The sequence below is a fragment of the Rhodoplanes azumiensis genome (assembly GCF_042682915.1).
Lineage (GTDB): Bacteria > Pseudomonadota > Alphaproteobacteria > Rhizobiales > Xanthobacteraceae > Rhodoplanes > Rhodoplanes azumiensis.
Genome location: NZ_JBHUIW010000003.1, coordinates 226,026 through 338,424, shown reverse-complemented (window position 1 = coordinate 338,424; position 112,399 = coordinate 226,026). Strand labels below are relative to the sequence as shown.

Sequence of the window (112,399 nt, the reverse complement as noted above, 5' to 3'; positions counted from 1 at the left end):
CCGACACGTGACACGACGCCCGAGCACGACGCTCCGAGTACGACGCTCCGAGCACGGCTTTCCGAGCACCACGGTCCCGGCACGACGGCCCGACCGTCCGCACACAACCTCTCGTCCGCGCCCCTCGGCCGAGACACGCGCGCTTCCGCAACGACGCGATCAGAGAGCTTCCGATGATCGATCAGACCTTCGTCGAACTGTCGCGATGGCAATTCGCCGCCGTCGCCATGTACCACTTCATCTTCGTTCCGCTCACCATCGGCCTGATCTGGATTCTGGTGATCATGGAGTCGGTCTACGTGATGACCGGCAAGCAGATCTACCAGGACATGTCGCGGTTCTGGACCAAGCTGTTCGCCATCAACTTCGCGCTCGGCGTCACCACCGGCCTGACGATGGAGTTCCAGTTCGGAACCAACTGGGCCTACTACTCCCATTACGTGGGCGACGTGTTCGGCGCGCCGTTGGCGATCGAGGGCCTGATGGCCTTCTTCCTGGAGTCGACATTCGTCGGCCTCCTGCTGCTCGGCCGCGATCGGCTCTCCAAGGTGCAGTATCTCCTGGTCGTGTTCCTGACGGCGCTGGGCACCAATCTGTCCGCGCTGTGGATCCTGGTCGCCAACGCCTGGATGCAGAACCCGGTCGGCGCCGAGTTCTCGGCCGAGACGATGCGGATGGAGATGACCGACTTCGTCGCGGTCCTGTTCAATCCGGTCGCGCAGGTGAAGTTCATCCACACGGCGGCCGCCGGCTACGTGACGGCGAGCATGTTCGTGATCGGGATCTCGGCCTGGTATCTGCTCAAGCGGCGTGACGTCGCCTTCGCCAAGCGGTCCTTCGCGGTGGCTGCCGGCTTCGGCCTCGCGGCCTCGCTGTCCGTCATCGTGCTCGGCGACGAGAGCGGCTACGAGCTCGGCGACGTCCAGAAGATGAAGCTCGCCGCCATCGAGGCCGAGTGGCACACCCAACCGGCCCCGGCGAGCTTCAACGTCGTCGCGATCACGGATCAGGACAAGCGCGAGAACAGCTTCGAGATCAAGATTCCCTGGGCGCTCGGGCTGATCGCGACCCGGTCGATCGACAAGCCGGTGCTCGGCATCGACGAGCTCGTCGCCCATGCAGAGACGCGCGTCCGGTCCGGCGTCGTCGCCTATGCGATGCTGGAGAAGCTGCGCGCCGGCGACAAGGAGGCCGAGACACGCGCGAGCTTCGACCGCCACAAGAAGGATCTCGGATACGGTCTGCTGCTCAAGCGCTACGTCGACGATCCGGCGACCGCGACCGACGACCAGATCCGGCAGGCCGCGTGGGACAGCGTGCCGCGCGTCCCCTACCTGTTCTGGAGCTTCCGCATCATGGTCGGGCTGGGCTTCCTAATGCTCGGCCTGTTCGCCGCGTCGTTCTATCTTCTGGCGCGCCGACGGCTGGAGAAGAACGCCTGGCTGCTTCGGGTGCTGGTATGGTGCATTCCCCTGCCCTGGCTGGCGAGCGAGACGGGGTGGTTCGTCGCCGAGTACGGCCGGCAACCCTGGGCGATCGGCGAGGTGCTGCCGACCTTCCTGGCCACCTCGGCCCTGACCACGACCGACATCGTCACCTCGATGGCGGCCTATCTGATCTTCTATTCGATCCTGCTGGCGATCGAGCTCTACCTGATGGTGCGCTTCGCACGGCTGGGGCCGAGCTCGCTCCACACCGGGCGCTACCATCACGAGCGCGCCGACACGCGGGCCGACGCCGCGCCCGCGCCGCGCCTCGTTCCCGCCGAATGACCCAGGACGCCGCCGAAAGGATCCTGCGATGCTCGACTATGAGACCCTGAAGCTGGTCTGGTGGGTGCTGGTGGGCGTGCTGCTCATCGGCTTCGCCATCGCCGACGGCATGGACATGGGAGTCGGCATGCTCCTGCCCTTCGTCGGGCGCGACGACACCGAGCGCCGCGTCGTCATCAACACGGTCGGCCCGCACTGGGACGGCAACCAGGTCTGGCTGATCACGGCTGGCGGCGCCATCTTCGCCGCCTGGCCGGCCGTCTACGCGGCGGCCTTCTCGGGTTTCTACCTCGCCATGCTGCTGGTGCTGGTCGCGCTGTTCTTCCGGCCCGTCGGCTTCGACTACCGCTCGAAGCTCGAGGATCCGCGCTGGCGCAACGCCTGGGACTGGGGGCTGTTCGCCGGCGGCCTGGTGCCGGCCCTGATCTTCGGCGTCGCTTTCGGCAACCTGCTGCAGGGCGTGCCGTTCCATCTCGATTCCTTCCTCAAGCCGCACTACGAGGGCACGTTCATCTGGGCGCTGTTGCCGCTGCTCAACCCGTTCGCGCTGCTCGCCGGGCTGATCAGCGTCGCGATGCTCGCCCTGCACGGCGCGCTGTGGCTGCAGATCCGCACCGACGGCGCCGTCGCGGCGCGGGCGAAGTATGCCGTCTCGCTGCTCGCCCTGGTCGTGACCGCCGCCTTCGCGCTCGGCGGGCTGTGGGTGTGGTTCGGGATCGACGGCTACCGGATCGTCTCGGAGCCGGCCCATTCGGCCCTGCCGAACCCGCTCGCCAAGGAGGTCGTCCGCGAGGCGGGCGCGTGGTTCGCCGTCTACGCCACCCTGCCGGTCGCGATGCTTCTGCCGGCGACCGGGCTCCTCGCCCCGCTGGCGGCACGCGCCCTGTCGGCGATGAATCGCCCCGGGCTCGGCTTCGTGGCGAGCAGCCTCGGCATGACCGGCATCATCGGCACGGCCGGCGCGGCGATGTTCCCGTTCGTGATGCCGTCGAGCGCGGAGCCCAATTCCAGCCTCACGGTCTGGGATGCGCCGTCGAGCCAGTTGACGCTGACGATCATGTTCTTCGCCGTCGTGATCTTCCTGCCCGTCGTCCTCGGCTACACGCTGTGGTGCTACCGCGCGATGTGGGGCAAGGTCACGGTCGCGGAGATCGAGGCCAAGAAGTACCACGCGTACTGAAACCCGGAACGGAGCCGACCATGTGGTACTTTGCCTGGATCCTCGGGGTGACGGCGGCGCTCGCCTTCGGCGTCATCAACGTGATGTGGTACGAGTTCCAGAGCGAGTTCGAGCCGCCGGACGGCGGCCGGATCTGATCGCGTTCTGGACGCAGCAGCCGAGCCGGTGACCGCGAGAGCCGATACTGACTATCTCCGGCGCCTTCGACCGATCGCGCGGCGCGAGTTGCGCCTCGCGATCTCGGCCGGGCTCGTCGGCGGCGTCGCCGTCGTGGCGCAGGCGTGGCTGGTCGCCACGATCCTGCACGACGGGTTGTTCGAGGGGCGCGTCACGGAGTCGCTCCGCATAACGGAGTCGCTCGGCGCGCCGCTCGCGCTCCCGTTCACGCTCCTCGTCGCCGCCGTGCTGCTGCGCGCCGCCGCCGCCTGGGCGGCCGACCGGTTCGGCTTCTCGGCGGCGATGCGAGTGGTTCCCGCGCTGCGTGCCACGCTGCTCGCCAAGCTCGATCGCGCCGGCCCGGCCGGGCTCGCCGAGCGGCCGTCCGGCGAGATCGTCGCGATCCTCTCCGAAGCGGCGCGCGGCGTCGAGCCGTTCTTCTCGCGCTATCTGCCGGCCGTCGTCCAGGCCGCCGTGATTCCGCTCGGCATTCTGCTCGTCGTCGCGCCGCTCGACTGGATCTCGGCGCTCGCCTTCGCCGTCACGGCGCCGCTGATCCCGGTCTTCATGGTGCTGATCGGCAAGGGCGCCGAGGCGCTGAACCAGCGCCAGTGGGGCCGCATGCAGCGCATGTCCGGCCATCTGCTCGACGCGATCCAGGGGCTGCCGACGCTGCGCGCCTACAATGCCGGCGCGCGGATGGTCCAGGCCGTCGCCGCGGCCGCGGACGCCTATCGGCGCGACACCATGGCGGTGCTCCGCCTCGCCTTCCTGTCGGCGCTCACGCTCGAGTTCTTCGCCACCGTGTCGATCGCCATCGTCGCGGTGCTGATCGGCTTTCGCCTGCTGTGGGGCGACATGAGCTACCGGCACGGCCTGTTCGTGCTGCTGCTGGCGCCGGAGTTCTACCTGCCGCTGCGTGCCATGGGCACGGCCTATCACGCCCGCATGGAGGCGCTCGCCGCGGTGGAGCGGCTGGCCGCCTTCGAGGCCCTGCCGGATCTCGCCCGCACCGGCCGGCCCGCCGGATCGACCGTGACGGCGTCACACGAGCCGTCACCACCCGTCTCGTCGCCGGCCGGCACCACCGTCGCGGTCCACGACGTGCGGCTCGTCTATCCGGACGGGCGCGTGGCGCTCGACGGCGTGCGCCTCGACGTGGCGGCGGGTGAGACGGTGGCGATCGTCGGCGCCTCCGGGGCCGGCAAGTCGAGCCTGCTCGCGCTGCTGATGGGCTTCGTCCGGCCGAGCGCCGGCCACATCCTGATCGACGGCCGCGACCTCGACGCCGTGGACCTCGCCGGCTTCCGCCGGCGCATCGCCTACATCCCGCAGCACCCACGCCTGTTCACCGGGACCGTGGCCGCCAACATCGCGCTGGGCGACCCCGTGCCCGACCGCGACCGCATCCTGCGGGCCGCCCGGGAGGCGGCGATCGCCGAGCGGATCGCCGCCCTGCCCGACGGATTCGACACCGTGGTCGGCGGCGGCGGCCATGCCCTGTCGGGCGGCGAGGCGCAGCGGCTCGGCCTCGCCCGCGCCTTCTACCGCGAGGCGCCGCTCGTGCTGCTCGACGAGCCGACCGCCCACCTCGACGCCGAGACCGAGGCGGTGGTGCAGCAGAGCCTCGCGCGGCTGCGCCACGGCCGCACCATGCTGGTGATCGCCCACCGGCTGGCGACGCTGCGGCACGCCGACCGGATCGTGGTCCTGGAGAACGGCCGGATCGCCGAGGCCGGGTCCGAGGCGGACCTGCGCGCCGCCGACGGTCGCTTCGCCGCGCTGCTGCGGTCGGCCGGCATCGTGCCGGGATGGATGGGCTGAGCATGACCGTCGTCCTGCGCCTTCTCCGGCTGATGCGGCCGCATGCCGGCTGGATGGCCCTCGCCGTCCTGCTCGCCGCGATCGTCGGGCTGGCCCAGGTGGCCCTCATGGCGACGGCCGGCTGGTTCATCACCGGCATGGCGCTGGCCGGGGCGGCCGGCGCGACCATGAACTACTTCACGCCCGCGGCCGTGATCCGCGGCCTGGCGATCATCCGCACCGCCGGCCGCTATGCCGAGCGGGTGATCGGCCACGAGGCGACGCTGCGCTTCGTCGCCGGCCTACGGCCGTGGCTGTTCGCGCGGCTGGAGCACGGCGCCCCGGGCAACCTCCGCGGCCGGACGGACGGCGATCTGCTGACGCGGCTGCGCGCCGACATCGATCGGCTCGAGCACGCGTTCCTGCGCATCGTCGGGCCGCTCGCCGCGGCGCTCGCGGTCGCGGTGCCGTCGATCCTCGTGATGGCGGCCTACGACCGGCGGATCGCCGCCCTCGCGGCCGTGCTGCTGGCCGGCGCCGGCCTTGTCCTGCCGGTCGTGCTGCTGCGCGCCGGCGCCCCCGCGGCCGTTCGGCTGACGGCCGGGACGGCGGCGCTCGGCGCGCGTCTGGTCGACGAGGTCGAAGGACTGGCCGAGCTCGCCGTCTACGATCCCGACGGGCTGCATCGCCGCGCCACGCTGGCCGCCAGCGACGCCCTCGTCGCCGACGAGCGCGTGCTGTCCGACACCGCGGCGTTGAGCAGCGCCGGGCTGCTGCTCGCCGGCCATGTCCTGCTGGTGGCGGTCCTGCTGCTCGGCCTGCCCGCCGTGTCGGCCGGGACGCTGGCGCCGGCCGACCTGCCGATGCTGGCGCTGCTCGGTCTCGCGCTGTTCGACGCCGTCGCCGCGGTCCCGCTCGCCGTGCAGGCGCTTCCCGCCGTCGTCGCGTCGGCCGGCCGGGTCTTCGAGATCGCCGACCGGCCGCCCGCCGCCCCCGACCCGGCCGACCCCGATCCGGTGCCGCAGGGCACGAGCCTTCGTCTCGACGGCGTCTCGTTCCGCTATCCCGGCGCAGCGCACGACACGCTCGACGGCGTCACGTTGGACATGCCGGCCGGCCGACGGATCGCCGTGGTCGGGCCGAGCGGCGCGGGAAAATCGACGCTGGCGCAGCTCGCGATGCGGTTCGACGTCCCGCAGGCGGGCGGGCTTCTGCTCGGCGATGTCCCCTATGGCCGCCTGACCGGCGCGGCGGTGCGCAGCCGGATCGCGCTCGTCGGCCAGCGCGACCACCTGTTCGCGACGACGATCCGGGACAATCTGCTGATCGGCGATCCGAACGCCGACGAGGAGCGTCTGCGCGAGGCGTGCCGGATCGCGCAGATCCTGCCCTTCGTCGCGGCGCTGCCGGAGGGCTTCGACACCTTCGTCGGCGCCCACGGCACCAAGCTCTCGGGCGGCGAGATCCGACGCCTGCTCGTCGCCCGCGCCCTGGTCGCAGGCCGGCCGATCCTGATCCTCGACGAGCCGACCGAGGGGCTCGACCCCGACACCGAGGCGCGGCTGCTCGACGCGCTGCTCGACGCCCCCGGCATCGGGTCGCTGCTGCTCCTGACCCACCGGCCGGCGCGGCTCGATCGCATGGACGAGATCATCCGGCTGGAGGGCGGGCGGGTGATCTCGCGCTTCGACCCGCGAACGACGACCGGCGCCGACGCCGGCGGAGCCCACAGCCGTCCCGGACCGACGACGCGACCGACGTGAGAGGACTCGACGGTCGGGGCGATGGGCCGAGCCGGCCGCTCGAATTCATCTTCGGCGCGGCGCCCCCCGACACGGCGGGCGCCGACCGCATCCGGACGGGCGGAGCGTCAGGCCTTCGAGACGGCGCAGGTCTTGATGCCGATGATCGAGTAGAGCGGGCAGCGCGCGATCGCGGCGGTGACGAGTGGAACGACGCCGATCCAGGCCCAGACCGGGCCGCCGGCCAGCGCCCACGCGATCAGGCCGGCGCCGAGAACGGCGCGCAGCACCCGTTCGATCAGTCCCATGTTCTTCGCAAGCATGTCGTCCTCGCTCGTTGTTGCCTCGGTCCAATGAGCGAGATCTAGGCTGCGCGACGCCGGCGGTCTGTGACCAAGTCACCCTGGCGGCCGGCCGGGAGCCGACCTCCTCGGCCGGAGCGAGTCGTCGCGCAACGTGAACGTCCGATCGAGAGGATCGCGCCGTCGAACGTGACCGACCGGCGATATTATATATCGACAACTATCGACTGGGCTGACGTTGACCTGACGACCCCTTCCAACGACCTCGTTTCGGCTCATTGCAATCGACGCGCCACCATCGTCCGCGCGCCGCTCGGCACGGGCGTCCTACCGACCGCCGCCCGTCCCGATGAGGCGCAGCGCGACGGCCGGACCGCCGTCGCGATCCGTCGCCCCGGCCGGATGCTCCGGCCGGAGTGACAGCGAGGCTTTCTCCCGATCCGCGGCTCTCAGTACTTCACGCCGCCGCCGGCCGGAGCCGGCGCCGCCGATGCCGACGCCGCGCCGGCCGGCACCAGCACGGTCGGCTTGTCGTCGTCGGTCATGGCGAACGTCACCTGGTCGCCGTTGCCCAGATAGGCCGTGTCCTTGGAGCGGAACCGCGCCGTGCCGCTGACGATGCCGATGCCGGCCTCCTGCAGCTTGCGGGCCGTGAGAATGCCGGTGCAGTGATTGCAGGCGACCTTCTCGAAGCCCCATTTCTTGAACACGGCGACGAGGTCGTCGTATTTCGGATCCCACTCCTCGAACGGCGATACGTGCAGGCCGCCATAGAGGCCGTAGAGCTTCTTGGCCTCGACGGCGCGCTGCGCCACCGACGCGAACTGCAGGATGCCCTGATGGCAGCAGCCCGTGATGGTGACGAGGCCGCGGTCCTTCACGTTGAAGAACAGCGACTGCTCGCCGAACACCCGGCAGATGATCGGGGTCTGGAAGTTGTAGAGCGCGGCGCCGGGGAACAGCACGGTGAGGCCGGGCTGCGTCTCGATGCGCTCGCCGCGATGGCCGGCGACGTTGAAGTAGTCGAGGCCCTCGGCATAGAAGCCCTTCGGATAGTAGGTCTTGATCGTCGGGGCGTACTTGAACACGACCGGCACGCCCCAGAAGTGGTCGAAGTGCTCGTGCGAGACGATGAAGATGTCGATCTTGTTCTCGGCCAGCATCTTGTCGATGCCCTCGCGCTGGAACGACTTGTCGATCCAGTCGAAGGACCAGCCGGAGTCGAGCAGGATCCGCTTGGTCTCGCCTTCGAGCGTCTCGACCTCGATGAGCGCCGAGAAGCCGCCCGAGTTGAGGGGGTTGACGGCGTTCTCCATCTGGAACGCCCAGGCCTCCTCCAGATTGGCCTTGGCCAGATAAGGCTGGATGTTGCGCACGCCCTGCTCGTAACTGCCCTTGCCGAGCTTGCCCTTGACGTCGGTGAACGGCGCCCAGTTGTAGGTGTACTGGTTGACCAGCAGGCCGCCGGCGCCGCGGATGTCGTTCATCAGCGTCTTGTTGTCGAACCAGCTCGTCTCGCTGATGTTGGTCACCTTGACGCTCTTGACCTCGCCGATCTGACGGCGGGTCGGCTCGGCCTTGACGAAGTGGCGCTGGCGCCACGGCGAGTACGAGTACACGCCCATGGTGCCGACGGCGCCGGCGAGCGTGCCGGCCGCCACGCCGCCCGCGAAGGTGCGGCGGCTGACCTCGGGTTTCTGTTCGGACATGACGAAGCTCCGTGTCGTGACAGGGGCGCGGCGCCGACGCGCGGCGCCGCATACCTCCGTCACAGGAAGACCAGGTTCATCTTGCCGACGATCGGCAAGAGCGCGACCACGGCGAAGTAGAGCGCGATGCCCACGCCGATGCCGACCACGAAGCCGGCGCTCATCTTGAGGGTGCCTGACATGACGGGTCTCCTCATTCGGCCGGAACGGCGGCGATCTGCGGCCGCACGGGCGCGGCGTCCTCGGCGGTCCGCGGGACCGTCAGGCGCCAGGCCGGCCAGTTGTCCATGTACCAGTGATGCAGCAGCATCACGTTGATGAGCCAGATGGTCGGGATCATCGGGAACTGCTCGGGCTGCGACACGCCGCGCTGGGTTCCGAGGGCGAGGTGGCTGATGTTGTAGTAGACGATCATCAGCGCGACGCCGCCGATCGCGACGATCAGGGTTCTGAGCGCCACGTTGACGGGCGTCGAGAACCGGGTCGGCCGGTTGCCGCAGTAGAAGTGGAGATAGAGCGCCGGCAGCAGGAAGAAGATCATGATCTCGCCGACGTGCAGCCACCGCCAATCGGGTGCGTTCTCGTTGCGGGTGCCGCGGATCACCGGCCCCATGTAGAGCTCCAGCGCGAAGTAGAAGAACAGGTGGAACGCCCAGGCGATCGCCACGATGCCGAAGAAGGTGACGACCCGACGCGTCCAGGCGTGCCTGATCAGCTTGAACGGCCAGCGCTCCCACACCGTCTCGACCAGCCAGACGACGACGGTCGCGCACATGATCCACGAGATGTGGAAGTTGCCGCTGACCGTGTTGGCGAACTCCTCCCAATAGGGGGGCGACACCGCGGTGAACTGCTGCCACGGATAGTAGAGGATGCCCATGTGCGGATGCATGGTGACGAAGTAGAGCACCGTCGAGAGGAAGAACGTCACGATCAGGATCGTGATTCCCTGCACGGGCTGGGGCTCGTTCCGCCACGGCGCCCGCTCCATGCCGACCACCCAGGCCGGCGACAGCCAGCTCGCCAGGGCGGCGAACATCAGGATCGCCAGCGCCGCGTACTCCTCGGCGAAGAACCGGGTCATGCGCGGAAAGGCGGCGGTGCGGTGCGGGTTGAAGTAAGTGATCCCGAGCGAGCCCAGGAACCACTGGAAGAAGCCGTGGATCACCAGCATCATGATGGCGACGGCGACCGGCAGGGCGATCATCGCCTTGACGAGTGGATGCCAGGTCTCGAGCTGCGCGCGGCGCATCGGCCAGAACTGGAAGATGTAGACCATCCAGATCAGGATGATGAGCAGCCAGCGTGTGTACATGTAGCCGACATACGGCGTGTAGAGCCGCATGATCCCGCGCGGATCCTGGAAGATCCACCAGGTCGCGAAGAACACGGACAGCAGGCAGACGACGTTGACGGCGTGCGTGACGGGCCACGGCCAGCGGGCGGTCAGCTTGCGCTCCTCCAGCCACCCCTCGCCGTACCGCTCGGTCGCGGTTCCGGATTGAGCCCCCATATGGGCCTCCCTGGGTAGGTTCGACACAGTGCTGTTCGACACAGCTCGGACGCCGTGGCCCGTGTCGGTCGGCTGTCGTCGGGGGATGCGTCAGTCGGTCGGCGGCGCGGCCTTGGCGAAGATCGCCTTGCAGATCTCGAGATCGGTTCGGTTCTCCATGCTGATTCCGTACCGGCGGGCCTCGTCGGCGAGGAACGGTCGCGCCTCGTTCACCAGCGCACACGCGATGTCGTAGGAGGCGAACGGGTCGTCGGGGGTGTCGGACGTGATCGTCTCGCCGGAATCCCGGGCGGGCGCGCCGGCGAGGCGGAAGGCGAGGAAGGCGCGGCGGGTGACCGGCGCGGCGCTCATGCGCGACCTCCCTCGCCGAACGGCGGGCGCGACGGCGCGGGCTCGTCGCGCCCGGCGACGCCGACCTCGCCCGCGTGGCAGCCGCACATCGCGCCGATCGGCGGCAGTCGCCATCCGGCGGCCTCCCACCAGGAGGCGAGATCGAATGGGCCAACCTCGGGCGGCCGGTCCGATCCGGCGTGCCACAACCGCAACCGGCCGCCGACGGCGTCGTCCGGTCGGGGCAACGCCTGGCGCTGCCGGTCCAACGGAACCCCGAAGCGCGGTAGCCCGGTCACGCGGATCTCGAGGGCGGACAGGTCCGGGTCCGGACGGACTGTGACGCTCTCACCACGACCGAGATGCCACACGAGGCCCGGCGCCGACCGGATCTCGATGCCAGCCGGCGACTGACGACCGACCAGAGCATGGGCGCAGACCAGAAGATCGACGATCGGAGCCGACAGGGCGGTCCCGGGCACCGACCGGCGCCGGCGCGGTCCGCACGCCGACGTCTCGATCTCGCACCAGACATCCTGCGTAAACAGAGTGAGGTCGAGCCAGCCGCCGGCCCGCGGCACCAGTCGGATCGTGCCGACGTGATAAAGGCTCGGATCGAGATCGCCGACCGCGCTCACCGCAGGCGTGCCGGTGCGATCGAACACGGCCGAGGTGCGCGCTTCCTGCTCCCAGGCCGTGAAGGTCGGGAAGACGGTCTCGTCAGCCGGATCGGGGAAGCAGCGGATCGCCAGCTCGATCCCGTCGACGAGCGTCGAGCCCCCGTCGTCGCAGGGAACCAGCACGAGCTCGAAGGCGTCGGTTCGCCCCGCCAGCCAGACATACCAAGCAGGCCAACCGTCGGCGCGGCGACTGACCGCCTTCAGGCCGAGCTTGCGCTTCGCTGCGGTGCTGGTTCCGACGAACGCGAGCAACCCCGCGATCGTCGCCTCGGCGAAGCCGACGGCATCGGTCGCGATCCTCTCCTCGAACAGCTCGGCCCGACCCAAGCCGGTGCGCATGGCGCACCTCCCGACGGAGATATGAAGAACGGTATCTGATCACGCACACATTCAACCGACCGCATCGTTGATCTGAATCAGGATCGTGTCGCGCTCGTTACGATGTCCGGAACGTTTTCGGCATCATGAATTCGTCTGCTCGCGTGCCGGCTCGCCGGCGTCGTCGGCACGACGCGTTCCGGCAGACGATCGAACGGCGAGACGGCGCGCCGACGCAAGACTCGTGAGAGCGCCGAACTGCTTCATCCTGTGGGACAAGTGCCGCGATCGATGCCGCGCGTCGCGACCGTCACGTGCCGTCCGGATCGGACGTGAGCGGCGCGTGGACGGGCTCGCGCAGGGCCGACTTGTCATGAAAAGCGCGCGTGATCCGGGAGAATACTGACACGGCGGAGATCCCGCCCTCGCCCGTGACCGGACACTGCCGCGGATCGTCGGCGAGAAGCACCGTCTCGCGCGCTCGCGATCTCCGCCGGAAGGGCCGCGGTGCGTTCGCGCGTCGCGGACCGGCGCGCGGGCTCAATCGGCCTGGCCGGGCTTTCCTGTCGGCCCGGAGGCGCCGTCGCCGTCCCAGCAGAGGACCGCCCGCAGGCCGCGTCGATCCGTGCGGTTCACCAGCAGCAGCCGGGCGCCGGCACGGGCCGCCGCCATGGCCGCGATGGTCAGCCCGAGGCCGGTGCCGGAGCCGCTCTTGTGGCGGCCGCGCCAGAAGCGCCGGGTGACGAGCGCGAGCTCCTCGTCGGGAATGCCCGGTCCCTCGTCCTCGACCCTAAGCCCGAGCCGGTCGGGCATGGGCGACCAGACGATCCGGCCGCCGTCCGGCATGTGCACGACCGCGTTCTCGTGCAGATTACGCAGCACCAGATGCAGCGTCTCGCGCTCCGCCGGAAGCCGCAGGCCGTCGAGCGCCGGGTCGATCGTGACGGCCGTACCGGCCGGCGCAACCAACGCGGCGACGACCTCGCGCAGCACTGCGCCGGCATCGGTCGTATCGCCGGCCCGGGCCGCCGGCATCGCCTCCAGGCGGGCGAGCGCCAGCAACTGGCGCGTCAGTCGCGTGGCGCGATCGACCGAGACGATGATCTGGCGCAGCGCACCCTCCCGGGTCGCACCGTCGGGCGCCGCCAGGGCGATCTGGGCCTGCGTCTTCAGTCCCGCGAGCGGGGTGCGCAGCTCGTGCGCCGCGAAAGCCGTGACGTCTCGCTCGTACCGACGCGCCGCTTCGACCTTGCCGAACAGCCCGTTGAGGGCCGCGAGCAGCGGGCGCACCTCGGCCGGCGCACCGCCGACCGGCACGGGTCGCATGTTCTCCCCGTCGCGCGCCGCGATCTCGCCGGCCAGCGCCTCGAGCGGACGCAGCCCACGCCCGAGGCTCACCCACAAGAGCCCGCCGAGCAGCGGCACCACCAGCAGGATCGGCGCCAGCATGCCGACCAGAAGATCACGCACCAGCCGATCGCGCAGCCCGAGGCGATCGCCGACCGCGACGCGGACACCCTTGTCCCGATCCACGATGGTGTAGACCCGCCAGGTCTCGCCGTTCACCTGCCGGTCCGAGAAGCCGTCGTGGTCGGCCGCCATCCGCCCGTCCGGCGCCCCCGACGAGCGGGCGACGAGACGCCCGTCGAGCGACCAGATCTGGCAGGAGAGCTGCCGCGCATAGCCGGTCTCGTCGAGCCCGGCCACCGCCGTCGCCGTCATGGCGGAGCCGGCGAGCGAATGGACCATGCGGGCCGCCTCCTGCAGCCGCGCGTCGAGCACCCGCTCGAGCTCGGCCCGGCTGCCGAACGAGATCCAGGCGACCGCGGACAGCCAGATCGCCCCGGTCGCGGCGAGCAGGAGAACGAACAGGCGGCGCTTGAGCGACGTCATGCCGGTCCCCGCATCCGATAGCCGAGGCCCCGCACCGTCTCGATCGTGCCGCGTCCGATCTTGGCGCGCAGATTGTGGACGTGGACCTCGACGGCGTTGCTCTCGATCTCGTCGCCCCAGCCGTAGAGCCGATCCTCGATCTCGCTTTTCGAGCGGATCACGCCGGGCCGCTCCATCAGGGCGCCGAGCACCGCGGCCTCGCGGCGCGACAACGCCACCGCCGCACCCGCCACGGTGACGATCAGGGTGGCCGGATCGAGCACGACGTCGCCGGCGGTCAGCACCGGGCTGGCGCGGCCGCCGCGCCGGCGCACGATGGCGCGCAATCGCGCCGCGAGCTCGTCGAGATCGAACGGCTTGCCGAGATGGTCGTCGGCGCCGGCGTCGAGGCCACGCACGCGATCCGCCGTCTCGTCCAGCGCGGTGAGCAGCAGCACCGGGGTGGCGTCGCCGCGCCGGCGCATCTCGGCGAGCACGTCGAGACCGGATCCGTCCGGCAGCATCACGTCGAGCACCACGGCGTCGAACCGCGCGCCGGCGAGCGCCGCGTGCGCATCGCCGCAAGTGGCGACACGGTCGATGGTCGCGCCGGTCAGGCCGAGCCCGACCTTGAGACCATCCGACAGCACCGGATCGTCCTCGACGACGAGGATGCGCATGCGATCTCCCTGCCCTCCTGCCGCCCTGCTCTCCTGCGGGCACGCGGCGGCAGGCGCGGTCGTCGCCGTACCTCCTAGGTCCACCTTAAGGCTGGCTTAAGGTGGGCATGGACCTCCTGGACCGGCACGGGTCACGGAGGGCACCGCATCATGAGGGAAACGTCCGAACGGGTCGCGGCCCGGCTGATCGGCGGCCTCGCCGCCGTCATGGCGATGGCGTGCCTGCTCACCGAGCCCGCGGCCTCCGAGCCGCTGCCGCCGCCCGCCGACCAGGTGTTCACGCTCGCCGTCCGGCGCACCGACGACGCGGCGCTGGCGATCCGCATCACGGCCGCGCCCGGCCACTATCTCTACCGCGACGGCATGCTGGCCGTTCTGGACGGGCGCCCGCTGCCGCTCGTGCTGCCGGCCGGGACCGAGAAGGACGACCCGAATTTCGGGCTCGTCGAGATCTATCACGGCGCCGTCGACGCACGGCTACCCGACGCGCCGTCCGCCGGTCGGCTGCGGGTGTCCTACCAGGGCTGTGCCGAGGCCGGCATCTGCTATCCGCCGCTCGCCAAGCTGATCGACCTCTCGACCCTCGCGATCGGCGACCCGCCGCCCCGCACACGCGCGCGCGACGACATCGCCGCCGCGCCGACCGTGCGCCCGGCGGCCGACGCGGCGTCGCCGGCGGCGCCCCCGGCCGGCGACGCCGACGACCCTACGGCCGGCCTGATGGCCGGCCGATGGGTTCCGATGCTCGCCGCCTTCCTGGCCTTCGGCGTGCTGCTGGCGCTGACGCCGTGCGTCTTCCCGATGATCCCGATCCTCTCCGGCATGCTGGTGCGCTCCGGCGAGGCGCTGTCGCCGCGCCGCGGGTTCGTGCTGTCGGCGGTCTATGTGCTGGCGATGGCCGGCGCCTACGGGGTGCTCGGCCTCGCCGCCGGCTGGTCGGGCGCCAACCTCCAGGCGGCGCTGCAGACGCCGTGGGCGATCGGCCTGATGGCGGCGGCATTGACGGCGCTCGCCCTGTCGATGCTGGGGCTCTACGAGATCGCGCTGCCGGTCGGCCTCGCGACCCGGCTCGGCGCGGCCCGCGGCGGCGGCGGCACGGTCGCCGGCGCGGCGCTGCTCGGCTTCGCCTCGGCCCTGGTGGTCGGCCCGTGCGTCACCCCGCCGCTCGCCGCTGCGATGCTCTACGCGGCGCAGACCGGCGAGGCCGGCAAGGGTGCCGCGGCACTGTTCATGCTCGGGCTCGGCATGGGCCTGCCGCTGGTCGCCGTCGGCACCTTCGGGGCGCATGTGCTGCCGCGCTCGGGGCCGTGGCTCGCCCGGGTGAAGCAGCTCTTCGGCGTCGTCTTCCTCGCGGCCGCCGCCGCGCTGCTGACGCGGATTCTCCCCGGGCCGGCGGCCCTCGCCGTCTGGGGCGTGCTGGCGCTCGCCGCCGCGGTCTTCCTGGGCGGCTTCGACCGCCTCGCTCCGGCGACGCCCTGGCAGCGGCGGATCGGCAAGGCCGGCGGCCTCGCGGCGGCGACCTACGGCATCCTGTTGCTGGTCGGCGCCGCCGGCGGTGCGGACGACCCGCTGCGCCCGCTCGCCTTCCTGGCCGGCGGTCGCACGTCCGACCCGGACGCCGCCTCCGCCCGGACGCGGGTCGCCTCGCTCGCCGCATTCGACCGCGCCCTGGCGACACAGGCGGGCGGCGGGCCGGTGCTGGTGTCGTTCACGGCCGACTGGTGCACGGTCTGCCGTTCGAACGAGGCGGTGATGGCCGAGCCGGCGCTGCGGGCGCGGCTCGCCCGCCTGCCGGTGATCGCCGCCGACGTCACCCACTACGGAACCGACACCAAGGCGCTGATGGACCGCTTCGCCGTGGTCGGCCCGCCGACCCTCTTCCTGGTCGACGGCGCCGGCCGGGAGATCCCGGGCACGCGGCTCGTCGGACCGTTCACGGCCGACGAGATCGGCCGCCGTCTCGCCCGCGCCGCGGGCGGGGCGTGATCCCCTTCACCCGACCGGATCGGAGACCTCGATGAGACGCAGAGACGTGATGCTGCTCGCCGCCGGCGCGGCCCTGGCCGCGACCGCACCGGGGCGCGTGCGCCCCGCCGCCGCGCAAGCGATCGACCGGAACGCGATCCTGCGCGATCCGGAGGCCCCGACCTTCGGCAACCCGACGGGCGACGTCACCCTGGTGGCGTTCTTCGACTACAACTGCCCGTTTTGCAAGAAGGCCGAGCCCGACCTCGAGCGCGCCGCGACAGAGGACGGCCGGATTCGGCTGGTGTTCAAGGACTGGCCGATCCTCACCGAGGCGTCGGTGGTCGGCGCCAGGCTGGCGCTCGCGGCCGCCTATCAGGACGGCTACGCGCTCGTCCATCGCGCCCTGATGGCGATTCCGGGCCGCCGGGTTCCGGAGGAGCAGATGCGCGAGGCCGTGCGGAGGTCGGGCGTCGATCTCGCGCGCCTGCAGGCCGACCACGACCGCAACTCCGACAAGATCACGGCCCTGCTCCGCCGCAACGCCGCCCAGGCCGAGGCGATCGGCCTGCAGGGCACGCCGTCCTACCTGATCGGACCGTTTCGCACCTCGACCCTCGATTACGCCGGCTTCAAGCAGGCCTTCGCCGAGGCACGCCGCCGGCAGGCGGCGCCGTGATCGTCGGCACGCCCTCCTGTGGTCACGACGCGTCTCGTCTTCGACGACGAGCAGCCGCTCCACCAATCGCTCGGCGATCGCGCCCCGACGGTTGTGTGGCGTTCCGGCCAGGCCGCCGAGGCTGTGGACATGATGGACGACGCTCCCGCGTTGCCCCCAGGCCCACAGCCACAAAAGCCGCAGGGGACCGAACGGCAGCATGATATCAGAAGATCGGAGCGGCCGAGTTTCCAACCGAGAACGCCGCGCCAGTGGTCTTCGGTACCGGATCCACGTCAGGGGCGGACCGCGGTCGTCGACCCTGCAGTCAGCTCGGGACTCGACAGCAGCGGGTCCGGCCTCGCCAACTTATTGAATTCGTTGTTATTTCTTGAATGTGGTAGCGGAGGAGGGACTCGAACCCCCGACACGCGGATTATGATTCCGCTGCTCTAACCAGCTGAGCTACTCCGCCGCCGTCGGCCGGACGTGGCGAACCGCGCCTCGATGCGCGGGGCGCTGCGAGGCACGGGACGCCGGTCGATGCCCGATCGGGCCGGCTCCCCGGACGATCCGCGCGGCGTCTCCGCCTGACGGAATCACGTCGGGGAAGGCTCCTTAGCACACCGTCCGGACCGCGCGCCAGACCTAGGGCATCGGATCCGGTTTGCCAAGAGGGATGCGGGGCGGGGAGGAGCATTGCGGACCTGCCCGCCGGTCCGGGCGAGCCCCGTGAACTGGCCGTTCATCGACGAACGCCCCCAGCGGAGGCCGAAGTCCGGTTTCGGCGCTGCGCCCCCCCCCCCCCGGACTGACGGGCTCGACCGAGCCGTCGCCCCGACTGCGACCATGCGCGCATGCCGTGCCGACCGGTGGCGTCCGGTCGCGCGAGCCCGGTGGCTGGAGGGCGCGCCCTGGTATAGATTTCGGAGGAATTTCGTCCGCCGAAGGTCATACCATGCGTAAGGTCTCGATCATCGTCGCCGCCGCCCTGGCGGTGCTGACCATTGCGATCCTCGTGCTCGATATCGTGCTGCCGGCCTACACGGGGATTCTCCACGCCGTCACGCTGCCGCTGATCGCCGCGCTCGCGGTGTTCCTCTTGATCGCCATCCTGCTCGATCGCGGCCGGCGCGCCGCCGTCCCGGCCGCGGCGGCCGCCGAGATCGCTGCCACGCTCGCGCCTCCTGCCCGGCTCGCGCCCTCCGCCGCGCCGCCGCCGGACAACCGGCACGCGGCCGAGGTGGTGAGCTTCCTCGCGCTGCTGCAGGAGAAGGGCCGCCTCGTCGACTTCCTGATGGACGACATCACCGGGTACTCGGACGCCCAGGTCGGCGCCGCGGCGCGCGTCGTCCACGAGGGCTGCAAGGCGGCGCTCGCCGAGCATCTCGTCGTCGAGCCGATCCGCAGCGAGAGCGAGGGCGACAAGGTGGTCGTCCCGACCGGCTACGCGGCCGACGATTATCGCCTTGTCGGCAAGATCACCGGGCAGGCGCCGTTCACCGGCACGCTCGTCCATCACGGCTGGCGGGTCGAGCGGGTCGCGCTACCGCGGCTGATCCGCACCACCGACCGGCTGCCGACCATCGCGCCCGCCGAGGTCGAGCTCTCCTAGCGCGGTCCCGGCCGCGCGCCTTGCGGTGGCCCCGGGCAGCGGCACGGAAGCGCCGCGCCGTTCGCCCGTCGCGATTTCGAAAAGACCTTTTCCATGGATTTCTTGCCATGACAAACCCGACCCCGCGCTACAGCCTGGGCATCGATCTCGGCACCACCAACAGCGCCATGGCGCTCGCCGAGGCGGACGGCGCCGGCTCCGACGTCGTCGCCGTCACGCAGATCCTCGGGCCGAACCAGATCGGCGAGGCGCAAACGCTGCCCTCCGCCCTCTACATCCCGCATCCGGACGAGTTCCCGAAGGACGCGTTCCCGCTGCCCTGGCGGTCGAAGACGGACGGCGATCCGGTCGTGATCGGCCGCTTCGCCCGCGACCACGGCGCCCTGGTGCCGGACCGGCTGATCACCTCGGCGAAGTCGTGGCTGTCGAATCCGCACATCGATCCGCGCCAGCCGGTGCTGCCGTGGGGCTCGGAGATCGCCGAGACCAAGCTCTCGGCCTTCGACTGCGCGCGGCGTTGCCTCGCCCACATCCGCGAGAGCTTCGCCGTGGCGATGGCGCCGCGCGGCATCGCGCTCGCCGACACCCAGGTGGTGCTCACCGTGCCGGCGTCGTTCGACGACGTCGCCCGCAACATGACGGCCGACGCGGCCGCAGCCGCCGGCTTCGGCGACGTGGTGCTCTTGGAGGAGCCGCTCGCCGCCTTCTACGCCTGGACGGCGCAGACGGGTAAGGACTGGCGTGCCCAAGTGCGTCCCGGCGACATCGTGCTGGTCTGCGACATCGGCGGCGGCACCGCCGACTTCAGCCTGATCGCCATCGCCGAGAAGGACGGCGTGCTCGACCTCGAGCGCATCAGCGTCGGCGAGCACATCCTGCTCGGCGGCGACAACATGGATCTGGCCCTCGCCTACACGCTGCGCGCCGTGCTCGAGGACGCCGGCAAGACGCTCGGCGACACCCAGTTCCTCGCCCTCGCCCACATGGCGGGCCGCGGCAAGATCGCCCTGTTCGAGGACGACGCGCTCGCCGAATTCCCGATCTCGGTTCCGGGCCGCGGCTCCAGCCTGCTCGGCAAGACGCTGGCGGTGACGCTCGACCGCGCGATCCTGGAGCGCGTCGTCGTCGACGGCTTCTTTCCCCTCACCGCGATCGACGATCTGCCGCGCACGACGCGGCGCACCGGGCTGCAGGAGTTCGGCCTGCCCTATGCGTCGGACCCGGTGATCAGCAAGCACCTCGCCCGGTTTCTCACGCGCAGCCGCGAGAACGTCGAATCGAGCGAGGCGCTGCAGGCCCTGGTCGGCCCGGCGGCCTTGCAGCGGCCGTTCATCGCGCCGACCGCGGTGCTGTTCAACGGCGGCGTGTTCAAGTCGGCGCCGGTGCGCAGGCGGCTCCTCGATCTGCTCGCGTCGTGGACCGGAGGCGAGGCGGTACGCGAGCTCGCCGGCGACCAGCCCGATCTCGCGGTCGCCAAGGGCGCCGCCGAATACGGGCGCAACCGCATCACCGGCAAGGGCCTGCGCATCCGGGCCGGCGCCTCGCGCTCCTATTACATCGGGCTCGAAACCTCGATGCCGGCCGTGCCCGGCTTCAGCCCGCCCCTCAAGGCGCTGTGCGTCGTGCCGCAGGGCATGGAGGAAGGCACCGAGGCGGTGATCCAGGGGCGCGACCTCGCGCTCGTCACCGGCGAGACCGCGGAGTTCCGCTTCTTCTCGTCGGAGGTGAGGTCGGGCGACGTGCCGGGCCAGATCGTCCCGAACGCCGAGCGCGAGCTTCTGGAGATCGCCTCGCTGGAGGTCGACCTCGCCGCCGCCGGCGACATCCCGCCCGGCCAGGCCGTGCCGGTCGAGATCAACGCGGTGGTCACCGAGCTCGGCAAGCTCGAATTGTGGATGAAGCACACCAACTCCGACCGCCGCTGGAAGGTCGAGTTCGTGGTGCGGACGGAGTGAGCAGGTGGGGCGAGAACACATCAGTGCGCCGGTCATCCCGGGGCGCGGGCTGAAAGCCCGCGAGCCCTGGATCCAGACTCGCTGACCGGGGTTATGGATTCCGGGCTCGCCGCTGCGCGGCGCCCCGGAATGACGGAGGCCTGTACAGCCGCGGCGCTCCGACCCACCGCTCCTAAAATGTCGTGACAATCCCAATGGCCCAGCCTCGGTTCAGCATCGGCATCGATCTCGGCACCAGTAATTCGGTGCTCGCCTTCGCGCCGCTCGGCGACGACCGCGAGGCCGCCGTGCTGGCGGTGCCGCAGCGCGACACGCCGGCGACGGAGGTCGACGCGGCGACGCTGCCGTCGTTCCTCTATCGCCCCGAGGCCGCCGTCGCGGCGCAGGTGACGGCGCGAGAGGACGGTCGAGCGCAAAGGCGCGGCGACACCGGCGACTGGATCGTCGGCCGGCTGGCGCAGCGGCGCGCCGGCGAGGTGCCGGGCCGTGTCGCGCATTCGGCGAAATCCTGGCTGTGCCACCACGGCGCCGACCGCACCGCCCGCTTCCTGCCGTGGGGCTCGGACGAGCTGAGCGATGCCGAGAAGATCTCGCCGGTCGCCGCCTCGGCCCTGATCCTCGCGCATCTGCGCGCCGCCTGGAACCGGCGCTTCGCCGAGCGGGGGGCGAGCTTCGCGTTCGACGCCCAGGACATCACCGTCACGGTGCCGGCCTCGTTCGACGCCGCCGCCCAGACCCTCACGCTCGACGCCGCCCGCGAGGCCGGCTTTCCGGCGCATGTGCGCCTCCTGGAGGAGCCGCAGGCGGCATTCTACCGCTGGCTCGACCGCCATGCCGAAGCCGATGCCGCCTGGCGGGCGCTCGCCGGCCCCGACACGACGACCGGCACGGCGGCCGCCGCACCCCGCCACGTGCTGGTGGTCGACATCGGCGGCGGCACCTCGGACTTCTCTCTGTTCGCCGTGACGCCGCCGACCGCGGACGGTGCGGGCGGCACGGGTGGCGTGAGCGGCGCCCCGGCGATCGAGCGCATCGCGGTCAGCGACCACATCCTGCTCGGCGGCGACAACATCGACCTCGCGATTGCGCATCTCCTGGCGCCCCGCTTCGGCGCCGGCACGGGTCTCGTCCCCACGGCACCGCGCGACTTGTCGGCGCGCCAGTGGGACCATCTGATCGCCGCCTGCCGGGCTCTCAAGGAGCGCGCGCTGTCGAGCGACGGCCCACCCGACGAGGCGTTCCCGGTGTCGGTGCCGGGCCGCGGCTCGGGCCTGCTCGCCGGCGCGCTGTCGGCGACGCTGACGCGCTCCGAGCTCGACACGCTGCTGATCGACGGCTTCTTCCCCGACTGCTGGGCGACCGCCAAGCCGAAGCGCACCGCCGGCGCCGTCAAGGAGTTCGGCCTGCCCTACGCGGCCGATCCCGCCGTGACGCGCCATCTCGCGGCGTTCCTGGCCGGCCGCCCGCCCGTCGACGCCGTGCTGTTCAACGGCGGCACCTGCAAGCCCGCGCATCTGCGCCGGCGGCTGGTCGATCAGATCGCCGCCTGGCAGGAGGGCCGCGCGCCGGTCGCGCTCGACAGCGACGACCTCGACCTCGCGGTGGCGCTGGGCGCCGCCTCGGCCGGGCGGCGGCAGCGCCGCGGCGCCGGGGGCATCGCGGCCGGCGCCGCCCGCGCCGTGTTCATGGAGGTTCATCGGCGTGGCGGCGACGGCGTCGCGGGTGGCCGCTCGCTCGTCTGCGTGCTGCCGCACGGCGCCCCGACCGACGCCAGCTACGAGGTCGGCGATCTCGATCTGCGCCTGCGGCTCGACCGGCCGGTGCGGTTCCAGGTCTACACCTCGACCCGCGAGGAGGAGCGCGAGGTCGGCGACGTCGTCACGCCGAACGCCGACTTCGAGATGCTGCCGCCCTTGGAGACCGTCGCCACCGTGAAGCGCGCGAACGCCGGCGACGCCGGCGCGACCGTGCCGGTCGCGCTGAAGGCGCGGCTCAACGAGCTGGGGCTCCTGCAGGTCGCCTGCCGCAGCCTCGACCCGCGCATCCGCGAGACCTGGCCGCTGGAGTTCAATCTTCGCCCCGCTCCCGGCGGCGCGGGCGGCTCGGCGCCAGCCGCCACCGCGAGCGGCGCCTCCGTGGCCGACGAAGCGCCCCCGCTCGGCGTTCCGGCGGAGAAGCTGGCCGAGGCGAAGCGTGCCATCGGCGTGCTGGCGCAGCCGGCCGGCAAGAAGCAGAAGATCTCGGCCCAGCGTATCCTCGATGCGCTGGAGAAGGCGCTCGGCCGACCGAAGGGCGAGTGGAGCGGCGTGCTGCTGCGCGAGCTGTGGGCGACGCTGGAGCAGCACGAGGCCGCCCGCGCCCTCTCGGCCGATCACGAGGAGGCGTGGCTGATCCTCGCCGGCTTCCTGCTGCGGCCGGGCTTCGGCGTCACCATGGACCCGCGCCGCATCGATCGTCTATGGGCGATCGTGCGCGGCGGCCTGCGCTTCGCCGGCAAGCGCAGCAAGCTGCAGGAGTACATCCTGTGGCGGCGGCTCGCCGGCGGGCTCGACCGCGCCCGACAGGAGGCGCTGCTCGACGCCGAGCAGGACCGGCTCCTTCAGCCGAAATCCGCGCCGCCCGAGCTGATCCGCATGGCCGGCGCCTTCGAGCGGCTCGGCCAGGAGCAGAAGGCCGCCCTGGTCGAGGCGATGCTGGCGACCGTGGCCGAGCTGGCCGCCGAGCAGAAAGATTGCGCCGCGTGGCTCGCGGCGCTCGGCCTGCTGCTCAACCGCACCCCTTTCCACGCCGGCCCCGAGACCGTGGTGCCGCCCGATCTCGTCGATGTCGCCTACGACGCGCTGCGCCGGCTCGATTGGGCGAACCCGAAATTCGAGGAGGCGCAGACCCTGTTCCTGCGCGCCGCCCGCGCCGTCGACGATCCCCGGCTGAACCCGCCGCGCTCGTTGCGCGAAGCAATCGCCGGCAAGCTGGAGAAGAGCGGCGTGCCGGCGGCCCGCACGGTGCGGCTGCGCGAGGTCGTCCCGGTCCAGCAGGCCGACCGCGCCAGCCTCTACGGCGAGGCCCTGCCGCCCGGACTGATCCTCGGCGAAGGGGGGTAACCCGAAGATGTCCTGACCAAGACAGGCGCCTGCGGGTCCTGGTAGAGAACGCGCCCGAAGAAACGCGCGTCGGCATAGCCGACCAGAGCATGGGGGAGGATAACGATGCGAGAGGATGGAGCCGCCCTGCCCTCCACGGTGCCGGTCGCCGTGATCGGCGCCGGGACGATGGGCAGCGGCATCGCGCTCGTCGCCGCGCGGGCCGGGCATCCGGTGCTGCTGCACGATGCGGCGCCCGGCGCGATCCAGCGCGGCCTCGACGGCCTGCGCCGCGACCTCGACCGGCTGGTCGAGAAGGGCAAGATGTCGACGGCGGAGCGCGATGCCCAGCTCGGTCGCATCCAGCCGCTGCCGAACATCGACGAGATCGGCCCGGCCGGCTTCGTCATCGAGGCGATCGTCGAGGACTTCGGCGTCAAGCGCGACCTGTTCCGCCGCATCGAGGCCGCCGTCGCGCCGGACGCGATCCTCTCGACCAACACCTCGTCGCTGTCGGTGACGGCGCTGGCCGCCGTGCTGAATCGCCCGGAACGCTTCCTCGGCGTCCACTTCTTCAACCCCGCGCCGATCCTGCCGCTGGTCGAGATCGTCAGCGGCCACGTCACGGCGCCGTCCGTCGCGGCGACCGCGTTCGCCACCTGTCTCGCCTTCGGCAAGACGCCGGTGCACTGCCGCTCGACGCCGGGCTTCATCGTCAACCGCGTCGCGCGGCCGTTCTACGGCGAGACGCTGCGGCTGATCGCCGAGGGCGCCGCCTCGCCTGCGACGCTCGACGCGATCCTGCGCGAGGCCGGCGGCTTCCGCATGGGCCCGTGCGAGCTGATGGATCTGATCGGCCACGACGTTAACTACGCCGTCACCCGCACGGTCTGGGAGCTCTTGTTCCAGGATCCGCGCTACAAGCCGTCGCTGGTGCAGAAGGAGCTGGTCGATTCCGGCCAGCTCGGCCGCAAGAGCGGCCGCGGCTTCTATGATTATACGATCGGCGCGGCTCCGCCCGTGGCGGACGATGCGCCCGCCGGTCCGCGTCCGACCCGCGTGGTGATCGAAGGCGATCTCGGGCCGGCGGCGGCGCTCGTCGGTCTCGCCCGGGCGGCCGGGCTGTCGGTCGAGACGCGCGACGGTGACGGCGTGATCAGGATCGACGGCGTCGCGCTCGCCCTCACGGACGGACGCAGCGCCACCGAGCGCTTCGCCTCGGACGGCGCCCCCGAGGTTCTGCTCGACCTCGCGCTCGATTACGGCGCGGCCAAGCGCATCGCCATCGCCGCGGCCGACCACGCGCCGCCCGGTGCCGTGGACGTCGCCGCCGGCTTCTTCCAGGCGCTGGGCAAGACCGTGTCGGTACTCGACGACGCGCCCGGTCTCGTGGTGATGCGCACCGTCGCGATGCTGATCAACGAGGCGGCCGACGCCGCGCATCAGCAGGTGGCGAGCGTCGCCGACATCGATCTCTCGATGCTCAAGGGCGTCAACTATCCGCGTGGCCCGCTCGCCTGGTGCGACGCGCTCGACGCCGCCCGCGTCGCCGCCGTGATCGACGCGCTCGCCCGCGCCTACGGCGAGGACCGCTACCGCACCGCGCCGCTTCTGCGTCGTCATGCGCTGACCGGACGTCGCTTCCACGCGACGTGATACCGTTTCCGGACGATCTGGTCGGGACAGCACGAGGCTTCACCTCTCCCGAGGGAGGCTTTGCGCGACTGGGTCATTCCGGGTTCGCGCCTTCGGCGCGCCCCGGAATGACCGACGCGAAATCACGGCGTCGGCGGATCCGTCACCGCCTCGAAGCGGTCGAACTCGACATTGACGAGCGCGCCGTTCACCCGCTCGGTCCTGCGGATGTAGACGGTCTGGACGATGTCGCGGGTCGCGGCGTCGATCGTGATCGGGCCGCGCGGGCTTTCGAAAGACAGTCCCGCCAATGCGGTCATCACCGCCTCGCCGTCGAGATTGCCGCCGGTCTTGGCGAGCGCCAGTGCGAGCGCCTGCATGCCGTCGTAGGCGGCGACGGCGAAATAGCTCGGCCGCATCGTCGTCCCGGCGATGCGCGCGATGCCGTCGACGAAGGCGCGGTTCTTCGCCGAGTCGTGCGCGAACGAGTAGTGGTGCGACGTGATCAGGCCGAGCGCGAGGTCGCCGGTCGCCTCCAGATAGCTGTCGTCGGTCGCCTCGCCGGTGGCGATCAGCCTGATGCCGGCCTCCTCCAGGCCGCGATCCTTCGCGGCCTTGAGGAACGCGCGCGGCATCCCGCCGGACGGGAAGAAGAAGAACACGGCCTGCGGCGCCTGGTCCTTGATGCGCTGGACGTAAGCCGAGAAGTCGGGATTGGCGAGCGGGACGCGCAGCCGGCCGACCACGCTGCCGCCCGCCGCCGTGAACGCTTTCTCGAAGGCGCTCTCCGCGTCGTGACCGGGGCCATAGTCGGCGACCACCGTATGGGCGCGGGTGATCCCGTTCCTCGCCGCCCACCGCCCCATCGGGTTCGAGACCTGCCGGACCGTGAAGGAGACGCGGGCGACGAACGGCGACTGCGTGGTGATGCCGGACGACGCCGCGTTCATCACGATCGCCGGGATTCGCGCCTCGCGCGCGACCGCGCCGACCGCGAAGGCGTTCGGGCTGAAGTCGAGCCCGGCGAGCACGTTCACCTTGTCCTTCACCACCAGCTCCTGGGCGAGCCGCTTGGCGAGCTCGGGCTGGGCGCCGGGCGCATCCCGGCGGACGATCTCGACCGGCCGCCCGGCGAGCCGACCGCCGTTCTCCGACAGCCACAGCGCCATGCCGGCGTCGAACTGCCGGCCGTAGTCTGCATAGGCGCCGGAATAGGAGGCGATCACGCCGATCCGGATCGGCGCGTCGGCGGCGCGCGCGACCGTCGCGGTGGCGGCCAGCACGGCGACCGCGCCTCCCGCCACGAACACACTGAAGCGGCCGGGCGGCCGGCGGCGGACGGTCTGACTGGACATCGTCAAGGCCGAGACTCCGTGTGAAGCCCCGCACCCTCGGGGGTGACGGCGGGCGGTCGTCAAGATCTCCGGGGTTCCGCGCCCCGCGCATCGACACCGGAAACGGCGCGGACCGAATCCCCGACCCGCACCCTAGCCCATCTCGATGGCCGCGCCCGCCCGCCCCGTCCGGGCAGCGGCCCGGCGGACGGCGCGCGAGCCGGGCCGGACAGGCACGGGCATCGCGAAAGCCGGCGGTCCGGGACGCGCCCAAGACGCGAACCCGGACTCCCGCGGCATGCTCGCGCGTCCGGGGCGGATTCCATGAGCCCCTCGAAACGCGAAAACCCGCCGTCTCGCGACGGCGGGTTTTGCGAAGACCGGTCGGTCGGGCGCGCGGCGCGATCAGATCGCGTCCTTGAGCTCCTTGGCGGCCCGGAAGGCGATCTTCTTGCTCGCCTTGATCTTGATCGCCTCGCCGGTGGCCGGGTTGCGGCCCATGCGGGCGGCGCGCTTCTTCACCTGGAGGATGCCGAGCCCGCTGATGCGGATGCGGTCGCCCTTCTTCAGGTGCTTGGTGACGAGGCCGATCATGTCGCTCAGGATCGCCTCGGACTGCTTCTTGGCGAGCTCGTGATTGCCGGCGATCGTCGCCGCGAGATGCTTGAGCGTCACGGTCGCCTGGGCCGGCTTGGTGGCCGCGGCCGGCTTGGACGTAGCGGCTTTCGCCATCGAGTTTGCTCCTCGTCACTGTGCTTACACGTCTCAGCCCCCTTAGCCGATTCGTGCGCCCAGGAAATCAGCAAAGTGCTGCGAAGCGGGCGTGTTCCACCGCTTCGGTGCTGCCGGGACGCGTTTTAACGCCGTTCGAGGCCCGAATCCGGCGTCCGGGCCGGGGGACCGTGGCGGCTCTGGCCCCGCCCCCGACAGCGGCGCTAGACTGCACCCGACCCGGTGCGAGGGGGTGGAGCGTGCCCGAGGAGAGACTGTTCGCCGACGAGATCGCGCGGCTCGAGGACGAGATCGAGCGCCTCGCCGCCGTCGCGGAGAGCTGCCGCAAGTTCATGCTGGCCGCCCGGGCAGCGATCGCCTTCGGCGCCGTCCTGCTCGCCGGCACCGTCCTCGGGCTGTGGACCGCCGACCCGCTCGCCCTGCTCGGCGGCCTCACCGCGGTGATCGGCGGCATCGTGGTGCACGGCTCCAACGCCGGCACCCTGCGCCAGAGCCAGGACGCGCTGCTCGCCGTCGAGACGCGCCGCGACGCCCTGATCGACGACATGGCGCTCCGCCTCGTCCCCGAGCCCGACGCCGGCCTGCTGCCGCCCCGGTGACATCGTCACAGACGGGCGGCCGCCCGGCCGCCAGGGTGCCGGCCAGCGGACGACGAGGTACGGCTCTTGCTTCGCGTCCGGCGACGAGGATCCCGATGACCGACACCACCGCCAGCGCCACTGCCACTGCCGCCGTTGCCGTCCCCGCGGCGACGTCCCGCCTCGAGCACTTTCCCGTCAGCTTCTTCGCCACCGTGATGGGCACCGCGGGCCTCGCGGTCGCCACCCACCGGCTGGAACTGCTGCTCGGCACCCGGCCGATCGCCAGCCTCGTTCTCGGCGGCGTCGCGGCCGGGCTTCTCGTCGCGGTCGCCGCCTTCTACGCCACCAAGCTGGTCCGCCACCGCAACGCCGTGGTCGCGGAATGGCATCATCCGGTGCGGCTGAGCTTCTTTCCGACCATCAGCATCTCGCTGCTGCTGCTGTCGATCATCGCCCTGCCGCTCGATCGCGCGGTCGCCGGCGTCCTGTGGACGGCGGGCGCCGCCCTGCATCTGACGTTCAGCCTCGTCATCCTCTCGACCTGGATCGGCCATCGCCCGTTCGAGCCGCCGCATCTCAACCCGGCCTGGTTCATCCCGGCGGTCGGCAACATCATCGTGCCGCTCGCCGGCGTGCCGCTCGGTCATGTCGAGATCAGCTGGTTCTTCTTCTCGTTCGGCGTGCTGTTCTGGATCGTGCTGCTGACCCTGGTGTTCAACCGGCTGATCTTCCACAACCCGCTGCCCGACCGGCTGCTGCCGACCCTGATGATCCTGGTGGCGCCGCCGTCCGTCGGCTTCCTCGCCTACATGAAGCTCGACGGCGGCGTGCTCGACGGCTTCGCCCGGCTGTTCTTCTACGCCGGGCTCGGCCTGTTCCTGCTGGTCGCGACCAAGATCCGCCAGATGGCCCGCATCCGCTTCGCGCTGTCGTGGTGGGCCTACTCGTTCCCGCTCGCCGCGCTCGCGACCGCCGCCTCGGTGTTCGCCGAGACGATCGGCGGCACGCCGGCGCTCGTCCTGTTCGTCGCGCTCTACGCGCTGCTCGCCGTCGTGCTCGCCATTCTGGTGGTGGCGACGGTGCGGGCGATCGCGGCCGGCGCCATCTGCCAGCCGGAGCATTGACGCGTCCGGCTCCACTCCGTTCTCTGCCCGCGCCCGCGGACCCAAGCGCCCGGCCTCCCGATGGGAGCCGGGCGTTCTTTTTTCGCGGCCGGCGCCACGCCGGCGCCTAGACGGTGCGATGAGACCTTCGACCGCTGTGAATTTCGACTCGCTTTTTGAGGTGGCTCATAATTCCGGTCGTCCGGTCGGCTTCGATGGCCCATTCGTGCCAGCCCGCCCCGCGTCACAGGCCAGGAGATCACCCATGCGGACCTCCGTCTCGCATCCGTTGCTCATCGGCGCCGTCCAGCCGGGCCCCGGGCTCGGCCGGATCGGCATCACCTTCTGTCCCGGCAAGAAGGACGCCGAGGCCCTCGCGGGCGAGTGGTACCGCGACCTCGCCGCCGACCTCGACGCCGTGCGGGACTGGGGCGCCAGCGCCGTCGTGACCCTGCTCGAGCCGCGCGAGCTGGAGGATCTCGACGTCGTCCGGCTCGGGCCGGAGACCGAGGCCCGGCACATGAGCTGGTTCCACCTGCCGATCACCGACGTGTCGATCCCGGACGTCCGCTTCGAGCGCGACTGGATCCGGGTCGGCGAAGTCCTGCGCGGCCTCCTGCGGCGCGGCTTCGACATCGTCGTCCACGGCCGCGGCGGGCTCGGCCGAGCCGGCACCATCGCGGCACGGCTGATGATCGAGCTCGGCGTCCCGGCCGACGAGGCGATCCGGGCGGTGCGCGGGGCGCGGCCGGGGGCGATCGCGACCGTCGAGCAGGAGCGCTTCGTGCGCGCCCAGAGGGCGATCCCGGAGGCCCGGCCGGCCGACGTCGACGACGCCATCCGCGGCCGTGCCATCGGTGCCCTGGTCGGCCTCGCGGTCGGCGACGCGGTCGGCACCACGCTGGAGTTCGAGGTGCGCGACACCTGCCCGCGCATCGACGACATGGTCGGCGGCGGCCCGTTCCGGCTGACGCCCGGCCAATGGACCGACGACACCACCATGGCGCTGGCGCTCGCCGACAGCCTCCTGGAGCGCGGCCGGGTCGACCCGACCGACCTGATGCGCCGCTTCGAGGCGTGGTATCGCGACGGCCGCTACTCCTGCACGGGCGTCTGCTTCGACATCGGCAACGCCACCCGCGAGGCGATCGAGACCTGGCAGCGCACCGGCGACCCGCTCGCCGGGTCGCCCTCCCCCGAGATCGCCGGCAACGGCTCGCTGATGCGCCTGTCGCCGGTGGCGATCCGCTGGTGGAACGACGCTCCTGCGCGCACCGAGGCGGCGCGGACGCAGAGCCAGGTCACCCACGCGTCGCCGCAGACGCTCGACGCCTGCGCGGCGTTCTCCGCGATGCTCGCCGACGCCATCGCGGGCGCTCCGCCCTCGGTCGTGTTCCGGCCGCGCGGCGACGGGCTCGTCGGCCCGATCGCGACGGTGATGAACGGCTCGTGGCGCGGCGAGACCCGCCACGCCATCAAGTCCACGGGCTATGTGGCCCACACGCTGGAGGCGGCGATCTGGAGCGTCGCCCGCACCGGCGACTTCCGCAGCGCCGTGCTCACCGCCGCCAATCTCGGCTACGACGCCGACACCACGGCGGCGGTGGCCGGCCAGCTCGCCGGCGCGCTGTACGGCGTTTCGGCGATCCCGGAGGACTGGCTGGCGCGCCTCGCCTGGCGCGACGAGATCGAGCGCCGCGCCGCCGCCCTGCACGAGCATTCGCTCCGCGCCGCGGCGGCGGCCGCCCCCTCGGCGACCGTCACGCGGCTCGACCAGGTCCGCCGCGGCCAGACGCCCTGAGCCGGGTCAGGGCGTCGCGAGCGTGCGGTCGAGACGGGTGACCGCCTCGAACAGCACGGCCGTGCCGGCGGCGACCTCGGCCGGCTCGCTCCACTCCTCGGGGCAATGGCTGCGGCCCTCGCGGCACGGGATGAACAGCATCGCGGCCGGCGCGATGCGCGACACGAAGGCCGCGTCGTGACCGGCGCCCGAGGCCATCACGGTGGTCCCGGCGCCGAGCGCCGCGGCGCTGTCGGCGAGCGTTTCTCGCAAATGCGGATCGCAGGTGCTCGGATCGTTGCGGGACAGGACGGCAAAGCGGGCCACGCTCACGCCGGTCTCGGCCGCGATCGCCCGGAAGCGGCTCTCGATGCCGGCGACCAGCAATTCGCACAGCGCCTTGGTCTCGGCCCGCGCATCGACGACGATGCGGGCCTCGCCCGGCACCACGTTGGCGGCGCCCGGCGACACCGTGACGATGCCCGTGGTGGCGACCACGTAGCCTTCGCCGCGGTCGAGCAGCGCGGTGGCGACGTCGCGCACCGCCAGCACGGCGGACGCGGCGGCCAGAGAGGCGTCGCGCCGGCTGCGCATCCCGACCGTGCCGGCATGCGCCGCCTCGCCTTCGAACACGATCTCCAGCCGGGTGATGCCGACGATCGCCGTGACGATGCCGCCGTCGAGCTTCTGGGATTCGAGCACCGTGCCCTGCTCGATGTGCAGCTCGAGATAGGCCGCGATGTCGTCGCGGATCGCCTCGCCGAGACGCTCCGGCGCGCCGCCGACGCGCGCGATGGCGGCGCCGAGCGTCTCGCCGTCGGGGCCGGTCATGGCGAGCTCGTTGGGGCCGAGCGCGCCGGCCATGCCGCGGCTGCCGACGCAGGAGAGGCCGTACTCGCTCGGCTCCTCGGCCAGGAAGTCGATCACCTCGAACGCATGGTCCAGCACGATGCCGCGATCGAAAAGCGCCCGCGCCACCTCGAGCCCGGCCAGCACGCCGGCCGGCCCGTCGAAGCGGCCGCCACTCGGCACGCTGTCCGAATGCGAGCCGATCGTGATCGCCTTGGCGCCGGGGACGCGGCCCTCGCGGCGGCCGATCAGGTTGCCGGCGGCGTCGATCCTCACGGTCAGGCCGGCGTCGCGGAAACGCTGCGCCAGAAAGGCGCGGCCATCGAGAAAGCGCGGCGTGAACGATCGGCGCGTCCACGGCTTGTCGGGATCCGTGTGGGCGGCGAGCGCCATCAGGTCGGACCACAAGCGATCCTGGTCGATCGGCGAATTGGAGACGGGCATCGGAGCACTCCTCGCCCCGAGGCTTAGCGCGACGGGCCGGGTTGTACCACCGCGGCCGACACGCTTCGGGCAGTCGCTCCCGTCAACCCTGCCCGCGCCCCTCCTGCGCGCGCGATTCGGCCGAGGCCGCCACCGTCTCCATCAGCACGGCGCTGCGCCCGGGGAAGACCCAGGAACCGTCGTCCGCGAGCGGCGGGCGGGCGCCCTCGCCCCCATAGGCGGCGTCCTCGCTCGACCACAGCATGCGCCAGTCGTGACCCTCGGGCGGGGCGAGCAACGGCTCCGGGACGATCGCGGGCGCGACCTCGCGGCCGACATTGACGATCAGCAGACGCTCGGCCGCGCCGGCGCCGTGGTCGCCGCCGAAGAACCGCACCAGAAACGCATCGTCGGAGATCACGGCGCCGTCGAGCCCCGCGTAACCGGACAGCACCGGGTCGGTTCGACGCAACGTGATCAGATCACGATGCAGCGCGATCGCCGCGCTGTTGCGCTCGCGCTCGCTCCAGTCGAGGCGGCATCGCTCGAACGTCGCCGCCGCGCAGGGCTTCGCCGTCTCGACCGCGGCGACGCTCGGGAACTGCATCAGGAACGCGCGTCGCCCCTTCTCGACGGCACCGGCGAGCTCCGGCGTGTGGTCGGCGAAATAGAGGAACGGCGTCGACGAGAAGAACTCCTGGCCCTGGAACAGCATCGGCGTTCCCGGACCGAGCAGCAGCAGCGCCGTGAGGACGCGCAGCCGCGCCTGGTCCGTCAGATCGACGAGCCGGCGGCCACAGGCCGAGTTCGCCACCTGATCGTGATTCTCCAGGAACGTGATGCGCCGATGCGCCGGCAGGTCGAGGGCGGGCCTGCCGCGCGGCTTCTTCTGCCAGCGCGATCGCTGCCCCTGATAGAGGAAGCCGTGCTTGACGCAGGCGAGCAGCTCGCGGGCCGCGCCCGTGTAGTCGGAGTAATACGCCTCGGCTCGGCCGGTGAGCGCGACATGCGCGCTGTGGTGCAGATCCTCGTGCCAGACGCCGTCGAGGCCGTAGCCGCCCTTGTCACGGGCACGCACGAGCCGCGCCTCCTGCGGCTCGTTCTCGGCGACCACGAACACGTGTCGCCCGGGAGCCGCGGCCCGCGCGGCTTGCGTCAACTCGGCGACGATGTTGGTCGGCGAGGCGTCGAAGATCTGCTGCGTCGCGTCGAGTCGCAGCCCGTCGACGTGAAACTCCCGCACCCAATAGGCCGCGTTCTCGCGGACGAACTCGCGCACCGGCGCGGCGCCTTCGCCGTCGAAATTGATCGCATCGCCCCACTCGTTGTCGTAGCGATCGGTCAGATAGGTCTTGGAGAAGCACGGCAGGACATTCCCGTCCGGGCCGAAGTGATTGTAGACGACGTCGAGGAGGACGCCGAGCTCCAGGGCGTGCGCCGTGTCGACGAAGGCGCGCAGATCGTCGGGCGTGCCGTAGAGCCGGGTCGGCGCGAACAGATCGACGCCGTCGTAGCCCCAGCCGAAGCCGCCGGCGAACTCGGCGACCGGCATCAATTCGACGACCGTGATGCCGACCTCCTTCAGCAGCGGCAGCTTTCGCGCGGCTGCCGCATACGTCCCCTCCGGCGTGAAGGTGCCGATGTGAATCTCCGTGATCAGGTGCGGATCGCCGCCGCGCACGCCTGTCCACGCGCCGTCGCGCCAGCGATAGGCCGACGGATCGACCACGCAGGAGAGCCCGTGCGGCCCGTCCGGCTGCCGGCGCGAGGCGGGATCCGGCAGCGGCGTCGCCCGGTCGTCGAGCCGGTAGCCGTAGCGCGAGCCGGGCTTCGCGTCCGCCACGTGGACCGAGCGATAGCCGCCGTCCTCCGCGGCGAGCGGATGCTCGGCCCCGTCGACCACCAGCACGATCTCGTCGGGACGCGGCGCCCAGACGCGAAAATGCACGCCGCCGCCCGGCTGCGGCTCGGCGCCGATCGGCATGGCGCGCGCGAACGTTCGATCGGCGGCTGCGGCAATCCCCCGCGCCGGAGAGACGAGAGGAGCCGTCATCGCACCCGTCCGTGCCGAGGTGAAACGTTGCCGTGCGAGCTTCACGCGCCGTCGCCTCGGCGCCGGCGCAACGCGCGCGCGAGCTGATCACGAGTCATGCGCGAGCGGCCCGGGATGTCGCGCCGCTTCGCCTCCGCATAGAGCGCCGCGCGCGTGTCGCGGCTCGCATTGCCGGTCGGATCGTTGCGCCGCCCCTCGGCTTCGGCGCGGCCGGTCTGGCCGTGCCGCTCCTTGCGCTTGGTGCGCTTCAGCTTGCGCCGGTTCTCGGCCGGGCTCTGCCGGTTCGAGGCGCCCGCCTCGGAGAGCCCGATGGCGATCGCCTGCTTCGGGCTCTTCACCTTGCGTCCGCCGCGCGTCGTCAGCTCGCCATGCTTGAACTCGTGCATGACGCGCTCCATCGTGTCCTTCTGCGGCTTCGACGGCTTGCCGGACGTACGCGCACCCGACGTGCGGGTGGCCCGCTTCTTCGCCGCGGTCTTGACCATGGGCGCTCCTCCGAATCTGTCCGGTAACGGACGGGGTGCGGCGGAGTTCCGTGGCGATGTGAAGCGGCGATAAATTCGTGAACGCGCGGCCGCGATCAGGCGCTGGACAACGACGCCGCGATGTCGGCGATCGATCGAAACAGCACGAACGGATCATCCTTCGACGTGAGAAAGCCGCGTCGCCGCCAGAACGCGGCGGCGTCCTCGTCGACCGCATGGACGACGAGCGCCCGGCCGCCGACGAGCCCAGCCGCCGTCACACAGCGCTGCAGTGCGTGCTTCAGGAGGCCGGTGCCGATGCCCTTGCCACTCCACTCGCGATCCGTCGCGAGCTGACCGAGCAGCAGGCAGGGCACCGGGTCGGGTGGCTGGCCGGTCCGGATCGACCGCGGCACCCCGGACGGCACGACGGCGGTCGGCGCGAGGCCGTAGTAGCCGACCACGCGATGCTCCACATGAACGACCATGACGGCGGTGAATCCCTTCGCCTGGTTCGACAGCGCCCGCGTCGTCAGCCACCGGTCGAGGGACGGCTTGCCGCAGGAGAACCCGCCGAGATCGTGAGCTGCCGTCAGCGGCTCGGGCGCAGAGATTGCCGGACCTGATCCCGCCGGGCCGGAGATCGCCACGCGTCACGCTCCGGTGTCGGGTTAGCCCGGCTCCCACGGCGCCCTGCGCCGGACGAGGCCGACCATCTCGGAAACCGGCACCGGCGGTCCGGACAACGCCGCCGTGAAGGCCGCGAAGCCGGCCGCGCTCATCCGGATCGGCCGCGTCTCAAGCAGCACCTCCTCGGCCGCCCGCACCGCCGCGTCGCGCACGAAATCGGTGCGGGAGCGGCCGCGCAGCATCGCGGCGCGATCGATCATTGCGATATCCGCCTCCGGCAGCCGCATCGACAGCGGGTGCTCTTTGCGGTCGGCCGTGCGCGGCATGAGGGCCTCCTGGACGAAGTTTACTGGAGTCCCAAGATACCGCATGTAGCGCATTTTACAATACGGGCACATCGACGCGACGGCGGCTTCACGGCGGACGCTGCTGGTGTCGCCGGCCGCAGTCGCTATGCTGACGACACGATCCGACACGGAGTTCTCGTTTGAGCGTCGCCTTCACCAAGGAAGACAGTGCCGAGACGGCATCGGAGACGCAGCTTCCCGACCGGCCGATCTCACCGCATCCCAACCTGGTCACGGCGGCGGGGCTTAAGGCGCTGGAGCGCCAGCTCGCGGCGGCCCGCGCGGCCTGCGCGGCGGCGCAGACGATCGAGGACGTGAACGAACGCCGGCGCCAGGAGGCCGTGCCGTTGCGCGATGCGCGCTACCTCGCCGTCCGGGTGCGCACCGCGCAGGTGATCCCCGACCCGACCTCGACCGACGTCGTCGCGTTCGGCAGCACCGTGACGTTCCGGCGTTCCGCCGGGCGCGTCCAGACCTATCGCATCGTCGGCGAGGACGAGGCGGACCCGAAGGCCGGATCGATCTCGTTCGTCTCGCCCGTCGCCCGTCTCCTGATGCGCAAAGTCGTCGGCGACGTCGTCGGCGCAGGCGACCACGAGCTGGAGATTTTGGGGATCAAGTGACGGGGCGGAGGACGACGGAGACGTGCGCCGCAAACCGTAGCCCGCATGCAGCGCAGCGGAATGCGGGACCGGCCCGCGCCTCGTAGGGCGGATCACGCCTCCAGCGGGCCATGGTATAGTCGATGACCACCCTGGAGCCGCGCACATGAACACCCTGCTGAGCGAAAAGCGGACCGACCTCGCCGCACTGTGCCGCCGTCATGGCGTGACGCGGCTGGAGGTGTTCGGCTCGGCGGCCCGTGGCGGCGATTTTGGCCTGCACAGCGACATCGACCTCCTGGTCACGTTCAGCCCGGAGACACGGAACGATCTCGCGGGCTTCGTCGATCTCAAGGACGCGCTGGAAGCCCTGCTCGGCCGCCCGGTCGATCTGGTCGAGCGCGAGGCCGTCGAGGCGAGCCGCAACCCCATCCGCCGCCGCCGCATCCTGGACGAAGCTGAGCCGGTGTATGGTTGAGGCTTTGCCGGACCGCGATGCCGGCCTGCTGCTGGACATGCAGCAAGCGTCACGTGACGCGATCGCTTTTCTCGACGGGATGGTAGAAGAGGATTTCCGTGCGAGTCGCCTACATCAATTTGCCGTGGTGCGATCGTTGGAGATCGTCGGCGAAGCGGCCGGCAAAGTTTCCGCGACCACCTGCAGCCGACATCCGGATGTGCCCTGGCGCGAGATCTCCGGCATGCGCCATCGCTTGATTCACGGCTATGCCGAGGTCCGGCTCGATCTCGTGTGGTTCGTGGTCCGCGAAAAGCTGCCCGCTCTGATCGTCACTCTGGATGCGATCCTCGGTAGTCGATGAGCCGCCCCTTCCCCTACTCCGCCGCCTGCAAACTCGGCGCGCCCGCCACCCGGCCGAAGCGGATGAGGGAGAAATGGCCGAGCGGCGGCATCGGCTTGCGGTCGATGAAGCGGATGCCGGGGGCTTTTTCGACCCAGCGGGCGAGGCGCTCCCACGGGAACTCCGGGCGCCAGCCGAGCTTTCGGGCGAGCGGCGCGAACGCCGCCTCGAAGATTTTTCGCGGCCCGCTCTCGGCGCCGATGTGATTGACGAGAATGATCTCGCCGCCCGGCTTCACGACGCGGGCGAACTCGTCGAGCGTGCCCTCCGGGTCCGGCACGGCCGTGATCACGTACTGGGCGACGACGACGTCGAACCAGCCGTCCGGAAACGCGAGCTTGGTCGCGTCCATCACCGAGAGCACCTCGACATTGTCGAGTTTTTGCGCGACCACCCGCTCCTGGGCCTTGCGCAGCATCGGCTCGGAGATGTCGACGCCGAACAGCCGGTTGGTGCGGCGATAGTCCGGCAGCGAGATGCCGGTGCCGACGCCGACCTCGAGAATCCGGCCGCCGCCCGTGGCCTCGACGGCTGCGATCGCCGCCTTGCGGCCCCGCTCGAACACCTGCCCGAACACCATGTCGTAGATCGGCGCCCAGCGCGCATACGCCTTGGCGACCTTGTCGCGATCGAGATCGTCTGCCATCGGATCCGCCCCGAAAACACCTAAAGCAATACTGTCAACGCCGCGCCCCGGCGACGGCCGGCCCCCGGCGCGCCGCTGGCGTCTCGGCGAGCGCCGGCACCGGCTCGGCCGCCGACGCCGCGGTTCGGATGAATCCGCCGCCGAGGACGCGGGCCTGGCCGCCGAGCGCGTCGTAGAACACGCAGGCCTGCCCCGGGGCAACCCCCTCCTCGCCGTCGACCAGCTCGACCTCGATCTCGCCCGCCGGCGCGTCGCCGACGCGCACACCGTCGGATCGTGCGTCACCGGCGCGATGCACCCAGGCCGGCTGCGGCCGCCGGGTCGACCGCACCTTGACGAACACCTCGAGCCGGCCGCCGGCGGCGGCGAGCGCCGCGTCGAGCGTGCCGTCGCCGATCCAGTTGACGTCGCGCAGCCGCATCCGGGTGGTGCGCAGCGCCTCGCGCGGGCCGACGACGACGCGCCGCGTCGCCGCGTCGAGCCGCACCACGTAGAGCGGCTCGCCGGCCGCGATGCCGAGGCCGCGCCGCTGGCCGACCGTGAAGCGGATGATGCCCTGATGATGCCCGAGCACCCGGCCCGAGAGGTCGACGATGTCGCCCGGCTCGGCGGCGCCCGGCTTCAGGCGCTCGATCACCTCGGTGTAGCGGCCGGTCGGCACGAAGCAGATGTCCTGGCTGTCGTGCTTGTCGGCGACCTCCAGCCCGAACTGCCGGGCAAGCTCGCGGGTCTCGGCCTTGGTCCGCTCGCCGAGCGGGAAGCGCAAGATGCCGAGCTGCTCGCGCGTGGTGGCAAACAGGAAGTAGCTCTGGTCGCGCTCCTCCTCGCGGGCGCGGAACAGCGCGCGGCCGCCGTCCGCCACGGCACGCGAGGCGACGTAATGGCCGGTCGCCAGCACCTGGGCGCCGAGCTCGCGGGCGGTGCCGAGGAGATCGCGGAACTTGATCGACTGGTTGCAGTCGACGCAGGGCACCGGCGTCTCGCCGTGCACGTAGCTCTCGGCGAAGCGGTCGATGACCGCCTCCTTGAAGCGGGTCTCGTAGTCGAGCACGTAATGCGGGATGCCGATCTTCGCCGCCACCCGACGGGCATCGTGGATGTCCTGACCGGCGCAGCAGGCGCCGAGCCGATGCGTGGCGGCGCCGTGGTCGTAGAGTTGCAGCGTGACGCCGACGACGTCGTAGCCCTCCTGCTTGAGCAGGGCGGCCGTGACCGAGGAATCGACCCCACCCGACATGGCGACCACCACGCGGGTGTCGGCCGGCCGCGTGTCGAGATCGAGACTGTTCCGCATCGTCGCCGCGGGCTCGCCGCGCTCCTCACCCTGGGCCGCCGGGGCGGCGTCGCGTCTCTCCCGCCGGGCGGCGGGGCGATGCCGCCCGCTGGGCGGCCGCGGCTCTCGTGTCTCTTTACTATAGGGACGCGGTCCGCGCCTCGCCAGACGAACCGTTCCAATGTAGCGCGCCGCGAGGTCGCGACTCCGGGCGGCGCGCCACGGGGCGCCCCTCGTCCGGTCGGCAGAACTTGCCGGCCGGCAGCAAGGGATGCCGGACCCGGGATCCTCACCGGGCTCGACTAATGCGCCCAAGCCCCTGTTTCAAAGACGATTTTCGATTCCTTTCGGGTGGCCCGCCGCTTGCAAAACCGGGTCCGGACACACCAGAGGGTCGATCGCGTGCCCACCATCAGCATCGAGCCGAGCGCCTTCGCCGCCGCCACCCACGCCGCCCGCACCGCGGCGCGGACGACGACGTCGGGAGATACCGATTTCGCCAGCCTGATCGACGACGTCCAGGACGTCGTCGCGACGGCGAGCCAGGACGCCCAGACGCGCCAGCGCGCCACCGACCCGACCGGCACGCCGCGCAGCGACGCCGGCCGCGCGCCCGCATCGGACCGCAGCAGCCGGCCGGCGTCGGCGCGCGACCGCGACACCGCCCCCACCGACGACCCCGGCGCCACCGACGATCCGACCGCGCCCGGCACCGGCGCGACGACGACCGCCGGCGGCCGTCCGGTCGGCGGATCCGGCCAGCCGGGAGACCAAGCCACCGGTGAGCATACCGAGGGCCAGGCCGACGGCGACGCCGCCACCACCGAGACCCCCGCTGTCGTCGACCCGGCCGTCGCCGCGGCCGCGGCCGCCGCCGCCGCAGCGGCCACGCAGGCTGCCACCCCGACGCCGGTCGTCGCCGTCGTCGACCCGGCCGTCGCGCTCGCGGCTGCCGGAACCGAGCCCCCGGTCGACGCCGACGCGACCGCCCCGGTCGGCGAAGCCGCCGGCAAGCCGGTCGCAGGCGGCGGCCCGGCGCCCCTTCCCGTCGATGTCCCGGCAAACGCCGGCGCGGACGGCGAGACCGCGCAGACGCCGGCCACGGCCGGCGACGCCGCGACGGTCGGCGCGACCACGACGGATTCCGACACCGTGACTGCCGCGAAGACCGCCGATGTGAAGACGGCCCGGGCCACACCCGCACCGGACGCCGTCCCGACCGTCGCCGGCATCCCGGTCGACGAGCCGACGGGAATCCTCCCGGCCGAGACCACCGACACCGGCAAGCCGGAGGGCCGACACGCCGCCGCCGAGACGATCGGCACGGCCGGCCCCCGAACCGAGGGCGGGGCGAAGGTCGCCGACGCCCGTCCCGACGCCGCAGCCGCCCAGCCGGCCGGCCCCGCCCCGCAGGCCGCGGCCCAAGCCGCGGCTCAGGCCGCCGCCGTACAGGGTCTTGCGCGCGTCGAAGGGCTCACCATCACGGGCACGGCCCAGGCCGGCGCCGCCCCGGTCACCACCGGGCGGGGCGAGGCCTCGGCGCCGGTGCCGCTCGCCGGCGTGCCGGTGGAGATCACGGCCCAGGCCAAGGCCGGCAAGCACTCCTTCGAGATCCGGCTCGACCCGCCGGACCTCGGCCGCGTCCACGTCAAGCTCGAGGTGGACGGCAACGGCACCGTCGTGCCGCGCATCACGGCCGACCGGGCCGACACGCTCGACCTGCTGCGCCGCGACGCCGGCCAGCTCGAGCGCGCCCTGCAGGATGCCGGCCTGAAGGCCGACCAGGGCGCCATGCAGTTCTCGCTGCGCGACCAGGGCGGCGGGCCGCAATACGAGCCCGAGAGCCGCTCCGGCCATCGCGGCACCGGCCGTGGCCCCGTCGAGGGCGGCGGCGAGACGGGCGTGACGGAGGTGACGGCCACCTACGGGCGGCTGTTCGGCCGGGCGACCGGCGTCGACATCCGGGTCTGACCCCCGGTTGCGATCGGCACACGAACCAGAAGGCACAGGGCCATGGCGACGAGCAGTGTCAACGGTACCCAATTCTCCGCGACGGCGGCCGTCACCTCGACCGGCACCAAGCCGGATTCCGCCATGGTTCTGGGAAACAACTTCCAGACCTTCCTGCAGATGCTGACGACGCAGCTGCAGAACCAGAACCCGCTCGATCCGCTCGACGCCAACCAGTTCACCCAGCAGCTCGTGCAGTTCTCGCAGGTCGAGCAGCAGCTCAAGACCAACCAGCAGCTGGAGTCGCTGATCGCGCTGGAGCGGAGCGCGCAGACCACGATGGCCTTGGGCTATATCGGGTCGAAGGTCGCGGTCGACGGCACCACCGCGACCCTGCCCAAGGACGGCATGGCCACCTGGTCGTTCAATTCGCCGAAGCCGGCGAGCGCCACGATCTCGATCTCCAACTCGTCCGGCCAGACCGTCTTCGCGGGGAACTACACGCTGCAGACCGGCGAGCAGAAGTTCGCCTGGGACGGCCGCGGCAAGGACGGCACCAAATGGCCGCCCGGCGACTACAAGATCACGATCACCGCCGTCGATGCCACCGGGCAGACCGTCGCGGTCCCGACCGAGGTGACCGGTACGGTCGACTCGGTCGACCTGACCCAGACGCCACCGGTGCTCAGCGTCGGCGGACAGACCTTCACGTTCGACAAGATCAAGCGCATCGTCAGCCGCTGATCCCCGCCCGCTCGATTTATTCCTGTCGGCGACCGTCCGGTCCCGGGCGGCGAAGCACGCCCGCGCGACCGCCCCGGCGAGCCCGGTGTCGCGCTCGTATCATATTGATGTCACACGATTCTCCGGCGGGTTGTGCGGTGCCCTTCGGCGGCCCCGACCGGCGGTCTTTCACGGTCGATGTTTTCCCTTTTTTTACGGACGCTTAGCCAAATTTTAAGCGGGCCGGCCTATCGTGCAGGGGTGTTTTTCAGTTCCTGTAGCGTGAGTTCGTCCATGACCGAACCCCACCGCCCGAGGGTGAAGTATGTCATCGGGCCGGACGGTAGCCCCTTGACTATCGCCGACCTCCCTGCACCGGGCACGAAGCGTTGGGTGATCCGCCGCAAGGCCGAGGTCGTCGCCGCGGTCCGCGGTGGCCTCCTGTCACTCGAAGAGGCCTGCAGCCGCTACACCCTCACGGTGGAAGAGTTCCTGGCCTGGCAATACTCGATCGACCGCCACGGCCTCGCCGGTCTACGCACCACGCGCCTGCAGCAGTATCGCCAGTAGGCCCCGCCCGAGCCTACGCACCATCTCGCCGCAACCGGCAGCGTCGCGGCGCCTCCGGATCGACGCGCTGCCGCGGCGGAGCCGTCGTCGCGTCGGACGGACTTCGAAAGCCCCCCTGACCGTTCCGTCCGATCAGCCGGCCGATGTGTCACCATCGGATCGGCGACAGGCCGCCTCCGGGCGGCCTTTTCTTTTGTCGAACCGTCCCACGCCGGCGTCCCGGCCCGTCCGCCACCCGTCGCCGGGGCGCCACAGTGCGTCCCGGCGGCAACGCGACCCTGTTTTTCGCCACGTGAAGCAATGGTTAACCCTCGCGTTAACCAATTCGAAACCATGAACCCGGCAAAACTTGCCGGGTCGGTGATTTTCATCTGCCGACATAACAGGTTGGAAGTCACCCTCGCCTCAGGGTCGTGCCGTGGATGGTCTGATCACCTTCGTCAAGACACTCGGACCCGCGCGTATCGCCGCGATGGGCGCCGTCACGGCGGCCCTGATCGGGTTCTTCGCCTTCGTGATCCTCAAGGTGACGGCGCCCCAGATGGTGCCGCTGTTCACCGATCTCACGCTCGAGGACTCCTCGGCGATCATCAAGGATCTCGAACGCCAGAGCATCGCCTACGAGCTGCGGAACGACGGCGCCATCATCATGGTGCCGAAGGAGAAGGTCGGCCGGCTGCGGATGAAGCTCGCCGAGGGCGGGCTGCCCAAGGGCGGCGGCATCGGCTACGAGATCTTCGACAAGTCGGATTCGCTCGGCACCACGAGCTTCGTCCAGAACATCAACCACCTGCGCGCGCTGGAAGGCGAGCTCGCCCGCACCATCCGATCGCTCGACCGGGTCCAGGGCGCCCGCGTCCACCTCGTCATTCCCGAGCGGCCGCTGTTCTCGCGCGACAAGCTCGAGCCCTCCGCCTCGATCGCCCTCAAGGTCCGCGGCCAGCTCGAGACCCAGCAGGTCCGCGCCATCCGTCACCTCGTCGCCTCCGCCGTCAACGGGCTGAAGCCCGAGCGCGTCTCGGTGGTCGACGAGACCGGCCGGCTGCTCGCCGACGGCGCCGCCGGCGATCCCTACGGCGCCGGCGTGTCGGGCGACGAGCGCAAGCTCGCCTACGAGCGCAACCTGCGCGACCAGGTCGAGTCGATCGTCACCTCGGTCGTCGGCCCGGGCCGCGCCCGCGTGCAGCTCACCGCCGAGTTCGACTTCAACCGGGTGACCCAGACCCAGGACCGCTACGATCCGGAAGGCCGGGTGCTGCGCTCCAGCCAGACCCGCGAGGAGCAGTCGCAGACCACCGAGCAGCAGGGTCAGGTCAGCGTCTCGACCGAGCTGCCCAACGCCCAGCAGGGCCAGCCGGCGCAGCCGCCGAGCCCGCGCGACCAGAGCAAGAAGACCGAGGAGATCAACAACTACGAGATCACCCGCATCACCGAGACCAAGGTGATCGAGGGCGGTCGCGTCAACCGGGTCTCGGTCGCCGTGCTGGTCGACGGGGTCTACGGCCGCAACGACAAGGGCGAGCTCACCTATCAGGAGCGCAGCAAGGACGAGCTCGACCGCATCGCCATGCTGGTGCGCTCGGCGATCGGCTTCGACCAGCGTCGCGGCGACATCGTCGAGGTGGTCAACCTGCGCTTCGCCGAGACGCAGAGCATCGTCATGCCGGACCAGACCGGGTTCCTCGGCATGCTGCAGTTCACCAAGGAGGACATCATGCGGGCGATCGAGCTCGGCGTGATGCTGCTCCTCGGCCTCGTCGTCCTGTTCTTCGTGATCCGCCCGCTGGTCCGCCGCATCATCACGCCCGAGGCGATCGCCGCGCTGACCGGCGAGGCGCCGCTCCCGGCGCTCGCCGGCGGGCCGGCCAGCATCCCGGACGGCATCCCGCAGAGCGAGGAGGAGGCCAAGGCGGTCTCCAGCCAGACCTCCAAGATGATCGAGTTCGCGCAGGTGCAGGGCAGCGTCCACGCCCAGTCGATCCAGAAGGTCGGCGAGCTCGCCGAGCGCAACCCGCAGGAGACCGTGCAGATCCTGCGTCAGTGGCTGCACGAGCAGAAGTGATCCAGGGTCCAAACGATGGCCAAGAACGACCTCGAGACCGTGGTGGCGACGCTGGCGGCGCGGCAGCCGGCAGGCGGCCCGAGCTTCAAGCTCACCGGCCCGGAGCGGGCCGCCGTGCTGCTGCTCGCGCTCGGCGATCAGTACGGCGCCAAGATCTGGCAGCTTCTCGACGACGACGAGTTGCGCACCCTGTCGGTGACGATGTCGAGCCTCGGCACCGTCCCGGCCGACGCGGTCGAGGAGCTGCTGCTCGAATTCGTCTCGCGCCTCTCGGCCTCCGGTGCCCTGATGGGCACCTACGACGCCACCGAGCGCCTCCTGCAGCAATACCTGCCGCCCGAGCGCGTCTCCGGCATCATGGACGAGATCCGCGGGCCCGCCGGCCGCAACATGTGGGAGAAGCTCTCCAACGTGCAGGAGGAGATGCTCGCCAAGTATCTCGAGAACGAGTACCCGCAGACCGTCGCCGTGGTGCTCTCCAAGCTCAAGCCCGAGCAGTCCGCCAAGGTGCTCGGCATCCTGCCCGAGGACGTCGGCATGGACGTCGTCAACCGCATGCTGCGGATGGAGTCGGTGCAGAAGGAAGTGATCGAGCGCATCGAGCAGACGCTGCGAACCGAGTTCATGTCGAGCCTGTCGCAGACCCGCCGCCGCGACGCCCATGAGCTGATCGCCGAGGTGTTCAACAACTTCGACCGGCAGACCGAGACGCGCTTCATGACGGCGCTGGAGGAGACCAACCGCGAGAGCGCCGAGCGCATCAAGAGCCTGATGTTCACGTTCGACGACCTGATCAAGCTCGACAACGCCTCGGCCCAGACGCTGATGCGCCACATCGACAAGGACAAGCTCGCGATCGCGCTGAAGGGCGCCGCCGAGCCGGTGCGCAACTTCTTCATGCAGAACATGTCGTCGCGCGCCGCCAAGATGCTCAACGACGACATGGGCGCGCTCGGCCCGGTGCGTCTGCGCGAGGTCGACGAGGCGCAGGCGCTGCTCGTCAACCTGGCGAAGGATCTGGCCGGCAAGGGCGAGATCATGATCACCAAGAACCGCGCCGACGAAGAGCTGGTGTACTGAGGACCGCGATGACCCGCTCCCTGCACCCGCGTTCGCTCGCCCCCGTCCGGAGGGTCGTCCCGTGAACGCTCCGGCCAAGTTCCTTTTCGATCTCGACTTCGCCGCCCCGGCCAAGGCCAAGGCGGAGCCGACCATCTCGCCCGCCGACCACGAGGCGGCGATCGCGGCGGCCGAGAAGCGCGGCTATCAGAAAGGCCTCACGGCGGCCGAAGTGCAGACGAGAACCCAGGCCGAGCGGCAGACCGCCGCCGCCTTCGACCGCATCGCCGCCGCGATGGGGATCGCCGCAGCACAGCTGCCGGCCATCACCACCAAGATCGAGGCCGACGCCGTCGAGGTCGCCGCGGCGATCGCCCGCAAGCTGGCGCCGGCACTGATCGCCGAGGAGCCCTTCGCCGAGATCGCCGCGCTGATGTCGGCGTGCCTCGGCGAGCTTCTGAGCGCCCCCCATGTGGTGGTGCGGGTGCACGAGGGGCTCTACGACCTCGCGCGTGAAAAGCTCGGCGCGATGGCGAAGGCACGCGGCTTCGAAGGACGGCTCGTGGTTCTGGGCGCCGCCGACATTCCGCCCGGCGACTGCCGGATCGAATGGGCGGACGGCGGGCTGGTGCGCGATCGCGCCGAGATCGAGGCGGCGATCGACGAGGCGGTGACGCGCTACATCGACGCGCGCCGCGGCGGCAACGGGTGACGTGGGAGGGACGTGATGGCCACCGACGAGACGAAGGTACCCTTCCCCAATCTCGACACCGACCACAGCGTGGTCGAGCAGGCGACCGACCTCGCCGAGCCGGAGGCGACGACCCACGCGGCGTCCGACCTCGAGGCCGTGTTCGACGTGCCCGTGCAGGTCTCGGCCGTGCTGGGGCGCGCCAGGATGGAGGTGGCGGAGCTCCTCAAGCTCGGCCCCGGCGCCGTGCTCGAGCTCGACCGCCGCGTCGGCGAGGCGATCGACATCTACGTCAACAACCGCCTGGTCGCGCGCGGCGAGGTGGTGCTCGTCGAGGAGAAGCTCGGCGTGACCATGACGGAAATCATCAAGGCGGACCGCGCGTGATGCGCCGAATCGCCCCGACATCCGATAGAGCGACACGCCCGGCCCGTTCGGTCGAGCGGACGCGAGCGACGGAGCAAATGTGATGCGCCTCCTGATCGTCGGCACCCTGAAGGGCCAGCTCACCGTGGCGACCAAGATCGCCATGGACAAGGGCGCGAGCGTCACCCACGCCGAGAGCAGCGACCAGGCGATGGCGGTGCTGCGCTCCGGGCGCGGCGCCGACCTGATGATGGTGGACGTCGCCCTCGACATCCGCGAGCTGGTGCTGCGGCTCGAGGCCGAGCACATCCACGTCCCGATCGTCGCCTGCGGCACCACCAACGACGCGCGCGCCGCCGTCGCGGCGATCCATGCGGGAGCCAAGGAGTACATCCCGCTGCCGCCGGATCCGGAGATGATCGCGGCCGTGCTGGCCGCCGTCGCCGACGATTCGCGCGAGCTCGTCTATCGCGACCAGGCGACCGCCAACGTCGTCAAGCTCGCCCAGCAGATCGCGCCGTCCGACGCCTCGGTGCTGATCACGGGCGAGTCCGGCACCGGCAAGGAGGTGCTGGCCCGCTACGTCCACGGCCGCTCGAACCGCGCCCGCGGGCCGTTCATCTCGGTCAACTGCGCGGCGATCCCGGATCAGCTCCTCGAGTCCGAGCTGTTCGGCCACGAGAAGGGCGCCTTCACGGGCGCCGTCGCGCGCCGCGTCGGCAAGTTCGAGGAGGCCAACGGCGGCACGCTGCTGCTCGACGAGATCTCCGAGATGGAGGTGCGGCTGCAGGCCAAGCTCCTGCGCGCCCTGCAGGAGCGGGTGATCGACCGGGTCGGCGGCACGCGGCCCGTGCCGGTCGACATCCGGATTCTCGCCACCTCGAACCGCAATCTCGCCGAGGCGGTGCGCGAGGGAACGTTCCGCGAGGATCTGCTGTTCCGCCTCAACGTCGTCAACCTGAAGATCCCACCGCTGCGCGAGCGGCCGGGCGACATCCTCGAGCTCGCCCATCACTTCGTGCGCAAATACGCGCAGGCGAACGGCGTGCCGGTTCGCCCGCTGTCGGCCGAGGCCAAGCATCAGCTCACCGTGAACCGCTGGCCCGGCAATGTGCGCGAGCTCGAGAACACGATGCACCGCGCCGTGCTGCTCGCCTCCGGCGACGAGATCGGCACCGACGCGATCCTTACGCCGGACGGCGAACGCCTCGATCAGGCCCGCCCGGCCGCCGTCGAGCACGCGACGCTCGCCGCCGAGGCGGTGACCCGCGCGCTGGTCGGCCGCACGGTCGCCGACGTCGAGCGCGACCTGATCCTGGAGACGCTGAAGCACTGCCTCGGCAACCGCACCCACGCCGCCAACATCCTCGGCATCTCGATCCGCACCCTGCGCAACAAGCTCAACGAGTATTCCGCCGAGGGCGTGCCGGTGCCGGCGCCGCACGGCGGCGCAGGCCCGCACGGCGACGTGCGGATGGCCGGCTGAGAGGACGTGCCGTGCCGCCCCCCGCCTGCGACCTCGCCGCCGCCCCCGCCCCTGCCGCGACCACCTCGGCCGTGCGTGACTCAATCTCGCCACGGTTTCGGATTCGCCTGATGGTTGTGGCGATTCGTCCGTCGTCCCTCGCCCCCGAACCGTCCGCACGATCCGGGAGCCGGATGCCATGAGGACCGCCGCCCAGCCGAAATCGCGTCCGCGCCCGGTGCGCTTCCGCGGGCGTTCCTACATGGCGTTCGCGCTGGCGCCCGAGCTGCCGATCCCGGAATGGCTCGCCGACATCGACGGCGCGATCGGCCGCTCGCCGGGCTTCTTCGCCGGCCGGCCGGCCGTGCTCGACCTCGCCGGGCTGACGCTGTCGAAGGGCGAGATCCACGACCTCATCCGCGAGCTGCAGGGCCGCGGCATCCGCATCATGGGGCTGGAAGGCGGCGACGCCGACTACGGCGCCGAGTTGCCGCCCGTGCTCACCAGCGGCCGCGGCACGTTTTCTGCCCCCGAGGGCGGCGCGGCCGCGGAGAGCGGCGTGGCCGATCAGGCGCAGGCGCAGGCACCGGCCGCCGCGGCCGAGCCGGCGCCGTCCGCTCAGGTGACCCGCATCGGCCCGGCGGCGGCGCCGCAGCCGGTCGGCTCGCTCACCGTCGCCGAGCCGGTTCGCTCCGGCCAGACCATCTATCACCCGCACGGCGACATCATCGTGCTGGGCGCCGTCTCGTCGGGCGCCGAGATCGTCGCCGGCGGCTCCATCCACATCTACGGAACGCTGCGCGGGCGGGCACTGGCGGGGGCCGGCGGCGATTGCCGGGCCCGCATCTTCTGCCGCCGGACCGAGGCCGAGCTGCTCGCCATCGCCGGCTACTACCGCACCGTGGACGACCTTGAACCATCGCTCCGCAACCGGCCGATCCAGGCCTGGCTCGAGGGCGAGACGATGCTGATAACCGCATTCGACTGAGGCAGGGAGAGGGGACCGACAATGGCCAACGTGGTCGTCGTGACTTCGGGAAAGGGAGGCGTGGGCAAGACCACCACCACGGCCGCCCTCGGCGCGGCCCTGGCGCAGACGGGACAGACCGTCGCGGTGGTGGACTTCGACGTCGGGCTGCGCAATCTCGACCTCGTGCTCGGCGCCGAGCGGCGCGTCGTGTTCGATCTGATCAACGTCGTGCAGGGCGCCGCCAAGCTGCAGCAGGCGCTGATCCGCGACAAGCGCATCGAGACGCTGTGGCTCCTGCCCGCCTCGCAGACCCGCGACAAGGACGCGCTCACCGACGACGGCGTCACCCGCGTCATCGACGAGCTGCGTCAGCGCTTCGACTGGGTGCTGTGCGACAGCCCGGCCGGCATCGAGCGCGGCGCCCAGCTCGCGATGCGCCACGCCGATCAGGCCGTCATCGTCACCAATCCGGAGGTGTCGTCGGTGCGCGATTCCGACCGCATCATCGGCCTCCTCGACGCCAAGACGGTGCGGGCGGAGCGCGGCGAGCGCATCGCCAAGCACATCCTGGTGACGCGCTTCGATCCGGCCCGCGCCTCCAAGGGCGAGATGCTCGGCATCACCGACATCGTCGAGATCCTGTCGTTGCCGCTGCTCGGCATCATCCCCGAGAGCCAGGAGGTGCTGCGCGCCTCCAATCTCGGCACCCCGGTGACGCTCAGCAATCCGGCGAGCGCGCCGGCCCGCGCCTATGCCGAGGCGGCCCGCCGCCTCGAAGGAGAAGATCTCGACATCGTCGTCCCGACCGAGAAGCGCGGCCTGTTGACAAAGCTGTTCGGACGGAGAGCCGCATGATCTGGAGCTGGTTCAAGCGCCGCCACTCCGCGCCGATCGCGCGCGAGCGGCTGCAGATTCTGCTCGCCCACGAGCGCTCCCCGCTCGGCCGCTCGTCCAACCTGGTCTCGCTCCTGCAGGACGAGATCGTCGCCGTGATCTCGCGCCACGTCTTCGTCGATCCGGACCATGTCCAGGTCAAGATGGACCGCGGCGCGACGATCTCGACGCTGGAGATCGAGATCGAGATCCCCAACATGGTCGCCCCGCCGCTCGCCGCGACGTGCTGACGAGACGAGCCTTGCTCCGCTCGTCCCCGCGCAAGCGCGGACGGCGGGGCCTCACCCCCCTTCCGCCCTCACCTTGAGGTGCTCGCGCAGCGGGCCTCGAAGGGCGAGGGCGGCCACCGATGTCGGCTGCTCGAATCCAGATCGCGTGGTGTCGTGGCCACAAGGTTCGAGACGCGGCCTGCGGCCGCTCCTCACCAAGAGGCGACAGGCATGTTCCGAAGCAGCGCCGCAGCGACGATCGACCACCGGTCCCTCCATGCGCATCCGCCCCGCCACGCCCGCCGACGCCGACGCGTTGTGGCGGATCCTCGAGCCGGTGATCCGGGCCGGCGAGACCTATCCGCTGCCGCGCGATCTGTCCCGCGAGGACGCGCTCGCCTACTGGCTGTCGCCCGCCCACGAGGTGCATGTCGCGCTCTACGAGGACGGCGATCGCGAGGCGATGGTCGGCACCTATTATCTGAAGGCCAACAATGCCGGCGGCGGCGCGCATGTCGCGAACTGCGGCTACATGGTCGCGCAGGACGCCGCCGGCCGCGGCGTCGCGCAGGCGATGTGCACGCACTCGCTCACCCGCGCCAGAGCGCGCGGATTCCGCGCCGTTCAGTTCAACTTCGTGATCACGTCGAACGAGCGTGCCGTGCGGCTGTGGCAGCACATGGGCTTTTCCGTCGTCGGCCGCCTGCCGGGCGCCTTCGAGCACCCGACGAAAGGCTATGTCGATGCGCTGGTGATGTTTCGCAACGTGTGAGGCGGGGCCGCCGCACCTTCACCTCTCCCCGCACGCGGGGAGAGGTCGGGGTTCGCGCCACAGGCGCGAAGTCCGCGTGAGGGGGCGCCGCGGCGAGTCGTAGCATCCGCGAGTCTCTGCGTCGCGGAGACGCCCCCTCCCCCGCCGCGCTGCGCGCGTCGACCTCTCCCCGCACGCGGGGAGAGGTGAGGAGGGGTCGCCCTCGCTTTCTACGACGGAGCAAGCAAAGCCCCTGCCCTCACGGCGTCGCCGTCATGGCCTCGGGCTTGGTGCGCTGGCGCTTGATCATCAGCTTGTTGAGGGCGCCGAGATAGGCCTTCGCCGAGGCGACGAGCGTGTCCGGGTCGGCGCCCTTGGCCGTGACGGTCTTGTCCGCCTCGGAGAGACGCACCGACACCTCGGCCTGGGCGTCGGTGCCCTCGGTGACGGCGTGCACCTGGTAGAGCTCCAGCATCGCCTCGTGCGGCACCAGCGCCTTGATGCAGTTGAACACCGCGTCGACCGGACCGTTGCCCTCGCACTCCTCGATCGCCGTGCGGCCTTCGATGTTGAGCTTCATGGTGGCGCGCTGCGGCCCGTGCGTGCCGGCGATCACCGACAGCGACACCAGCCGGATGCGGTCCTGGGCGGTGGCGATCTCCTCGTCGACCAGCGCCTCGATGTCCTCGTCGTAGACGTGCTTCTTGCGATCGGCCAGCGCCTTGAAGCGCACGAAGGCGTCCTCGAGCTGATTGCCGGCGAGCTTGTAGCCCAAGTCCTCCAGCTTCCGGATGAAGGCGTGGCGGCCGGAATGCTTGCCCATCACCAGCGAGGTCTGCTTCACGCCGACACTCTCCGGCGTCATGATCTCGTAGGTCTGGGCGTTCTTGAGCATGCCGTCCTGATGGATGCCGCTCTCGTGCGCGAAGGCGTTCCGGCCGACGATCGCCTTGTTGTACTGCACCGGGAACGAGGTCACGGCCGAGACCAGTTTCGACGCGCGAGTCAACATGGTGGCGTCGATGTTGGTCCACCAGGGCAGCACCTCGTTGCGCACCTTCATGGCCATCACGACCTCTTCCAGGGCCGTGTTGCCGGCGCGCTCGCCGATGCCGTTGATGGTGCACTCGATCTGCCGCGCGCCGCCGCGCACGCCGGCGAGCGAGTTGGCGACCGCGAGGCCCAGATCGTCGTGGCAGTGCACCGAGAACACGGCGCGGTCGGAGTTCGGTACGCGCTCGCGCACCGTCTTGAACAGATTGTAGTACTCCTCCGGCGTCGTGTAGCCGACCGTATCCGGGATGTTGATGGTCGTCGCGCCGGCCCTGATGGCGGCCTCGACACAGCGGCACAGGAAGTCGATCTCGGTGCGGGTGCCGTCCTCGGACGACCACTCGACGTCGTCCGTGTAGTTGCGGGCGCGCGTCACCTGCGCGATCACCATCTCGTAGACCTCGTGCGGCTCCTTCTGGAGCTTGTGCTTCATGTGCACGGGCGAGGTCGACAGGAAGGTGTGGATGCGCTTGCGCGCCGCCGGCTTGATCGCCTCGGCGCAGCGGTCGATGTCCTTGAAGGCCGCCCGCGACAGGCCGCAGACGACCGCGTTCTTCGTGCGCTTGGCGATCTCGTTGACGGCGAAGAAGTCGCCCTCCGAGGCGATCGGGAAGCCCGCCTCGATCACGTCGACGCCCATCTGGTCGAGCAGCTCGGCGACCTCGAGCTTCTCCTCGTGCGTCATGGTGGCGCCGGGCGACTGCTCGCCGTCGCGCAGCGTGGTGTCGAAGATGACGACGCGGTCCTCGTCGGAGTGCGGATGAGCCGACGTCGGCGCGGCCGGGTGTTGCGCGGTCATGGAAACCAATCCTTCTCGAAGAGCATGCGCCTCGACGGGGCGCGTCCGGGTTCCGTCTCGGATCCCCTGAGCGCCCAGGCGCGTCGCGCCCTGCCGGCCCTCAGGGGCAGCTAAGGAGAAGGAGGCCGGAAATCAGGGCAGCCGCGGACGGGGCCGAAACGACCCGATCCAAGAGCGCGCGATGCTGGCGGCGCGGCGACATGCCCGATCCTCTGTTGCCCGTCACGGTGACCGACACGTGTTGACGCGACGTTAACCCGAGACGCAACGCCGCTCTTGTACCGTGCGTCGCCCGGCGGGGCAAGCCGCCGCAGCGACGACCTTCGGTCGGACCTCCGACCCGCGAGGCGGCGCAACGCATCGTCGCGCGGCACCGGCCGGCCCTGCACCACGATCCGTCGTGATCGGGTCGTCGCGGCCGGCTCACCGGCGATCGACCTTCCGCGACGCCCGGTCCGGCCGGCCGCCACGCCGCACGTGGAGCCGCGGGGACGATCTCGTCGTAGAAGGTCGATCGCCGGTGAGCCGGCCGAAGACCCCCGACAATCGAGCGGATTATTCCCGCCGGGCAGGCCACAGGCCACCTCTGCGGGCCAGACCACGCCCCGGCGGCTAAATTTACACGTCCATGCCGACGCGGTAGATTCGTCCCGTCTGCGTATTTCGTCGGGAGAGGACAACCTGAAAGGCACCCACGCTCGGGTGAAGGGTTACTCAAATGAATTATTGGATCGCTGCTTTCGCCGTCGCCCTGGTCGTGGTCATCGGCGCTGCCGCCGGCCCGCTCGGTGCCGCGGTTTCCGTGATCGTCTTCGCCGCCACTCTGTTCCTGCTGTGGGCTCACAAGCTGGGCTTCCTCAACGCATGGACGCAGTTCGGCCTGGATCGTTTCGCGGCGCCCTTCCTGGAGGGCGACAACTACGATCGGCTGTCGCTGATCGCCTCGGACGGCGAGAAGCTCGCCAAGGCCTGCACGGTCGCGGTGGTGCTGATCGCCCTGTCGCTGCTGCTGCCCACCTACCAGGTCGGCATCCTGGTGGCCGCCGTCGGCGCCTGGTACCTCTACCAGATCCGCCGCGCCAACGCCCCGGCCAAGGCGACGCCGGCGACGCTCGAGCTGCCGGCCGCCAAAGGCGGGGCCTTCAAGCCCGCCGAGACCCGCACCGAGACCCGCGTCAACTGAGACGCCCGATCGGGAGGCGGCGCCGCCCGCGCCGTCTCCCGTTCGCCCTGCCCCCGACAGGCGCGCTCTTGCTCACGCGCCGCCACCGCCGGCCTCACGGCGGAGGTGAGGAGCGGCTCGCCGCACCGCCGGCGCCGAATTCCTCCCAGCCCCGCCATTCTCATACCGTTTGCGGATGATCAGTGCGCTGTCGTCCAGGGGCGCGGCGAAGCTGCGAACCCGGAATCCAGCGACGCGCGACGAAAGCGCGACCGGATTCCGGGTTCGGCGCTGCGCGCCGCCCCGGAAAGACCCCGGAGTGATCAGGCGGCGGCCGGCTTGGCGGCGAAGAACGGGAACGGTCCCGGCGCGCGCTGCACATAGGCGTGGTGGGTGACGAGGCCGGTGCCCTCGATCCATTTGTGCAGCAGGAAGGCCGGCGGCTCGAGCACGAAGTCGGAGGCGGCGTCCGGGGTCAGCGTCAGCGTCACCTGATGGGCGACCGACGGCGCGATCTGGCAGATCGTGCCGGCCCACCTGACCGCCACGGGCCGGTGATGATGCCCGGTGATCACCCGCTCGACCTGCGGATTGGCCTCGACGATGGCGGCGAAGCGCTCGGCGCCGTCGAGCAGGCGGATGCGATCCATGTGGCCGATCCCGCAGACGAAGGGCGGATGGTGGACGGCCACGACGGTCGGCACCTCGGGCGCGGCGCCGAGCGCGTCGGCCAAGAAGGTGAGCGACTCGGGCTCGAGCCGGCCGGCGCCATGCCCCTCCCACAGGCTGTCGAGGCCGACGATCCGCACCGGCCGGGTCTCCACCACGAAGTCGAGCCGCCCCTCCGCCGGCAGATAGCCCTTCGGCCCGAAGGCCGCCCGCAAGGTGGCGCGGCGATCGTGATTGCCGGCGATGCAGTAGACCGGCATCGCCAGCCGGTCGAACAGGGCGGTGAGGATCGCGTACTCCTCCGGCAGCCCGGCGTCGGTGAGATCGCCCGTGACGATCACGAGGTCGGGCGCCGGCTGCAGCCGCGCGAGCGCGTGGACGGCCTGCTCGGCATAGGCGTTCGTCTCGGCGACGCCGTAGGCGAGCACGCCGGCGGGCCGGACATGGAGGTCGGAAATCTGGGCGATCAGCATGCGTCGGGTCTCGGGCTCGTGACAGGATCGGGTTCGGGGTCCGGGAAGACGTGCAGCCGGGCCGGGTCGATGGTCAGCGCGACCGTGTCGCCGACCCCGACCCGCCATGATGCCGGAACGTCGGCCTCGACGGCATGGCCGGCGACGTCGAGGCTCAGCCGGCGATGCGCGCCGAAGAAGGTCGCGGCGCTCACCCGCGCCGGGATCGTGTCGGCGCCGGCCGGGCCGAGCGTGACGGCCTCGGGCCGGAAATGCACCGCCTCGGCGGTCGCCCCCGGCACCAGCCGCCCGGGCAGCCGGTTCATGGTGCCGACGAAGCCGGCGACGAAGGCGTCCGCCGGACGCTCGTAGATCGCCTCGGGCGTGTCACGCTGGACGATTCGGCCCTCGCGCATCACGGCGATGCGGTCGCCGATCGCCATCGCCTCGGCCTGGTCGTGAGTCACGTGGATGGCCGTGATGGCGAAGCGCCGCAAGAGCGCCGCGAGCTCGATCCGCAGCTTTTCGCGCAACGCCGCGTCGAGCGCCGACAGCGGCTCGTCGAGCAGCAGGATCTTCGGGCGGATCGCGATGGCGCGGGCGAGCGCGACGCGCTGGCGCTGGCCGCCCGAGATGCGGTCGACCGGCCGGTCGGCGAGCGCCTCGAGCCCGACCATGGCGAGCAGCCGCGCCACCTCGGCGGCGCGCGCGGCCCGCGGCTCGCCCCGCACCTTCAGGCCGTAGCCGACGTTCTCGGCGACCGTCATGTTGGGGAACAGCGCGTAGGACTGGAACACCATGCCGACGCGGCGGCGCTCGATCGGGGTCGCCGTCACGTCGACGCCGTCGAACAGCACGGCGCCGCCCGGATCGGGCGAGGCGAGGCCGGCGACGAGGCGCAGGAGCGTCGTCTTCCCACAGCCCGAGGGGCCGAGCAGGACGAGGATCTCGCCGGCCGGCAGATCGAGGTCGGTCGGGGCGAGCGCGACCACGCCGCCCGGAAACGTCTTGCCGGCGCCCCGCACCGTGAGGCGCGCCCCGTGAACGCCGGTCTCGGCGCCCTCCCCCGCCGTCACGGCCGCACCTCCTTCCGTCCGCCGAGGCGCGCCAAAAGCTGCATGGCGACCAGGAGCGGCACGATCATCAGGAAGAACACCAGCGTGTAGGCCGAGGCGATCTCCAGCCGCATCGAGGCGTAGGAGTCGGCGAGCCCGACCGGCAGCGTCTTGGTCAAGGGCGTGTGCAGCATCCATGTGAGATTGAACTCTCCGATCGACAGGGTGACGACGGTCAGGGCGCCGGCGAGGATCCCGGGCCGCGCGTTGGGCAGCATCACGTCGACGAAGCGCCGCCACGGCGAGGCGCCGAGCGAGGCGGCGCCCTCGTCGAGGAGCCGCCAGTCGATCGACTGCAGCACCGCCATCACGGAACGCAGCATGAAGGGCAGCGTGTACAGAACGTGGCCGACGACGATGAAGGCCGAGGAGCCGCGAAGCTCGCGCACGCCGCCATAGGTGATGATCAGGGCGAGCGCCAGCGCCAGCCCGGGGATCGCCAGCGGCAGCGTGACGATCTCCTCGACGAGACGAGCGAGCCGGCCGCCGCGCCGCACCAGCGCATAGGCGGCGGGAACGCCGAACACGAGCGTCACGATCAGGGTGGCGAGCGCGATGCCGAGCGAGCGCAGGATGGTGTCGGCATAGAGCCGCCAGACCTCGAAAATCCAGTCGAGCGTCAGGCCCTCGGAGAGACCGCGCGCGTAAGACACCGAGACGCCGGCCAGCATCGAGACGATCGCCGGCACGACGAGGAAGGCCGCGACCAGCACGGTGACGAGCCCGGCGGCGAGTGTCGTGATCCGCATGGCTCAGCCCGCCGCCGCGACGCTGCCGGTGGCGTTGCGCGCGATCGCGAGCGCGCCCCACGTGACGAGGCCGAGCGCGATCGACAGCGCCGCCGCGATGGCGACGTTTCCGCCGAGCGTGAACTCGGTGTAGATCACCATGGGCAGCACGTCGATCCGGGTGGCGAGCGTGAAGGCCGTGCCGAAGGCGCCCATCGCGGTCGCGAAGCACAGCGCGCCGGCCGCCGTGAGGGCCGGCGCCAGCGCCGGCAGAACGACGTCGCGCTGGATGCACCAAGGACCGGCACCGAGCGAGCGCGCCGCCTCGACGAGCGACGGATCGAGCTTTTCGACCGCCGCCATCACGGTGAGGATGACGCGCGGGATCGAGAAGTAGAGATAGCCGACCAGGAGCCCGGTCAGCGAATAGGCGAAGACGATGCGGCCGGCGCCCAACACCTCGGACGCCTGCCCGACGAGACCCAGCCTGCCGCCGAGCAGGATCACCATGAAGCCGACGACGACGCCCGGGAAGGCGAGCGGGAAGGTGAGCATGGCGACCAGCAGATCACGTCCGGGGAAACGCCGCACCGCGAGGAATTGCGCCGCGACGGTGGCGATCGCGAGCGTCAGCACCGTCGTCGCCGCCGCGACCATCAGGGTCGACACCATGGTGGCGCGATAGCGCGGCTCGGTCAGCACGGCGAGGTACGCGCCCCAGCCGAGCTTGCCGGAGCCGGCGACCGGCACCAGCACGGCCATCGGCACGAGCAGGAAGGCCAGCACGAACACGCCGGCGGGGAGCAGAAGGAGGAACTCGAAGCGGCGGGGCATTCGGGCTTTCGGCAGTGCGTTGACGTGAGGGATTGGACCGCAGCCATATCGACGAACGCGGGTCACCTCTCCCCGGCGGGGAGAGGTCGGATCTCGCGCGACCAGCGCGAGATCCGGGTGAGGGGGTGCCGAGCTCTCCAACCGGCGCCGTAAACCCTCACCCCGACGCGCTTCGCGCGTCGACCCTCTCCCTCAGGGAGAGGGTCACGCCGCATCCGCGGCAGGCGCCGGCCTCACCGCACCTCGGCGAGGTAGCGGTCCGAAAACGTCTTCTGGATTTTCTCGGCGGCGCCCCAGTCGATGTCCTTGACGCGGTCGTAGTCGGCCTTGGGCAGAAACTTCGCCGCCACCTCGGCCGGCATCTCGATCGGGCGCGCCGGGCGCAGATAGGCGTTGGTCCAGACGAGCTGGCCCTTGTCGGAGAGCAGATAGTCGAGCACGCGCTTCGCCTGCTCGGGATGCGGCGCACCCTTCACCAGCGTCATCACATAGGGGAACGACACCGAGCCCTCGCACGGGATGACGAAGGCGAACTTGCCCTTCTCGGTGTACTTCGCCCGGTAGGCGTTGAAGTCGTAGTCGAGCAGGATCGGAATCTCGCCCGAGACGACGCGCGCATAAGAGGTCTGCTGCGGCACGATCGGATCGTTCTTGGCGAGCTCCTTGAAGAAGGCGAGGCCCGGCTCGATGTTCTCGAGCGTGCCGCCGAGCGCCAGGTTGACCGCGACGGCGCCGACATAGCCGACCGCCGCCGAGGTCGGGTTCAGATAGCCGACCAAGCCCTTGTAGTCGGGTTTCTTCAGATCGGCCCAGCAGGCCGGCACCGGTTTTCCGCGCAAGGCATCGACGTTCACGAACAGCCCCAGCGTGCCCTGGTGCACGGTCCACCAGTGGCCGTCCTTGTCCTTCAGGCCGTCCGGAATCGCGTCGAACAGGGCCGGCTTGTAGGCCTCGGTGACGCCCTCGGCTTTCGCCTTGATGCCGAACGTGATGCCGTAATAGGCCATGTCGGCCACGGGGCTGGCGCGCTCGGCGAGGATCTGCGACAGCGCCTGGCCGGAGTTCTTGTTGTCGTGCGGCATGGTGATGCCGAGGTCGTCTCGGACCGCCTTCAGCATCGCGGCCCAGTCGGCCCATTGCGGCGGGCAGTTGTAGCAGATCGCGGTGCCGCCCTGCGCCTGCGCGGCCGCCACGCCCGTCAGGAGCGGGGTGGCGAGCAGCGTCGCGGCCGCGAGGCCGAGAACAATCCGGCGGGTCGTCATGAGGGTCTCCGTTGGTGGCTCAGCGGGAAACGTTCGGTGCGCCGGCGAGCGTGCCGCCCGGGCGCCAGACATGCGGCAGCGTCACGACGCGGGCCGCCGCGTCGCCGCGGCCGGCGACGAGATCGAGCAGCATGGCGGCCGCCGCCGCCCCCATGGCACGGGCCGGCCACTCGATGGTGGCGAGCGCCGGCGCGATCAACCGTCCGATCGCGATGCCGTCGAAGCCGGCGACCGACACGTCGTCCGGCACCGCGAGGCCATGCCGGCGCAGCGCCGCGACCACGCCGATCGCCAGTAGATCATTGGAGGCGACGATCGCGGTCGGCCGTGATCGCGCCAGGAGATCGGAGAGATCGATCCGGTCGGGCCCGTCGATGAAGTCGATCTCGATCGGCGGCGCGACCGGCAGCCCGGCCGCGGCGAGCGCATCACCCACACCCTCGAAGCGCGCGCGCGCCCGGTCCGAGGCGGCGAAGCGCCCGGCGACGAACGAGATGCGGCGATGGCCGTGACGGATCAGCGCCTCGGCGATCTCGCGGCCGGCGCCGCGATTGTCGACCGTCACGACGGCGTCGCCCGCCGCCACCGCCTCGTTGAACAACAGCACGGTCGGGATGCCGGCCGTGGCGGCGCGCAGATGCGCCGCGCTCGCCGCCGGATCGCAGACGGTGAGCACGAGACCCGCGGGACGCTCGGCGATCAGCGGCGCGATCGCCTCGATCTCACGGCCCGGCTCGTAGTCGGACTGCGCGATCAGCACTGCATGGCCGGCGCGGCGCGCCGTCTCCTGCAGGCCGGCGAGGCAGTCGGCGAACACCGGATTGGTGACGCTCGGCACCAGCACGCCGATGGTGCGGCTGCGCTTGAGCACCAGGCTGCGGCCCACCTCGCTCGGCCGGAAGTCGAGCTCGGCGACGGCGGTGGCGATGCGCCGGCGCAAGCCTGTGCTCACCGGGCCGGAGTCGTTGACGACCCGGCTGACGCTGGCGATCGAGCAGCGCGCCTTTTTGGCGACGTCCTTGATGGTCGTCGCCCGGCGGGGCGCGGCGTCGCCTTGGGCAGGAGAGTCGCCGAGCGCGGACGCATCGCCGAATGCGGAAGAGGTCATGAGCGGCCGTGCGCCGAGGCTGGTGTAAACGTTTTCACCAGCACCCTAGCGAGGCTGCGTGACAGCGACGCGACAGGCGGTCGGAAGGCGCCGTGGCATCGCGGGGTGGGCGCCGGAGGGACTCAGTCCCAGGCGTGCAGCAGATAGGCGCGGACGAAGTCGAGGACGCCGGCACCGAGATCGGCCGGTCCATGCACGGCGACGACGCGGGCGAGCTCCGGGGCCGCCTCGGCGGCGATATGGGCGCGCGCCGTCTCGCACAGCGCGGCGGTACTCGCTCGGGCCTCGAGGAGCCGGACGACGGCGAGCAGCCGCCCCGCCGGCACCAGCGCCCACGGACCGGCCGTGTAGGCCTCCGCATCGATGCCGGTCTCCTCGAAGATCTCGCGCACGACGCTGCCGGCGAAGTCGACGACGCCGTCGCGCACGTCGCTCGGGTCCGGCGTGCCGCAGGGGAAGTAGACCTGGCCCTGGTTCGCCGTGCCGGCCGCCATCTCGCCGAGCAGGAAGCCGCCGTCGCGACCGCGCAGCGCCCCCATGGCGAAGGCGTTGGTCACGCTGGCGTCCGGCCAGCCCCAGTCGCGCCATGCCATGAAGCTCGCGTAGTCGGTCTCGAACAGGCGCGCCCGCAGCGTGCCGGCGTCGACGGCCCAGTCGCGCATCAGGAGCACGCGACCGTTCCAGACATGCGGAAGCCGCCGCTGGAGGTCGGCGAAATGCGCGTCGATCTCGGCCCGCCGTGCGGCGGCGAACGGCCAGTCGAACGGCTCCAGCCGGAGGTCGAGCGCGTCGATCGGAGCCACGTCGAGGTCGTTCACGCCGTCCGGTCCTATGACGCCTTCGTCATGAGCCGCCCCCACGCGCCCGTCGTGATCAGACGAGGAGCCGCCCCTCGCTCATCACCACGGCATCACCGCCGATGGCGGCCGTGGCGAGCGCGCCGCCGCGCAGCCCGAGCGACAAACTGATCAGGCTCGGCCGGCCCATCTCGAAGCCCTGCTCGATCACCAGCGTGTGGGTGCCGTCGGGAAGGCCGCCGTGGCGGGCCACCGCGCCGGCGAAGGCCGCGACCGCGGAGCCGGTCGCCGGATCCTCGGCGATGCCGAGGCTCGGGGCGAACATGCGGGCATGGAAGGCATGGCCCCGCACCGTCGTCTCGCGGCTGAACACGAAGGCGGCCGGATGGCCATCCGAGCCGAAGGCCGCCACCCAGCGCCGCATGTCCGGTGTCGCGCGGGCGACCGCGTCGCGGCTCGCCAGCGGCACCAGCGTGAAGGTGACGCCGGCCGACCAGTCCTCCGCGACGAAGCGGCCGAAGCCGATCTCGCGCGCGGCAAGTCCGAGCGCCGCCGCGAGCATCGTGGCGTCGCGTGCGGCGGCGACCGGCTCGGGCAGCCGCGGCAGGTCGAAGCGCGCCGTCCCGCCGTCGGCGTCGCGCGGCGTGACGGCGCAGCGCACCGGGCCGACCGCCTCCTCCACCACGATCTCGCGCGGCGCCGGGCCGCCGTCGAGCCGGCCGAGCAGCACCGCCGTGCCGACCGTCGGATGGCCGGCGAAGGGCAGCTCGCGGGCCGGCGTGAAGATGCGCAGCCGTGCCCGGTGCGCCGGATCGTCGGGCGGCAGCACGAACACGGTCTCCGACAGCGCGAACTCCTTGGCGATCGCCTGCATGGCGGCGGTGTCGAGACCGTCGGCGTCGAGCACCACGGCGAGCGGATTGCCGGCGAACCTCTCGGCCGTGAACACGTCGAGCGTCACGAAGCGGCGCGCCATGGCGGTCACACCGGCTCGGCCGTGAAGACGCGCGACGGCGTCACGAACTCGTCCTGCGCCGCGACGGTGAGGATTTCGCGCGAGCCCGCCGCGACGGTGCGCTTCAAGAGGCCGAAGATCGAAGACGCCGCGCGCGACAGGGCCTCGGCGGTCGAGCCGGTCGACATCCAATGGAAGAAGAACAGCGCCGCGATGGCGTCGCCCGCGCCGTTGATCGCGATGTCGAGCTTCTCGGTGCGCAGGCGGAAGCGGCCGTCCGGCCCGGAGGCCAGGAGATCGATGGCGTCGGCCGGCGTCTCGTCCGTGTGCAGCGACGTGACCAGGATCACCTTCGGCCCGAGCAGATGGACGATCTCGATCGCCTTCACGGCGTCGGCGAGCGTGCCGGTGGTGCGGTCGGCCAGATATTCGAGCTCGAACTGGTTGGGCGTGATGATGTCGGCGGCCGGCACGGCGCGCGAGCGCATGAACTCCGGGATGCCGGGCCGCACGAAGACGCCGCGGCCGACGTCGCCGATCACCGGGTCGCAGCAGTAGCGCGCCTTCGGGTTGGCGGCCCGCACCTTGCCGACCGCCTCGAGGATCGCCTCGCCGATGTCGGCGCCGCCCATGTAGCCCGACAGCACGCCGTCGCAGAGCGGCAGGGCGCCGCGCTCGGCGATGCCCTCCAGCAACTCGCCGATCATGCCGCCGTCGAAGACGCGGCCCTTCCAGGCGCCGTAACCGGTGTGGTTGGAGAACTGCACCGTGTGGATCGGCCACACCTCGCAACCGAGCCGCTGCAGCGGAAACACGGCGGAGGCGTTGCCGACATGGCCGTAGGCGACGTGCGACTGGATCGAGAGAATGTTCATGGCATGGCATCGGCGGGGGTGCGTCGGAATGATGTCGAACCCCTACCGCGTGGCGCCACGCCGCGCAAACCCCTTCCCGGCGGTGAACATCACGCGCGCTTGCGGGTCGGCACCATGAGGATGGCGAGGCCGGCGAGCACCAGGGCCATGCCGGCGAGCCGCAGCGGGCCGAAGGTCTCGCCGAACACCAGGCTCGACGCGATCGCCCCGATGAACGGCACCAGCAGCGCGAAGGGCGCGACCGTGGCGACGCCGTAGCGGCGCAGCAGCGCCCCCCAGGCCGCGAAGGCGATCGTGGTGCCGGCGAAGGCGAGATAGAGCACCGCGACCCAGGCGATCCACGGCGCCGCGACGAGGCTCTGCCCGACCGCCGCCGGTCCTTCGAGCACGAGCGCGAGGGCGAGGCAGGGCAGCGGCGGCACCAGGCTGAGCCACGCCATCAGCGCCACCATGTCGTTCTGCCCGGCCTTGCGCAGCAAGAGGTTGCCGACCGCGAAGCTGAGCGGCGAGCCGAGCATCAGCAGGAGCGCCCACCCGTCGAACTCCTGCCCCACCGTGCCGCCGATGCAGGCGAGGCCGGCCGCCGCGACGACGAGCGACACGGTCTGCCGGCCGGTCGGATACTGGTGGTAGATCGCCGCCGCCAGCGCCACCGTGAACATCGACTGGGTCTGCAGGATCACGGCGGCGAGGCCGGGCGGCACGCCGTGGGTGATGCCGAGGAACAGGAACATGAACTGGCCGACGAACAGCGTCAGCCCGATCGCGACGGTCGGGCCGAGCGCGATCCGCGGCCGCGGCACCACCAGGAGGGGCAGCGCCGAGGTCGAGAAGCGCAGCGTCGTGAGCACCAGCGGCGAGAAGCTGTCGAGCCCGAGCTTGGTGAACACGAAGGCGACGCCCCAGATGGCGGCGACGAGCAGCGCCAGCAGCGTGTGCGGCAAGGTGAGGCGGGGGGCGTACATGAGGGCAGGTGAAATCCGCGGCGTGCCGTCCGGCATGCGGGCCGGCGCTGGCGCCGACCGTGTGGGGCTGCTCCGGCCGCGGGCCGCAGCCCCTCCACCCGGACACCGCGCGCCTCGTCACGCACGGCACGCCCGGTCTCCCCCGTGCGGGCGGCGCGGTCAAGGGGCGGCGAGGGACGCCCCCGAGACTTGTATCGCCAATCTGGAGCGCCGGTGCGGCAGTCGCCGTTCACCTCTCCCCGGCGGGGAGAGGTCGGATCGCGCGCCGTCGCGCGAGATCCGGGTGAGGGGGTGCCGAGGCCAGCCCTGAGCGCATACGCCCCTCACCCCGGTCCCGAGCTTCGCTCGCGACCGACCCTCTTGTCGCGCGAGCGCGCGACCCTCGGGAGAGGGTGAATCACATCGTGCCGGCGGCCTTCTTGACGAAGCGGTCGTCGAAGGTGCGCTTCAGGTCGATCTTGGCGGTCTTCATCTCGTCGTCGAACTGCACCAGCATGTCGAGGGCGTTCCGCATGCCGCTCTCGGGGATGATGCCGGTGGCCGAGTACATCGGCTTCGACGCCGTGAAGGCCGCCATGTAGAGCGAGCGGTCGCCGAGGTGATACTCCTCCGGCACCGTCTTGGCGACGTCCTCGGGCGTCGCGGTCTTGAGCCACTGCAGCGTCTTGTAGAAGGCGTTGACGATGCGCTGGGTGGTCTCCGGGTTCTTCTCGATGAAGTCGGCCTTGAGATAGACGACGGCCGCCGGGTTGTTGCCGCCCAAGAGCTTCTCGTTGTCGGCCTCGGTGCGGCTGTCGGCCATCACGACCACGTCGCCGTCCTGCACCAGCTTGGTGATGACGGGATCGAGGTTGGAGATGGCGTCGAGCTCGCCCTTCTTCATCGCGGCGACCGCCGACATGCCGGCGCCGACCCCGATGATCGACACGTCGGTCGCCTTGAGGCCGTCCTTGGCGAGCAGCGCGTTGAGGAAGAAGTTGGTCGACGAGCCCGGCGCCGTGACGCCGATCTTCATCCCCTTCAGATCCTTGAACGACTTCACCTGGGCCGCCTTGTCCTTGCGGACCGCGAGCACGATGCCGGGGAAGCGGCCGAGCTCGGCGACGGCGCGGATCTCCTGGCCCTTCGCCTGCATCCGGATGGTGTGCTCGTAGGCACCGGTGACGACGTCGGCGGAACCGCCGATCAGCGACTGCAGCGACTTCGCGCCGCCGCCGAAATCCGTGATCGTCACGTCGAGGCCCTGCTCCTTGAAGTAGCCGAGCTTCTCGGCGAGCGTGAGGGGCAGGTAGTAGAGGAGGTTCTTGCCGCCGACGCCGAGCACCAGCTTCGACTTCTCGGGCGCCGGCGCGCTCTGGGCGACGGCCGGCGACAGCGGCGCGGCGAGCACGGCGAGCGCCGTCGCGGCGACCAAAAATCTGAATTTCATACGAGACCTCCCATCCGACCTTACGTGGTTTTGGTCATTCTACTCAATGACACGAGTGCACATCAATTCAACTGCTCGATTTTTGTCAATCAAAACAAATTGGCCCGCCCGATATACAAGTCCCAACCGGACCGGAACACCCAAGGGCTGCAACAATCGCAATCGCAAATCTTGAGGCATACCCCCGAAAATTAAACCATCCTTACATTCTTGGATAGCAATCTTTAGTCGGCCGAAATATTTAACAATCCTAACAGAATGCGCGGATGAAGAAAGCCCAACACCAGGAGACATATAAACTCTTCCATTTAGCTGAAATGGAGAATTTAGACCGGATTTCCTCAACCTGTACATTTCGTCTGGCGAGCATTCACTGCTAGAGGGTGTAATTACCTTTAACTCACACGCACTCATAACGTCCGGCGCAGCGCTCATTAAAGACAGTAGAATTTCTTTAGCGGTCCACCGTCCATGAGGCAAAACACATAAAAGAATTGCCTTATCACCGGTGATATAAGCAAACAAAAGATCAGAGGTTCGCGCGACACGGTACGGTTTATCAAACACCTTACTCAAATGAAAGTGATGAACTTGCCAATCATTGAACAAAAGGTCCGCTTTGTGATCAAGCCCCCCTTTTCCGCACCCCGTTACTTAGCCAAGGCGCAAGATCTTCGCCTCGCCTAAGGGCTTCGGCAATATCATAGATAGCCGGGAAGACTTTACAAACAGCATCTACCCGAGAAGAGCTTACCACTGACCTCGGACGACGCGGTATCGTTCGAGCAAGATAGTGCATCCAATCGAGCGTCGCCCTGGAAAGGTCGACGAAAGAGCCTCCCGGACCAAAGTCCTTTTGGATGAGGTCCGAGAGGTCGTTTTCAGTCTCGTCGATAACGTTCAGCAATTAGTTCTTGCTCTTGTCGACCATGGCGCGCTGCTTGATCCACGGCATCATCTCGCGCAGCTTGGCGCCGACCTCCTCGATCGGGTGCTTGGCCATGTTGGCGCGGATCGCCTTGAACGAGGCCTGGTTGACCTTGTTCTCCAGCATCCAGTCCTTCACGAAGGCGCCCGACTGGATGTCGGCCAGCACCTTCTTCATCTCGGCCTTGGTCTCGGCCGTGATCAGGCGCGGGCCGGACTTGTACTCGCCGTACTCGGCCGTGTTGGAGATCGAGTAGTTCATGGTCGCGATGCCGCCCTCGTAGATGAGGTCGACGATCAGCTTGAGCTCGTGCACGCACTCGAAATAGGCCATCTCGGGCGCGTAGCCGGCCTCGACCAGCGTCTCGAAGCCGGCCTTCATCAGCTCCACGGCGCCGCCGCACAGCACCGCCTGCTCGCCGAACAGGTCGGTCTCGCACTCCTCCTGGAAGGTCGTCTCGATGATGCCGGCGCGGCCACCGCCGATCGCCGAGGCGTAGGAGAGGCCGATGTCGTGGGCATTGCCCGAGGCGTCCTGGTGGATGGCGAGCAGGCAGGGCACGCCGGCGCCGCGCTCGTACTCGGCCCGCACCGTGTGGCCGGGCCCCTTCGGCGCGACCATCAGGACGTCGATGTCCTTCTTCGGATCGATCAGGTTGAAGTGGACGTTGAGGCCGTGCGCGAACATCAGCGCGGCGCCCTCGCGGATGTTTCCGGCGATCTCGGCGGCGTAAATGTCGGCCTGCAGCTCGTCCGGCGTCAGCATCATCATCACGTCGGCCCACTTGGCGGCCTCGGCGACCGTCATCACCGGCAGGCCCATGGCCTCGGCCTTCTTGGCGCTGGCCGAGCCCGGGCGCAGCGCGACGGCGACGTTCTTCACGCCGGAGTCGCGCAGGTTGAGCGCATGGGCGTGGCCCTGGCTGCCGAAGCCGACGATCGCGACCTTCTTGGTCTTGATCAGATTGAGATCGGCGTCGCGATCGTAATAGACACGCATGGGAATTCCCCTTCTCGGCGGGCCGGCCGCCCTGGTCGTTGCGGGTCCGGCAGGCCCCGAGAACCGGGCTGCCGTGGGTGGGTTCTTAAGAGGTACGCGGGACCGGGACAAGCCCGGCGACCGCGGAAGTCCTATGCCGTTCCGTCGCGAATTCTCACGGCGACGGGCCGGGCGCGATCGGGACGCTGTCGAGCCCGAAGAGCGCGACCAGCACGCCGCGGACGTCGAGCAGGACGCGATCGGGAACGTGCTCGATGACGCCGAACATGCGGTGCTCGCGGGAGACGCTCCGGATCTGATCGACCAGAACCACGCCTCGGGTTTGCAGTCCCTCGGGGAGCGGGACGTTGAAGCTCCACGGCTTCGCCCGCGACGAGATCGGGCAGACGATGCTGCGTCGCGAAACTTCGTGATAGGCGCGATCGCTCAGCACCAGCGCGGGCCGGCGTCCAGCCTGCTCGGTTCCGAGCACCGTGTCGAGCTCGACCCAGGCGATGTCACCGCTTTCCGGGAGCATTGTTTCTGGTCAGATCCTCGAACGTGATCTCGCCGCGCGAATACTCGTCCTCGGGAAGGATCTCTTCTCCGCGGTCCGGCCCCCAGTCGACGGTCGGCGGCTCGTTCTCGGGCCCGAGGCGCTTCGCCTCGGCGACGAGGTCGGCGAGCCGGTAGCGCGTGTAACCGAGCCGCGCAGGCGCCGGCTTCAGCCGCAGCTCGCGCCCCTCGACCACCACGTCGACCTCGCTGCCCTCGGTGACGCCCGCGGCCTCGGCCGCCGCCTTCGGCAGCCGCACCCCGAGGCTGTTGCCCCATTTCGAGACCTTGACCTTCATGGCATCCCCTTCGGATACACAATGTATATCCGAGACCTTGGGGCGTCCACCGCGGTCGCCGCCCGGAACCTCTCCCCGCTGGCGGGGAGAGGGAAAGCGAGCGGGCGCCCGCCTCACATCCCCTCGGGACCGCGCGCGATGGCGACGATACCGGTGCGCGACACCTCGACGAGGCCGAGCGGCAGCATCAGGCTGACGAACTGGTCGATCTTCTCGGCCCCGCCCGTGATCTCGAACACGAAGCTCTCGATCGTCGCGTCGATGACGCGCGCCTTGAAGGCGTCGGCCAGCCGCAGCGCCTCGACCCGATGGTCGCCCTTGCCGCGCACCTTCACCATCGCGAGCTCGCGCTCGATCGAGCGCGCCGACACGGTCATGTCGACCACGCGATGCACCGGCACCATGCGGTCGAGCTGGTTCTTGATCTGCTCGATCACCATCGGGGTGCCGCGCGTCACCACGGTGATGCGGGAGAGGTGCTTCTGGTGCTCGGTCTCGGACACCGTCAGGCTCTCGATGTTGTAGCCGCGGCCCGAGAACAGGCCGATGACGCGGGCGAGCACGCCCGGCTCGTTGTCGACGATGACAGCGAGCGTATGGGACTCGATCGCCTGCGCCACATGGGCGGACGGATAGTGCGAGGTGCTGCCGGAGGTCGGCGTGATGGCGTTCATGATGAGAAAATTCCCTGCCCCGAATGACATCCACCCCGCTCCGCCGGAGCCGGGTGCGTGATGATCAGGTCTCAGACCAGCATCTTGCCTTCCTCGGTGATCGCCTCGTCGAGCTTCTCGGCGGCGTCACCCAGGAGCATCTCGTTGTGGGCGCGACCCGACGGGATCATCGGGAAGCAGTTCTCCGACGGATCGACCACGCAGTCGAAGATCACCGGCTTGTCGACCGCGATCATCTCCTCGATGGCGGCGTCGAGATCGCCCGGCTTCTCGCAGCGCATGCCGACGCCGTGATAGGCCTCGGCGAGCTTGACGAAGTCGGGCAGCGCCTCCGAGTAGCTCTGCGAGTAGCGGCCGCCGTGCAGGAGCTCCTGCCACTGCCGCACCATCCCCATGTAGTGGTTGTTGAGGATGAAGATCTTGATCGGCAGCCGGTACTGCACCGCGGTCGACATCTCCTGCATGGTCATCAGCACCGAGGCCTCGCCGGCGATGTCGACGACGAGCGCGCCCGGATGGGCGAGCTGCACGCCGACCGCGGCCGGGATGCCGTAGCCCATGGTGCCGAGCCCGCCCGACGTCATCCAGCGGTTCGGCTCCTCGAAGCCGTAGAACTGCGCCGCCCACATCTGATGCTGGCCGACCTCGGTGGTGATGTAGGTGTCGCGGTCCTTGGTCAGCTCGTAGAGCCGCTGGATCGCGTATTGCGGCTTGATCACCTCGGCCGAGGGCTTGTAGGCGAGGCTCTTGCGGGCCCGCCACCCTTCGATCCGCTTCCACCAGGTCTTGTGCGCGGCGCCGTGGGCGTCGCCCGGCTGCGTCGTCCACAGCCGCAGCATCTCCTCCAGCACCTCGGTGCAGTCGCCGAGGATCGGCACGTCGACCTTGACGTTCTTGTTGATCGACGACGGGTCGATGTCGACGTGGATCTTGCGCGAGCCCGGCGAGAAGGCGTCGAGCCGACCGGTGATGCGGTCGTCGAAGCGCGCCCCGATGCAGATCATCAGATCGCATTCGTGCATCGCGAGGTTGGCCTCGTAGGTGCCGTGCATGCCGAGCATGCCGAGCCACTGCGGATCGGAGGCCGGATAGGCGCCGAGCCCCATCAAGGTCGAGGTGATCGGGAAGCCGGTCGAGCGGACGAGCTGGCGCAGGAGCTCGGTCGCCTTGCGGCCCGAATTGATGACGCCGCCGCCCGTGTAGAAGACCGGCCGGCGCGCGGTGCGCATCAGCGCCACCGCCTCCTCGATGCGGCGCGGATCGGGCTTGGGCTTCGGCGCGTAGCCGCGATGCGCGAACGCCTTCGGCTTCGAGTAGAGGCCGGTGGCGAACTGCACGTCCTTCGGCACGTCGATGACGACCGGGCCGGGTCGGCCGCTCGCCGCGATGTGGAACGCCTCGTGCAGGACGCGCGGCAGCTCCTCGATGCTCTTCACCAGGGTGTTGTACTTGGTGCAGGGCCGGGTGATGCCGACCGTGTCGCACTCCTGGAAGGCGTCGTTGCCGATCAGGTGGGTCGGAACCTGGCCCGTGATGCAGACGATCGGGATCGAGTCGCACAGCGCGTCGGCGAGGCCCGTGACGGCGTTGGTGGCGCCGGGGCCCGAGGTGACCAGCACGCAGCCGACCTTGCCGGTCGAGCGCGCATAGCCCTCGGCGGCGTGCACGGCGCCCTGCTCGTGGCGCACCAGCACGTGGCGCACCTTGTCCTGATGGAACAGCGCATCGTAGATCGGCAGCACCGCGCCGCCCGGATAGCCGAAGATGTGCTCGACCCCCTGGTCGATCAGCGCCTGGATGATCATCTCGGCGCCGGTCATCTCCTTGGTCATGGCTTTCTCCGCCTTCGTGTCTCGCCTCGGCCGTCGTCGGCCGGTCGTTCGGGACGAACTGTGGTTCGGGTTCGGTAATGGGTTCGGACGGGCTTCAGGAATGAAAAAAGGGCCGCCAGGGCCCTTGTGTGCAGCACGCCACCCCGGCCGGATCGTTCAGGACGATCCCCGGATGGCGCGCCCGCCTACGATGAGCAGCGAAACAATATTGCGCATGATCGATCTCTTCGCGTCTAAAGTTGCCGGCCTTATAGAGGAGCCCCCGTGCGGGGTCAAGGACGTAACACCGCAAATCCGGGCTTCGTATGACGATTCCGAGTGCGCCCCGCGGTGGCCGGCCGCGGGCGGTCCCGCTCCGGTGATCGTGACCGGCCGTGATCGCGTGCGGCGGCGCGTCGGGCTTGCCGGCGCGGTCACCGGCCGTCAGGGTCGCTCCCACCCCCGAGGTTCTGCATGCCCTTCCTGCGTGAACGCAACGGCCGCTGGTCGATCCTGAAGATCGCGGCCTTCATTCTGGTCTGCCTGCCCGCCCTGTGGCTCGCCTGGCTGACCGCCACGGGCGGGCTCGGGCCGCGGCCGTTCAACGAGGCGATCCATCAGTCCGGCTCCTGGGCGGTGCGCTTCCTCTTGCTGTCGCTCGCCGTCACGCCGGCGCGGCGCGTCCTCGGCGCGCCCAAGCTGATCCTGACGCGGCGGACCATCGGGGTCGCGGCCTTCGCCTACGCGGCCCTGCACCTGACGCTTTATTGCTTCGACCAGAAGCTCGATGTCGTGAAGATCGTCAGCGAGATCGCGCTGCGCGTCTATCTGATCATCGGCTTCGTCGCCCTGATCGGGCTCACGGCGCTCGCCATCACCTCGACGGACGGCATGGTGCGCCGGCTCGGCGGGCCGCGCTGGGCGGCCCTGCACCGCCTCGCCTACCCGATCGCGCTGCTGGCGATCCTGCATTTCCTCATGCAGACCAAGCTCGACATCACCGAGTCGATCATGATGGCGGGCTTCCTCGCGTGGCTTTTGCTCTACCGGCTCGCCTATCGCATCGTCGGCGACCTCGGCCCCCTGCGCCTCGGACTGCTCGCGATCGTCGCTTCGGCCGCGACCGCGCTCGGCGAGGCGGCGTGGTACGGCGTCACCACGGGCGTCGACCCGACCCTGGTGCTCTACGCCAATCTGGACGTCTCGTTCGGCCTGCGGCCGGCCGCCTGGGTACTGGTCGTCGGCCTCGTGATCGCGATCCTGGCCGCGCTGCGCGCGATTATCCCCTCGGGAAAGCCGATGCGCGGCGCAGCAGATCGTCGAATGCCAGCTCCGGCGCGAGCCACGGCCAGTCCGGGAGCTGGTGGCGGAACCAGGTGAACTGCCGCTTGGCGTAGTGGCGGGTGTCGGCCTGCCCCTTCTCGATCGCCGCCGCGCGCGACATCGTGCCGGAGAGATACGCCAGCAGCCCGGGCACGCCGTGCGCCCGCATCGCCGGCAAAAGTGGGTCGAGCTGTCTCCCCCCGAGCGCCCGGATCTCCTCCAGGGCGCCCTCCGCCATCATCCGCACGAACCGCGCGTCGATGCGGGCGTAGAGGGCCGTCCGGTCCGGGGCCAGGAAGGCGGTGACGACGCGAGCCGGATCCAGCAGCGGTGGGTCGGTCTCGCCGTGCCAGGCCGACAAGGGCCGGCCGGTGGCGAGCAGCACCTCGAGAGCGCGGGTGACGCGAAGCTTGTCGCGCGGCTCGAGGCGCGCCGCCTCGCCGGGATCGTGGCGGGCGAGCGTGGCGTGCAGGAGCTCCGGCCCCAGCGCCGCGAGCATATCGCGCACCATGTCGCGGATCGCGGCCGGCACCGGCGGCACCCGCGACAGGCCCTTGGTCAGCGCCTTGAAGTAGAGCCCGGTGCCGCCGCAGAAGATCGGCAGACGGCCCGCCGCCCGCACCTCGGTGAGCGCGGCCTGCGCATCGCGCAGATAGTGGCCGACGGAGAAGTTCACGCCGGCATCCACGTGTCCGTAGAGGCGATGCGGCACGCATGCCTCCTCCGCGGCGGTGGGGCGCGCCGTGATGATGCGCAGATCGCCATAGACCTGCATCGAGTCGGCGTTGATCACGACGCCGCCGAGCGCTTCGGCCAGCGCCAGCGCCAGCGCCGACTTGCCGCTCGCGGTCGGGCCGGCGATCAGGATGGCGTCGAGGTCGGGCATGGTGTGGCGCACGGAACCGGCCGGGCCTCCTCGGGGCGGCGGGCCGTCCCCTTACCACAGGCCGGGCCGTCACGCTGCCGCCGCAGAATGCGAAAAGTCTTCGGACGGAACGGCCCGTCCGGCCTCGCGGTTGAGGTCGGATCGTTGCGACCACCGACAGGAGCCCCCGATGCGACCGCGACCGACCGCGACCGCCCTGCTCGCGCTCGCCGTGCTGGGCGGCACACCGCTGGCCGGTATCCCGGCCGCCGGCCGACCGGCCGCAGCGCAATCCGCGGCGACGGCCGAGCGCCGCGTCGACAGCCGCTCCGGGCCGCTGATCGTCCGCACGGTCGCGGGCGGGCTCGACCACCCCTGGGGGCTCGCCGTGCTGCCCGACGGCCGCATGCTGGTCACCGAGCGGGCCGGCCGGCTGCGCCTCGTCGGCCGCGACGGCGCCGTCTCGCCGCCCCTGAAGGGCGTGCCGGCCGTGTTCGCGCAGAGCCAGGGCGGCCTGCACGACGTCGTGCTCGACCCCGACTTCGCCCACAACCGTGTCGTCTATATCACCTATGCCGAGCCCGGTGACGGCGGCGCCGGCGCCGCCGTGGCGCGCGCCCGGCTCGGCGACGGCGCGCTCGAGGATCTGCAGGTGATCTTCCGCCAGCTCCCGAAGGTCTCGGGCGGCAACCATTTCGGCTCGCGCATCGCCTTCCGGCGCGACGGTACGATGTTCGTGACGCTGGGCGAGCGCTTCAAGTTCGATCCGGCCCAGGATCTCATGACCCATCTCGGCAAGGTGGTGCGCATCCGCCCCGACGGCACGGTGCCGGACGACAACCCGTTCGTGAGCCGCACGGATGCGCGCCCCGAGATCTGGTCCTACGGCCACCGCAACCCGCTCGGCGGCGCCATCCATCCCGACACCGGCGTCCTGTGGACGACCGAGATGGGTCCGCGCGGCGGCGACGAGCTGAACATCCCGCAGGCGGGCCGGAACTACGGCTGGCCGCTGGTGAGCTGGGGCACGCATTACGACGGCCGCCCGATCCCGACCCCGCCGACCCGGCCGGACCTCGCCGACGCGTTGCGCCACTGGACGCCGGTGATCTCGCCCTCCGGCATGACCTTCTACACGGGCGATCGCATCCCCGGCTGGCGCGGCAACCTGTTGATCAGCGGCCTCACGGCGCGCGGCCTGGTGCGCCTCACCCTCGACGGCGAGACCGTGACGGGCGAGGAGCGCATCCCGCTCGGCACCCGCATCCGCAACGTCCGCCAGGGCCTCGACGGCGAGGTGCTGGTCACCACCGACGAGGACGACGGGCGGATCCTGCGGATCACCCCGGCGGAGTAGGCCGAATCGACCTGCGCAAGTTTGGAAACGAAGATTAGGCTACGGCATCGAGCACCGCCGTCTCAAAAGCCTTGAAACTGGGCGACGTCGCCCGCCGGGGATCGAAGTGTCCGCCGACCGCGCCGGCGAGTTCTGCTTTTCTCAATCCGCTCGGAAAATAGGCGGCCTGCTGAAGTACCCGCTGCAACGCCTCCCATGTTCCGCCGGCAATCGCATCCGGTTGCCGATACGCCTGCTGATGAGGGACTGTTCCGGCGACTCGAGGGTACGCTGCCTTGACTGCAGCCCACTCACCGAAAAACCAAGCCTCAAGCTCCTCGATCGCGAGGCGGGTCGCGACCCGCCAGGGCGCCCCGCAGCACGTCACTCGCGTCGACAATCCGGCTTGCGCCGCGGCGCGCTCCAAGCGTCCCTTCAAGCCGACACAGTCGTCCGCGTCGCGATCCACGAGCACGATGACCCGATACGCATCCGGCAACCATCTCGCATAACCGCGGAGGCGAACGTCCAGCTTCTGAAGAAGATCCGGCTTCCCCTGATAGGCATGGATCGAATAAGTCGCCCGGCCAGCGAGAATTCGCGGAAGGACCGCGTTGAGGAAAATCTCCATCGAAGGCTCTTCAACAAGAAGCTCGAGGTGCTCGGCCTTCATTTTGCGACTCCCGGCATCCGCCTCGCCGCTCCTTGATTGACCAGCGGATCACCGACTCCGAAATAGCCCTCCAGCCAAAGATGCCCCAACAAGGCACCCTCGTTCATGAACTCATTTATGCCTTTTATGTCTGAGGCGAGGACCGCTTTGGTATAACCATCCTCGTCACGGTAGAGCACGCGGACCTCGTCGGCGCGCAGCGCATTCAAGAAAAAGGGAGAGTGTGTCGTCACGAGCAATTGCCCCTTCTCGGCAGCCCGCCGACATTCCTCGGCGAGTCCATGGAGAAGCCGCGGATGGAGGAAATTCTCGGGTTCTTCGATGCCGATGAAGGGCGGTGGCGCCGGGTCATACAAAAGAACCAGGTACGCCAACATCTTCAGAGTGCCATCAGAGGCAAAGCGAGCCAAGATCGGCTTCTCGAAGGGGGCGTCCTTGATGGTCAGCAGCAGCCTTCCATCGGGCATCGCTTCGGCCAGTATCTTCTCGATGCGAGGCACCCTGGCCCGCAGCACGTCGAAAATCGCCTCCAACCTATCCGGATGCTGTTCGGACAAGTATTGGACGACATTCGCGAGATTGTCTCCGGTTCGTGACAGGCGCTCTTGAGGCCCTGCCTCCGGCTGCCCGCGGGTATCACCGACCGACAGGTACGAGACATACCATCCGGTTATGAATTCGCGGAGCGCAGCGACCCGCGGGTGATCGGCGAACTGTCCTAGAGCGTTGACTGCAATGAGATCCGGCGATTGCAGCGGGAAATCCTTTCGGACATCCTGCTGGTCCGGCATCTCGCCACTGACCGCTCGACCGACGCCCTCTCGATACTCGAGAAACCGGAAGGGTCTCCCATGGCTGCCGCGTCGCCAGCTCAACCATTCGTCGACGACGATCGGTGCGCCGCGGCGCTCGTCCACGGCGAGATGATACGTGATAAGCGGAAAATCCGGCTCACTGTACTTGATTTCTATCACCAATGGGCCGTCGGATCCGCGGGTTTTCAGTTCTCGTGCCCTTCCACGTCGATCCCACGCGCTGCGAAGTCCCGACCGATAGCACTCCGATAAAAACGCAAAGACATCGAATACAGTGGACTTTCCGCTGCCGTTTGGACCCAACAGAACAGTTAGTGGCGTCAAATTCTTGAATTCGACGTCGCGGAGTGCCCGAAAGTTTCGAACCTTAAGCTCGATTATCCGAGCTGGCTTTGATGCCTTACTCAAAGCGTGCCCGGGCCCGTCTTTATCGTTCATGATTTAGCCCGCACATGGAAGTGGGTCGGTGCACAATCAACTACTGCATATGGGGCGCCGTCTCCAGCCTCGCGACTGACTCCCGATTCGCAGCCTACCGCGGCATTAACCCGTAACGGGAGTCCGGACTTGAACCCGTTGCCGGAAGCGGTGCGACATTAAGGCCTCGGCGTGCCGCATCCTCCTTCGGCATGATTGCTGAGATTTTTCGCCGCCGTGTCACGTCCAGACTGGGCCGCCGGAAGCATTTCGGAGGTAATTCGGAACTCAAACAGCTCGCTCGGATTGAATCGCGCGACCGCAAAACCGTCACGAGAATCGGGAATTGATGCGCGATAAAGAACTCGGAATGCCGGAAATCTGACGTCACCCGCGATGGAGACCACGATGGACCAGCATGCGCCGCTCGACCAGCCCCCCCTCGACCAGGCCCCCCTCGACCAGGCACCCCTTGACCAGGCCCCGCTCGACCGGGCGGTCGAGACCGTCCACCCCCCGATCGTGCTGGCGCCCGGCGAGGCGCCCCCCAGCGTTCCGGACGATGCCGATCCGCCCTCCGGCGTCTTCACCATCGGGCAGTGGGTGCCGACCGCGCTCCCGTCCCGACGGCCGGTGCCGAACGCCCCCGAGCCCCCGGTCGCCGGCGCGGGTGGGACCGCCGTGGCCGTCGCGGCGCGAACCGGCGCCGATTTCTTCCAGCAGAACACCGCGATGGCGCGGAACATGCTCGCGGTCGGCGCCGAGATGACGACCCACATGAACGCCTGCGCCCGCGCCCATCTCGACATGGTCGCGCGCTCGAACGTCGAGCTTTTCGGGGCGGCGCTTCGCGCCTCGACCGATCTGTCGGAGTGGACCCGCCGCTATCTCGACGTGTTGTCGGGCGACCGCATGACCGCCTTCATGCGCCATCGCACGCCGCAGCACCTCGCGCTTCTCCAGGCGGAGGCGTTCCACACCGGCCTCGAGACGATGCTGGGCTGGGCGCGGGCCACCGCGGCGCGGGTCGCCGCCGAGCGGGTCGCCGTCGAGCGGGCCACCGCCGAGCGGGCGACCGAGGCCGGCACGGCCGGACCGCGCGACACCGCCGCCCGACCGGCGGCGTGACGGCGAGAAGGCCTTCGGCGTATCAAGGCGTCTCGCGCGCCAGCCGCGCGAGGCCTTCGGGCGTCGCCACGGTCGGCGTCCAGCCGAGCGCGGCCAGCGCCGACGCATCGACGACCAGCGGCTCGGCGAGGCGGCGAAAGGTTTCGGTGCGTCCGGTCACGGCACAGCCGGCCCGCAGCAGCGGCGTCGGCACGGGGACGAGCCCCGGCGCGCGGCCGAGCCCTCGGCGCAGCGCCGCGACCATGGCGCCGACGGTCAAGACCTCGCGGTCGGCGACCACGAACGCCCGGCGCAGCGGCTCGGGATGCGACAGGAGCGTGGCGATGGCCGTGGCGAGGTTCTCCACCGCGAGCAGCGACCGGCCGGCCGTCACGCCGCCGAGCGGCAGCGGCCACGGCGTGCGGGCGAGGCGCAGGAGCCCGGCCATGTTGCCGCGCACGCCGGGGCCGTAGACCAGCACCGGGCGCAGCGCCACCCAGTCGATGTCGAGGGTCGCGAGCCCCGCTTCGGCGGCGAGCTTGGAGCGACCGTAGTCGGATTCGGGCGACGGCGCGGTCGCCTCGGTGACGACGCCGGGCGCACTCGGCCCGGTCTGGGCACGGATCGAGGAGAGGAAGACGAAGCGTTTCACCCCGGCGCGCTGCGCCGCGCGGGCGAGGGCGATCGTCGCCTCCGTGTTCATGGTTCGGTAGTCGTCGGCCGGCGTGCCGGTGAGGCCGCTCGGGTCGGGACATCCCGGCTGGCCGGGACGTCCCGGCTGGCCGGGAAACCCCGGCGTCAGCGCCGCCGAGTGGACGACGGCATCGACGTCGGCGAGCGCCGCCGCCATGTTCTGCGGCCGCGCGATGTCGCCGATCACGGCCCCGGTCGCACTCGCCGGCAGATCGGCCGGCCGCCGCAGCAGCGCCCGCACCCGAAACCCCTGCTCCGGCAACGCCGCGAGCAGATGACGCCCGATGAAGCCGGTCGCCCCGGTCAACGCGATCAGCGGCGCCATGCGGTGTCTCCCCGATCCAAAGGCCCGGCGCGACGACGGTAGGCAGGCGCGGTGCAATTTCTGTGGCGACCAGGACTCCGCCTTCCTCGTGGCCGGGCTCGTCCCGGCCATCCACAGCCGTCGCTGTCCGGCCCATCCGACAAGACGGGGATGCCCGCGACGAGCGCGGGCATGACGCGCCGGAGACTCCGATGCGGTATAGGATCGCCGAATGCGCCTGCCCTTGCACCCCCATCCCGACACGCCCTGCCCGATCGTCGACTCGATCTCGGTCGACGTCGTTCGTGCCGTGCCCGGCCGTCTGATGCTGACCTATGGGATCGCCGGCCGCGTCGACGCGATCCGCTGGCCCGTGCCGGCCGCGCCCGTGCGCACCGACGGCCTGTGGCGACACACCTGCTGCGAGGCGTTTCTGCGCGGCGATGACGGCGAAGGCTATCTCGAGCTGAACCTCTCGCCGTCCACGGCCTGGGCCGCCTGGCGGTTCGACTCGTATCGACGCGGCATGCGCGCGGCCGGCGACGTCGCGGCGCCCGCGATCCGGATCCTGCGCGACCCAGGCCGGGTCACGCTGCGGGCGACGCTGACGCTCGGGGACGTGGCGACGAGGTCGGCCGACGCGCCCCTGCGGCTGGCTCTCTCCGTCGTGATCGAGACCATCGACGGCCGCCTCTCCTACTGGGCGTTGGCGCATCCTCCCGGGCGGCCCGACTTCCATCACGCCGACGGCTTTGCGGCCGCGCTGCCGCCCGGTACGGCATGGACCGCCGAGGGGGTGAGCCGATGAGATTCGGGATCGACCGGCTGCTCGCCGATCCGTCGCTGCGGGCGCCGCTCGCCGGGCGCCGCGTGGCGCTGCTCGCCCATCCGGCGTCGGTGACGCGCGACCTGACCCATTCGCTCGATGCGCTCGCCGCCTGTGGCGACGTGCGGGTGACGGCGGCCTTCGGGCCGCAGCACGGGCTGCGCGGCGACAAGCAGGACAACATGGTGGAGTCGCCGGACTTCACCGATCCGGTGCACGGCATCCCGGTGTTCAGCCTCTACGGCGAGGTCAGGCGGCCGACCGCCGCCATGATGGACACGTTCGATGTCCTGCTCGTCGACCTCCAGGATCTCGGCTGCCGCATCTACACCTTCGTCACCACGCTGCTCTACGTGCTGGAGGCGGCGGCGCGCCACCGCAAGGCCGTGTGGGTGCTCGACCGCCCGAACCCGGTCGGCCGGCCGGTCGAAGGCCTGACGCTGCGCCCCGGCCAGGAGAGCTTCGTCGGCGCCGGCCCGATGCCGATGCGGCACGGGCTGACGCTGGGCGAGATGGCGGCCTGGTTCGTCGCGACGAACCGGCTCGACGTCGACCACCGGGTGATCGCGATGGAGGGCTGGCAGCCCGACGCCGCACCCGGCTTCGGCTGGCCGCTCGGCGAGCGGGTGTGGATCAACCCCAGCCCCAACGCCCCGAACCTCGCCATGGCGCGCGCCTATGCCGGCACCGTGATGCTGGAGGGCACGACGTTGTCGGAGGGGCGCGGCACCACCCGGCCGCTCGAGCTGTTCGGCGCCCCAGACCTCGACGCCCGCGCCGTGCTGGCCGAGATGATGCGGCTCGCGCCGGAGTGGCTGTCGGGCTGCGCGCTGCGCGAGATCTGGTTCGAGCCGACCTTCCACAAGCACGTCGGCCAGCTCTGCCACGGCGTCCACGTCCACGCCGAGGCGCCGGTCTACGACCATGCCGCGTTCCGGCCGTGGCGCCTGCAGGCACTCGCCTTCAAGGCGGTCCGGCGACTGCGGCGCGACTACCCGCTGTGGCGCGACTTCCCCTACGAGTACGAGCGTGGCCGCCTCGCCATCGACGTCATCAACGGCGGCCCGGCGCTCCGGGACTGGGTCGACGACCCGGCCGCGACACCGGCCGACCTCGACACCCTCACCCGCGCCGACGAGGCGGCCTGGACCGAGGAGCGGCGGCCTCACCTGCTCTACTGACCGGCGGCCGTTCGCATGCCCTCGGGTTGCCGCGCGCTCCAACCCCCACGGCGCCGCAGCCGTCGTGCGCCAACCGTCGGTCCGGTTCCCACGCCCGGCGGAAGCGACGGCTCAGGCGGCCTGCACGGCGGCCGGCTCGGAGGCCACGGTCGGCTCGGACGCGGTCGGCTCGGACGCGGTCGGCCAGGCGATCCCGTTCGCCGTCACCGACACGCCACCATCGGCGTAGACGAACTGCATCGAGACGGCGCGCTGCGCCTCCATCATCGCGAGGAAGCTGTCGATCGCGGCGCGCGGATCGCCGACGTTGCGGTACGAGTCCTCGGGCTTCGTCTGCTCGAGCGCGTAGGCCTGCGCCGTGATCGAGTGGGCCATCTTGATGCCGCGCCGCAGGTCGACGTCGGACGCCAGCAGATCCGCGATCGCGGCGAGGTCGTCGCGTGCGTCCGCCCCGTCGGCGCCGGACGATCGGACGCCGGACACGTGAACGCCGGTCTCGTCGACGGCGATCGCGACGGGCGGCGTGGTCGGCAGGCCGGCCTTCGCGAAGGCGGCGTCGAGCTTGGCCGCCAGCTCCGCGGCGAGGGTGGCGACGCCATCGCGGGTCGGTGGCGCGAGCCGATGCACCCGGCTCGGATCGATCCGATAGGTCTCGGTGCTGCTGCTCGACGTTCCCGTCGGTGTCGTCGTGCCGGTCGCGACGGCCGACGTGGTCGCGGTCGTGGACTCGCCGGAGGACGCCTCGGCGGCGCGCGCCGCCGCCGCGTCGGCCGCGACGGCGGCGTCGAAGCGGTCGGCCGGATCGGCCGGCACGGTGCTGCTGCGGGACGAGCCGGCGGGATACGGACAGGGCGAGGACGACGACGAGACGGACGCGACCATGACGCTCTCACGACGACTGAGTGCTGAGTTCGGATCGTGACCAGCAAGCGGCGTGCCTCGCCGCGACGTGGCGAGAACGACGGTGCGCCGCTGGTTTTCACGGATCGTCGGCGGGCCGGGACCGGGCACGATCTGCCGTGCCGGCAAACCCTGCCGGTTCGTCGCGGACCGTGGCGGGCCGGAGCGGCGAGGCGGCCGGAGCGGCGAATCGTTTACGGTCGGCGGCTACGATTCGGCGCGAGGATCGGCGGGAGAGTTTCGGACATGGGGGCGGCATCGGCCTGGCGCGAGGCGCGCAACCGGAGCGCCCTCGCGCGCCTGAACAAGGCGCTGCCCGAGATCTTTCCGGTGCCGGTGCTGAACCGGGCGCTGGCGCGGCCGCTGATCCCGCCGCTGCCTCGCATGGCGATCGACGGCTACTGGCGGGCGCATCCGCTGCGCGCCGACCGGCTCGCCCGCGCGCTGGCGGCCAAGAGCGGCGCGCCCGAGGGCTGGACCTGGCGGATCGCCGCCACCGGCACCCGGCGGCCCGACCGGGCGCGCGGCCTGCCGGCGAGCTTCCGCACCCCGCCGGCGCCGTATCGCGAGCCCGACTTCGCGCCCGGCGGCGGCCGCTGCTGCGTCTGCGGCCAGCCCGTCTACCGGTTCGGCTGGCATGTCGATCTGTGGGACCGCGGCGCGAACCGCAACGCCGAGTGGCACGCCGCCTGCGTGGTCGCGTGGCAGCTCTGGACGGCGCCGACCGCGCACGTCGTGCTGCTCCGCAAGCTGCAGCAGCGGCGCTGCGCGGCGCGCGGCAAGCGCCTGTGGCGGACCGCCGAGATCGATCACAAGGTGCCGCTGTTCGAGGTTTGGCGCGACCGCCGCGACACGCCCTGGCCGGACCTCCTCGCCTATTGGGGCCTGCCCAACCTGCAGGTGATCAACCGCGACGTCCATGTCGAGAAGTGTGCGCACGAGGCGCGCGGTCGCTCGCAGCGCCGCCGCGGCGAGCCGGCGCTCACGCGCTGAGTGGCGACCTCACGCGCTGAGCGGCACGTCGCCGCGCGGATCGTGCACCACAACGGTGTCGCGGCCGGCCCGCTTGGCGGCGTAGAGGGCGGCGTCGGCGCGGGCGAGCGCCGCGTCGAGCGGCTCGCCGGCGGCGATCCGGCACGCCCCGATGCTGATCGAGACGCGCGCCTCGTCCCCGCCCTCGAAGGCGACCGGCGTGCCGGCGATCGCCGCGATCAGCCGCTCGCCGAGCCGGCGCAGCGCCGTCTCGGAGGCCTCGCCGGCCACCACGATGAACTCGTCGCCGCCCCAGCGGCCGTAGACGTCGCCGGCCCGCAGCACCGACTCGAGCCGCCGCGCCGCCTCCGACAGCACGCGATCGCCGGCGTGGTGGCCGTGCTGGTCGTTGATCGACTTGAACAAGTCGAAGTCGATCAGCAGGAGGCCGAGCGGGTCGCCGTCGCGGGCGCCGGGAGCGCGGCGCTCCTCCACGGCGGCGATCACGCCGCGGCGATTGTAGATGCCGGTGAGCGGATCGCGCTCGGCGAGCCGGCGCAATTGCGCGGTGCGCTCGGCGACCGTCGTCTCCAGCGTCGCGGTGTGATCGCCGACCTTGCGGGCCATGCGGGCGAAGGCGCGCGAGAGACGGCCGATCTCGTCGGGACGCGGATCGGGCTCGGCGGCGAAGTCGCCGGCCTCCATGCGGTGGATGCCGGCTTCGAGGCGGCCGAGCCGGTCGAGCACGACGCGGCGGAAGAAAACCATCATCAGCGCCACGGCGGCGCCGGCGATCAGCGCGAGGAGCGCCGCGATCGGCGCGAACAGCTCGCGGTCGATGATGGCGTCGACGTCCATCAGCGTCACGTTGAACCAGCCGACCCGGTCGAGCCAGCCGACGCCGACCAGATAGTCCTTGCCGCCGATCCGGATGAAGCGCGACTCCACGGTGTTCCGGCCGGCGACGAGCCGCTCCATCATGGCCGCGAGCGCGGCCCGGTCGTCGTCGCCGTCGACCTGGGCGAAGATCGTCTTCTTCGCCTTGGTGTCCTTCGTGAGGCTGTGGAAGTCGACCATGCCCGGGTCGCGATGCGCCTGGATGGCGCCCGAGCGATCGACGAACATGCTCTGCACCCCGACCTGCGGGATGGCGACCACCTCGCGGATGAAGGCGGTGAGATCGACGCCGGTGCCGAGCACGCCGAGCGCGCGGCCCGAGCCGGCATCGGCGACCACGCAGTTGATCCACACCTTGGTGACGGCGAGGTTGTCGTCACGGTCGACGTTGAGGCGGCAGCCCGGACCGTCCGCGACGGTCCGGAAGTACCAGCCGTCGCGCGGGTTGTCCGACCGTACCGTGTAGCGGAACTCGCGGCCCGCGAAGGCGCCCTCGTGATCGTTGAAGTAATAGTTGCCGGAGGCGTGGACGACGAAGAACCAGCTGTGGTCCTGGAACGACCGGCGATAGCGCTCGAGCTCGGCGAGCGCGACCGCGGCCTTGGCGGGATCGGCCTCGTCGGTCGCCCAGGCGAGCACGACCGGCGAGCGCGTCAGCGTCTCGGCGAGCGACACCTCGCGCATCAGCGCCTCGAGGCCGCGATAGCGGTCGAACAGCACCTGCTTCTCGGCGAACAACGTGCCGAGCTTCACCACCGTGCCGCGGACGATCCATTCGAAGGCCACGTAAGCCGGCAGCGAGACGACGACGAAGACCGCGACGGTGAGCAGCAGCACGCGCGTCTGGAGGCTCGCCGTCACGCGCGCACGAAGCGCGCGCAGGGGCGCCCAAAAATCCCTCGGCATCGGCACCGTCCCCACCCGTCCGCCCGCGATCCAACAAATCTCGCGACGCGACAAAACCGGTCGATTCGTCTGTACCGTAAACCTTCCACCGACTGATTAACGCTTCCACGGCCGCCGTGCTAGAAGGCGCCGCCATGCCAGTCTTCACGCCTCACCAGAACAAGGCTCTCGCCGCCGTCGCGCGCTGGCTCGACGACGGCCCGGGCACGCGCGGCACGCCGCCGGTCTTCCGCCTGTTCGGCTATGCCGGCACCGGCAAGACGACGCTCGCCCGCCACATCGCCGAGGGCGTCGACGGCGAGGTGAAGTTCGCCGCCTTCACGGGCAAGGCCGCCCAGGTGATGCGCTCGAAAGGGTGCCACGGCGCATCGACGCTGCACAGCCTGATCTACAAGCCGATCGACACCGAGACCGAGCAGCCGAGCTTCACGCTGTGGGACGAGGCGCCGGCCTCCAAGGCGAAGCTGATCATCGTCGACGAGTGCTCGATGGTCGACGCCGAGCTCGGCCGCGACCTGATGTCGTTCGGCGTGCCGATCCTGGTGCTCGGCGATCCGGCGCAGCTTCCGCCCATCCAGGGCGGCGGCTTCTTCACCGAGCACGCGCCCGACGCGATGCTGACCGAGGTGCATCGCCAGGCGCAGGACGATCCGATCGTGCGGCTGTCGATGCAGGTGCGCGAGGGCGCCCGCCTCGCGCCCGGCGACTACGGGGTCAGCCAGGTGGTGCGCAAGAACGAGCTCGATCCGGCCCGCGTGCTCGACGCCGATCAGGTGCTGGTCGGCCGCAACGCCACGCGGCGCGCCTACAACGGCCGCCTGCGCCAGCGCCGCGGCCTCGCGGATCCGCTGCCGGTCGCCGGCGACAAGCTGGTCTGCCTGCGCAACAACCGCCGCAAGGCGCTGTTCAACGGCGGGCTGTGGACCGTCAAGGAGCGCGCCACCGGCCGCTCCAAGGCGCTCGTCACCATGCGGATCGCGCCCGACGAGGAGCTGTCCGCCCGCAGCAAGCTCGTCAAGGTGACGGTGCGGGCCGAGTGCTTCCTCGGCAACATCGAGGAGATCGACTGGGCGCAGCGCAAGGTCTACGACGAGTTCGACTACGGCTACGTGCTCACCGTCCACAAGGCGCAGGGCTCGCAGTGGGACGACGTCGTGCTGTTCGACGAGAGCTTCGCGTTCCAGGAGTCGCGCGAGCGGTGGCTCTACACGGGCATCACACGGGCCGCGAAGCGCCTCACCGTGGTGGTGTGACACCGACCGGGTGCGGCGCCGGGAACCGCGCATCGAGCTGCCGCATTGGGGTACGGGCGCCCGTCCGGGCGCCGGTTCCGGGAGACGAGCCATGCCCCTGTCCCGCCTCGCGCTGCCGTGCCTCTCGCTGTCACGCCTCGCGCTGTCGTCGCTGATCGCCACCCCGCTGCTGATCGGCGGCTTGGCGGTCGCCGCCGCTCAGACGACGACGCCGCAGGGCGGGACCGAAAGGCCCGACACGCCCGCCAACGATCCGAAGACCGGCCCGTCCTCGGGCACGGCGCCCGGCAACGAGGGCTCGACCGGCTGGACCGGCGGCACCGGCGGCTCCTTCACGGGCACGTCCAATCACGCGCCGACGCCCGGCTCGCCGAGCCCGCAGCCCGAGACGGTCGAAGGCGTGAACCCGAAGCCGGGCGGTCGCTCGTCCTCGACGCGCTGACGGGCCGTCGTCCGGGCGGGTCGTCGGGTCTGGTCGGCCAGTCCGTCGATGGGTCGTGTTCGGATCGCCAGGGATCGCGCCACCGCCCATCGAGACCGTCAGGCGGCGTGCTCGGCGTTCAGCTTGCGGCCGACCGCGTCGGCCTCGGCGAACGCGCGATCGAGCGTCGCGGTCAGCTCCCGCGCCCGCGCCGGCGTGATCGCCGCCGCCTCGGTCTCGAGCGCCAGCGCGATCTCGGCGAGCCGGCGGAAGCCGAGCGCGGTCGCCGCCCCCTTCAGCGTGTGAGCCTCGACGCCGAGCATCCGGCGCTCGGGCGTGCCGGCCAGCGCGCGCAGCACCTCGACCCGGCGACGGGTCTCCTCGAGAAAACAGGCCAGCGTCGCGGCGAAGCCGTCGTTGCCGATCTCCGCGCGCAGCATCGCGGCGACCGTCGCATCGTGCACGGGCGGCGCCGGGGCGTCGCCGCTCCGTCGCCGCCGAGAGCCGTCCGCAGCATCGGCGCGTCCGTGGGCAGGCCCGGCCGGATGACACGCGGCTCCCTCGGCCGCAGGGCCGGCGGCGCCGCCCTCCGGCGCATCCTCGACACCGGCCCCGCCGTAGGCCACCGCCTGCACGGCCTGAGCCAGCGTCTCGATCAGGATGCCCTTGCGGACCGGCTTCGCCATGAAGCTGGTCATCCCGGCCTCGCGGCAGGCCTGCACGTCGTCCGGGAACGCATTGGCTGTCAGCGCCACGATCGGCAGCGTCGCCCAGCGGCCGCCGCGGGCGCGGATGCGGCGGGTCGCCTCGAGCCCGTCCATCCCGGGCATGCGCACGTCCATCAGGATCAGATCGCACGGATAGTCGGTGACGGCGGCGAGCGCCTGGAGGCCGTCCTCGGCGATCCTGATCGCGATGTCGAAGGACTTCAGCATGCGGGTGACGACGAGCTGGTTGGTCGCGTTGTCCTCGACCAGCAGGACGCGCAGCGGCCGCCCGAGGCGGCCCAGCGCCGCCGTGAAGGCGGCATGCGACACCGGGCCGACGAGCCCCGGCCGGTGCGCCGTGTCGGTGACCGGCAGGGTCAGCGAGAACGCGAAGGTCGAGCCGCGGCCGAGCGCGGAGCGCACGCCGATCTCGCCGCCCATCTGCTCGACCAGCCGCTTGCAGATGGCGAGCCCGAGCCCGGTGCCGCCGAACCGGCGGTTGATCGAGGAATCGGCCTGGACATAGTCGGAGAACAACGTGCCGATGCGTTCCGGCGCGATGCCGATGCCGGTGTCGCGCACCGCCCATTCGAGCCGCGCCGTCGTCGCGTCGCGGCCGGCGCAGCCGAGCGACAGCTCGACCTCGCCCCCCGCCGCCGTGAACTTCAGCGCGTTGCCGGCGAGATTGAGCAGCACCTGGCGGATGCGACCCGGATCACCGCGCATCAGCGCCGGCACCTCGCCGCCGACCGACAGGAACAGCGAGACGCCGCGGGCGCGCGCCTGCGGTCCGAGCATGCCGACGACGTCGTCGGCGAGCTCGCGCGGCGAGAACGCCACCGACTCGAACTGCACCCGCCCGGCCTCGAGCTTCGACAGGTCGAGAATGTCGTTGAGGATGGCGAGCAGGCTCTCGCCCGACTGGTTGATGGCCTCCAGCGTCTTGCGCTGGTCGGTGTCGAGGCTCGTCTCCAGCAAGGTGGCGGCGAGACCGAGCAGGCCGTTCAGCGGCGTGCGGATCTCGTGGCTCATCACGGCGAAGAAGCCCGACTTGGCGCGGCAGGCCGCCTCGGCGGCGCGCTCCTGCTCGCGCGCCTTGACCGATTCGGCCTCCGCCTCGGCCCGCTGCCGCTGGGCGCGGGCGAGCTCGGTGATGTCCTCGTGGGTGCCGACCCAGCCGCCCGACGGCCGCATGCGCCGGCTGACCGCGACGACGCGACCGTTGCCCAGCGTCTCGATCCACGACTGGTTCTCCTCCGGGATGACGTCGAGACGGCTCGCCGGGTCGACGATCAGCCCGCTCCGACGCAGCCCGCGCGCGAAGTCTTCGAACGGCATGCCGGGCTCGATCGTCAAGCCGGGGCCGCCGTACATTTCGACGAAGCGGGTGTTGCAGACGATCAGCCGACCCGCCTCGTCGCACATCGAGAGGCCTTGGCTCATGCTCTCTAGCGCGTCCTTGAACATTCGGTTCTGGCCCGCCAGCGCAGCCCGGTTGGCCTCCAGGGCCGCACGGACGCGGCGTAGGCGGCGGATCGCACGCGACATGAACACCAGGATGGCGACGGCGACGAACGCGCCCGCGACCCCGATCAGCCACAGCGTCGGCACCGCGGTCTCGACCAGCGCCAGCGAGGATCCGAGCCGCGACAGGATCTGCGCGTCGAGCCGATCGTCCATGCGGTCGAGGATGGCACGCACCGCCGCGACGTCGCGGTAGAGCGCCAGCACGTGGAACGATCGTTCCTCGTCGGTGGCCGGGGTCCGCCGCCACGCGGCGATGTGGTCGAAGGCGTCGACGATGTCGCGGGTGAGCGTCCACAGCGCGATCTGATCGGCGGCCGGGACGACTCCTGCCGTCACCGAGATCAGGCGGTCGAGCGGCGAATCGACCTCGAGCAGTCCGCGCATCACCGCCTGCGCCTCTTCGGACAGCTCCGTCCGCTCGGCCGGATCGACGCCGGCGGCCAGTCCCGCGACCGTACCGAAGACGCGGCTGTAGTCGTCGTCGAGCCGGCGGATCAGATCATGGCGCTTCACGTCCGTCTCGATGGTGGCCACGAGCGCGCGGCCGTCGGCGATCTGATGCGCGTGCCAGGCCGCCGGAACGACGATCGCGGCGAGCATCAGGAGGATGGCGACGGCGAACGGACCGATCTCCCGCGCGCTCGTCCGAATCGGCGTGGCGGAAGGCTCGGTTCGATGCATCATCGAACGCTCGACTTGACGATCGCGCCGGACACCGGATCGAAATAGATCTCGACGCGGCGGCCGTCCTTGTCGCGCCCGTAGATCTCGTAGCAGCGTCCCTCGGTCGTCTTGAACACGCCGACCCGGTACCCGTCCCCCTCGATGCGCCGGCGCATCGCCTCGGCGGGAATCCACCGGTCGACCGAGGCGGTCGTGCAGGCCGGCCCGGCCCAAGCATGCGCGCCCCCCGCGGCCGACACGATCGAGACGACGAGACAGGCACGACGGATCATGGTGGACGAAACCCGCGGGATCGATTCAATTTGAGGCGACAGTACCGGGGGGCGATTAAATGATCTTTACTCGGCGATCCGACTCTCGGACGTTTCGGACACGTTCGGCGACGCGGCGAGGATCCATGCAGACGATCGTTCGACTGGTCGCACGGCTCGGCGTAACGGCGAGCGCAACACTCGTCCTGGGCGCCGGGGTGGGCGTGGCCGTGATGATCGCGACACCGGCGCTCGCCGACGGCTCGGGCGGCCGCCGGGCGGCGCCCCGCCCGGTCGCCGGACCGATCGTCGGCGGGCTCGCGGCCAACAATGGATACTATGCCTACGGCCCCTACGCGGCGCCCGGCAGCCCGGTCGCCTGGCGCGCCCTGCCGTGGAGCGATCTGCCGCGGAGCGATCTCTGGGGCCCGGTCGTGCCGGTGGCACCGGGTTGCTGGATGCAGCGCCAGCGGGTGTGGACCGACTACGGCTGGCGGTGGCGGACGGGGCCGATCTGCTATTAACGAATGTTCATCGGCCTCAACGCGTTAGCGCGCGAGCGCGGCGTCGCCGCCCAACTAACGACAAATTGAAACGCTCTCTTGTGGATCTGCCGTCAGCCGCACGGGGCTGATCGGAGCGCCCGGACCGACCTTCCCGCACGAGGATCCGGCGCGACCAAAATCGCGGCCCTGATAACGGAGCCTCACGAGGGGACCATGACCAGAAGCCTGACTGCTGTCTCGGCGGCGGCGCTCGCCGTCGTGCTCGCGCTGCCGGCGAGCCAGGCGGACGCCCAGTACTACTACCGGCGCGGCCCGAGCGGCGGCGCCGTGGCGGCGGGCGTGCTCGGCGGGCTCGCCGCCGGCGCCATCATCGGCGGCGCCATCGCCAGCTCGCGCCCCGGCTACGCGGCGCCGGCCCCGGTCTATGTCGAGCCGCCGCCTCCGCCGCCGCCCTATGCGGGCTACGCGCCGGTCGCCGGCTACGCGCCCTACCCGGCCTATGCGGGCCCGATGCCGGTCGCCTGCCCGGGCGGCTACTGGGCGCGGCGACCGCTCTACGGTCCCTACGGCGAGTTCACCGGCTATTCGCGGCCGCGCTGGTTCTGCCCCTGAGGCACCCGCATCGGCACCAGGCGTCGAGACGGCCGGCGGTCACGCCGGCCGTCTGCGTTTCCGACGCCCGGGATCACGTCGACCGGCGCGCGCCGAGCGCGCGTCAGCGTCCCGCTCGCGCCCGCATGTGGTCGAGCACGGCGGCGTCCGGCCAGCAGTCGAGCGGCAGGCCGTTCTGCTTCTCGTAGGCGCCGAGCGCGAGGCGCGTGCGCATCCCGGCCTTGCCGTCGATCTTGTCGCGGTAGAGCCCGAGCGCGGCGAGGCGCTTCTGCATCTCCTCGAGATCCTTGGTCCGCAGCTGCACGACCGGATCCCAGGCGCGGGCGAACGGCCCGCCGCCGGCGATGCGGTCGGAGACGTTGCCGACGAACAGCACGTACAGATCCGAGAAGTTGTAGTCCTTGATCACGTAGTAGTTCTTCATGATCAGGAACGACGGTCCGTGGGTGCCGGCCGGCTGCAGCAGCGACGCCGGCTCGTCGAGATCGGCGGCGGCCGGGCGCTTGCCGCCGGCCGGCACATAGCCGGCGGCGAGCCACGCGCGCAGCGGCTTGAGGTTCTCCGGATCGGCGATCGTGCAGTCGAAGCCGCGCGCCGGCGGCGTCACCTCGTAGGCCCAGTGCTTGCCCGGCTGCCAGCCCTTGGCGTGGAGCTGCTGGGCCGCCGAGGCGAGCGCGTCGGGGACCGAGCGGAAGATGTCGAGGCGGCCGTCGCCGTCGAAGTCGACGCCGTGCTTGTAGAGCTCGGACGGGAGGAACTGGGTGAGCCCCATGGCACCGCCCCACGAGGCCCGCATGTCGGCGCGCGGCGTGCCGTCCTGCAGCATCTTCAGGGCGTAGAGGAGCTCGGTGCGGAACATGTCCTTGCGGCGACCGTAATAGCCTTGCGTCGCCAGCACCCGCAGCGCGTCGTGCGGCAGCTTGTAGGAGCCGAACGCCGTCTCCCGCCCCCAGATCGCCAGCACGACCGAGGCCGGCACGCCGAAGCGTTGCTCGATGCCCTGCAGGGAGGCGCGGTGCTCGCCGTAGAGCTTGCGGCCGGTGGCGGCGAGGTTCGCGAGGTTCTTCTCGCGCAGGTACTCGGCCGGCGTCTGGACGAACTCGGCCTGGCCGCGCGGCGGCGACTCGGCGCGGCCCGGGATCACCAGATCGGGCAGCGAGAGATCCGGCTCGAGCCCGCGGATCGCCTGATCGAAGACGGGCCGCGAGACGCCGAGCGCCTGCGCGTCCGGCCACAGCGCCTGCAGCCACTTCTGGAAGTCCGCATCGGCGGCGGTGGCGGGCCGCGGCGCGAGCGCCGGCAGCACGCCGGTCAGCATCGCGACGCCCAGCATCGCGACCGGGAGCATCGCCGCGAGCGAGCGCCTTGCGGCGGACAGCAGGGTCATCGGGTTCTCCAGGTTCCGCGAGAGAGACGAATCGGAAACGGAGAGAGGCCGGTAAACAAGGTTTTAATTTGGAGAGCCGCGACGACCGAGACATCACGCGTCGGCGGCGCGAAAAGAACAATCCGCGAAGCCGGACGAATCGGAAACGGAGCGGGGGCGATTAACAAAGGATTGTGCGACGCCGAACGCGGCAGGGCGGGCGCTTCCGTCGCGCCGTCGCGAACGTTCCCGCTCCGGTCCGAGAACACGAATCGGAAACGGAGCATGGCCGGTTAAGACTTCGTTGCCGGGCCGCGCGTGCGGCACGTCAAGAGTTCGTTTACCATGATCGCATTTGCCCGCGTCACCGCCGGGAGGACGCCCGATGGTTCGCCGCCTTGCCCGTTCCGGATTCGTCTCGGTGCTGTTCACGCTCGCGGCCCTGCACGGCGCGCCGGCCGCCTCGCCGAGCGAGCTGCTCGACGCCCTCGTCGCCGCCTATCCGGACGCGCTCGTGCGTCACGACGGCGAGGTGCTCTATTGGCGTGACGGAACCAAGATGCAGGTCTCCGACAACAAGCCCGACAAGCCGTTCAGGGAGCTTCTGACGAACCCCTCCATCCTCGACCAGATGAAGCTGCCCTACCGCACCGGCCGGCTCGCCGCGCCGCCGGCCCTGAACGACGATCCGGGCCGGTTCCGGAACGAGGCCTTCTTCAAGAAGATGTACGGCGACTGCACCAAGGGCGAGGTGCAGGCCCGCATGGTGCCGATCGTCTGGCTGCCGAGGAGCTGGGGCAAGAAGGTTTCCGTCACCAGCGTCAACGGCGTCGCCGCGAAGCTGAAGGCGGTGTCGGACGAGATCGAGACGTTGCCGCCCGGTATCCGCAAGGCCGCCTTCCCGATCGCCGGCGTGCTCGCCTGCCGGCCGGTCGCCGACACGGGCCGGATGAGCATGCACGGCTACGGCGCGGCCATCGACCTCAACCTCGAGGTCTCCGACTACTGGCTGTGGACCAAGAAGACCGACCCGATCCCCTACAAGAACCGCATGCCGCAGGAGATCGTCGACATCTTCGAGCGCCACGGCTTCGTCTGGGGCGGCAAGTGGTATCACTACGACACGATGCACTTCGAGTACCGGCCGGAATTGATCAGATCCGGGGCGAAGTGATCAGGATCGGTCGCGATCGGGGAACCCGGCGTTCTTTCATCGGCTCTCACCTTGGGGAGGCCGCGCAGCGGCCGTCTCGAAGTGCGAGGGCGGCCCGCTGATGGACCACATGGTTCGAGACGCGATGCTGCGCCTCGCTCCTCACCATGAGGAGATAGTCAGAATCGGCCGGCCTTCAGCCAGTCGACGTCACCCCACCACGCCGGCCGCGCGCAGCGCCGCGATGTCGGCTTCGGTCTTGCCGAGCAGATCACGAAGCACCTCCTCGGTGTGCTGGCCGAGACGCGGAGGCGCGCGATCGTAGCGCGGCGGCGTGCCGGCGAGGCGCAGCGGCGACGCGATGGTGGCGACCGTGCTGCCGTCGTCGCGCGGCAGGTCGATGCGCAGGCCGCGATGCTTCACCTGGGGCTCCTCGAACACCTGCGCGTAGTCGTTGATGGCGCCGCACGGCACGCCCTCGCGCTCCAGCGCCGCGACCCACTCGGCCGTGGTCCTCGTCTTCAGCGTCGCGGCGAGGTCGGGGATCAGCACGTCGCGACCGACGATGCGGCCCGACATCGTGCTCCAGCGCGGATCGGCGGCGAGGTCGGCGCGGCCCAGCACGTCGCAGCAGCGCCGCCACTGCGCGTCGTTGCCGACCGCGATCACCACGTGCCCGTCGGCGGTCGCGAAGGAGCCGTAGGGAACGAGGCTCGCATGGGCGTTGCCGTAGCGGTGCGGCACCTTGCCGGAGGCGAAGAAGCCGGTCACCTGGTTGCCGCCGAGCGCCACGATGCAGTCGAGCAGCGCCATGTCGATGTACTGGCCGCGACCCGACACGCTGCGGTGGTTGAGCGCCGCCAGGATGGCGATCGTCGCATACATGCCGGTGAGCACGTCGGCGATGGCGATGCCGACCTTCTGCGGGCCGCCGCCGGGCCGGTCGTCGCGCTCGCCCGTGATGCTCATCAGCCCGCCCTGCGCCTGGAAGACGAAGTCGTAGCCGGGCTTGTGCGCGTCCGGCCCGTCCTGGCCGTAGCCGGTGATCGAGCAGTAGACGAGACCCGGATTCGTCGGCGCGAGGCTCGCATAGTCGAGCCCGTAGCGGGCGAGATCGCCGACCTTGAAGTTCTCGATCACGACGTCGCTTTCCGCCGCGAGCGCGCGCACCAGCGCCTGCCCCTCGGGCCGGGCGATGTCGATCGCGATCGAGCGCTTGCCGCGATTGGCGGCGGCGTAATAGGTCGAGTCGCCGCTCGACCCGCCGTCGGCGTCCGCCACGAAGGGCGGCCCCCAGGCGCGGGTGTCGTCGCCCGTGCCGGGCCGCTCGACCTTGATCACGTCGGCGCCGAGGTCGGCGAGGTTCTGGGTGCACCAGGGGCCGGCGAGCACCCGCGACAGGTCGAGCACCCGGATGTGGGAGAGCGCGCCGGCGGCCGGAGCGCGATCGGCGGGTGCGGGCGAAGGCATGGCATCGGGCGTGTCGGGCATGGTGGGCGGGCGGTTCCGTTGGGGGCCGGCGCACCGTATCGCACATCCGCGCGGGAGTGTGACGCACGAGGAAATGCGACGCGCGCGGGAATGTGACGGCGGCATGCCGGGCCGCGTGGCCGTGCGGGTTGCGCAGCGCCGACCGGCCCGCCTATGTGGGCAGGTGCGTCCCGCCTCCCCGGCTCGGCCCTTGTTCCACGCTCGCGAACGCGCCGCGGCCACCCCGCCCCCAGGATCACCCCGGTGTCGACCGCCCCCGATCTGCCCCCGCCGCCCCCGCCCGCAGCGCCGTCCCCGGCCGGCACTCCGTTCAAGCTGATCTTCCCGTCGATCATGCTGCCGATGTTCCTGGCCGTGGTCGACCAGACCATCGTGGCGACGGCGCTGCCGGCGATCGCCGCCTCGACCGGGCAGATCGAGCGCGCCCCCTGGGTGGTGGTCGCCTATCTGATCGCCGCCACGGTCGCGGCGCCCGTCTACGGGCGGCTCGGCGACGCCTTCGGACGGCGGCGCCTCCTGCTGGTGGCGCTCGGCGTGTTCCTGGTCACGTCGCTCCTGTGCGCCGCCGCGCCGACCATCGAGACGCTGGCGCTCGCCCGCGTCCTGCAGGGGCTCGGCGGCGGCGGGCTGATGACGCTGTCGCAGGCCCTGGTCGGCGAGGCGGTGCCGCCCCGCGAGCGCGCCCGCTACCAGGGCTGGCTCGCCGCCGTCGCCGTCACGGCGAACTCGTTCGGCCCGGTGGTCGGCGGCGTCCTCACCGAGCACTTCGGCTGGCGCTCGATCTTCCTGGTCAACCTGCCGATCGCCGTGCTGGCGATGGGGCTGGTGCTGCGCCTGCCGGTCCGCAAGGTCGAGCGCGTCGCCTGGGCGTCCGATCCGCTCGGGCTGATCCTGTTCGCCGCCTTCGTGACGACGACGCTGTTGTCGCTCGAGCAGGTGCAGCGGGCGAACTTCTCGGCGCTGCCGTTCGCCGCCGCGCTGCTCGCCGCCGCCGCCCTCAGTCTCGTGCTGCTGATCCTGCAGGAGCGTCGCACCCCCTCGCCGCTGATCCCGCTCGGCCTCTTGAAGCAGCCGGCGATCTGGCGGGCCGACGCGATGGCGGCCTGCCACGGCGCCGCCCTGGTCGCGCTGATCACCTTCCTGCCCGTCTATCTCGGCGTCGTGCGCGGCGCCTGGCCCTCCACCATGGGGCTCGTGCTGGTGCCGCTCACCATCGGGATCGGCACCGGCTCGCTGCTCACCGGCCGGCTGATGGCGAGCACCGGCTACACGACCGTGTTCCCCTCGGTCGGGCTCGGGCTCGCCGCCGTCAATCTCGTCGTGCTGGCGATCTTCGCCGACCACATGTCGATCCCGGCGCTCGGCGGCATGATGTTCTGGAACGGCACCTGCATGGGCACCGTGATGGCGGTCGTGCAGGTGACGGTGCAGAGCGCCGCCGGCCCGGGGCGGCTCGGCGAGGCGGCGGGCTCGGTGCAATTCTCGCGCTCGATCGGCGCCGGGCTCGGCACCGCCGTCATCGCGACGCTGCTGTTCGGCTGGCTGGCGCTCCACAATCCGGAGGCGCTGGCGGTCTTCTCGGGACTGGCACAGCGCGGCCGCGACGCCGCCGCGAGCCTGCCGCCCGAGCGGCTCGCCGCCGTGCAGGGCGACATCCGCGACGCCTTCCGGGTGGTCTTCCTCGGCATCGCCGGCTTCACGCTCGGCGGCCTGGCGCTGGCGCTGACCAATCCGCTGCGGCGGATCTGATCGTCGCCGAACGCGCCGTTCCGGAGCGGCGCGCAGCGCCGAACCCGGAATCGAACCCCGACCGCGATCTCCGCCGCTGGATTCCGGGTTCGCGGCTTCGCCGTGCGCCGGAATGACCGGCACCTCAATGATGCGCGCCGTGCGGCGGCTGGCTCAGGCGGTCCACATAGGCGATGCCGATCGCCGACAGGATGAAGACGCAGTGGATGATGGTCTGCCACATGACGCCCGTCGCCGTGAGAGTGCCGCGGCCGGAGTCGAGCGCCCCGGCCTCGATGAAGGTGCGCAGCAGGTGGATCGACGAGATGCCGATGATCGCCATCGCGAGCTTGATCTTGAGCACGCTCGCATTGACGTGGCTGAGCCACTCCGGCTGGTCCGGATGGCCCTCGAGGCCGAGCCGCGACACGAAGGTCTCGTAACCGCCGACGATCACCATGATGAGCAGGTTGGAGATCATCACGACGTCGATCAGGCCGAGCACCACCAGCATGATCTGCAGCTCGCTGAAGTCGAAGGCGTGCGTGACGAGGTGCCAGAGCTCCTTGAGGAACAGGATCACGTAGACGCCCTGGGCGACGATCAGACCCATGTAGAGCGGCAGCTGCAGCCAGCGCGAGCCGAAGATCAGCATCGGCAACGGGCGCAGCTCCTTGGGCAGCGACTTCGAAAGGTGCGGGGTCGTCTCGGTCATCCGGATGGTCTCGCTCGATCCTCGGGCCCGACGGCGGCGTGATGGAAGCCCGCGGGTGATACGTCCGCGGCCGGCCCGCGGTCCACCGCCGGCTCCGATCCAGCAGACCGAATCGACGGCCGCGTGACGGCGAAACGGGCATTTGGCCGCAGCTTTCGACGGCCGCCGCGACAGGCCGTCGCAGTGGGCAATTGCCCACCTTTCCCGACTTCGCAAGGCCTTGGTGGGCCGTCCGGGCGCTCCCACCGGAATCGTGGGCATCTTTCCGCTGGCCTCGACCGCGCCCCGCCGCCTAGCATTAGTCCAAACAACGAAACTGCCAGGAAACGCCCGATGACACCCCACGCGACCACCGGCTCCGCCGCGCCCCGCCGTCCCTTCCCGCTCAACGCCTGGTACGCCGCCGCCTGGATCCACGAGATCGGCCGCGCGCTCGCCGCCCGCACGGTCTGCGGCAAGGACATGGTGCTGTACCGCCGCTCCGACGGCCGCGTCGCCGCCCTTGAGGATGCCTGCTGGCACCGCCTGCTGCCGCTCTCGCTCGGCCGCCTCGACGGCGACCAGGTGGTGTGCGGCTATCACGGCCTCGTCTTCGACGGCGACGGCCGCTGCACCTTCATGCCGGCCCAGAAGACCATCAACCCGTCGGCCTGCGTGCACGCCTATCCGGTCGCCGAGCGGCACCGGCTGGTGTGGGTGTGGCCGGGCGACCCGGCGCTCGCCGATCCGGCGACCATTCCGGACTTCCACTGGAACGACGGCACCGACTGGGTCGGCGAGGGCGGCACCTTCTACTCGCTGAAATGCGACTACCGGCTGGTCATCGACAATCTGATGGACCTGACGCACGAGACCTATGTGCACGCCGGCAGCATCGGCCACGACGCCATCCTGGAGAGCCCGTTCGACGTCACCCATTCGGACCGCCGCGCGACCGTGACGCGGTGGATGATCGACATCGCGCCGCCGCCCTTCTGGGCGAAGCTGCTCGGCAAGCCCGGCAACGTCGACCGCTGGCAGATCATCCATTTCCAGGCGCCCTCGGTGATCGCCGGCGACGTCGGCGTGGCGCCGACCGGCACCGGCGCGCGCGAGGGCGACCGCTCGCAAGGCGTCAACGGCTGCTTCCTCGCGGCGATCACGCCGGAGACCGAGACGAGCTGCCACTATCACTGGAACTTCGTGCGCAACTTCCGCCGCGACGATCACGCGCTGACGCGCGCGATCCAGAAGGGCCATGTGAACGACGGCAAGGGCGTCTACGACCAGGATCACGTCGTGCTCGAGGCGCAGCAGAGGGCGATCGACCGCAATCCGCGCATGCCGTTCTACAATCTCAACATCGACGCCGGCGCCCTGTGGGCGCGTCAGCTGATCGACCGCATGCTCGACGCCGAGCAGGCCGGCCCGCGCGTGGTCCCGAGCCAGGCGGCGGAGTGAGATCATGCTCGCGCGAACCGACCAGCAGACCGGCGTGCTGCGCGCCACCCGCGATCTCACGGCCGACATCCGCCTGTTCGAGATCGAGCCGGCGGTCTTCACACCGCCGCCGCCGGGCAGCCATCTCGACCTGACGGTGCGGATCGACGAGCGTCCCGACACCCGCTCCTACTCGATCGTCGGGGCGTGCACGGACGGGCTCTACCGGATCGCCGTGAAGCTCCTGCCACAGTCGCGCGGCGGCTCGGCCTACATGTGGACGCTCGCCCCCGGCGCGCGGCTCTCCTTCACCGGGCCGCACGACACGTTTCCGCTCGGCACCGGGCGGCCCGACTATCTGCTGGTCGCCGGCGGCATCGGCATCACGCCGATCTACACCATGGCGACCGCGCTCGCCCGCGCCGGCGCCCGCCTGCGGCTCGTCTACGCGGCGCGCCGCGCCGCCGATCTCGCCCTCGTCGACGAGCTGCGCGACGCGCTCGGCGACCGCCTGACGATCGTCACCAGCGAGGCCGGCGGCCGCATCGACCTTACAGCCGAGATCGCCGGCCTCGCGCCCGACGGCGAGCTCTATGTCTGCGGCCCGATCGGCATGCTGGAGGCGGCCAGGCACGCCTGGCAGGCGAGCGGGCGCCCGCGTGCGAACCTGCGCTTCGAGACCTTCGGCTGCAGCGGTCGCTTCCCGACCGTGCCGTTCACGGTCGCGATCCCGCGGCTGGGCAAGGAGATCGTCGTGCCGGAGAATCGCACGATGCTCGACGCGCTGGAGGCGGCCGGCGTCGCCATGATCTCGGACTGCCGCAAGGGCGAATGCGGCCTGTGCGCCCTGCCGATCCTGTCGGTCGACGGCACCGTCGACCACCGCGACGTGTTCTTCAGCGACCAGGAGAAGGCGTCGAACGCCAAGCTCTGCACCTGCGTCTCCCGCGTCGCCGGCGGCCGCATCACGATCGACACGGCCGACCGGCCGGAGTGAGAGCGGGCGGCCTGACTTTCCCCCGTCATTCTGAGGTGCCCGGCAAAGCCGGGCCTCGAAGGATACGGCCACTCAATTCGGCGTCGCCGACTTGAGCTTCAATGGGGTCGATCTCGGGCAGGCCCGAGATCGATGGCCGTCGCCCTTCGAGGCCCGGGCTTCGCCCGAGCACCTCAGAGGCTGTGAATGTTTCGATTTTTGCACTTTTCGACCTGAGTCAAATCAACGACTTAGCCGGGCCGGAAACGCCGAAAACCGGAAAGATTCACAAGCTCTCAGGGTGACGGTGACACTCCGTGCTGGAGGCCCGAGGCTCAGGCCGGCACCTGCGTCTTGTACCAGTCGAGAATCTCCGCCCCCGTCCACATCGCCACGTCGCCGTGGCCGAGGATGTAGTCGTAGAGCGCCTCCAGATACTTGATCCGGTGCGGCACGCCGGTGAGATAGGGGTGGATGGCGATCGCCATCACGCGCGGCGACGTCGCGCCCTCCTGATACAGCCGATCGAACTGATCACGTCCGCGGCGGAGGATCTCGTCGGAGGGCTGCTGCTGCACGGCGCTGATCACGACGTCGTTGACCTCGACCGTGTAGGGCACCGAGACGACGCGGCCGGCGCGTGTCGCGATCGGAAGGGGCTGATCGTCCAGCACCCAGTCGGCGACGTATTCGATCCCCTCCTCGGCCAGGATGTCGATCGTCTCGTCGGTCTCGGTGAGGCCGGGGCTCTCCCAGCCGCGCGGCGGCTTGCCGGTGAACGCCCTGATCGTCTCGACGGTCTTGCGGATGGCGGCGCGCTGATCGTCGAGCGTGTGCATCGGCTTCTGCACGAAGCCGTGGCCCATGAAGTCCCAGCCGGCGTCGCGGGCGGCGGCGCACACCTCCGGATAGGTCTCGCAGGTGATGCCGTTGATCGCGAAGGTCGCCTTCAGGCCGCGGGCGTTCAGCGCGTCGAGGAAGCGCCAGAAGCCGACCCGGTTGCCGTATTCGTGCCAGGCCCAGTTGGGCAGGTCGGGCAGCAGCGGCTGGCCCATCGGCGGTGGCAGCACGGCGCGCGGCATCGGGCCTTCGGTGAGCCAGTTCTCGACGTTGACGATAGTCCACACGGCGACCCGGGCGCCGTCGGGCAGCTTCAACGCGGGCCGCCGATGGATCGGCGCATAGGGAATGCGGCCGCGCAGGCTGTGGCCGAGGGTCTCGCTCATGGCGCGTCTCTCCGTGTTGCTTTTCTTGCAGGCGACGAAGCGGGACACGCAGCCTAGCAGGCCGCGCCGCCGGCGAGGCCGCACGCCGCCGCATCGAAGCGATGCGGGAACGGCGGGTCACCCGGCCACACCGTCGTTCCGGGGCGGCGCGAAAGCGCCGAGCCCGGAACCCATAACCCCTGCCTGTCGTGACGCACCGACACCGGGCGTATGGATCCCGGGCTCGCGGACCTCGAGGTCCGCGCCCCGGGATGAGCGGACCATCCCAGGATCACCCCGCCGGCAGCAGAAGCTCGGCGCGCAGGCCGCCGATCGGCGCGGCCGAGAGGGTGAGCTTGCCGCCGTAGAGGCCGGCGAGCTCGGTGACGATCGACAGGCCGAGGCCGGAGCCCGGCTTGGTCTCGTCGAGCCGCTTGCCGCGGCGGGCGACCTGCTCGCGCTCGGCCTCCGAGAGGCCCGGCCCGTCGTCGTCGACGACGATGCGCAGGCCGGCGCTCGCGCGCCGGTCGGGCGGCGGCGCCGGCGCAGCCTCGATGGCGACGCGCCCCTGCGCCCACTTGCAGGCGTTGTCGACGAGATTGCCGACCATCTCCTCGAGATCCTGCCGCTCGCCGACGAAGCGCAGCGTCTCCGGCACGTCGGCGTCGATGACGAGGCCGCGATCGTGGTGCAGCTTCTCCATGGTGCGGGCGAGCGCCGTGACCACCGGCTTCACCTCGGTCACGGTGCCGACCACGGTGAGACGGGCGGACAGCCGCGCCCGCTCGAGATGGCGGGTCACCTGGTCGCGCATGATGGCCGCCTGCTCGCGCACCTTGCGGGCGAGCGGATCGTCGTCGCCGCGCGTCGCCGCCTCGTTGACGACCACGGACAGCGGCGTCTTCAGGGCGTGCGCGAGATTGCCGACATGGGTGCGGGCGCGCTCGACGATCTCGCGGTTGGCCTCGATCAGCGCGTTGGTCTCGCGCGCGAGCGGGGCGATCTCGTCGGGGAACTCACCCTCCAGCCGCTCGCTGCGGCCGGCCCGGATGGCGGCGAGGCTCTCGGAGATGCGCTTGAGCGGGGCGAGGCCGAACCGCACCTGGAACATCGTGATCAGCAGCAGCACGGCGGCCAGCATCACGAACGTGATGGCGAGCGCGTTGTCGAAGGAGCGCGTCTCCTCGTCGATCTCCTGCGGGTCGCCGGCGACCGAGACGAGGAAGCGGCCCTCGTCGCCGAGATCGACGGTGCGCTCGACCAGCCGCAGCCGCTGGTCCTCGGGGCCCGGAACGTAGGAGCGCCGGCTGCCGTCCGACCCGGGCTGGAGGCCCTGGTCGGCGAGATGCGGCAGCGTCTGGTCCCACAGCGAGCGCGACGAGCGGGTCTCGGGCTTCGGCGCGCCGAGCCGGGTGATCTGCCAGTACCAGCCCGACAGCGGCAGCTCGAACAGCGGCTCGCCGAGCGACAACGGCCCGCGGTCGGCCCCCTCCTCGGGCGCCGCGACCTCGGCCACCAGGGTGCGCAGATAGACGCCGAGCCGGCGGTCGAAGGAACGCTCGACGGCCTGCCGATACAGCGACGACAGGCTGATGCCGGTGGCGAGCAGGATGATCACGGTCCACGCCGTGGCCGAGAGGAAGAGACGCAGCGCGAGCGAGTTGGCGCGCATGTCACGAGAGCGCCGGTTCGACCCTCTCCCTCGGGGAGAGGGTCGGGCGCGAGCACAGCGCGCGACCGGGGTGAGGGTTTGCGACGCCGGTGGGCGGGCTCGCCCCCCCCGCACCCGACGTGCTGCGCGCGTCGACTTCTCCCCGCTGGGGAGAGGTGATCGGGCGGCTGCCGCGCATCGTCGCCGGGCAGATCACGATCGGCTCTCCTCCGGCGGGGTGAGCAGATAGCCGAGCCCGCGCACCGTCTGGATCACGTCGACGCCGAGCTTCTTGCGGATGCGGCCGACGAACACCTCGATGGTGTTGGAGTCGCGGTCGAAGTCCTGGTCGTAGAGGTGCTCGACCAGCTCGGTGCGCGACACCACCCGGCCCGAATGATGCATCAGGTAGGAGAGCAGCCGGTACTCGTGCGAGGTGAGCTTCACGGGCGCGCCGTCGACCGTCACGCGGCCGGTGCGCGAGTCCAGCCGCACCGGCCCGCACAGGAACTCGGACTTGGCGTGGCCGACCGAGCGGCGCAGCAGCGCCCGGATGCGGGCCAGCACCTCCTCCAGATGGAACGGCTTCGCCACGTAGTCGTCGGCGCCGGCGTCGAAGGCCTGCACCTTGTCGCTCCAGCGGTCGCGCGCCGTGAGCATCAGCACCGGCATGACGCGGCCGGCGCGGCGCCAGCTCTCCAGCACCGAGAGCCCGTCCATCTTGGGCAGGCCGATGTCGAGGATGACGGCGTCGTAGGGCTCGGTCTCGCCGAGATAATGCCCCTCCTCGCCGTCGGCGGCGCGGTCCACCACGTAGCCGGCGTCGGTGAGCGCGGTGGCGAGCTGGCGATTGAGGTCGGGATCGTCCTCGACGACCAGGAGCCGCATGGTCTCGGTCCTCTGGATGCCGGTGCCGGCGGCGGGGCGGGCCGGACGGTGGCGGCAGCGTGTTGCTCGGTTCGGGTTCGGGTCGAAGGAGGGTCTCGGAGGTTCCTGACGATGTCGTCGCGCGCCCCGCGCGATCGACGGCCGTGGCGGCCGGGGCCGCGCTACGGGCCCGAGATCAGCGCCCCGGTGCCGGCATCGACGGTGGCGCGGACCACCTTGCCGCCGCGCGGCAGCACGGTGAGCATGTAGACGAGGCGGCCGTTCTGCTCGCACAGGCGGGCGCGCAGGAGCTCGCCGTGGCGCGCCTTCACGGCGCTGGCCGCCTTGGCGAGCGGCACCACCTGCTTGGCGGCCGTGCGGGCGCGCTGCTCGGCCCGGGTGAGGCAGCGCGGACCGGCGGGCGCGGCGGCGGCTCCGGCCGGCGCCGTCGTGGCGGTCGCGCCGGTGACGCTGCCGTTGCCGACGGCGGCGCCGTCGGTCCGGGTCGGCACCAACGGCCGGTGCGGCCGCGTCGCCGGCTTGGTCTCGGCGGCCGCCGGCTCGGGGCCGCGCGGCTCCGCGGCGCCCGGCTCGGTGGCGCCCGGCTCGGTGGCGCGTGCCTCGGGCGGACGCGGCTCGGGGTCGGCGGCGATGCAGGGCCAGGTCCATGCGGCCAGGCCGGCCGACAGGACCGCCGTGACGACCGCAACCGTCGGTGCTCGCGTCCTCATGCCTCGCCTCGCCGAATTCTCGCCGCCGATCCTCGCGTCGCGCCGGACCGCGCCGCGACTCCGGACCCTCGCAGTGTAGCCTCCCGACCGAGGCGGCGACAGGGCCGACCGGCGACGGCCGGTCGGGGCGCTCCGGCGTCGTCCGGGGGCGGCGCCGCGTTCCTCGATGCCTCGATGCCCCGACGACCCGACCCCGGCCGCGTCGCGCGGCCGCGCCTTCAGCGGCGCCCCTTGACGGCGCGAACCACCGTCTCGACGACGCTCGGCGCCGGCTGGCCGGTCGTCGCCGCCTCCTTCTCGCGGGTGCGCCCGTTGACGTAGACGCCGAGGACGGCGAAGCGGGCGCCCCAGTAGAGCGTGAGGAGGCCGGTCGCATTCGTCGCCGCGTTGAGCGGCCCGGCGTCACCGCGCCCGAGCGACCAGATCAACACGCCGAAGAACGCCGCGCACTCGATCGTCAGCTCGAACGCATAGGCGGGCCGCCACCAGCGCTGCAGCGGATCGCCGGCGAGCGCCTCGGCCCGCATGGTCGCGGCGGTCTCGGCGAGCACCCGGCCCTGCAGCTCGGCCTCGGCCTTCGCGATGTCGGCGAGCGCCGGCCAGCGCGCCGTCGCCTCGTTTTCGGCGACGGCGAGCTTCGGTCGCAGGTCCGGGGCCGGCGTCGTCGCGATGGCGCGGCCGACCGCCTCCGGGGTCGCGTCCGTGCCGAGCGCGTCGGCGAGGACGCCGCCGACCGCGTTTCCGATCAGGCCGCCGAGCGGGCCGCCGAGCGCCCGGCCGACGATCGGCGCGCCGGCGCGCGCCAGTGCGCCTCCGAGTGATGCCCAGTCCATGTCAGACCTCCCCCGTGAGCTTCAGCACGACGCGACCGAGCCGGGACGCGGCCGCGCCGGTCCAGGCCCGCTCGATCAGCGCGGTCCGGCGCACGATCAGGACGGTGGCGACGATCGCGATCGCGGCGCCGACCCCGATCAGCGACCAGGCGAGGACGGGATCGAGCGGCGCGTGGCCGGCATCGGCCGGTGGCGCGGTGCCGGTCCGCTGTACCGCCTCGCCGGCGCCGCCGCCGGCCGCCGCGGCGCCGCCTGCCGTGCGAGCCGTGCGCTGCTTGCGCGTCGCGCGGTCGATCGCGTCCTTCGGCGGCGTCGCCTGCGGCGGCACGGTCGTGATCACGACGCCGGCGGCTTCGAGCGACTTGAGAATCGCGACGACGCCGGGCTGCCGGTCGATCGCGTGCGGATCGTAGACGTGATCACGAACGTACTTGCCGCCCGTGTAGAGGCTGGTCCAGCTCCACAGATAGGGGCTGTTGCCCTTGCCGAGATAACCCCAGCCGTTGTAGCGCTCGCACTCGTGGAGGATGCGCTCGAGCGACCACGCCGGCACGCTCTGCAGCCCTTTCAGCACGAGCGCGTCGACGGCGCTCTCGGTCCAGCCGAAGGGCGGGCCGTGGCCGAGCTTCGGACGCCCCTTCGGCACCCGCACCGTGTAGCCGTTCAGGCTGTCGCCGTTGTGCAGGTGACCCGCGAAGGACAGGCCGCTCTCGCGCATGTGGAGCGCGCCGATCACGACCCACGGCACGCCGGTCGCCTGCTGGACCGGCCAATAGCGGTCCTTCGCGGCGAGGATGCGGCGCGCGGCCGTGGCGGCCGCGGCGCGCCGGGCCGGCACGATCTCGGCCTTGGTCCACAGATTGCGATAGCCGGCGGCGGTCTGCGCGGGGGTCGGGGTCATGCGAGTCTCCGTGGCGACCGGCCCGCGGCCGGCGCCGTGACACGAGTGCGACGATGGGACGATCGGGGTCGCGGTGGTGGACGATGCGCGGCTCGGCGCACGGCGCACGGCGCATGGCGCTCGGTGACGCCGGCTCACAGCTCGGCCGTCGCGGTCCAGTCCGCCGTGAAGTAGGAGGACGCCGCCGTGGCCGTGTAGCCGATCTGAAATCCGTCGGTGGCGTTCGGGCTGACGAAGGGACTGCTGAATCCACCGCCCGAGGCGTTGCTCAGCGCCATGGTCGGCGCGGCGCGCTTGCGGGCCGCGAACAGGAACGAGAACCACACGCCACCCGTCCCGCTGTTGCCGGGGGCGATCGAGAACACGCCCTTCTCGTAGTAGCGCTGGCAACGGCGCAGCTCGTCGTCGCGCCGCTCGAATGCCGTGGCCGTGACGCCGGGCTCGAGCTGCACGCGGGTCAGCGTGCCGGTCCCGAACTCGATCGTCGTGTTGGTGGCGGCCGAGAGGCTCGCGGTGACGAAGCCGCTCGCCGCGTAGGCGCCCGCGGCGGCCCCTTGATAGACGCGCGCCTGCGCGGTGCCGCTCCACGACGCGACATGGACGCCGCCCTCGACGACCGTGCCCTCGATCACCTGGCAGAGCGTGCCGGACGTGACGGTGATCGTGGTGTCGAGACCCGAGGTCGCGAACGTGTAGGAGCAACCGCCAGCGCCCGCCTTCCAGCGATCGTGCCCGTAGGCGTTCGCGGCCAACGTCACGGTGCCGGAGACGCTGCGCTGGTTGACGGCGAAATTGCCGTTGACGATGCGGTTGCGGAACGACGTCGGTCGGGTGTTCGGCAGGGCTACGGCGCCGGTCGTGCGGTCGACGACGAGCGCGTCGAGCCAGGTCGTCCCGTCCGCCGACACCTTGATACGCAGATCGTCGTCGCCGGCGAGGCCGATCTCGGCGCGTCCCGAATAGGCGGTCTGGAAGAGGAGCGACAACGTCTTGGCGGTGCTCTCCTTCGACAGCTTGTAACGGAGATCGCCGCTGCCGCCCTCGGCCGAGGACTTGGCGACCCACAGCGCGTTGTTGAGCTTTGCGGCCAGCGGGTTCGTCGCATCCGCCGTGGTGCCGACGCCGAGCAGAGCCAGGTTCTGCAGCGCGTCGATGTCACCCCCGCCTCCACCACCCCCGGCTTCGCCGCTGACGACGGCCCGCCAAGCGTCGCCGGTCCAGGCGACCAGCACGCTCTCGTCGGCGACCCAGCAGAGCCAGCCGGCCGCCGGCACGTGGAACTCCCAGCCGCCGTCGACGTAATGAGCGATCGCGTCGTCGTGCCCCGCGAAGGCGCCGCTGCCGGTCGCCTTGACGAGATAACGATCGCCGTCGGCGGGCGAGGCCGGCGGCGCGACGAGATCGCGGTCGACGACCGCGAGCATCACCAGCGCGTCGAGCCGGTGCAGCGCCTCGTTGTGGGTGACGTGCTTCTGCGCCTGGGCGGCCGCGATCAGCGGCAGCCCGAGATGGAGCGTGTCGGTCATGATGATGTCCGCAGGAGATCGGGTGTTATCGGACGGAGAGGACGGCCGTGGCGGCGACGCCGCGGCCGACCGTGGCGGAAAGCTGGACGACCCGCACCGACAGGCTCGCTTGCGCCGTGCCGAAGTCGGCGATCTCGTCGGCCGCCGCGTAGATCACCGTCGGGGTCGTGGCGGCGAGCGTGCGCACCACCGTGGCGCCGTTCAGGATGTCGACCTCGTAGGCCTCGACGCTCTCGCCGAGCGGCACCTCGGCGACCTCCCACGAATCGCCGTCGCGGCGGGTGCGGCGGACGACCGTGATCATCACGCCGGCGGTGGTCCGCCGACCGCGGACATGCACCGGCGCGAGCGGCTGCAGCATGGTGGGCCGCGGCGTGATCGTCAGCGTCACGGCGCTCGCGTCGTCGTGGGAGCGGTTCGCGGCGACGATGCGCAGCGTCATGGGGCGGCCGATCATGTCGGGGCCGCGGGCGACCGTCCGCAGCACGTCGTCGAGCTTCACGAAGGTCGCGCCGGCCGAAAGCGGCCGGATCGCGTGCTCGGTGCCGGCCTGGCCGCGCAGCAGGCGCGACACGCGCCAGGTGCTCGCGGCGACCAGCTCGGCGGCGGCGAACTGGATCACCTCGCAACCGCCGTCGGGCGCCGCCAGCACGGCCGCGTTGCCGCCCGCCAGCAGCGCCGCGTCGGAGATCGCGGCGAGCCCGCCCGCCACCAGCCGCACCCGGAAGGCGGCGTGCCGGTCGATCCGCCAGGGCCGGCCGGCCGGCACCGGATCGAGCGTCTCGCCCATCACGGCCGGCACCGTGGCGGTGGCGATCCGCTCGAAGCCTTCGCCGTCGAACGAGCGCCACACGGCGAGCGCACCCGGCCACGGCGAAGCCGACACGGCGATGCGGGCCAGCACCGTGTCGGGATCGCCCGGCAGGGTCGGCAGGTCGAGCGCGACGACCGCGGCGGGACCGACCGCGGCGGGCAGAGCCGGCGTCGTCGGCGCGCGGCTCGCGAGCGGCAGCGCGAACACCTCCGGGTCGATCGACTGGGCCGTCACGGTGCGGCTCTGCGCGTCGACGATCTCGCGAATCTCGAACAGCCGCCGGCGCCCCGCGACCGTGAGGCCGATCACGTCGCCGGGCAGCAGGGCGACGCGGGAGGGCGGTAACGCGACGCTCGCGGTCTCACGCGCGGCCCACAGATCCTGGAGCCGGATCTCGGCGCGCCGCTCCGCCTCGGCGCGATCCATCACGGCCGCGAGATCGGCAACGAGAAGACGGCGCGAGGCGCCGACCAGGCGCCGTGACGGCACGGCGGCCCGCCGATAGTCGGCATCGACGTCGCTGAAGCCGAGCGCGACGGCGACCGGCAGCTCGGTCTCCTGCGCCCGTACCAGCCGGGCCGGCGCCCCCTCGTCCGGCCAGACGAGATCGTCCTCGTCGATCTCGGCGACCGGCGGCCCGCCGCGCGGGCGGAACACCAGGGTCGGCCCGTCCGCCACCGCGTCGAACGCGAAGGCGGCAGCGAGCGGCTCGATCGCGGCGCGTGGCGTCATCGGGCGGTCGATCACGACGCCGACCGGCCCGTCGCCGAGCCGGCGGGCGTCACAGCCGGTCACGCCGGCGTCGGCCAGCATCGTGGCGAGAAGCCCGTCGAGCGGGCAGCCGCCGAGCCGGCCGGTGAGCCAGTGGCCCGTCTCCCAGTTGGGCCCGTCGCTCCACACGTCGGTCGCGGCCGGGAACTGCGGCCACGGGCGCGCGTCCCAGGTCCACAGCGTGATGCCGGCCGGGTCGACCATGCGGCCGCCATAGACGGGAGACACCGGATTGGTCGCGGTGGTGGCGCCGTGCGCGGGATCGAACGCCGTCAGCACCGCCTCGAGATGACGACGCTGGATCAGGTCGTCGCGCCGGCCGGTCGAGAACCACGGCAGGCCGCTTTCGGAGGATTTCGCGTCGGGAAACACGCTCGGCTGGTTGGCACCCTTGTCGACCGCCGGGCAGCCGACCTCGGTGAGCCGGATCGGCTTCGACTTCGGCACCCACGCGGTCGGCGTCGCGAGCCGCACACCGCCGACACGCTCGTGATGAGGATTGGACCAGAAGCTCCAGAGATCCTTCTGGCGGTACATCCAGGGCTCGCCGAGCCCGTCGGTGATCGGCGTGCGGGTCTGGGCGGTGCGCGCCGCGGCGTTCGCGTAGTACCAGTCGAAGGCTTCGCCGCGGCGCAGATTGGCAGCCAGATAGGCGCGGTCGTGGATGTCGTCGGCGAGCGCCCGATCGAGATGGTCGGCGGTGTCGCGCCAGTCGGCGAGCGGCGCATAATAATCGATGCCGATCGCGTCGATCGCCGGCGACGCCCACAACGGATCGAGCGGAAAGCGCACCTCGGTCGCCGCCGCATCCACCACATGCGCGCCGTACTCGGTCCAGTCGGCCCCGTAGGTGACGAGCGTGCCAGGGCCGAGCACCGACTTCACGTCGGCGGCGAGCGTCATCAGGGCCGTGACGGCCGGATAGACGCCGGGCGCGCTGCGCACCCGCGTCAGGCCGATCAGCTCCGAGCCGATCAGGACGCCGTCGACCCCGCCGGCCGACGCGGCCAGGAAGGCGTAATGAAGCACCAGCCGGCCGTAACGCCAGGCGGCGGGATCGCCGGTGCCGAAGAAGGCGTCGATCTGCGCCTGTGCGGCAGCGGTGCCGTCCGGCGAGCCGGGGCGGCCCGGCGCCGGGTCGCAGGTGATGCGGCCGCGCCACGGATAGGCCGGCTGACCGGCCGCGCCGGTCCACGGGTCGGCACGGCTGTTGCCGGGCGGGACGTCCATCATCACGAACGGATAGAGCGTGACCCTCAGCCCGCGCGCTTTCAGCTCGGTGATCAGATCCCGAACCGCGTCGTCGGAGGGCGTGCCGCCATAGGCCGGTCGCCCGTCGACCAGCGAGACGAGATGCGCGTCGCCGCGGCCGAGGCCGGCGGCCGTCCAGCCGAGCGGATGCGTCTCCTTGACGGCCGAATCGACGCCGGGCCGGATCTCGCATTGCGCGGCCCGCAGGTCCGTGCCGAACCAGGCGACCACGACGGCGACCTCGGCGAGGTTCGGGCACGCCGCCTGCAGGTCGTCGAGTGCCGCCTCGACGTCCGACACGGCCACCGCGACGTGACGGTTCTCCGCGCCGGTCCTGCCGGGCCCGAGGAGCTGCACGACGGTCGAGGGCGCGTAGCCGAACTCGGTGGTGCCGGGGATCAACGTGACGGCCCGCACCATGCGCTCGAGATCGCCGACCGGGCGCATCACCTCGAAGGCGAGCTGCGGGATGCGGTTGCCGTAGGGGGCGAGCGGCAGCCGCTCGAACACCACGTAGGCGAGGCCGCGATAGGCCGGCGTGCCGGCCGCGCCCTCGGTCGCGACGATCAGCGGATCGGCCGCCTGGCTCTCGTCGCCGCGATGGATGCGCATCGTGACGGTCGTCAGGTCGAGGATCGCGCCGTCCGCCCAGACACGGCCGATGCGCCCGACCGGTCCCTCGCACAGGCCGACCGCGAAGCTCGCATAGTAGCTGTAGGTCGTCGTCGTGGTGGTCGTGGTGCCACCGCCGCCCGACGAGCCGATTCCCTTGCCGCCGCCGCCCCCGCCGCCACCGCCCGTCGTGGTCGTCTCCTGGGTGACGGTCGCGACCTCTTCGATCCGGGTCGCCCAGATCACCTGGCCGGAGAGGCGGGCGCGGCCGTAGAGGCGCGGGATCGGCGCGCCCTCGGTCGACGCCATCACGTCGAGATCGGCGAGCCGCGGACCTTCGATGCTGCGGTCGCGCGCGCTGCCGCCGCCGGCGAAGAAGGAATGATCGAGCGCGTTGCCGACCACGGCGCCGGCGATGCGACCCGCCAGCGCGCCGACCGGACCGAACAGCGCACCGCCGACGGCACCGCCGGCGGTCGAGAGAACGAGCGAGGCCATGGGGACGTCCTGATGGGTCTGCGGCGCCGCGCGGCGACGCTTGCACGGCGGTTCAGTCGATCACGCCCGGAAACCGGAAGGTGCCGGCGACGCGGCGGCGCCACCACGGGGCGATCGCCACCTCGGCGACGGCAGCCCCGTCGTGGGCGTGCACCATGGTCGTGTCGGACGTGGCGATCGCGGCGTGCTTGGCCGGCAGGCCGGCGCGCCAGCGGAACAGGAGGACGTCGCCGGGACGCATCGCCGCCGCATCGATCGTGATCAGATGCCGGGTCGCGGCGGCGACGAGCGTGTCGCGCCCGGTCGCCTCGGCCCAGTCGGGCGTGTAGGGCGGCACCGGCTCCGGCTCGTCGCCGTGAAACGCCCGCCAGACGCCACGCAGAAGCCCGAGACAGTCGCAGCCGACGCCCTGCAGCGACGCCTGGTGCCGGTACGGCGTCCCGATCCACCGCCGCGCCTCGGCGACGATGTCTTCGCGAGTGATGAGTGTAGAGGTGGGCATGGTGGAGCTCATCAGGAGTTCGGTCGACGCGGAGTTCGGCGCTCACCCCCCTCCCCACCCCTCCCCCACAAGGGGGGAGGGAGCAGGGCGCGGCGAGCTGTCGAGATCTATCCGGAAACGTGGAATCGATGGCCGGCGTTGCCTTGCCGAGAGCGGTGCAGCTCCTGCGTTCCCTCCCCCCTTGTGGGGGAGGGACAGGGAGGGGGGTAGCGCCGCGCACCGAGGTCCAGAACTTTCTAACTTGCCCCTCGTTCAGGCGTGACTGATCACGTAGTCGTTGCCGGGGATGTGCGGGAAGCCGCGGAAGTTGTCGACGTTGGCGAAGCGATCGCGGCAGGTGGCGAACTGCTTGTCGCAACCGGCCGTGATCACGAAGGCGTCGCCGGGTGCGATCGGCTCCGGCATCGCCTGCCACAGCGCGACGGCGACGCCGGCCGGGTCGACGGCGTGCCGCTTCACCTCGCTGGCGAGCCCGGCATTGGCGCCGCTCGTGAAGGCGAGCCGACCGGCCGTGAACCATCCGTCGGCGAAGCTCGTCAGCCCCGAGACCCGAATTGTAGACGTGGCCTCGAGGCCCGCGACCGTTCCGTTCGCCGAGAAGCCCGCCGCGCCGAGATCGACCCGGCAGCGGGCGTCGCCGAGATCGGCCGTGCAGGCCGCCGTGTAGACGCGCCCGCTCTCCTGGGCGAGCTTTTCCGACAGCGAGCGCAGCTCGGCCGTGAAGGCCGTGCCGTCGCGACGCACCTCGCCGAGCGTCCCGACGGCGAGCAGCAGGCGCGTCGACGGCGCGCTCCAGTCGACCAGCCAGGTCTCGATCGTCGCCGCATCGTAGCGCCCCGCGGCGAGATCGGCCTCGGTCAGCGCGTCGTCGGCGAGCGCGCCGAACACCTCGCCGCCGTCGACCTGCAGGCCGAAGCGCGCCGTCGCCTCCGAGGCGTCGAGCCCGCTGCCGGCCCGGCACGGGGTCGCGTCGAGCAGGATGTCCGCGTCATGATCCGTGAAGCCGAGCGTCACGCCGTCGGGCCGCACCACCCGCCAGCAGCGACACAGCGTGGTGACGCCGGAGGCGAGCAAGTCGCGCAGAGCTTCCGGAATCCGTCTCATCGCTCCCTCCGTTCGTGAGGCGTGTGTGTCGTCACGGCCGGATCTCGATCAGCGGAATCGTCGGAATCGCACCCGCCTCGAAGGCGGAGAGGTCGATCTCCAGATAGTCGGTGTCGAACCGCACCGGCACGTCGAACAGGAAGCCGGCCGTGATCACGGCGCCGCTCGCCGGCACGTGGCCGGTCAGGAACGTCACGACGCCGGTCGCCGGATCGCAGAAGACCTGCGTTCCGTCCGCCTGCGCCACGCCGTTCACGGCGACCAAGACGCTGCCGGCGACCGGCTTGACGATCGGCCGGCGATACGGCGCGTGCAGCCCGCCATAGGTCTTCACGAGCGGAAAGGTCGTGGTCGATCCATCGCCGGTGCCGATCGGCTGGTCGAGCGGCGTCGGCGCGCCCGTCACGGCGGAGGAATGATCGACCCGGTCGCGCCAGCGAAAACCGTGCAGGCGGCCGCGCCGCTCCTCGAAGAAGGCGACGACCGCGGAGAGCGCGGCGAGCGTCTTGACGCCGTAGCCGGCGTCGTAGCGGCGGCGCGAATGCGCCCAGCGCGCGTTGCGCTCCTCGCGCCCCGATCCGAGCGTGACGATCTCGGTCCGCCGCTCCGGCCCCCCGGCACTCTTCAGCGCGACGTCGAGCGGAAACAGGACTTCGTGAAACGCGGCCATGGCATTGCCTGATGATCAGCGACCGCCCGGCGGTCCGTGGTGTATCGTCGTCGTCATGGCCGGGCTCGTCCCGGCCATCCACGATCTTCCAAGCATCAAGGAAGACGTGGATGCCCGCGACGAGCGCGGGCATGACGAGAACAGCAAAACGTCGTCTGCTCACATCCCGCGGCGGCCGCGGGCGACGGCGCGGGCGATCTGGCCGGTCAGGTAGACCTCGGAGCCGCGGAAGCTCGCCGGGTCGCGGGCCGCGATGTTGACGGTCACCTGGGTGCTGCCGCCCCCCCCGCCGGCGATGCCGAGCCGGCCGTCGGCGGCGCGGGCGAGCGGCACGATCGCCTCCGGCCCCGCCTCGCCGGCGAGCCCGAGCCCGCCGGCGGCGAGCGGGAAGTAGGTCGGCGTGCCGATCACGCCACCGGCCGCGAACGGCTTTATCGCGCCGTTCGCCGCGCCGACGCCGAGCCGCGCCGACACGGCGCCGCCGCCGGTGAGGCTTCCGAGCAAGCCCTGCAGGCCGCTCGCGATCCCGCTCGTCAGCGGCGTCAGCGCCGACTTCAGCGTCAGATCGGAGAGCCGCAGCACCAGCGACTTGAACACGTCGTCGAGCTGCTTGCTCCCCGACACGGCCGAGACGAGCGC

101 protein-coding genes and 1 tRNA gene (1 of these 102 running past the window's edge) are annotated in these 112,399 nt (G+C 70.9%); 44 read left to right on the top strand and 58 right to left on the bottom strand.

Annotation, left to right across the window (positions count from 1 at the left end):
* The first annotated feature begins 173 nt into the window (after nt 1-173).
* The 5 genes from ACFSOX_RS05110 to cydC all read left to right on the top strand — a co-directional run bounded on the left by ACFSOX_RS05110 (nt 174) and on the right by cydC (nt 6,674).
* On the top strand, nt 174-1,772 hold the full coding sequence (locus tag ACFSOX_RS05110) for a cytochrome ubiquinol oxidase subunit I (protein WP_378476700.1): 1,599 nt from the start codon (nt 174-176) through the stop codon (nt 1,770-1,772).
* 28 nt (nt 1,773-1,800) lie between these two features.
* Nucleotides 1,801-2,952 (top strand): cytochrome d ubiquinol oxidase subunit II, encoded by a 1,152-nt coding sequence (gene cydB, locus ACFSOX_RS05105; protein WP_378476699.1) that lies wholly within the window; start codon nt 1,801-1,803, stop codon nt 2,950-2,952.
* Between the two features lie 20 nt (nt 2,953-2,972).
* Entirely contained in the window at nt 2,973-3,089 is a 117-nt protein-coding gene (cydX, locus tag ACFSOX_RS05100; RefSeq protein WP_111359246.1) for a cytochrome bd-I oxidase subunit CydX, read from the top strand.
* A gap of 88 nt (nt 3,090-3,177) precedes the next feature.
* On the top strand, nt 3,178-4,932 hold the full coding sequence (cydD, locus tag ACFSOX_RS05095) for a thiol reductant ABC exporter subunit CydD (RefSeq protein ID WP_378476698.1): 1,755 nt from the start codon (nt 3,178-3,180) through the stop codon (nt 4,930-4,932).
* 2 nt (nt 4,933-4,934) lie between these two features.
* Complete coding sequence (gene cydC / locus ACFSOX_RS05090; RefSeq protein WP_378476697.1) at nt 4,935-6,674, top strand: thiol reductant ABC exporter subunit CydC; 1,740 nt, start codon at nt 4,935-4,937, stop codon at nt 6,672-6,674.
* Between the two features lie 107 nt (nt 6,675-6,781).
* Here cydC and ACFSOX_RS05085 read toward each other — a convergent pair whose 3' ends face one another.
* From ACFSOX_RS05085 to ACFSOX_RS05050, 8 genes are all read right to left on the bottom strand, one after another.
* Nucleotides 6,782-6,976 (bottom strand): YgaP family membrane protein, encoded by a 195-nt coding sequence (locus tag ACFSOX_RS05085; RefSeq protein ID WP_378476696.1) that lies wholly within the window; start codon nt 6,974-6,976, stop codon nt 6,782-6,784.
* 428 nt (nt 6,977-7,404) lie between these two features.
* Complete coding sequence (locus ACFSOX_RS05080; protein WP_378476695.1) at nt 7,405-8,664, bottom strand: MBL fold metallo-hydrolase; 1,260 nt, start codon at nt 8,662-8,664, stop codon at nt 7,405-7,407.
* 59 nt (nt 8,665-8,723) lie between these two features.
* Nucleotides 8,724-8,846 carry a hypothetical protein gene (locus tag ACFSOX_RS05075; protein ID WP_378476694.1) on the bottom strand — a complete coding sequence of 41 codons (123 nt, stop codon included), beginning with the start codon at nt 8,844-8,846 and terminating at the stop codon, nt 8,724-8,726.
* Nucleotides 8,847-8,857: 11 nt separating this feature from the next.
* A complete protein-coding gene (locus tag ACFSOX_RS05070) occupies nt 8,858-10,177 on the bottom strand; it encodes a hypothetical protein (protein WP_378476693.1) in 1,320 nt (439 codons plus the stop codon).
* A gap of 90 nt (nt 10,178-10,267) precedes the next feature.
* A complete protein-coding gene (locus ACFSOX_RS05065) occupies nt 10,268-10,528 on the bottom strand; it encodes a hypothetical protein (protein WP_378476692.1) in 261 nt (86 codons plus the stop codon).
* Entirely contained in the window at nt 10,525-11,526 is a 1,002-nt protein-coding gene (locus tag ACFSOX_RS05060; protein ID WP_378476691.1) for a hypothetical protein, read from the bottom strand. The genes ACFSOX_RS05065 and ACFSOX_RS05060 overlap by 4 nt, the downstream gene beginning before the upstream one ends.
* Nucleotides 11,527-12,045: 519 nt before the next feature.
* On the bottom strand, nt 12,046-13,398 hold the full coding sequence (locus ACFSOX_RS05055) for an ATP-binding protein (RefSeq protein ID WP_378476690.1): 1,353 nt from the start codon (nt 13,396-13,398) through the stop codon (nt 12,046-12,048).
* Nucleotides 13,395-14,057 (bottom strand): response regulator, encoded by a 663-nt coding sequence (locus ACFSOX_RS05050; RefSeq protein WP_378476689.1) that lies wholly within the window; start codon nt 14,055-14,057, stop codon nt 13,395-13,397. The genes ACFSOX_RS05055 and ACFSOX_RS05050 overlap by 4 nt, the downstream gene beginning before the upstream one ends.
* A gap of 150 nt (nt 14,058-14,207) precedes the next feature.
* Here ACFSOX_RS05050 and dsbD point away from each other — a divergent pair, with 150 nt between their 5' ends.
* Together dsbD and ACFSOX_RS05040 are read left to right on the top strand one after the other, a co-directional pair.
* Complete coding sequence (gene dsbD, locus ACFSOX_RS05045) at nt 14,208-16,043, top strand: protein-disulfide reductase DsbD (protein ID WP_378476688.1); 1,836 nt, start codon at nt 14,208-14,210, stop codon at nt 16,041-16,043.
* A 31-nt stretch (nt 16,044-16,074) separates the two neighbouring features.
* A complete protein-coding gene (locus tag ACFSOX_RS05040; protein ID WP_378476687.1) occupies nt 16,075-16,701 on the top strand; it encodes a DsbA family protein in 627 nt (208 codons plus the stop codon).
* 377 nt (nt 16,702-17,078) lie between these two features.
* Here ACFSOX_RS05040 and ACFSOX_RS05035 read toward each other — a convergent pair.
* A tRNA-Met gene (locus tag ACFSOX_RS05035) sits at nt 17,079-17,155 on the bottom strand.
* A 483-nt stretch (nt 17,156-17,638) separates the two neighbouring features.
* On the opposite strand from ACFSOX_RS05035, the gene ACFSOX_RS05030 reads away from it, so the two are divergent.
* From ACFSOX_RS05030 to paaH, 4 genes are all read left to right on the top strand, one after another.
* Nucleotides 17,639-18,295: a DUF2760 domain-containing protein gene (locus tag ACFSOX_RS05030; RefSeq protein WP_378476686.1), complete on the top strand. Its 657-nt coding sequence runs from the start codon at nt 17,639-17,641 to the stop codon at nt 18,293-18,295.
* A gap of 107 nt (nt 18,296-18,402) precedes the next feature.
* Nucleotides 18,403-20,250, top strand: coding sequence for an Hsp70 family protein (locus tag ACFSOX_RS05025; RefSeq protein WP_378476685.1), 1,848 nt, complete (start codon nt 18,403-18,405; stop codon nt 20,248-20,250).
* Between the two features lie 194 nt (nt 20,251-20,444).
* Nucleotides 20,445-23,351 (top strand): hsp70 family protein, encoded by a 2,907-nt coding sequence (locus ACFSOX_RS05020; RefSeq protein ID WP_378476684.1) that lies wholly within the window; start codon nt 20,445-20,447, stop codon nt 23,349-23,351.
* 105 nt (nt 23,352-23,456) lie between these two features.
* The gene (gene paaH / locus ACFSOX_RS05015; RefSeq protein ID WP_378476683.1) at nt 23,457-24,986 is read left to right on the top strand and encodes a 3-hydroxyacyl-CoA dehydrogenase PaaH; all 1,530 of its coding nucleotides are present in this window, start codon (nt 23,457-23,459) and stop codon (nt 24,984-24,986) included.
* A gap of 122 nt (nt 24,987-25,108) precedes the next feature.
* Here the strand turns inward: paaH and ACFSOX_RS05010 are convergent, their stop codons facing one another.
* The gene (locus tag ACFSOX_RS05010) at nt 25,109-26,320 is read right to left on the bottom strand and encodes an ABC transporter substrate-binding protein (protein ID WP_378476682.1); all 1,212 of its coding nucleotides are present in this window, start codon (nt 26,318-26,320) and stop codon (nt 25,109-25,111) included.
* A 384-nt stretch (nt 26,321-26,704) separates the two neighbouring features.
* Complete coding sequence (locus ACFSOX_RS05005; protein WP_378476681.1) at nt 26,705-27,031, bottom strand: HU family DNA-binding protein; 327 nt, start codon at nt 27,029-27,031, stop codon at nt 26,705-26,707.
* Between the two features lie 239 nt (nt 27,032-27,270).
* On the opposite strand from ACFSOX_RS05005, the gene ACFSOX_RS05000 reads away from it, so the two are divergent.
* The 3 genes from ACFSOX_RS05000 to ACFSOX_RS04990 all read left to right on the top strand — a co-directional run bounded on the left by ACFSOX_RS05000 (nt 27,271) and on the right by ACFSOX_RS04990 (nt 30,516).
* Nucleotides 27,271-27,630, top strand: coding sequence for a hypothetical protein (locus ACFSOX_RS05000; RefSeq protein WP_378476680.1), 360 nt, complete (start codon nt 27,271-27,273; stop codon nt 27,628-27,630).
* Between the two features lie 95 nt (nt 27,631-27,725).
* Nucleotides 27,726-28,736: an SLAC1 anion channel family protein gene (locus ACFSOX_RS04995; protein ID WP_378476679.1), complete on the top strand. Its 1,011-nt coding sequence runs from the start codon at nt 27,726-27,728 to the stop codon at nt 28,734-28,736.
* 244 nt (nt 28,737-28,980) lie between these two features.
* On the top strand, nt 28,981-30,516 hold the full coding sequence (locus ACFSOX_RS04990; protein WP_378476678.1) for an ADP-ribosylglycohydrolase family protein: 1,536 nt from the start codon (nt 28,981-28,983) through the stop codon (nt 30,514-30,516).
* 6 nt (nt 30,517-30,522) lie between these two features.
* Here the strand turns inward: ACFSOX_RS04990 and ACFSOX_RS04985 are convergent, their stop codons facing one another.
* The 5 genes from ACFSOX_RS04985 to ACFSOX_RS04965 all read right to left on the bottom strand — a co-directional run bounded on the left by ACFSOX_RS04985 (nt 30,523) and on the right by ACFSOX_RS04965 (nt 35,240).
* Nucleotides 30,523-31,788 (bottom strand): Zn-dependent hydrolase, encoded by a 1,266-nt coding sequence (locus ACFSOX_RS04985; RefSeq protein WP_378476677.1) that lies wholly within the window; start codon nt 31,786-31,788, stop codon nt 30,523-30,525.
* An 82-nt stretch (nt 31,789-31,870) separates the two neighbouring features.
* Nucleotides 31,871-33,751 carry a malto-oligosyltrehalose trehalohydrolase gene (gene treZ / locus ACFSOX_RS04980; RefSeq protein WP_378476676.1) on the bottom strand — a complete coding sequence of 627 codons (1,881 nt, stop codon included), beginning with the start codon at nt 33,749-33,751 and terminating at the stop codon, nt 31,871-31,873.
* A 110-nt stretch (nt 33,752-33,861) separates the two neighbouring features.
* On the bottom strand, nt 33,862-34,305 hold the full coding sequence (locus ACFSOX_RS04975) for a DUF6496 domain-containing protein (protein ID WP_378476675.1): 444 nt from the start codon (nt 34,303-34,305) through the stop codon (nt 33,862-33,864).
* Between the two features lie 95 nt (nt 34,306-34,400).
* Complete coding sequence (locus ACFSOX_RS04970; protein ID WP_378476674.1) at nt 34,401-34,934, bottom strand: GNAT family N-acetyltransferase; 534 nt, start codon at nt 34,932-34,934, stop codon at nt 34,401-34,403.
* Between the two features lie 21 nt (nt 34,935-34,955).
* Nucleotides 34,956-35,240 (bottom strand): type II toxin-antitoxin system TacA family antitoxin, encoded by a 285-nt coding sequence (locus ACFSOX_RS04965; RefSeq protein ID WP_378476673.1) that lies wholly within the window; start codon nt 35,238-35,240, stop codon nt 34,956-34,958.
* A 161-nt stretch (nt 35,241-35,401) separates the two neighbouring features.
* Between ACFSOX_RS04965 and greA the strand changes: the two genes are divergently transcribed.
* The 3 genes from greA (at nt 35,402) to ACFSOX_RS04950 (ending at nt 36,684) form a co-directional block, all read left to right on the top strand.
* Entirely contained in the window at nt 35,402-35,884 is a 483-nt protein-coding gene (gene greA, locus ACFSOX_RS04960) for a transcription elongation factor GreA (RefSeq protein WP_378476672.1), read from the top strand.
* 145 nt (nt 35,885-36,029) lie between these two features.
* Nucleotides 36,030-36,341 (top strand): nucleotidyltransferase family protein, encoded by a 312-nt coding sequence (locus ACFSOX_RS04955; RefSeq protein WP_378476671.1) that lies wholly within the window; start codon nt 36,030-36,032, stop codon nt 36,339-36,341.
* On the top strand, nt 36,334-36,684 hold the full coding sequence (locus ACFSOX_RS04950) for a HepT-like ribonuclease domain-containing protein (protein WP_378476670.1): 351 nt from the start codon (nt 36,334-36,336) through the stop codon (nt 36,682-36,684). Before ACFSOX_RS04955 ends, ACFSOX_RS04950 begins: the two co-directional genes overlap by 8 nt.
* A gap of 13 nt (nt 36,685-36,697) precedes the next feature.
* Here ACFSOX_RS04950 and ACFSOX_RS04945 read toward each other — a convergent pair whose 3' ends face one another.
* Entirely contained in the window at nt 36,698-37,369 is a 672-nt protein-coding gene (locus ACFSOX_RS04945; RefSeq protein WP_378476669.1) for a class I SAM-dependent methyltransferase, read from the bottom strand.
* A 34-nt stretch (nt 37,370-37,403) separates the two neighbouring features.
* Nucleotides 37,404-38,663, bottom strand: a complete 1,260-nt coding sequence (gene mnmA / locus ACFSOX_RS04940; RefSeq protein WP_378476668.1) for a tRNA 2-thiouridine(34) synthase MnmA — start codon at nt 38,661-38,663, stop codon at nt 37,404-37,406.
* A gap of 381 nt (nt 38,664-39,044) precedes the next feature.
* Here mnmA and ACFSOX_RS04935 point away from each other — a divergent pair, with 381 nt between their 5' ends.
* The 12 genes from ACFSOX_RS04935 to ACFSOX_RS04880 all read left to right on the top strand — a co-directional run bounded on the left by ACFSOX_RS04935 (nt 39,045) and on the right by ACFSOX_RS04880 (nt 50,373).
* Nucleotides 39,045-40,613 carry a flagellar hook-length control protein FliK gene (locus ACFSOX_RS04935; protein ID WP_378476667.1) on the top strand — a complete coding sequence of 523 codons (1,569 nt, stop codon included), beginning with the start codon at nt 39,045-39,047 and terminating at the stop codon, nt 40,611-40,613.
* Nucleotides 40,614-40,655: 42 nt separating this feature from the next.
* The gene (locus ACFSOX_RS04930) at nt 40,656-41,336 is read left to right on the top strand and encodes a flagellar hook assembly protein FlgD (protein ID WP_378476666.1); all 681 of its coding nucleotides are present in this window, start codon (nt 40,656-40,658) and stop codon (nt 41,334-41,336) included.
* A 273-nt stretch (nt 41,337-41,609) separates the two neighbouring features.
* Nucleotides 41,610-41,885: a CtrA inhibitor SciP gene (gene sciP, locus ACFSOX_RS04925; protein ID WP_008383176.1), complete on the top strand. Its 276-nt coding sequence runs from the start codon at nt 41,610-41,612 to the stop codon at nt 41,883-41,885.
* Between the two features lie 418 nt (nt 41,886-42,303).
* Nucleotides 42,304-43,947 carry a flagellar basal-body MS-ring/collar protein FliF gene (gene fliF, locus ACFSOX_RS04920; protein ID WP_378476665.1) on the top strand — a complete coding sequence of 548 codons (1,644 nt, stop codon included), beginning with the start codon at nt 42,304-42,306 and terminating at the stop codon, nt 43,945-43,947.
* A 15-nt stretch (nt 43,948-43,962) separates the two neighbouring features.
* Nucleotides 43,963-45,027, top strand: coding sequence for a flagellar motor switch protein FliG (gene fliG, locus ACFSOX_RS04915; RefSeq protein WP_378476664.1), 1,065 nt, complete (start codon nt 43,963-43,965; stop codon nt 45,025-45,027).
* Between the two features lie 61 nt (nt 45,028-45,088).
* Nucleotides 45,089-45,718, top strand: a complete 630-nt coding sequence (locus ACFSOX_RS04910) for a FliH/SctL family protein (RefSeq protein WP_378476663.1) — start codon at nt 45,089-45,091, stop codon at nt 45,716-45,718.
* 12 nt (nt 45,719-45,730) lie between these two features.
* Nucleotides 45,731-46,084, top strand: a complete 354-nt coding sequence (gene fliN, locus ACFSOX_RS04905; RefSeq protein ID WP_378476662.1) for a flagellar motor switch protein FliN — start codon at nt 45,731-45,733, stop codon at nt 46,082-46,084.
* Between the two features lie 82 nt (nt 46,085-46,166).
* Nucleotides 46,167-47,549 carry a sigma-54-dependent transcriptional regulator FlbD gene (flbD, locus tag ACFSOX_RS04900; protein ID WP_378476661.1) on the top strand — a complete coding sequence of 461 codons (1,383 nt, stop codon included), beginning with the start codon at nt 46,167-46,169 and terminating at the stop codon, nt 47,547-47,549.
* Nucleotides 47,550-47,727: 178 nt separating this feature from the next.
* Entirely contained in the window at nt 47,728-48,516 is a 789-nt protein-coding gene (minC, locus tag ACFSOX_RS04895) for a septum site-determining protein MinC (protein ID WP_378476660.1), read from the top strand.
* A gap of 21 nt (nt 48,517-48,537) precedes the next feature.
* Nucleotides 48,538-49,353 (top strand): septum site-determining protein MinD, encoded by an 816-nt coding sequence (gene minD, locus ACFSOX_RS04890; protein ID WP_378476659.1) that lies wholly within the window; start codon nt 48,538-48,540, stop codon nt 49,351-49,353.
* A complete protein-coding gene (minE, locus tag ACFSOX_RS04885; protein ID WP_111360619.1) occupies nt 49,350-49,622 on the top strand; it encodes a cell division topological specificity factor MinE in 273 nt (90 codons plus the stop codon). Before minD ends, minE begins: the two co-directional genes overlap by 4 nt.
* Before the next feature lie 256 nt (nt 49,623-49,878).
* Complete coding sequence (locus tag ACFSOX_RS04880; protein ID WP_378476658.1) at nt 49,879-50,373, top strand: GNAT family N-acetyltransferase; 495 nt, start codon at nt 49,879-49,881, stop codon at nt 50,371-50,373.
* Between the two features lie 238 nt (nt 50,374-50,611).
* Here ACFSOX_RS04880 and ACFSOX_RS04875 read toward each other — a convergent pair whose 3' ends face one another.
* Complete coding sequence (locus ACFSOX_RS04875; protein ID WP_378476657.1) at nt 50,612-52,204, bottom strand: 2-isopropylmalate synthase; 1,593 nt, start codon at nt 52,202-52,204, stop codon at nt 50,612-50,614.
* 718 nt (nt 52,205-52,922) lie between these two features.
* Between ACFSOX_RS04875 and ACFSOX_RS04870 the strand changes: the two genes are divergently transcribed.
* Complete coding sequence (locus ACFSOX_RS04870) at nt 52,923-53,387, top strand: hypothetical protein (protein ID WP_378476656.1); 465 nt, start codon at nt 52,923-52,925, stop codon at nt 53,385-53,387.
* A gap of 302 nt (nt 53,388-53,689) precedes the next feature.
* Here ACFSOX_RS04870 and ACFSOX_RS04865 read toward each other — a convergent pair whose 3' ends face one another.
* The 16 genes from ACFSOX_RS04865 to ACFSOX_RS04790 form a co-directional block, all read right to left on the bottom strand.
* The gene (locus ACFSOX_RS04865; RefSeq protein WP_378476655.1) at nt 53,690-54,508 is read right to left on the bottom strand and encodes a phosphodiesterase; all 819 of its coding nucleotides are present in this window, start codon (nt 54,506-54,508) and stop codon (nt 53,690-53,692) included.
* Nucleotides 54,502-55,563: an ABC transporter ATP-binding protein gene (locus ACFSOX_RS04860; RefSeq protein ID WP_378476654.1), complete on the bottom strand. Its 1,062-nt coding sequence runs from the start codon at nt 55,561-55,563 to the stop codon at nt 54,502-54,504. The genes ACFSOX_RS04865 and ACFSOX_RS04860 overlap by 7 nt, the downstream gene beginning before the upstream one ends.
* The gene (locus tag ACFSOX_RS04855; RefSeq protein ID WP_378476653.1) at nt 55,560-56,351 is read right to left on the bottom strand and encodes an ABC transporter permease; all 792 of its coding nucleotides are present in this window, start codon (nt 56,349-56,351) and stop codon (nt 55,560-55,562) included. The genes ACFSOX_RS04860 and ACFSOX_RS04855 overlap by 4 nt, the downstream gene beginning before the upstream one ends.
* 3 nt (nt 56,352-56,354) lie before the next feature.
* Complete coding sequence (locus ACFSOX_RS04850; protein ID WP_378476652.1) at nt 56,355-57,164, bottom strand: ABC transporter permease; 810 nt, start codon at nt 57,162-57,164, stop codon at nt 56,355-56,357.
* A gap of 233 nt (nt 57,165-57,397) precedes the next feature.
* Entirely contained in the window at nt 57,398-58,426 is a 1,029-nt protein-coding gene (locus ACFSOX_RS04845) for an ABC transporter substrate-binding protein (protein WP_378476651.1), read from the bottom strand.
* Nucleotides 58,427-58,445: 19 nt separating this feature from the next.
* Nucleotides 58,446-59,534: a LacI family DNA-binding transcriptional regulator gene (locus tag ACFSOX_RS04840; protein WP_378476650.1), complete on the bottom strand. Its 1,089-nt coding sequence runs from the start codon at nt 59,532-59,534 to the stop codon at nt 58,446-58,448.
* A gap of 122 nt (nt 59,535-59,656) precedes the next feature.
* Nucleotides 59,657-60,352: an NUDIX hydrolase gene (locus tag ACFSOX_RS04835; protein ID WP_378476649.1), complete on the bottom strand. Its 696-nt coding sequence runs from the start codon at nt 60,350-60,352 to the stop codon at nt 59,657-59,659.
* Nucleotides 60,353-60,407: 55 nt separating this feature from the next.
* On the bottom strand, nt 60,408-61,307 hold the full coding sequence (locus ACFSOX_RS04830; RefSeq protein ID WP_378476648.1) for a PhzF family phenazine biosynthesis protein: 900 nt from the start codon (nt 61,305-61,307) through the stop codon (nt 60,408-60,410).
* A gap of 5 nt (nt 61,308-61,312) precedes the next feature.
* Nucleotides 61,313-62,161: a pyridoxal kinase PdxY gene (gene pdxY / locus ACFSOX_RS04825; RefSeq protein ID WP_378476647.1), complete on the bottom strand. Its 849-nt coding sequence runs from the start codon at nt 62,159-62,161 to the stop codon at nt 61,313-61,315.
* A gap of 89 nt (nt 62,162-62,250) precedes the next feature.
* A complete protein-coding gene (locus ACFSOX_RS04820; protein WP_378476646.1) occupies nt 62,251-63,126 on the bottom strand; it encodes an EamA family transporter in 876 nt (291 codons plus the stop codon).
* 397 nt (nt 63,127-63,523) lie between these two features.
* Nucleotides 63,524-64,555, bottom strand: a complete 1,032-nt coding sequence (locus tag ACFSOX_RS04815; protein ID WP_378476645.1) for an ABC transporter substrate-binding protein — start codon at nt 64,553-64,555, stop codon at nt 63,524-63,526.
* Nucleotides 64,556-65,462: 907 nt separating this feature from the next.
* Nucleotides 65,463-66,482: a ketol-acid reductoisomerase gene (gene ilvC / locus ACFSOX_RS04810; protein WP_378476644.1), complete on the bottom strand. Its 1,020-nt coding sequence runs from the start codon at nt 66,480-66,482 to the stop codon at nt 65,463-65,465.
* Between the two features lie 154 nt (nt 66,483-66,636).
* Nucleotides 66,637-66,999 (bottom strand): type II toxin-antitoxin system PemK/MazF family toxin, encoded by a 363-nt coding sequence (locus ACFSOX_RS04805; protein WP_378476643.1) that lies wholly within the window; start codon nt 66,997-66,999, stop codon nt 66,637-66,639.
* A complete protein-coding gene (locus ACFSOX_RS04800; RefSeq protein ID WP_378476642.1) occupies nt 66,980-67,315 on the bottom strand; it encodes an AbrB/MazE/SpoVT family DNA-binding domain-containing protein in 336 nt (111 codons plus the stop codon). The genes ACFSOX_RS04805 and ACFSOX_RS04800 overlap by 20 nt, the downstream gene beginning before the upstream one ends.
* Before the next feature lie 113 nt (nt 67,316-67,428).
* The gene (ilvN, locus tag ACFSOX_RS04795; protein ID WP_378476728.1) at nt 67,429-67,989 is read right to left on the bottom strand and encodes an acetolactate synthase small subunit; all 561 of its coding nucleotides are present in this window, start codon (nt 67,987-67,989) and stop codon (nt 67,429-67,431) included.
* A 71-nt stretch (nt 67,990-68,060) separates the two neighbouring features.
* Complete coding sequence (locus tag ACFSOX_RS04790; protein WP_378476641.1) at nt 68,061-69,821, bottom strand: acetolactate synthase 3 large subunit; 1,761 nt, start codon at nt 69,819-69,821, stop codon at nt 68,061-68,063.
* 453 nt (nt 69,822-70,274) lie between these two features.
* Here ACFSOX_RS04790 and ACFSOX_RS04785 point away from each other — a divergent pair, with 453 nt between their 5' ends.
* Complete coding sequence (locus ACFSOX_RS04785; RefSeq protein ID WP_378476640.1) at nt 70,275-71,180, top strand: protein-methionine-sulfoxide reductase heme-binding subunit MsrQ; 906 nt, start codon at nt 70,275-70,277, stop codon at nt 71,178-71,180.
* Here ACFSOX_RS04785 and miaA read toward each other — a convergent pair.
* Nucleotides 71,080-72,009: a tRNA (adenosine(37)-N6)-dimethylallyltransferase MiaA gene (gene miaA, locus ACFSOX_RS04780; protein ID WP_378476727.1), complete on the bottom strand. Its 930-nt coding sequence runs from the start codon at nt 72,007-72,009 to the stop codon at nt 71,080-71,082. The two genes, ACFSOX_RS04785 and miaA, sit on opposite strands and share 101 nt — an antisense overlap.
* A 169-nt stretch (nt 72,010-72,178) precedes the next feature.
* Between miaA and ACFSOX_RS04775 the strand changes: the two genes are divergently transcribed.
* Nucleotides 72,179-73,345 carry a PQQ-dependent sugar dehydrogenase gene (locus tag ACFSOX_RS04775; RefSeq protein ID WP_378476639.1) on the top strand — a complete coding sequence of 389 codons (1,167 nt, stop codon included), beginning with the start codon at nt 72,179-72,181 and terminating at the stop codon, nt 73,343-73,345.
* Nucleotides 73,346-73,379: 34 nt separating this feature from the next.
* On the opposite strand, the gene ACFSOX_RS04770 is transcribed toward ACFSOX_RS04775, so the two are convergent.
* Together ACFSOX_RS04770 and ACFSOX_RS04765 are read right to left on the bottom strand one after the other, a co-directional pair.
* Nucleotides 73,380-73,997, bottom strand: coding sequence for a DUF4276 family protein (locus ACFSOX_RS04770; RefSeq protein ID WP_378476638.1), 618 nt, complete (start codon nt 73,995-73,997; stop codon nt 73,380-73,382).
* A complete protein-coding gene (locus tag ACFSOX_RS04765) occupies nt 73,994-75,250 on the bottom strand; it encodes an AAA family ATPase (protein ID WP_378476637.1) in 1,257 nt (418 codons plus the stop codon). The genes ACFSOX_RS04770 and ACFSOX_RS04765 overlap by 4 nt, the downstream gene beginning before the upstream one ends.
* Before the next feature lie 387 nt (nt 75,251-75,637).
* Between ACFSOX_RS04765 and ACFSOX_RS04760 the strand changes: the two genes are divergently transcribed.
* The gene (locus ACFSOX_RS04760; RefSeq protein ID WP_378476636.1) at nt 75,638-76,357 is read left to right on the top strand and encodes a hypothetical protein; all 720 of its coding nucleotides are present in this window, start codon (nt 75,638-75,640) and stop codon (nt 76,355-76,357) included.
* A 22-nt stretch (nt 76,358-76,379) separates the two neighbouring features.
* Here the strand turns inward: ACFSOX_RS04760 and ACFSOX_RS04755 are convergent, their stop codons facing one another.
* Nucleotides 76,380-77,354: an NAD-dependent epimerase/dehydratase family protein gene (locus ACFSOX_RS04755; protein ID WP_378476635.1), complete on the bottom strand. Its 975-nt coding sequence runs from the start codon at nt 77,352-77,354 to the stop codon at nt 76,380-76,382.
* A 211-nt stretch (nt 77,355-77,565) separates the two neighbouring features.
* Between ACFSOX_RS04755 and ACFSOX_RS04750 the strand changes: the two genes are divergently transcribed.
* Together ACFSOX_RS04750 and ACFSOX_RS04745 are read left to right on the top strand one after the other, a co-directional pair.
* Complete coding sequence (locus ACFSOX_RS04750) at nt 77,566-78,141, top strand: DOMON-like domain-containing protein (protein ID WP_378476634.1); 576 nt, start codon at nt 77,566-77,568, stop codon at nt 78,139-78,141.
* On the top strand, nt 78,138-79,340 hold the full coding sequence (locus ACFSOX_RS04745; protein WP_378476633.1) for an exo-beta-N-acetylmuramidase NamZ family protein: 1,203 nt from the start codon (nt 78,138-78,140) through the stop codon (nt 79,338-79,340). Before ACFSOX_RS04750 ends, ACFSOX_RS04745 begins: the two co-directional genes overlap by 4 nt.
* Nucleotides 79,341-79,451: 111 nt before the next feature.
* On the opposite strand, the gene ACFSOX_RS04740 is transcribed toward ACFSOX_RS04745, so the two are convergent.
* Nucleotides 79,452-80,222: a hypothetical protein gene (locus tag ACFSOX_RS04740; protein ID WP_378476632.1), complete on the bottom strand. Its 771-nt coding sequence runs from the start codon at nt 80,220-80,222 to the stop codon at nt 79,452-79,454.
* A gap of 264 nt (nt 80,223-80,486) precedes the next feature.
* Between ACFSOX_RS04740 and ACFSOX_RS04735 the strand changes: the two genes are divergently transcribed.
* A complete protein-coding gene (locus ACFSOX_RS04735) occupies nt 80,487-81,233 on the top strand; it encodes a hypothetical protein (RefSeq protein WP_378476631.1) in 747 nt (248 codons plus the stop codon).
* Between the two features lie 9 nt (nt 81,234-81,242).
* Here ACFSOX_RS04735 and ACFSOX_RS04730 read toward each other — a convergent pair whose 3' ends face one another.
* The gene (locus ACFSOX_RS04730; RefSeq protein WP_378476630.1) at nt 81,243-83,015 is read right to left on the bottom strand and encodes a sensor domain-containing diguanylate cyclase; all 1,773 of its coding nucleotides are present in this window, start codon (nt 83,013-83,015) and stop codon (nt 81,243-81,245) included.
* A gap of 134 nt (nt 83,016-83,149) precedes the next feature.
* On the opposite strand from ACFSOX_RS04730, the gene ACFSOX_RS04725 reads away from it, so the two are divergent.
* Entirely contained in the window at nt 83,150-84,268 is a 1,119-nt protein-coding gene (locus ACFSOX_RS04725) for an ATP-dependent DNA helicase (RefSeq protein WP_378476629.1), read from the top strand.
* A gap of 91 nt (nt 84,269-84,359) precedes the next feature.
* Nucleotides 84,360-84,710 carry a hypothetical protein gene (locus ACFSOX_RS04720; protein WP_378476628.1) on the top strand — a complete coding sequence of 117 codons (351 nt, stop codon included), beginning with the start codon at nt 84,360-84,362 and terminating at the stop codon, nt 84,708-84,710.
* A gap of 98 nt (nt 84,711-84,808) precedes the next feature.
* Here the strand turns inward: ACFSOX_RS04720 and ACFSOX_RS04715 are convergent, their stop codons facing one another.
* Both ACFSOX_RS04715 and ACFSOX_RS04710 read right to left on the bottom strand, forming a co-directional pair.
* Nucleotides 84,809-87,607, bottom strand: a complete 2,799-nt coding sequence (locus ACFSOX_RS04715) for an ATP-binding protein (protein ID WP_378476627.1) — start codon at nt 87,605-87,607, stop codon at nt 84,809-84,811.
* Entirely contained in the window at nt 87,604-87,879 is a 276-nt protein-coding gene (locus ACFSOX_RS04710; protein ID WP_378476626.1) for a PepSY domain-containing protein, read from the bottom strand. Before ACFSOX_RS04710 ends, ACFSOX_RS04715 begins: the two co-directional genes overlap by 4 nt.
* Before the next feature lie 125 nt (nt 87,880-88,004).
* Between ACFSOX_RS04710 and ACFSOX_RS04705 the strand changes: the two genes are divergently transcribed.
* Nucleotides 88,005-88,382 carry a hypothetical protein gene (locus ACFSOX_RS04705; RefSeq protein ID WP_378476625.1) on the top strand — a complete coding sequence of 126 codons (378 nt, stop codon included), beginning with the start codon at nt 88,005-88,007 and terminating at the stop codon, nt 88,380-88,382.
* A 195-nt stretch (nt 88,383-88,577) separates the two neighbouring features.
* A complete protein-coding gene (locus ACFSOX_RS04700; protein WP_378476624.1) occupies nt 88,578-88,976 on the top strand; it encodes a hypothetical protein in 399 nt (132 codons plus the stop codon).
* 103 nt (nt 88,977-89,079) lie between these two features.
* Here ACFSOX_RS04700 and ACFSOX_RS04695 read toward each other — a convergent pair whose 3' ends face one another.
* Nucleotides 89,080-90,363: a lytic murein transglycosylase gene (locus ACFSOX_RS04695; protein ID WP_378476623.1), complete on the bottom strand. Its 1,284-nt coding sequence runs from the start codon at nt 90,361-90,363 to the stop codon at nt 89,080-89,082.
* Nucleotides 90,364-90,727: 364 nt separating this feature from the next.
* Between ACFSOX_RS04695 and ACFSOX_RS04690 the strand changes: the two genes are divergently transcribed.
* Nucleotides 90,728-91,516: a M15 family metallopeptidase gene (locus ACFSOX_RS04690; RefSeq protein WP_378476622.1), complete on the top strand. Its 789-nt coding sequence runs from the start codon at nt 90,728-90,730 to the stop codon at nt 91,514-91,516.
* Nucleotides 91,517-91,705: 189 nt separating this feature from the next.
* On the opposite strand, the gene ACFSOX_RS04685 is transcribed toward ACFSOX_RS04690, so the two are convergent.
* Entirely contained in the window at nt 91,706-92,965 is a 1,260-nt protein-coding gene (locus ACFSOX_RS04685; protein ID WP_378476621.1) for a CaiB/BaiF CoA transferase family protein, read from the bottom strand.
* Nucleotides 92,966-93,229: 264 nt separating this feature from the next.
* Between ACFSOX_RS04685 and ACFSOX_RS04680 the strand changes: the two genes are divergently transcribed.
* On the top strand, nt 93,230-94,735 hold the full coding sequence (locus ACFSOX_RS04680; RefSeq protein WP_378476620.1) for an MFS transporter: 1,506 nt from the start codon (nt 93,230-93,232) through the stop codon (nt 94,733-94,735).
* A gap of 124 nt (nt 94,736-94,859) precedes the next feature.
* Here the strand turns inward: ACFSOX_RS04680 and ACFSOX_RS04675 are convergent, their stop codons facing one another.
* Complete coding sequence (locus ACFSOX_RS04675) at nt 94,860-95,429, bottom strand: TIGR00645 family protein (protein WP_378476619.1); 570 nt, start codon at nt 95,427-95,429, stop codon at nt 94,860-94,862.
* 333 nt (nt 95,430-95,762) lie between these two features.
* Between ACFSOX_RS04675 and ACFSOX_RS04670 the strand changes: the two genes are divergently transcribed.
* Together ACFSOX_RS04670 and ACFSOX_RS04665 are read left to right on the top strand one after the other, a co-directional pair.
* On the top strand, nt 95,763-96,869 hold the full coding sequence (locus tag ACFSOX_RS04670) for an aromatic ring-hydroxylating dioxygenase subunit alpha (protein ID WP_378476618.1): 1,107 nt from the start codon (nt 95,763-95,765) through the stop codon (nt 96,867-96,869).
* Nucleotides 96,870-96,873: 4 nt separating this feature from the next.
* A complete protein-coding gene (locus tag ACFSOX_RS04665; protein WP_378476617.1) occupies nt 96,874-97,845 on the top strand; it encodes a PDR/VanB family oxidoreductase in 972 nt (323 codons plus the stop codon).
* 314 nt (nt 97,846-98,159) lie between these two features.
* On the opposite strand, the gene ACFSOX_RS04660 is transcribed toward ACFSOX_RS04665, so the two are convergent.
* The 12 genes from ACFSOX_RS04660 to ACFSOX_RS04605 form a co-directional block, all read right to left on the bottom strand.
* On the bottom strand, nt 98,160-99,050 hold the full coding sequence (locus tag ACFSOX_RS04660) for a polysaccharide deacetylase family protein (RefSeq protein WP_378476616.1): 891 nt from the start codon (nt 99,048-99,050) through the stop codon (nt 98,160-98,162).
* Nucleotides 99,051-99,321: 271 nt separating this feature from the next.
* Nucleotides 99,322-100,701 (bottom strand): sensor histidine kinase, encoded by a 1,380-nt coding sequence (locus ACFSOX_RS04655; protein ID WP_378476615.1) that lies wholly within the window; start codon nt 100,699-100,701, stop codon nt 99,322-99,324.
* Nucleotides 100,702-100,893: 192 nt separating this feature from the next.
* On the bottom strand, nt 100,894-101,568 hold the full coding sequence (locus tag ACFSOX_RS04650; protein ID WP_378476614.1) for a response regulator transcription factor: 675 nt from the start codon (nt 101,566-101,568) through the stop codon (nt 100,894-100,896).
* Nucleotides 101,569-101,729: 161 nt separating this feature from the next.
* Nucleotides 101,730-102,278 carry a PepSY domain-containing protein gene (locus tag ACFSOX_RS04645; RefSeq protein WP_378476613.1) on the bottom strand — a complete coding sequence of 183 codons (549 nt, stop codon included), beginning with the start codon at nt 102,276-102,278 and terminating at the stop codon, nt 101,730-101,732.
* 218 nt (nt 102,279-102,496) lie between these two features.
* Nucleotides 102,497-103,111 (bottom strand): 3TM-type holin, encoded by a 615-nt coding sequence (locus tag ACFSOX_RS04640; RefSeq protein WP_378476612.1) that lies wholly within the window; start codon nt 103,109-103,111, stop codon nt 102,497-102,499.
* A 1-nt stretch (nt 103,112) separates the two neighbouring features.
* Complete coding sequence (locus ACFSOX_RS04635; protein WP_378476611.1) at nt 103,113-104,012, bottom strand: hypothetical protein; 900 nt, start codon at nt 104,010-104,012, stop codon at nt 103,113-103,115.
* Nucleotides 104,013-104,146: 134 nt separating this feature from the next.
* Nucleotides 104,147-105,538 carry a DUF2793 domain-containing protein gene (locus ACFSOX_RS04630; RefSeq protein WP_378476610.1) on the bottom strand — a complete coding sequence of 464 codons (1,392 nt, stop codon included), beginning with the start codon at nt 105,536-105,538 and terminating at the stop codon, nt 104,147-104,149.
* Between the two features lie 25 nt (nt 105,539-105,563).
* Nucleotides 105,564-109,484 (bottom strand): baseplate multidomain protein megatron, encoded by a 3,921-nt coding sequence (locus ACFSOX_RS04625; RefSeq protein ID WP_378476609.1) that lies wholly within the window; start codon nt 109,482-109,484, stop codon nt 105,564-105,566.
* A gap of 52 nt (nt 109,485-109,536) precedes the next feature.
* A complete protein-coding gene (locus tag ACFSOX_RS04620) occupies nt 109,537-109,986 on the bottom strand; it encodes an NlpC/P60 family protein (protein WP_378476608.1) in 450 nt (149 codons plus the stop codon).
* 252 nt (nt 109,987-110,238) lie between these two features.
* Nucleotides 110,239-111,090, bottom strand: coding sequence for a DUF2163 domain-containing protein (locus ACFSOX_RS04615; protein WP_378476607.1), 852 nt, complete (start codon nt 111,088-111,090; stop codon nt 110,239-110,241).
* Between the two features lie 31 nt (nt 111,091-111,121).
* Complete coding sequence (locus ACFSOX_RS04610) at nt 111,122-111,760, bottom strand: phage distal tail protein, Rcc01695 family (protein WP_378476606.1); 639 nt, start codon at nt 111,758-111,760, stop codon at nt 111,122-111,124.
* 159 nt (nt 111,761-111,919) lie between these two features.
* Nucleotides 111,920-112,399, bottom strand: the 3' portion of a protein-coding gene (locus ACFSOX_RS04605; RefSeq protein WP_378476605.1) for a phage tail tape measure protein. Its footprint extends 144 nt past the window's final position; 480 of the gene's 624 nt are visible here — the last part of the coding sequence; the start codon falls outside the window, past its right edge — the gene reads right to left on this strand; its stop codon occupies nt 111,920-111,922.

Excerpts from the sequence above, each read along its gene's own strand:
- ACFSOX_RS05110 (WP_378476700.1), top strand. The coding sequence starts at position 174 with ATGATCGATCAGACCTTCGTCGAACTGTCGCGATGGCAATTCGCCGCC.
- cydB (WP_378476699.1), top strand. The coding sequence starts at position 1,801 with ATGCTCGACTATGAGACCCTGAAGCTGGTCTGGTGGGTGCTGGTGGGC.
- cydX (WP_111359246.1), top strand. The coding sequence starts at position 2,973 with ATGTGGTACTTTGCCTGGATCCTCGGGGTGACGGCGGCGCTCGCCTTC.
- cydC (WP_378476697.1), top strand. The coding sequence starts at position 4,935 with ATGACCGTCGTCCTGCGCCTTCTCCGGCTGATGCGGCCGCATGCCGGC.
- ACFSOX_RS05085 (WP_378476696.1), bottom strand. The coding sequence starts at position 6,976 with ATGCTTGCGAAGAACATGGGACTGATCGAACGGGTGCTGCGCGCCGTT.
- ACFSOX_RS05080 (WP_378476695.1), bottom strand. The coding sequence starts at position 8,664 with ATGTCCGAACAGAAACCCGAGGTCAGCCGCCGCACCTTCGCGGGCGGC.
- ACFSOX_RS05075 (WP_378476694.1), bottom strand. The coding sequence starts at position 8,846 with ATGTCAGGCACCCTCAAGATGAGCGCCGGCTTCGTGGTCGGCATCGGC.
- ACFSOX_RS05070 (WP_378476693.1), bottom strand. The coding sequence starts at position 10,177 with ATGGGGGCTCAATCCGGAACCGCGACCGAGCGGTACGGCGAGGGGTGG.
- ACFSOX_RS05065 (WP_378476692.1), bottom strand. The coding sequence starts at position 10,528 with ATGAGCGCCGCGCCGGTCACCCGCCGCGCCTTCCTCGCCTTCCGCCTC.
- ACFSOX_RS05060 (WP_378476691.1), bottom strand. The coding sequence starts at position 11,526 with ATGCGCACCGGCTTGGGTCGGGCCGAGCTGTTCGAGGAGAGGATCGCG.
- ACFSOX_RS05055 (WP_378476690.1), bottom strand. The coding sequence starts at position 13,398 with ATGACGTCGCTCAAGCGCCGCCTGTTCGTTCTCCTGCTCGCCGCGACC.
- ACFSOX_RS05050 (WP_378476689.1), bottom strand. The coding sequence starts at position 14,057 with ATGCGCATCCTCGTCGTCGAGGACGATCCGGTGCTGTCGGATGGTCTC.
- dsbD (WP_378476688.1), top strand. The coding sequence starts at position 14,208 with ATGAGGGAAACGTCCGAACGGGTCGCGGCCCGGCTGATCGGCGGCCTC.
- ACFSOX_RS05040 (WP_378476687.1), top strand. The coding sequence starts at position 16,075 with ATGAGACGCAGAGACGTGATGCTGCTCGCCGCCGGCGCGGCCCTGGCC.
- ACFSOX_RS05030 (WP_378476686.1), top strand. The coding sequence starts at position 17,639 with ATGCGTAAGGTCTCGATCATCGTCGCCGCCGCCCTGGCGGTGCTGACC.
- ACFSOX_RS05025 (WP_378476685.1), top strand. The coding sequence starts at position 18,403 with ATGACAAACCCGACCCCGCGCTACAGCCTGGGCATCGATCTCGGCACC.
- ACFSOX_RS05020 (WP_378476684.1), top strand. The coding sequence starts at position 20,445 with ATGGCCCAGCCTCGGTTCAGCATCGGCATCGATCTCGGCACCAGTAAT.
- paaH (WP_378476683.1), top strand. The coding sequence starts at position 23,457 with ATGCGAGAGGATGGAGCCGCCCTGCCCTCCACGGTGCCGGTCGCCGTG.
- ACFSOX_RS05010 (WP_378476682.1), bottom strand. The coding sequence starts at position 26,320 with ATGTCCAGTCAGACCGTCCGCCGCCGGCCGCCCGGCCGCTTCAGTGTG.
- ACFSOX_RS05005 (WP_378476681.1), bottom strand. The coding sequence starts at position 27,031 with ATGGCGAAAGCCGCTACGTCCAAGCCGGCCGCGGCCACCAAGCCGGCC.
- ACFSOX_RS04995 (WP_378476679.1), top strand. The coding sequence starts at position 27,726 with ATGACCGACACCACCGCCAGCGCCACTGCCACTGCCGCCGTTGCCGTC.
- ACFSOX_RS04990 (WP_378476678.1), top strand. The coding sequence starts at position 28,981 with ATGCGGACCTCCGTCTCGCATCCGTTGCTCATCGGCGCCGTCCAGCCG.
- ACFSOX_RS04985 (WP_378476677.1), bottom strand. The coding sequence starts at position 31,788 with ATGCCCGTCTCCAATTCGCCGATCGACCAGGATCGCTTGTGGTCCGAC.
- treZ (WP_378476676.1), bottom strand. The coding sequence starts at position 33,751 with ATGCCGATCGGCGCCGAGCCGCAGCCGGGCGGCGGCGTGCATTTTCGC.
- ACFSOX_RS04975 (WP_378476675.1), bottom strand. The coding sequence starts at position 34,305 with ATGGTCAAGACCGCGGCGAAGAAGCGGGCCACCCGCACGTCGGGTGCG.
- ACFSOX_RS04965 (WP_378476673.1), bottom strand. The coding sequence starts at position 35,240 with ATGCCGCGCACGGCCGACCGCAAAGAGCACCCGCTGTCGATGCGGCTG.
- ACFSOX_RS04955 (WP_378476671.1), top strand. The coding sequence starts at position 36,030 with ATGAACACCCTGCTGAGCGAAAAGCGGACCGACCTCGCCGCACTGTGC.
- ACFSOX_RS04950 (WP_378476670.1), top strand. The coding sequence starts at position 36,334 with ATGGTTGAGGCTTTGCCGGACCGCGATGCCGGCCTGCTGCTGGACATG.
- ACFSOX_RS04945 (WP_378476669.1), bottom strand. The coding sequence starts at position 37,369 with ATGGCAGACGATCTCGATCGCGACAAGGTCGCCAAGGCGTATGCGCGC.
- mnmA (WP_378476668.1), bottom strand. The coding sequence starts at position 38,663 with ATGCGGAACAGTCTCGATCTCGACACGCGGCCGGCCGACACCCGCGTG.
- ACFSOX_RS04930 (WP_378476666.1), top strand. The coding sequence starts at position 40,656 with ATGGCGACGAGCAGTGTCAACGGTACCCAATTCTCCGCGACGGCGGCC.
- sciP (WP_008383176.1), top strand. The coding sequence starts at position 41,610 with ATGACCGAACCCCACCGCCCGAGGGTGAAGTATGTCATCGGGCCGGAC.
- fliG (WP_378476664.1), top strand. The coding sequence starts at position 43,963 with ATGGCCAAGAACGACCTCGAGACCGTGGTGGCGACGCTGGCGGCGCGG.
- flbD (WP_378476661.1), top strand. The coding sequence starts at position 46,167 with ATGCGCCTCCTGATCGTCGGCACCCTGAAGGGCCAGCTCACCGTGGCG.
- minC (WP_378476660.1), top strand. The coding sequence starts at position 47,728 with ATGAGGACCGCCGCCCAGCCGAAATCGCGTCCGCGCCCGGTGCGCTTC.
- minD (WP_378476659.1), top strand. The coding sequence starts at position 48,538 with ATGGCCAACGTGGTCGTCGTGACTTCGGGAAAGGGAGGCGTGGGCAAG.
- minE (WP_111360619.1), top strand. The coding sequence starts at position 49,350 with ATGATCTGGAGCTGGTTCAAGCGCCGCCACTCCGCGCCGATCGCGCGC.
- ACFSOX_RS04880 (WP_378476658.1), top strand. The coding sequence starts at position 49,879 with ATGCGCATCCGCCCCGCCACGCCCGCCGACGCCGACGCGTTGTGGCGG.
- ACFSOX_RS04875 (WP_378476657.1), bottom strand. The coding sequence starts at position 52,204 with ATGACCGCGCAACACCCGGCCGCGCCGACGTCGGCTCATCCGCACTCC.
- ACFSOX_RS04870 (WP_378476656.1), top strand. The coding sequence starts at position 52,923 with ATGAATTATTGGATCGCTGCTTTCGCCGTCGCCCTGGTCGTGGTCATC.
- ACFSOX_RS04865 (WP_378476655.1), bottom strand. The coding sequence starts at position 54,508 with ATGCTGATCGCCCAGATTTCCGACCTCCATGTCCGGCCCGCCGGCGTG.
- ACFSOX_RS04855 (WP_378476653.1), bottom strand. The coding sequence starts at position 56,351 with ATGCGGATCACGACACTCGCCGCCGGGCTCGTCACCGTGCTGGTCGCG.
- ACFSOX_RS04850 (WP_378476652.1), bottom strand. The coding sequence starts at position 57,164 with ATGCCCCGCCGCTTCGAGTTCCTCCTTCTGCTCCCCGCCGGCGTGTTC.
- ACFSOX_RS04845 (WP_378476651.1), bottom strand. The coding sequence starts at position 58,426 with ATGACGACCCGCCGGATTGTTCTCGGCCTCGCGGCCGCGACGCTGCTC.
- ACFSOX_RS04840 (WP_378476650.1), bottom strand. The coding sequence starts at position 59,534 with ATGACCTCTTCCGCATTCGGCGATGCGTCCGCGCTCGGCGACTCTCCT.
- ACFSOX_RS04830 (WP_378476648.1), bottom strand. The coding sequence starts at position 61,307 with ATGGCGCGCCGCTTCGTGACGCTCGACGTGTTCACGGCCGAGAGGTTC.
- pdxY (WP_378476647.1), bottom strand. The coding sequence starts at position 62,161 with ATGAACATTCTCTCGATCCAGTCGCACGTCGCCTACGGCCATGTCGGC.
- ACFSOX_RS04820 (WP_378476646.1), bottom strand. The coding sequence starts at position 63,126 with ATGTACGCCCCCCGCCTCACCTTGCCGCACACGCTGCTGGCGCTGCTC.
- ACFSOX_RS04815 (WP_378476645.1), bottom strand. The coding sequence starts at position 64,555 with ATGAAATTCAGATTTTTGGTCGCCGCGACGGCGCTCGCCGTGCTCGCC.
- ilvC (WP_378476644.1), bottom strand. The coding sequence starts at position 66,482 with ATGCGTGTCTATTACGATCGCGACGCCGATCTCAATCTGATCAAGACC.
- ACFSOX_RS04805 (WP_378476643.1), bottom strand. The coding sequence starts at position 66,999 with ATGCTCCCGGAAAGCGGTGACATCGCCTGGGTCGAGCTCGACACGGTG.
- ACFSOX_RS04800 (WP_378476642.1), bottom strand. The coding sequence starts at position 67,315 with ATGAAGGTCAAGGTCTCGAAATGGGGCAACAGCCTCGGGGTGCGGCTG.
- ilvN (WP_378476728.1), bottom strand. The coding sequence starts at position 67,989 with ATGAACGCCATCACGCCGACCTCCGGCAGCACCTCGCACTATCCGTCC.
- ACFSOX_RS04790 (WP_378476641.1), bottom strand. The coding sequence starts at position 69,821 with ATGACCAAGGAGATGACCGGCGCCGAGATGATCATCCAGGCGCTGATC.
- ACFSOX_RS04785 (WP_378476640.1), top strand. The coding sequence starts at position 70,275 with ATGCCCTTCCTGCGTGAACGCAACGGCCGCTGGTCGATCCTGAAGATC.
- miaA (WP_378476727.1), bottom strand. The coding sequence starts at position 72,009 with ATGCCCGACCTCGACGCCATCCTGATCGCCGGCCCGACCGCGAGCGGC.
- ACFSOX_RS04775 (WP_378476639.1), top strand. The coding sequence starts at position 72,179 with ATGCGACCGCGACCGACCGCGACCGCCCTGCTCGCGCTCGCCGTGCTG.
- ACFSOX_RS04770 (WP_378476638.1), bottom strand. The coding sequence starts at position 73,997 with ATGAAGGCCGAGCACCTCGAGCTTCTTGTTGAAGAGCCTTCGATGGAG.
- ACFSOX_RS04765 (WP_378476637.1), bottom strand. The coding sequence starts at position 75,250 with ATGAACGATAAAGACGGGCCCGGGCACGCTTTGAGTAAGGCATCAAAG.
- ACFSOX_RS04760 (WP_378476636.1), top strand. The coding sequence starts at position 75,638 with ATGGACCAGCATGCGCCGCTCGACCAGCCCCCCCTCGACCAGGCCCCC.
- ACFSOX_RS04755 (WP_378476635.1), bottom strand. The coding sequence starts at position 77,354 with ATGGCGCCGCTGATCGCGTTGACCGGGGCGACCGGCTTCATCGGGCGT.
- ACFSOX_RS04750 (WP_378476634.1), top strand. The coding sequence starts at position 77,566 with ATGCGCCTGCCCTTGCACCCCCATCCCGACACGCCCTGCCCGATCGTC.
- ACFSOX_RS04745 (WP_378476633.1), top strand. The coding sequence starts at position 78,138 with ATGAGATTCGGGATCGACCGGCTGCTCGCCGATCCGTCGCTGCGGGCG.
- ACFSOX_RS04740 (WP_378476632.1), bottom strand. The coding sequence starts at position 80,222 with ATGGTCGCGTCCGTCTCGTCGTCGTCCTCGCCCTGTCCGTATCCCGCC.
- ACFSOX_RS04735 (WP_378476631.1), top strand. The coding sequence starts at position 80,487 with ATGGGGGCGGCATCGGCCTGGCGCGAGGCGCGCAACCGGAGCGCCCTC.
- ACFSOX_RS04730 (WP_378476630.1), bottom strand. The coding sequence starts at position 83,015 with ATGCCGAGGGATTTTTGGGCGCCCCTGCGCGCGCTTCGTGCGCGCGTG.
- ACFSOX_RS04725 (WP_378476629.1), top strand. The coding sequence starts at position 83,150 with ATGCCAGTCTTCACGCCTCACCAGAACAAGGCTCTCGCCGCCGTCGCG.
- ACFSOX_RS04720 (WP_378476628.1), top strand. The coding sequence starts at position 84,360 with ATGCCCCTGTCCCGCCTCGCGCTGCCGTGCCTCTCGCTGTCACGCCTC.
- ACFSOX_RS04715 (WP_378476627.1), bottom strand. The coding sequence starts at position 87,607 with ATGATGCATCGAACCGAGCCTTCCGCCACGCCGATTCGGACGAGCGCG.
- ACFSOX_RS04710 (WP_378476626.1), bottom strand. The coding sequence starts at position 87,879 with ATGATCCGTCGTGCCTGTCTCGTCGTCTCGATCGTGTCGGCCGCGGGG.
- ACFSOX_RS04705 (WP_378476625.1), top strand. The coding sequence starts at position 88,005 with ATGCAGACGATCGTTCGACTGGTCGCACGGCTCGGCGTAACGGCGAGC.
- ACFSOX_RS04700 (WP_378476624.1), top strand. The coding sequence starts at position 88,578 with ATGACCAGAAGCCTGACTGCTGTCTCGGCGGCGGCGCTCGCCGTCGTG.
- ACFSOX_RS04695 (WP_378476623.1), bottom strand. The coding sequence starts at position 90,363 with ATGACCCTGCTGTCCGCCGCAAGGCGCTCGCTCGCGGCGATGCTCCCG.
- ACFSOX_RS04690 (WP_378476622.1), top strand. The coding sequence starts at position 90,728 with ATGGTTCGCCGCCTTGCCCGTTCCGGATTCGTCTCGGTGCTGTTCACG.
- ACFSOX_RS04685 (WP_378476621.1), bottom strand. The coding sequence starts at position 92,965 with ATGCCTTCGCCCGCACCCGCCGATCGCGCTCCGGCCGCCGGCGCGCTC.
- ACFSOX_RS04675 (WP_378476619.1), bottom strand. The coding sequence starts at position 95,429 with ATGACCGAGACGACCCCGCACCTTTCGAAGTCGCTGCCCAAGGAGCTG.
- ACFSOX_RS04670 (WP_378476618.1), top strand. The coding sequence starts at position 95,763 with ATGACACCCCACGCGACCACCGGCTCCGCCGCGCCCCGCCGTCCCTTC.
- ACFSOX_RS04665 (WP_378476617.1), top strand. The coding sequence starts at position 96,874 with ATGCTCGCGCGAACCGACCAGCAGACCGGCGTGCTGCGCGCCACCCGC.
- ACFSOX_RS04660 (WP_378476616.1), bottom strand. The coding sequence starts at position 99,050 with ATGAGCGAGACCCTCGGCCACAGCCTGCGCGGCCGCATTCCCTATGCG.
- ACFSOX_RS04655 (WP_378476615.1), bottom strand. The coding sequence starts at position 100,701 with ATGCGCGCCAACTCGCTCGCGCTGCGTCTCTTCCTCTCGGCCACGGCG.
- ACFSOX_RS04650 (WP_378476614.1), bottom strand. The coding sequence starts at position 101,568 with ATGCGGCTCCTGGTCGTCGAGGACGATCCCGACCTCAATCGCCAGCTC.
- ACFSOX_RS04645 (WP_378476613.1), bottom strand. The coding sequence starts at position 102,278 with ATGAGGACGCGAGCACCGACGGTTGCGGTCGTCACGGCGGTCCTGTCG.
- ACFSOX_RS04640 (WP_378476612.1), bottom strand. The coding sequence starts at position 103,111 with ATGGACTGGGCATCACTCGGAGGCGCACTGGCGCGCGCCGGCGCGCCG.
- ACFSOX_RS04635 (WP_378476611.1), bottom strand. The coding sequence starts at position 104,012 with ATGACCCCGACCCCCGCGCAGACCGCCGCCGGCTATCGCAATCTGTGG.
- ACFSOX_RS04630 (WP_378476610.1), bottom strand. The coding sequence starts at position 105,538 with ATGACCGACACGCTCCATCTCGGGCTGCCGCTGATCGCGGCCGCCCAG.
- ACFSOX_RS04625 (WP_378476609.1), bottom strand. The coding sequence starts at position 109,484 with ATGGCCTCGCTCGTTCTCTCGACCGCCGGCGGTGCCGTCGGCGGTGCG.
- ACFSOX_RS04620 (WP_378476608.1), bottom strand. The coding sequence starts at position 109,986 with ATGCCCACCTCTACACTCATCACTCGCGAAGACATCGTCGCCGAGGCG.
- ACFSOX_RS04615 (WP_378476607.1), bottom strand. The coding sequence starts at position 111,090 with ATGAGACGGATTCCGGAAGCTCTGCGCGACTTGCTCGCCTCCGGCGTC.
- ACFSOX_RS04610 (WP_378476606.1), bottom strand. The coding sequence starts at position 111,760 with ATGGCCGCGTTTCACGAAGTCCTGTTTCCGCTCGACGTCGCGCTGAAG.